General features: G+C 63.4%; 92 protein-coding genes and 1 tRNA gene (1 of these 93 running past the window's edge). 30 read left to right on the top strand and 63 right to left on the bottom strand.

All coding sequences use genetic code 11. From position 1 onward, the window contains the following. The 9 genes from cysM to cmk form a co-directional block, all read right to left on the bottom strand. Positions 1-478 carry the 5' portion of a cysteine synthase CysM gene (gene cysM, locus C5N93_RS03125; RefSeq protein WP_242558223.1) on the bottom strand. The gene continues 425 nt to the left of window position 1, outside the view, so the window shows 478 of its 903 coding nt (coding positions 1-478); the start codon lies at positions 476-478; its stop codon lies off the left edge, out of view. Between the two features lie 210 nt (positions 479-688). Continuing rightward, positions 689-1,693, bottom strand: coding sequence for an ADP-glyceromanno-heptose 6-epimerase (gene rfaD / locus C5N93_RS03120; protein ID WP_242558222.1), 1,005 nt, complete (start codon positions 1,691-1,693; stop codon positions 689-691). Further along, positions 1,690-2,679 (bottom strand): D-glycero-beta-D-manno-heptose-7-phosphate kinase, encoded by a 990-nt coding sequence (rfaE1, locus tag C5N93_RS03115; protein ID WP_069340726.1) that lies wholly within the window; start codon positions 2,677-2,679, stop codon positions 1,690-1,692. Before rfaE1 ends, rfaD begins: the two co-directional genes overlap by 4 nt. A gap of 17 nt (positions 2,680-2,696) precedes the next feature. Continuing rightward, positions 2,697-4,070 carry a UDP-glucose/GDP-mannose dehydrogenase family protein gene (locus C5N93_RS03110; protein WP_242558221.1) on the bottom strand — a complete coding sequence of 458 codons (1,374 nt, stop codon included), beginning with the start codon at positions 4,068-4,070 and terminating at the stop codon, positions 2,697-2,699. A gap of 21 nt (positions 4,071-4,091) precedes the next feature. Continuing rightward, on the bottom strand, positions 4,092-5,267 hold the full coding sequence (gene lapB, locus C5N93_RS03105; protein ID WP_242558220.1) for a lipopolysaccharide assembly protein LapB: 1,176 nt from the start codon (positions 5,265-5,267) through the stop codon (positions 4,092-4,094). Between the two features lie 60 nt (positions 5,268-5,327). Further along, positions 5,328-5,621 carry a LapA family protein gene (locus C5N93_RS03100; protein ID WP_042115054.1) on the bottom strand — a complete coding sequence of 98 codons (294 nt, stop codon included), beginning with the start codon at positions 5,619-5,621 and terminating at the stop codon, positions 5,328-5,330. Positions 5,622-5,869: 248 nt separating this feature from the next. Further along, positions 5,870-6,163, bottom strand: coding sequence for an integration host factor subunit beta (locus C5N93_RS03095; protein ID WP_017232087.1), 294 nt, complete (start codon positions 6,161-6,163; stop codon positions 5,870-5,872). Between the two features lie 12 nt (positions 6,164-6,175). Beyond that, positions 6,176-7,879, bottom strand: coding sequence for a 30S ribosomal protein S1 (gene rpsA / locus C5N93_RS03090; protein ID WP_039400075.1), 1,704 nt, complete (start codon positions 7,877-7,879; stop codon positions 6,176-6,178). 114 nt (positions 7,880-7,993) lie between these two features. Then, complete coding sequence (gene cmk / locus C5N93_RS03085; protein ID WP_069340723.1) at positions 7,994-8,680, bottom strand: (d)CMP kinase; 687 nt, start codon at positions 8,678-8,680, stop codon at positions 7,994-7,996. Between the two features lie 120 nt (positions 8,681-8,800). Here cmk and C5N93_RS03080 point away from each other — a divergent pair, with 120 nt between their 5' ends. Next, entirely contained in the window at positions 8,801-10,126 is a 1,326-nt protein-coding gene (locus C5N93_RS03080; protein ID WP_242558219.1) for an Nramp family divalent metal transporter, read from the top strand. Between the two features lie 284 nt (positions 10,127-10,410). On the opposite strand, the gene aroA is transcribed toward C5N93_RS03080, so the two are convergent. The 6 genes from aroA to gyrA form a co-directional block, all read right to left on the bottom strand. Beyond that, a complete protein-coding gene (aroA, locus tag C5N93_RS03075; RefSeq protein WP_242558218.1) occupies positions 10,411-11,733 on the bottom strand; it encodes a 3-phosphoshikimate 1-carboxyvinyltransferase in 1,323 nt (440 codons plus the stop codon). Continuing rightward, on the bottom strand, positions 11,733-12,605 hold the full coding sequence (locus C5N93_RS03070; protein ID WP_242558217.1) for a prephenate dehydrogenase/arogenate dehydrogenase family protein: 873 nt from the start codon (positions 12,603-12,605) through the stop codon (positions 11,733-11,735). The genes aroA and C5N93_RS03070 overlap by 1 nt, the downstream gene beginning before the upstream one ends. A gap of 17 nt (positions 12,606-12,622) precedes the next feature. Continuing rightward, positions 12,623-13,705, bottom strand: a complete 1,083-nt coding sequence (pheA, locus tag C5N93_RS03065) for a prephenate dehydratase (protein ID WP_069340720.1) — start codon at positions 13,703-13,705, stop codon at positions 12,623-12,625. An 87-nt stretch (positions 13,706-13,792) separates the two neighbouring features. Beyond that, on the bottom strand, positions 13,793-14,905 hold the full coding sequence (serC, locus tag C5N93_RS03060) for a 3-phosphoserine/phosphohydroxythreonine transaminase (protein WP_242558235.1): 1,113 nt from the start codon (positions 14,903-14,905) through the stop codon (positions 13,793-13,795). Positions 14,906-15,164: 259 nt separating this feature from the next. Further along, positions 15,165-15,752, bottom strand: a complete 588-nt coding sequence (locus C5N93_RS03055) for a DUF2059 domain-containing protein (protein WP_150722536.1) — start codon at positions 15,750-15,752, stop codon at positions 15,165-15,167. A 141-nt stretch (positions 15,753-15,893) separates the two neighbouring features. After that, positions 15,894-18,515 carry a DNA gyrase subunit A gene (gyrA, locus tag C5N93_RS03050; RefSeq protein ID WP_150722537.1) on the bottom strand — a complete coding sequence of 874 codons (2,622 nt, stop codon included), beginning with the start codon at positions 18,513-18,515 and terminating at the stop codon, positions 15,894-15,896. Positions 18,516-18,926: 411 nt separating this feature from the next. Between gyrA and ompA the strand changes: the two genes are divergently transcribed. Beyond that, a complete protein-coding gene (ompA, locus tag C5N93_RS03045) occupies positions 18,927-19,595 on the top strand; it encodes an outer membrane protein OmpA (protein ID WP_242558216.1) in 669 nt (222 codons plus the stop codon). Between the two features lie 105 nt (positions 19,596-19,700). Here the strand turns inward: ompA and C5N93_RS03040 are convergent, their stop codons facing one another. Then, a complete protein-coding gene (locus tag C5N93_RS03040) occupies positions 19,701-20,489 on the bottom strand; it encodes a hypothetical protein (RefSeq protein WP_242558215.1) in 789 nt (262 codons plus the stop codon). A gap of 229 nt (positions 20,490-20,718) precedes the next feature. Between C5N93_RS03040 and C5N93_RS03035 the strand changes: the two genes are divergently transcribed. Next, positions 20,719-21,189: an EVE domain-containing protein gene (locus tag C5N93_RS03035; protein ID WP_242558214.1), complete on the top strand. Its 471-nt coding sequence runs from the start codon at positions 20,719-20,721 to the stop codon at positions 21,187-21,189. Positions 21,190-21,351: 162 nt separating this feature from the next. Further along, positions 21,352-22,059, top strand: a complete 708-nt coding sequence (locus tag C5N93_RS03030; protein WP_069340713.1) for an SIMPL domain-containing protein — start codon at positions 21,352-21,354, stop codon at positions 22,057-22,059. A gap of 120 nt (positions 22,060-22,179) precedes the next feature. On the opposite strand, the gene C5N93_RS03025 is transcribed toward C5N93_RS03030, so the two are convergent. The 6 genes from C5N93_RS03025 to dctP form a co-directional block, all read right to left on the bottom strand. Next, complete coding sequence (locus C5N93_RS03025; protein WP_242558213.1) at positions 22,180-23,712, bottom strand: malonyl-CoA synthase; 1,533 nt, start codon at positions 23,710-23,712, stop codon at positions 22,180-22,182. A 76-nt stretch (positions 23,713-23,788) separates the two neighbouring features. Beyond that, positions 23,789-24,589 carry an enoyl-CoA hydratase-related protein gene (locus tag C5N93_RS03020; protein ID WP_242558234.1) on the bottom strand — a complete coding sequence of 267 codons (801 nt, stop codon included), beginning with the start codon at positions 24,587-24,589 and terminating at the stop codon, positions 23,789-23,791. A gap of 42 nt (positions 24,590-24,631) precedes the next feature. Beyond that, a complete protein-coding gene (locus tag C5N93_RS03015) occupies positions 24,632-26,215 on the bottom strand; it encodes a malonyl-CoA decarboxylase family protein (protein ID WP_242558212.1) in 1,584 nt (527 codons plus the stop codon). A gap of 49 nt (positions 26,216-26,264) precedes the next feature. After that, positions 26,265-27,608 carry a TRAP transporter large permease gene (locus C5N93_RS03010; protein WP_069340711.1) on the bottom strand — a complete coding sequence of 448 codons (1,344 nt, stop codon included), beginning with the start codon at positions 27,606-27,608 and terminating at the stop codon, positions 26,265-26,267. After that, entirely contained in the window at positions 27,605-28,243 is a 639-nt protein-coding gene (locus tag C5N93_RS03005) for a TRAP transporter small permease (protein WP_242558211.1), read from the bottom strand. The genes C5N93_RS03010 and C5N93_RS03005 overlap by 4 nt, the downstream gene beginning before the upstream one ends. Beyond that, the gene (gene dctP / locus C5N93_RS03000) at positions 28,240-29,250 is read right to left on the bottom strand and encodes a TRAP transporter substrate-binding protein DctP (RefSeq protein ID WP_242558233.1); all 1,011 of its coding nucleotides are present in this window, start codon (positions 29,248-29,250) and stop codon (positions 28,240-28,242) included. The genes C5N93_RS03005 and dctP overlap by 4 nt, the downstream gene beginning before the upstream one ends. A 386-nt stretch (positions 29,251-29,636) precedes the next feature. Between dctP and C5N93_RS02995 the strand changes: the two genes are divergently transcribed. Next, entirely contained in the window at positions 29,637-30,308 is a 672-nt protein-coding gene (locus C5N93_RS02995; RefSeq protein ID WP_242558210.1) for a GntR family transcriptional regulator, read from the top strand. Between the two features lie 42 nt (positions 30,309-30,350). On the opposite strand, the gene C5N93_RS02990 is transcribed toward C5N93_RS02995, so the two are convergent. The 4 genes from C5N93_RS02990 to C5N93_RS02975 all read right to left on the bottom strand — a co-directional run bounded on the left by C5N93_RS02990 (position 30,351) and on the right by C5N93_RS02975 (position 36,074). Continuing rightward, positions 30,351-31,580: a hypothetical protein gene (locus C5N93_RS02990; protein ID WP_242558209.1), complete on the bottom strand. Its 1,230-nt coding sequence runs from the start codon at positions 31,578-31,580 to the stop codon at positions 30,351-30,353. Between the two features lie 110 nt (positions 31,581-31,690). Continuing rightward, positions 31,691-33,715 (bottom strand): hypothetical protein, encoded by a 2,025-nt coding sequence (locus C5N93_RS02985; protein ID WP_242558208.1) that lies wholly within the window; start codon positions 33,713-33,715, stop codon positions 31,691-31,693. Between the two features lie 271 nt (positions 33,716-33,986). After that, positions 33,987-34,877 (bottom strand): prolipoprotein diacylglyceryl transferase, encoded by an 891-nt coding sequence (lgt, locus tag C5N93_RS02980; protein WP_242558207.1) that lies wholly within the window; start codon positions 34,875-34,877, stop codon positions 33,987-33,989. Between the two features lie 243 nt (positions 34,878-35,120). Then, the gene (locus tag C5N93_RS02975) at positions 35,121-36,074 is read right to left on the bottom strand and encodes a LysR family transcriptional regulator (protein WP_242558206.1); all 954 of its coding nucleotides are present in this window, start codon (positions 36,072-36,074) and stop codon (positions 35,121-35,123) included. Between the two features lie 200 nt (positions 36,075-36,274). Here C5N93_RS02975 and ilvD (C5N93_RS02970) point away from each other — a divergent pair, with 200 nt between their 5' ends. The 3 genes from ilvD (C5N93_RS02970) to C5N93_RS02960 all read left to right on the top strand — a co-directional run bounded on the left by ilvD (C5N93_RS02970) (position 36,275) and on the right by C5N93_RS02960 (position 40,702). Further along, positions 36,275-38,143, top strand: a complete 1,869-nt coding sequence (gene ilvD, locus C5N93_RS02970; RefSeq protein WP_150722547.1) for a dihydroxy-acid dehydratase — start codon at positions 36,275-36,277, stop codon at positions 38,141-38,143. A 205-nt stretch (positions 38,144-38,348) separates the two neighbouring features. Further along, a complete protein-coding gene (gene ilvD, locus C5N93_RS02965) occupies positions 38,349-40,022 on the top strand; it encodes a dihydroxy-acid dehydratase (RefSeq protein WP_150722548.1) in 1,674 nt (557 codons plus the stop codon). Between the two features lie 290 nt (positions 40,023-40,312). Next, the gene (locus C5N93_RS02960) at positions 40,313-40,702 is read left to right on the top strand and encodes a c-type cytochrome (protein ID WP_242558205.1); all 390 of its coding nucleotides are present in this window, start codon (positions 40,313-40,315) and stop codon (positions 40,700-40,702) included. A gap of 90 nt (positions 40,703-40,792) precedes the next feature. On the opposite strand, the gene C5N93_RS02955 is transcribed toward C5N93_RS02960, so the two are convergent. From C5N93_RS02955 to C5N93_RS02945, 3 genes are read right to left on the bottom strand one after another with little or no spacing between them, the layout of a single operon-like run. Further along, positions 40,793-41,167, bottom strand: coding sequence for a DUF2486 family protein (locus tag C5N93_RS02955; protein WP_242558204.1), 375 nt, complete (start codon positions 41,165-41,167; stop codon positions 40,793-40,795). 2 nt (positions 41,168-41,169) lie between these two features. Beyond that, positions 41,170-41,586: a DNA polymerase III subunit chi gene (locus C5N93_RS02950; RefSeq protein ID WP_069340701.1), complete on the bottom strand. Its 417-nt coding sequence runs from the start codon at positions 41,584-41,586 to the stop codon at positions 41,170-41,172. Then, on the bottom strand, positions 41,583-43,094 hold the full coding sequence (locus tag C5N93_RS02945; RefSeq protein WP_242558203.1) for a leucyl aminopeptidase: 1,512 nt from the start codon (positions 43,092-43,094) through the stop codon (positions 41,583-41,585). Before C5N93_RS02945 ends, C5N93_RS02950 begins: the two co-directional genes overlap by 4 nt. A 91-nt stretch (positions 43,095-43,185) precedes the next feature. Here C5N93_RS02945 and lptF point away from each other — a divergent pair, with 91 nt between their 5' ends. The 7 genes from lptF (at position 43,186) to C5N93_RS02910 (ending at position 60,746) form a co-directional block, all read left to right on the top strand. Then, entirely contained in the window at positions 43,186-44,313 is a 1,128-nt protein-coding gene (lptF, locus tag C5N93_RS02940; RefSeq protein ID WP_242558202.1) for an LPS export ABC transporter permease LptF, read from the top strand. Then, the gene (gene lptG, locus C5N93_RS02935) at positions 44,313-45,452 is read left to right on the top strand and encodes an LPS export ABC transporter permease LptG (RefSeq protein ID WP_242558232.1); all 1,140 of its coding nucleotides are present in this window, start codon (positions 44,313-44,315) and stop codon (positions 45,450-45,452) included. The genes lptF and lptG overlap by 1 nt, the downstream gene beginning before the upstream one ends. A 10-nt stretch (positions 45,453-45,462) precedes the next feature. Next, positions 45,463-45,843 (top strand): CbiX/SirB N-terminal domain-containing protein, encoded by a 381-nt coding sequence (locus C5N93_RS02930; RefSeq protein ID WP_242558201.1) that lies wholly within the window; start codon positions 45,463-45,465, stop codon positions 45,841-45,843. 325 nt (positions 45,844-46,168) lie between these two features. After that, positions 46,169-50,698 (top strand): DUF6543 domain-containing protein, encoded by a 4,530-nt coding sequence (locus C5N93_RS02925; RefSeq protein WP_242558200.1) that lies wholly within the window; start codon positions 46,169-46,171, stop codon positions 50,696-50,698. A gap of 75 nt (positions 50,699-50,773) precedes the next feature. Next, positions 50,774-55,279 (top strand): DUF6543 domain-containing protein, encoded by a 4,506-nt coding sequence (locus tag C5N93_RS02920; protein ID WP_242558199.1) that lies wholly within the window; start codon positions 50,774-50,776, stop codon positions 55,277-55,279. A gap of 249 nt (positions 55,280-55,528) precedes the next feature. Further along, entirely contained in the window at positions 55,529-59,941 is a 4,413-nt protein-coding gene (locus C5N93_RS02915; RefSeq protein ID WP_242558198.1) for a DUF6543 domain-containing protein, read from the top strand. A gap of 157 nt (positions 59,942-60,098) precedes the next feature. Continuing rightward, positions 60,099-60,746, top strand: a complete 648-nt coding sequence (locus C5N93_RS02910; protein WP_242558197.1) for a hypothetical protein — start codon at positions 60,099-60,101, stop codon at positions 60,744-60,746. Positions 60,747-60,786: 40 nt separating this feature from the next. On the opposite strand, the gene cobA is transcribed toward C5N93_RS02910, so the two are convergent. The 5 genes from cobA to C5N93_RS02885 form a co-directional block, all read right to left on the bottom strand. Continuing rightward, positions 60,787-61,596, bottom strand: coding sequence for a uroporphyrinogen-III C-methyltransferase (gene cobA / locus C5N93_RS02905; RefSeq protein ID WP_242558196.1), 810 nt, complete (start codon positions 61,594-61,596; stop codon positions 60,787-60,789). A gap of 109 nt (positions 61,597-61,705) precedes the next feature. Beyond that, the gene (locus C5N93_RS02900; protein WP_242558195.1) at positions 61,706-63,007 is read right to left on the bottom strand and encodes a sulfate adenylyltransferase subunit 1; all 1,302 of its coding nucleotides are present in this window, start codon (positions 63,005-63,007) and stop codon (positions 61,706-61,708) included. 101 nt (positions 63,008-63,108) lie between these two features. Beyond that, positions 63,109-64,056 (bottom strand): sulfate adenylyltransferase subunit CysD, encoded by a 948-nt coding sequence (gene cysD / locus C5N93_RS02895; RefSeq protein ID WP_069340692.1) that lies wholly within the window; start codon positions 64,054-64,056, stop codon positions 63,109-63,111. Between the two features lie 134 nt (positions 64,057-64,190). Further along, on the bottom strand, positions 64,191-64,907 hold the full coding sequence (locus C5N93_RS02890; RefSeq protein WP_069340748.1) for a phosphoadenylyl-sulfate reductase: 717 nt from the start codon (positions 64,905-64,907) through the stop codon (positions 64,191-64,193). Positions 64,908-65,011: 104 nt separating this feature from the next. Then, positions 65,012-65,788, bottom strand: coding sequence for a sulfite exporter TauE/SafE family protein (locus C5N93_RS02885; RefSeq protein WP_242558194.1), 777 nt, complete (start codon positions 65,786-65,788; stop codon positions 65,012-65,014). Between the two features lie 133 nt (positions 65,789-65,921). Here C5N93_RS02885 and C5N93_RS02880 point away from each other — a divergent pair, with 133 nt between their 5' ends. The 6 genes from C5N93_RS02880 (at position 65,922) to C5N93_RS02855 (ending at position 70,632) form a co-directional block, all read left to right on the top strand. Beyond that, positions 65,922-66,863 carry a CysB family HTH-type transcriptional regulator gene (locus C5N93_RS02880; protein ID WP_069340690.1) on the top strand — a complete coding sequence of 314 codons (942 nt, stop codon included), beginning with the start codon at positions 65,922-65,924 and terminating at the stop codon, positions 66,861-66,863. Positions 66,864-67,034: 171 nt separating this feature from the next. Next, entirely contained in the window at positions 67,035-68,204 is a 1,170-nt protein-coding gene (locus C5N93_RS02875) for an ABC transporter substrate-binding protein (protein WP_242558193.1), read from the top strand. 183 nt (positions 68,205-68,387) lie between these two features. Then, positions 68,388-68,472, top strand: a tRNA-Leu gene (locus C5N93_RS02870). A 278-nt stretch (positions 68,473-68,750) separates the two neighbouring features. Further along, positions 68,751-69,290, top strand: coding sequence for a DUF3455 domain-containing protein (locus tag C5N93_RS02865; protein ID WP_242558192.1), 540 nt, complete (start codon positions 68,751-68,753; stop codon positions 69,288-69,290). Positions 69,291-69,382: 92 nt separating this feature from the next. After that, on the top strand, positions 69,383-69,946 hold the full coding sequence (locus C5N93_RS02860; RefSeq protein ID WP_242558191.1) for a sigma-70 family RNA polymerase sigma factor: 564 nt from the start codon (positions 69,383-69,385) through the stop codon (positions 69,944-69,946). Next, positions 69,943-70,632, top strand: coding sequence for an anti-sigma factor (locus tag C5N93_RS02855; protein ID WP_242558190.1), 690 nt, complete (start codon positions 69,943-69,945; stop codon positions 70,630-70,632). Before C5N93_RS02860 ends, C5N93_RS02855 begins: the two co-directional genes overlap by 4 nt. On the opposite strand, the gene C5N93_RS02850 is transcribed toward C5N93_RS02855, so the two are convergent. Beyond that, on the bottom strand, positions 70,573-72,042 hold the full coding sequence (locus tag C5N93_RS02850; RefSeq protein WP_277990189.1) for a glutaminase: 1,470 nt from the start codon (positions 72,040-72,042) through the stop codon (positions 70,573-70,575). The two genes, C5N93_RS02855 and C5N93_RS02850, sit on opposite strands and share 60 nt — an antisense overlap. A 659-nt stretch (positions 72,043-72,701) precedes the next feature. On the opposite strand from C5N93_RS02850, the gene C5N93_RS02845 reads away from it, so the two are divergent. After that, entirely contained in the window at positions 72,702-73,022 is a 321-nt protein-coding gene (locus C5N93_RS02845) for a hypothetical protein (RefSeq protein WP_150722570.1), read from the top strand. Between the two features lie 109 nt (positions 73,023-73,131). Here the strand turns inward: C5N93_RS02845 and C5N93_RS02840 are convergent, their stop codons facing one another. The 3 genes from C5N93_RS02840 to C5N93_RS02830 form a co-directional block, all read right to left on the bottom strand. After that, complete coding sequence (locus C5N93_RS02840; RefSeq protein ID WP_242558189.1) at positions 73,132-73,389, bottom strand: hypothetical protein; 258 nt, start codon at positions 73,387-73,389, stop codon at positions 73,132-73,134. Positions 73,390-73,657: 268 nt separating this feature from the next. Next, positions 73,658-74,803, bottom strand: coding sequence for an ArsO family NAD(P)H-dependent flavin-containing monooxygenase (locus tag C5N93_RS02835; protein WP_242558188.1), 1,146 nt, complete (start codon positions 74,801-74,803; stop codon positions 73,658-73,660). After that, a complete protein-coding gene (locus C5N93_RS02830) occupies positions 74,800-75,747 on the bottom strand; it encodes a helix-turn-helix transcriptional regulator (RefSeq protein ID WP_347403290.1) in 948 nt (315 codons plus the stop codon). The genes C5N93_RS02835 and C5N93_RS02830 overlap by 4 nt, the downstream gene beginning before the upstream one ends. 117 nt (positions 75,748-75,864) lie before the next feature. Between C5N93_RS02830 and C5N93_RS02825 the strand changes: the two genes are divergently transcribed. Together C5N93_RS02825 and C5N93_RS02820 are read left to right on the top strand one after the other, a co-directional pair. Further along, positions 75,865-77,202 (top strand): NAD(P)/FAD-dependent oxidoreductase, encoded by a 1,338-nt coding sequence (locus C5N93_RS02825; protein ID WP_242558187.1) that lies wholly within the window; start codon positions 75,865-75,867, stop codon positions 77,200-77,202. 57 nt (positions 77,203-77,259) lie between these two features. Continuing rightward, positions 77,260-78,123, top strand: coding sequence for an NAD(P)H-binding protein (locus tag C5N93_RS02820; RefSeq protein ID WP_242558186.1), 864 nt, complete (start codon positions 77,260-77,262; stop codon positions 78,121-78,123). 27 nt (positions 78,124-78,150) lie between these two features. Here the strand turns inward: C5N93_RS02820 and C5N93_RS02815 are convergent, their stop codons facing one another. The 5 genes from C5N93_RS02815 to C5N93_RS02795 all read right to left on the bottom strand — a co-directional run bounded on the left by C5N93_RS02815 (position 78,151) and on the right by C5N93_RS02795 (position 90,421). After that, entirely contained in the window at positions 78,151-78,978 is an 828-nt protein-coding gene (locus C5N93_RS02815) for an alpha/beta hydrolase (protein ID WP_242558229.1), read from the bottom strand. A 77-nt stretch (positions 78,979-79,055) separates the two neighbouring features. Further along, positions 79,056-81,143 (bottom strand): tetratricopeptide repeat protein, encoded by a 2,088-nt coding sequence (locus C5N93_RS02810; protein ID WP_242558185.1) that lies wholly within the window; start codon positions 81,141-81,143, stop codon positions 79,056-79,058. A 240-nt stretch (positions 81,144-81,383) separates the two neighbouring features. Then, positions 81,384-87,335 (bottom strand): autotransporter domain-containing protein, encoded by a 5,952-nt coding sequence (locus tag C5N93_RS02805; protein WP_242558184.1) that lies wholly within the window; start codon positions 87,333-87,335, stop codon positions 81,384-81,386. 611 nt (positions 87,336-87,946) lie between these two features. Then, positions 87,947-88,984 carry an ABC transporter substrate-binding protein gene (locus C5N93_RS02800; protein ID WP_242558183.1) on the bottom strand — a complete coding sequence of 346 codons (1,038 nt, stop codon included), beginning with the start codon at positions 88,982-88,984 and terminating at the stop codon, positions 87,947-87,949. Positions 88,985-89,089: 105 nt separating this feature from the next. Further along, positions 89,090-90,421, bottom strand: a complete 1,332-nt coding sequence (locus tag C5N93_RS02795; protein ID WP_242558182.1) for an aromatic ring-hydroxylating dioxygenase subunit alpha — start codon at positions 90,419-90,421, stop codon at positions 89,090-89,092. Between the two features lie 145 nt (positions 90,422-90,566). Here C5N93_RS02795 and C5N93_RS02790 point away from each other — a divergent pair, with 145 nt between their 5' ends. Next, the gene (locus tag C5N93_RS02790) at positions 90,567-91,559 is read left to right on the top strand and encodes an AraC family transcriptional regulator (protein WP_242558181.1); all 993 of its coding nucleotides are present in this window, start codon (positions 90,567-90,569) and stop codon (positions 91,557-91,559) included. A 95-nt stretch (positions 91,560-91,654) separates the two neighbouring features. Beyond that, entirely contained in the window at positions 91,655-92,200 is a 546-nt protein-coding gene (locus C5N93_RS02785) for a glutathione peroxidase (RefSeq protein WP_242558180.1), read from the top strand. Between the two features lie 173 nt (positions 92,201-92,373). On the opposite strand, the gene C5N93_RS02780 is transcribed toward C5N93_RS02785, so the two are convergent. The 18 genes from C5N93_RS02780 to C5N93_RS02695 all read right to left on the bottom strand — a co-directional run bounded on the left by C5N93_RS02780 (position 92,374) and on the right by C5N93_RS02695 (position 108,878). Next, the gene (locus C5N93_RS02780) at positions 92,374-93,345 is read right to left on the bottom strand and encodes a VOC family protein (RefSeq protein ID WP_242558179.1); all 972 of its coding nucleotides are present in this window, start codon (positions 93,343-93,345) and stop codon (positions 92,374-92,376) included. Between the two features lie 34 nt (positions 93,346-93,379). Continuing rightward, complete coding sequence (locus C5N93_RS02775) at positions 93,380-94,354, bottom strand: PDR/VanB family oxidoreductase (RefSeq protein WP_242558178.1); 975 nt, start codon at positions 94,352-94,354, stop codon at positions 93,380-93,382. A gap of 45 nt (positions 94,355-94,399) precedes the next feature. Beyond that, complete coding sequence (locus tag C5N93_RS02770; RefSeq protein ID WP_242558177.1) at positions 94,400-94,846, bottom strand: RidA family protein; 447 nt, start codon at positions 94,844-94,846, stop codon at positions 94,400-94,402. Between the two features lie 23 nt (positions 94,847-94,869). Continuing rightward, positions 94,870-95,901: an aromatic ring-hydroxylating dioxygenase subunit alpha gene (locus C5N93_RS02765; RefSeq protein ID WP_069340663.1), complete on the bottom strand. Its 1,032-nt coding sequence runs from the start codon at positions 95,899-95,901 to the stop codon at positions 94,870-94,872. A gap of 73 nt (positions 95,902-95,974) precedes the next feature. Beyond that, complete coding sequence (locus tag C5N93_RS02760) at positions 95,975-96,193, bottom strand: recombinase-like helix-turn-helix domain-containing protein (protein WP_139133048.1); 219 nt, start codon at positions 96,191-96,193, stop codon at positions 95,975-95,977. Next, positions 96,193-96,537, bottom strand: a complete 345-nt coding sequence (locus tag C5N93_RS02755) for a hypothetical protein (protein WP_242558176.1) — start codon at positions 96,535-96,537, stop codon at positions 96,193-96,195. The genes C5N93_RS02760 and C5N93_RS02755 overlap by 1 nt, the downstream gene beginning before the upstream one ends. Before the next feature lie 13 nt (positions 96,538-96,550). Continuing rightward, entirely contained in the window at positions 96,551-97,564 is a 1,014-nt protein-coding gene (locus C5N93_RS02750) for an ABC transporter substrate-binding protein (protein ID WP_242558175.1), read from the bottom strand. Between the two features lie 74 nt (positions 97,565-97,638). Further along, positions 97,639-99,135, bottom strand: a complete 1,497-nt coding sequence (locus C5N93_RS02745; protein ID WP_242558174.1) for an aldehyde dehydrogenase — start codon at positions 99,133-99,135, stop codon at positions 97,639-97,641. Positions 99,136-99,148: 13 nt separating this feature from the next. Further along, entirely contained in the window at positions 99,149-99,967 is an 819-nt protein-coding gene (locus C5N93_RS02740) for an aspartate dehydrogenase (protein WP_242558173.1), read from the bottom strand. Beyond that, positions 99,960-101,612, bottom strand: coding sequence for a thiamine pyrophosphate-binding protein (locus tag C5N93_RS02735; RefSeq protein ID WP_242558172.1), 1,653 nt, complete (start codon positions 101,610-101,612; stop codon positions 99,960-99,962). The genes C5N93_RS02740 and C5N93_RS02735 overlap by 8 nt, the downstream gene beginning before the upstream one ends. Further along, positions 101,605-102,411, bottom strand: a complete 807-nt coding sequence (locus tag C5N93_RS02730; protein ID WP_242558171.1) for an SDR family oxidoreductase — start codon at positions 102,409-102,411, stop codon at positions 101,605-101,607. Before C5N93_RS02730 ends, C5N93_RS02735 begins: the two co-directional genes overlap by 8 nt. Continuing rightward, complete coding sequence (locus C5N93_RS02725; protein ID WP_242558170.1) at positions 102,408-103,352, bottom strand: IclR family transcriptional regulator; 945 nt, start codon at positions 103,350-103,352, stop codon at positions 102,408-102,410. Before C5N93_RS02725 ends, C5N93_RS02730 begins: the two co-directional genes overlap by 4 nt. Before the next feature lies 1 nt (position 103,353). Next, positions 103,354-104,271 (bottom strand): alpha/beta fold hydrolase, encoded by a 918-nt coding sequence (locus C5N93_RS02720; protein WP_242558169.1) that lies wholly within the window; start codon positions 104,269-104,271, stop codon positions 103,354-103,356. A 97-nt stretch (positions 104,272-104,368) separates the two neighbouring features. Continuing rightward, complete coding sequence (locus C5N93_RS02715) at positions 104,369-104,926, bottom strand: cupin domain-containing protein (protein ID WP_150722589.1); 558 nt, start codon at positions 104,924-104,926, stop codon at positions 104,369-104,371. Between the two features lie 51 nt (positions 104,927-104,977). Beyond that, entirely contained in the window at positions 104,978-105,769 is a 792-nt protein-coding gene (locus tag C5N93_RS02710; protein WP_150722590.1) for an SDR family oxidoreductase, read from the bottom strand. Positions 105,770-105,795: 26 nt separating this feature from the next. Further along, a complete protein-coding gene (locus C5N93_RS02705; RefSeq protein WP_150722591.1) occupies positions 105,796-106,578 on the bottom strand; it encodes an ABC transporter permease in 783 nt (260 codons plus the stop codon). A 53-nt stretch (positions 106,579-106,631) separates the two neighbouring features. Further along, complete coding sequence (locus C5N93_RS02700; RefSeq protein ID WP_242558168.1) at positions 106,632-107,501, bottom strand: ABC transporter ATP-binding protein; 870 nt, start codon at positions 107,499-107,501, stop codon at positions 106,632-106,634. 300 nt (positions 107,502-107,801) lie between these two features. Then, a complete protein-coding gene (locus C5N93_RS02695; protein WP_242558228.1) occupies positions 107,802-108,878 on the bottom strand; it encodes a porin in 1,077 nt (358 codons plus the stop codon). A gap of 520 nt (positions 108,879-109,398) precedes the next feature. Here C5N93_RS02695 and C5N93_RS02690 point away from each other — a divergent pair. The 4 genes from C5N93_RS02690 to C5N93_RS02675 all read left to right on the top strand — a co-directional run bounded on the left by C5N93_RS02690 (position 109,399) and on the right by C5N93_RS02675 (position 113,303). Continuing rightward, positions 109,399-110,556, top strand: a complete 1,158-nt coding sequence (locus C5N93_RS02690; protein WP_242558167.1) for an FAD-dependent monooxygenase — start codon at positions 109,399-109,401, stop codon at positions 110,554-110,556. A 54-nt stretch (positions 110,557-110,610) separates the two neighbouring features. Further along, entirely contained in the window at positions 110,611-111,471 is an 861-nt protein-coding gene (locus tag C5N93_RS02685; RefSeq protein ID WP_242558166.1) for an IclR family transcriptional regulator, read from the top strand. Between the two features lie 271 nt (positions 111,472-111,742). Beyond that, positions 111,743-112,738: a hypothetical protein gene (locus tag C5N93_RS02680; RefSeq protein WP_242558165.1), complete on the top strand. Its 996-nt coding sequence runs from the start codon at positions 111,743-111,745 to the stop codon at positions 112,736-112,738. Between the two features lie 262 nt (positions 112,739-113,000). Continuing rightward, positions 113,001-113,303 (top strand): DUF4148 domain-containing protein, encoded by a 303-nt coding sequence (locus C5N93_RS02675; protein WP_242558164.1) that lies wholly within the window; start codon positions 113,001-113,003, stop codon positions 113,301-113,303. A gap of 86 nt (positions 113,304-113,389) precedes the next feature. Here C5N93_RS02675 and C5N93_RS02670 read toward each other — a convergent pair whose 3' ends face one another. Then, entirely contained in the window at positions 113,390-114,091 is a 702-nt protein-coding gene (locus tag C5N93_RS02670; RefSeq protein WP_242558163.1) for a winged helix-turn-helix domain-containing protein, read from the bottom strand. A gap of 123 nt (positions 114,092-114,214) precedes the next feature. Further along, the gene (locus C5N93_RS02665; RefSeq protein WP_242558162.1) at positions 114,215-114,967 is read right to left on the bottom strand and encodes an ankyrin repeat domain-containing protein; all 753 of its coding nucleotides are present in this window, start codon (positions 114,965-114,967) and stop codon (positions 114,215-114,217) included. Positions 114,968-115,343 lie beyond the last annotated feature (376 nt).

The raw sequence follows: 115,343 nt of genomic DNA, 5'->3' as shown, positions 1-115,343 counted from the left end.
TCGTCTCGTAGTGCGCGAGCGGGTTGTCGGGATTGGCGAACTGATCGAGGATGATGCCGCGTCCGTCGCGCTCCATCTGCTGGGCGAGGTCACGTGCGTACTCCATGCCGCCCTTGACCGGCGTGAGGATGATCTCGGCACCGTAGGCGCCCATGCTCTGGCGACGCTCGACGGAGAGGTCTTCCGGCATGATGAGGACCATCTTGTAGCCACGCACGGCCGCGGCCATCGCCAGCGCAATGCCCGTATTGCCCGAGGTCGCTTCGATCAGCGTGTCGCCCGGTTTGATGCGCCCGCGCTGCTCGGCGTGCTTGATCATCGACAACGCGGGACGATCCTTCACCGATCCCGCCGGGTTGTTGCCCTCGAGCTTGCCGAGAATCACGTTGTTGCGGCGGCGGATTTCGTCGTCGGGCAAACGCACCAGTTGCACCAGCGGCGTGTTGCCGATGGTGTCTTCGATAGTCTTATAGGCCATTGCACTAAGCTTTTTTCGGTCGGGAATCGAAACATTCTAATCCACCGGCCATGACCTCGCTCAGGGTAAGGTCTCGCGGCCAGCGATCGCTATCGTGAGCACCCGGCGATATCCGATATCCGAGACGGCGCGCCAAACACAACGGGGAGCCGTCTGGCTCCCCGTGTACCGGGCCGACCCGGTGACAGGCATGGCGCGCCTGGCGCGTGCTCACTGCGCCAGCAACCAGCGCACGTAACGCGAAACGCCTTCGCCAACCGTATAGAACGGCTGCTGATAGCCGCCGGCCTGACGCAGATGTTCTACGCTCGCCTGCGTGAAGCACTGATACTTGCCGCGCAGCGCGTCCGGGAACGGGATGTATTCCACGATCCCCTGTTTGACCATCTCGTCGAGCGACAGCGGCGCTTCACCGGCTTCCTCGCGCAACGTGTTGATCACGGCAATCGCGATGTCGTTGAACGGCTGCGCGCGCCCCGCACCGAGGTTGAAGATGCCGCTGCGCTCCGGATGATCGAAGAAGTGCAGGTTCACCTTCACCACGTCTTCGACCGACACGAAGTCACGGCTTTGCGTACCGGCAGCGTAGCCGTTGTACTCGCCGAAGAGCTTCACACGGCCATTGGCACGGAATTCGTTGAAGTTGTGGAACGCCACCGACGCCATGCGGCCCTTGTGCGCCTCGCGCGGGCCGTAGACGTTGAAGTAACGGAAGCCGGCCACCTGACTCGGCAGCTTGCCGCCCGCCTCACGCATGGCGCGGCGCACGATCTGGTCGAACAGGAACTTCGAGTAGCCGTAGACGTTCAGCGGCTTTTCATACTCGCGCGTCTCCACGAACGTTTCCGACGCGCCATAAGTCGCTGCCGACGAGGCATACAGGAAAGGCACGGTCTGCGTCTGACAGGCCTCGAACAACGCCCGCGTGTAGCGGAAGTTGTTCTCCATCATGTAGCGGCCATCCGTCTCCATGGTGTCGGAGCAGGCGCCTTCATGGAAAATGGCGCGCACGCGACCGAATTCCCGGCGCTGGAAGCGCGCGACAAAGTCGGTCTTGTCGAGGTAGTCGCTGATCTCGCAGTCGACCAGATTGCGGAATTTGTCCGCACGCGTGAGGTTGTCGACCGCCACGATGTCGGTCTCTCCGCGCTCGTTGAGGGCTTTGACGAGGTTGGCGCCGATGAAGCCCGCGGCGCCCGTCACGATGATGGTCATGTCAGCTCGGAAAAGAGTTCGGTGTAGTCGACGGTCGCGGTGCCCAGCTTGCCCACGACGATGCTGCCCGCACGATTGGCGAGCACGACGGCCTGCGGCAGGGGCAGACCGGCGGAAAGCGACGCCGCCAGCGTGGCGATCACCGTGTCGCCCGCGCCGGAGACGTCATACACTTCGCGCGCCTGCGCCGGCACGTGCAGCGCACCGCTTTCGGTGAAGAGCGTCATGCCCTCCTCCGAGCGCGTGAGCAGCAGCGCTTCCAGCCCCAGCGATTCGCGCAGATTCTGTGCCCGCGACGTCAGATCGTCCTCCGAACGCCACACGCCCACGACCTGCTGCAATTCGGAGCGATTCGGCGTGAGGATCGTGGCGCCGCGATAGCGCTCGTAATCGCTGCCCTTCGGGTCGACGAGCACCGCTTTGCCTGCGGCGCGCGCGGCTTCGATCATCGGCTGGACATGCGTCAAACCACCCTTGGCATAATCCGAGAGCAGCACGACGTCATAGCTCGTGAGCAACTGACGATACTGATCGAGCACCGCCAGCAATACCTCACGCGCCGGCTGATTCTCGAAGTCGATACGCAGCAGTTGCTGCTGACGCGACACGATGCGCAGCTTGATGGTGGTCGCGAGATCCGCGTCGCGCGTCACGAAAGCCATCACGCCACTGGCGTCGAGCATGTCGACCACGCGCTCGGCGGGCTCGTCCTCGCCCAGCACGCAGAGCAGGCCGGCCTGTGCCCCCAGCGACGTCGCGTTGAGCGCCACGTTCGCGGCACCGCCCAGACGCTCTTCGTTGCGCTTGACGTGCACCACCGGCACCGGCGCTTCCGGCGAAATGCGATTGACGTCGCCGAACCAATAGCGGTCGAGCATCACGTCACCGACGATCAGCACCCGGGCACGGCTGAACGCCTCGCGGGGTACGCTGGGCACGCCCGGCGCCTGAACCGTACGGGTAAGCGAAGTTGCCGTCGAATTCATCCGTCGTTCCTCGAAAATCAGGCGGATTCGCCCAGACCGCGGCCGATGCCGTGGTATTCGATACCCAGTTCCTGCATGGCTTCCGGGTCGTACAGGTTACGGCCGTCGAAGATCAGCGGCAGCGACAACGCCTGCTTCACCTTGGTGAAGTCCGGGCTGCGGAAGGCCTTCCATTCCGTGACGATGACCAGCGCGTCAGCGCCCGTGAGCGTGTCGTTCTGCGTGGCGCAGAACTCGATGCGACTGTGGGCCTGAGCGTCGTCGGCAAAGTCCAGCGCGACGACTCGGCGGGCTTCTTCCAGCGCCACCGGGTCGTACGCACGCACGCTCGCGCCACGACGCACCAGCTCCGCGATCACACGACGGCTGGGCGCTTCGCGCATGTCGTCGGTGTTCGGCTTGAACGCCAGCCCCCACAGCGCGAACGTCTTGCCCTTCAATTCCTCGCCCAGACGCGCCACGATCTTGTCGATCAGCACCGTCTTCTGCGTTTCATTGACGGCTTCCACCGCGTTCAGAATCCGCAGCGGCAGACCGTAGTCTTCGGCGGTACGCACAAGTGCCTGCACGTCCTTCGGGAAGCACGAGCCTCCGTAGCCGCAACCGGCGTAGAGGAAGTGATACCCGATGCGCGGGTCCGAGCCGATGCCCTGACGCACGTCTTCGATATCCACGCCCACGCGATCGGCCAGATTGGCCAGTTCGTTCATGAACGAAATACGCGTTGCCAGCATGGCGTTGGCGGCGTACTTCGTGAATTCCGCCGAGCGAACGTCCATGTACAGCGTGCGCTCGTGATTGCGGTTGAACGGCGAGTACAGGCGCTTCATCATCGCGCGCGCCTGCTGACCGTCGGCGTCGTCATCCACGCCGATCACGATGCGATCCGGACGCATGAAGTCGTCTACCGCCGCACCTTCCTTCAGGAATTCGGGGTTCGAGACGACCGAGAACTTCACGTCTTCGCTACGCTTGGCAAGCTCTTCTGCGACCGCGGCGCGCACCTTGTCTGCCGTGCCCACCGGCACCGTCGACTTGTCCACGATCACCTTGAAGCTCTTGGCGTAACGGCCAATGTTGCGTGCTGCTGCGACGACGTATTGCAGGTCGGCCGAGCCGTCTTCATCGGGCGGCGTGCCGACCGCGATGAACTGCACGTCGCCGTGCGCCACGGAAGCCTCGACATCGGTCGAGAATTGCAGACGGCCCGCTTCGCGGTTGCGTGCGATGACTTCCTGGAGGCCCGGCTCGTGAATCGGCACGCCGCCGTTGTTCAGGATCTCGATCTTGCGCGGGTCGACGTCGAGACAGAACACGTCATTACCGACGTCTGCGAGACAGGCACCCGTGACAAGGCCGACGTAGCCGGAACCGATGATGGTGATCTTCATGATTTTGCGATGTTATGAAACTTATGTTGCTGCCGGCACGTCGGCACGGCGCGGCGTGTACGTCTCCCAGCCGTTACAGCCGGGGCACTGCCAATAGAAAAGTCGGGCGCGGAAGCCGCACTGGTCACAGACATAGCGCGGCAACGACTTGGTACGCTGCGTAATCAGCTTGCCCATGAGTTGCAGGTCCGACTGCGTGTCGCCATGCGCAGTCGCCGCATGCGCTTCGAGCAAACGCGCCATACCGGGGGCGCTCGGCGCACGGTGCATCTGCTCGCGCATCAGCTTGAGCGCGGCTTCCGGGCCGTCGAGCGACAATGTCTTTTCATAGACGATTTCGAGCAGATCGTCCGACGGGTTCTTGCGCAAGGCGTCACGCAACATGGCCAGCCCTTCCGGCGCCCGGCCCAGGGCCTCGAAGGCCTTCATGACCCGCTTCGCAGCGAGCCCGAGGTACATCGGATTCTGTTCCTCGATCGTGCGCAGCACCCGCAGCGCGCCCTCGGCATCTCCGGCCGCGAGCAGCATGTCGCCGCGCAGCAGCGGCGCACGCACGTTGGCCGGATTCACGGCGAGCGCGGCGTCCAGTTCACGCCCAACCGCCTCGGTATCTTTGCGTTGCAGCGCTTCCTGCGCCAGTTCGCAATGGAACTGGGCGATCTCCTTGCGGTAGGACACGGCAGGATCGAGATCCGTCAACGTTTCGGCTTCCGCCAGCGCTTTACGCCACTCTTTCTCGATCTGATAGATCGTGAGCTTGGCATGTTGCGCTGCCTTCGCGTACGCGCCGGTCTGCAACCGGCTGAAAGCGTCTTCGGCGCGATCGAGCAGACCCGCCTTCAGGAAATCGTGGCCGAGTTCGTACAGCGCATGCTCGTGATCGGCTTGCGGCAGATCATCGCGCGAGAGCAGGTTCTGATGGACTCGAATGGCGCGTTCCGTCTCGCCGCGACGGCGGAACAGACTGCCGAGTGCGAAGTGCAGTTCGGTCGTTTCGGGATCGAGCTTGGCGACTTCGATGAAGGCGTCGATGGCCTTGTCCGGCTGTTCGTTCAGCAGGAAATTCAGACCGCGGAAATAGGATGCCGGCAGATTGCGGCTTTCCGAGAGCAGGCTGCGCAAATCGAGTCGCGCAGCCACCCAGCCGCAGCCGAAGATCACGGGGATGGCAAGTAGCCACCAGACCTCGAATTCCATGAATGCGTGTTGTCGTTGAAACAGTCGATGAGGATGACGAGTGTCGTGCGCCGCGCCGCGTTATACCGGCGGCAGCATCGGCGGCTGATCGCTCGCCTCGGGATCACGCTGGGCACGGGCCAGGTCGCGTCGCGTGCGACGCAGTTCAAGGCGTTGGCGCATCAGGCTCGGCAACGTCGCGAGCACGCCGATGACACCACCGACCACAAAAAATGCCAGTCCGATCATGATGAGCGGCGCTGTCCACGTATGCCCCAGGAACAGGTTCAACGTGACCTCGCCGGTGTTGGCCAGCGCGAGACACAGCAACACCACGAATACGATCAGACGAACGATCCAAACAATCAGCTTCATGCCGAAAGGCTCCTGCGGCAGGATTGCCGTATGTTTTGCAACTTGAGCCGGCCGCACGAGGCGTCGAAGCCCTGGACGCACCAGGCCAGCACGTGGGCGTATTGTACCGGATGTGCTCTGCGAGGCGTCGTTCCTGCAAAGTGCTTCACATTTCCGGCGATTGTCCGCACCGACACCACCCTGTCGATCGTCAGATACAAAAAAAGCGCCCGAAGGCGCTTTTCTTGCGTAGTAGATCCCAAAGGGCCTTATTGGTCCGACGCCTTGTGATCAACCCGCTCTCGCAACTCCTTGCCGGGCTTGAAGTGCGGCACGAATTTCTCCGGCACCATCACTTTCTCGCCCGACTTCGGGTTGCGGCCGACGCGCGGTGGCCGACGGTTGAGCCCGAAGCTACCGAAACCGCGGATTTCGATTCGATGACCGCGCGCAAGCGCATCGGCCATCGCGTCGAGAATCGTCTTCACCGCGAAATCGGCATCCTTGAGCACCAACTGGGGAAACCGCGCCGCCAACTGGTTGACCAATTCAGACTTGGTCATAGGCCTTGGACCTTACTGATTCTGGCTGTCCAGCTTGGCCTTGAGCAGGGCACCGAGGTTCGTGGTGCCGCTCGCTGCCGAGCTATCCGACGACATCTTGCTAATCGCTTCCTGTTGCTCGGCCGAATCCTTGGCCTTGATCGACAGGTTGATGTTGCGCGACTTGCGATCGATGTTGACGATCATTGCGTTGACGGCTTCGCCTTCCTTCAGCACGTTACGGGCATCTTCCACACGGTCGTGCGAGATTTCCGAAGCGCGCAGGTAGCCTTCCACGTCATCGCCCAGCGACACGACAGCACCCTTCGGGTCAACGGCCTTGATGGTGCCGTCAACGATCGAGCCCTTGTCGTGGATCGCCACGAAGGTGTTGAACGGATCGCCTTCGAGCTGCTTGATACCCAGCGAAATGCGTTCCTTCTCGACGTCGATGCCCAGAACCACGGCTTCGACTTCGTCGCCCTTCTTGTACTTGCGAACCGCTTCTTCGCCAGCTTCGCTCCACGACAGGTCCGACAGGTGGACCAGGCCGTCGATGCCGCCCGGCAGACCAATGAACACGCCGAAGTCGGTGATCGACTTGATTGCGCCCTTGATCTTGTCGCCCTTCTTGAAGTTGCGCGAGAAGTCATCCCACGGATTCGGCTTGCACTGCTTCATGCCGAGGCTGATACGACGACGGTCTTCGTCGATCTCGAGCACCATGACTTCGACTTCGTCGCCCAGTTGGACAACCTTGGTCGGTGCAACGTTCTTGTTGGTCCAGTCCATTTCCGACACGTGAACCAGGCCTTCGATGCCCGATTCCACTTCGACGAATGCGCCGTAGTCGGTGATGTTGGTGACCTTGCCGAACAGGCGGGTGCCTTGCGGGTAACGGCGAGCAATGCCTTCCCACGGATCTTCGCCGAGTTGCTTGACGCCCAGCGAGACGCGGCCCTTCTCTTGATCGAACTTGAGGATCTTGGCGGTGACTTCCTGGCCAACCGACAGAACTTCGCTCGGGTGACGCACACGACGCCATGCGATGTCGGTGATGTGCAGCAGGCCATCGATGCCGCCGAGGTCGACGAACGCGCCGTAATCGGTGATGTTCTTGACCACGCCCTTGACGATCGCGCCTTCCTTGAGCGTTTCGAGCAGCTTGGCGCGCTCTTCACCCTGGGTGGCTTCGATCACGGCACGGCGCGACAGCACAACGTTGTTGCGCTTGCGGTCGAGCTTGATAACCTTGAATTCGAGGGTCTTGCCTTCGTACGGGGTCGTGTCCTTGACCGGACGCGTGTCAACCAGCGAACCCGGCAGGAATGCACGGATGCCGTTGACCATCACGGTCAGACCGCCCTTGACCTTGCCGGTGATCGTACCGGTCACGAGGTCGCCCGATTCGAGGGCCTTTTCCAGTTGCAGCCACGAGGCCAGACGCTTGGCCTTGTCGCGCGACAGCACGGTGTCGCCGTAGCCGTTTTCCAGGGCGTCGATCGCCACGGAAACGAAATCGCCGGCCTGAACTTCGACCTCGCCCTGATCATTCAGGAATTCTTCGATGGGGATGTACGCTTCGGACTTGAGGCCGGCGTTGACGACCACGAAGTTGTGGTCAACCCGAACGACTTCAGCGCTGATGACTTCACCAGCACGCATGTCTTGACGGGAGAGCGACTCTTCGAAAAGCGCCGCGAAAGATTCGTTGGTCGAGGTTTGCAGGTCGGACATAAAAGTGGATTACGCCGCTGACGTCCATCTCCCGAAGGGGGGCTGACGAGAACGTGCAACGGTTGGGTTAAAGGTTAGACAAAGCCAAGCCAGGTGACTGCATGAAACACCCGGTCAGGCGCCTTGCGGGTACTGCACTTGCGCGAACCATTCGAGCACCTGAGCCACCGCCTGATCGACGTTAAGCCCCGACGTGTCGAGTACCCGCGCACCCTCTGCCGGCCTCAGTGGCGCCTCGGCACGGGTACGATCCCGCGCATCACGCGCCTCAAGATCCAGCATGAGACTGTCTATGTTAGCAGAAAATCCTTTTTCTATCAATTGCTTATACCGCCTCTCGGCACGCGCCTGTGGCGTGGCGGTCAAAAACACCTTCAAATCGGCTTCCGGGAAGATCACCGTTCCCATGTCACGACCGTCCGCCACCAGCCCGGGCGCGGTCTTGAAGCCTCGCTGGAGCGCCGTCAGCGCCTGCCGGACAGCCTTGTGCACCGCAATACTGGATGCCCGATTGCCGATCGCTTCGGCACGAATGGCGTCGGTCACATCCTCACCTGCCAACCAGATACGCTGATCGCGGAAACGCACGTCGAGCGTCTCCGCGAGGACGGCGAGGGCGCTTACGTCGTCGGGGTCGATCCCGTGGCGAGCACTCGCCAGCGCGGTCAGCCGGTAAAGTGCCCCACTGTCGAGGTAATGAAACCCCAGTTCGTCGGCCACCCGGTGCGCCACCGTCCCTTTACCGGATGCCGTCGGGCCATCCACCGTAATGACCGGAATCGAGTCGTCCACCACCGTCAAATCAGGCATTCCTTCGTCTCTGTCTATCCAACACATTAAAAAATAAAACTTCCCATCCAAATAATAATGATTATCATTTAGATATGGACGCTATTTGCGCCGCCGGAAGATGTGACTGCCATGCAAAGCCGCGATTATCCCTTAGCCGGCCCCGAATGGGTGCCGCCGCCCGATCCGCAAAACCCGACACCGCGCCGTGCGCAGCGCTGGATGGGGTTTGCCGGGGCGGGCACGCTCATCGCCGTCGGCTATATGGATCCGGGCAACTGGGCCACGGCGATCGCGGGCGGTGCCCGCTATGGCTACACGCTGCTGAGCGTAGTGCTGCTCTCGAGCGTCATGGCGTTGTTGTTGCAATGGTTGGCCGCGCGCGTCGGTCTGGTGACCGGACGCGATCTCGCGCAACTCTCACGTGACCAGTATAGCCGTCGCACCTCGTTGGCGTTATGGGGGCTTTGCGAGATTGCCATCATCGCCTGCGATCTGGCCGAGATCATCGGTAGCGCGGTCGCGCTGCAACTCCTGTTCGGTCTGTCGTTACCGGTCGGCGTCGTGCTCGCCGGCTTCCTCGCCTTTGCCATGCTGGGTTTGCAGGGGTTCGGACAGCGCCGCCTCGAAGGCGCCGTCGCTGCCTTGATCCTGCTGACTGCCGGTTGCTTCGCCGCGCAGCTCGCACTGGCCAATCCCGATTGGGGGGCCGCGGTCTCCGGCCTGCGCCCGCGTAGCGAGATCGTCGCTCAGGCGGGCATGCTCTGGCTGGCGGTGGGGATTCTCGGGGCCACCGTCATGCCGCACAACCTGTACCTCCACTCGGCGCTGCTTCGCATGCGTGGCGAAGCGATGCCCGAACGCACGCCCGCCACGATGAACCGGGCGCTGAAGACAACCCAGTGGGACACCACGCTCTCGCTCGGCTTCGCCTTTCTCATCAACGCCGCACTGCTGATACTTGCCGCTGCCGTGTTCCACGCCAGTGGCAATACCGCAGTGGAATCGCTTGGCGACGCCCACAAGTTGCTGGCGCCGTTGCTCGGCAGTCAATGGGCGGGCGTCATGTTCGCCGTCGCGCTGCTCGCCTGCGGCCTGAACTCCACCGTGACAGCCACGCTCGCCGGTCAGGTCACGATGGAGGGTTTTCTGAATCTGCGCATGAAGCCATGGCAGCGCGCGCTCATCACGCGCGGACTGGCGTTGATTCCGGCGTTGTTGATCGTCGGTCATGGTGGCGAGGCTCAGACCACGAACCTGCTGATTTTCAGTCAGGTGGTACTCAGCCTTCAGTTGCCGTTTGCCGTGATTCCGCTCGTCCGGTTTGCCGGTGATGCCAAGTTGATGGGGCAGTGGCGTGTTCGCGGCGCGCTGCTTGCCAGCGCATGGCTGATCGCCGCCGCCATCGTCCTGCTTAATGGCGTTCTGCTCTGGCAAACGATGACGGGACAGGCGTGACGGCCATCGGCGCGCAACGTCCGGACTTGCTCGTTGGGCCTCCCCCGCCATGACAAAGGCCCGGCGTTTCATCGATTAGGTGCGCCGCCCCGCCTCGGAAGTCGGCGAACGCAGCGTTGCGAGACGCCAGAATGGTCATACGCTCGCCCTAACGGAAAACGGCTGAGCATCCGTAGAAAAGAGGCTCCAGCGCGAACGACAGGGCGCCAGGAATGCGCAAAACCCGATTCGGCCCCGCGCGAGATCGCAACGGTACCGAATCGGCCCTGCCAGCACCAAGCAAATTACGAAGCGACGCGCGAAAACTCGGTGAAGTACGTCGGGAATGTCTTGGCGACGCACTTCGGATCGTTGATCGTCACAGGCACACCGCCCAGACTCACGAGCGAGAAGCACATGGCCATGCGGTGATCGTCGTAGGTGTCGATCGTCGCGTTGGGCGTCAGCGCAGCGGGCGGCGTCACGCGCAGATAATCCGCGCCCTCCTCCACTGTCGCCCCGACCTTGCGAAGTTCGATGGCCATTGCCGTCAGCCGATCCGTTTCCTTCACGCGCCAGCTGGCGATATTGCGCAGCGTGGTCGTGCCGTCAGCAAAGAGCGCAGCCACGGCAATCGTCATCGCGGCATCGGGGATGTGATTGAAATCCATATCCAGCGCACGCAGCTTGCCCGAAGGGGTATCGATGCCATGCACTTCGATAGCATCGTCATGCAGCGTCACGCGCGCGCCCATCGCTGCCAGCGCGTCGACGAAGCGCACGTCGCCCTGAATACTGTCACGGCCCACACCCTCTACACGCAGCGGGCCACCACCGATCGCGCCGACCGCCAGAAAGTACGACGCCGACGAGGCATCCCCTTCCACGCGAATCTCACCCGGGCTCCGGTACTTCGCGCCATCCGCACCCGCCGCCGGAAGCGTGAAGCGCGACCAGCCGTCCTGACGCACGTCGATACCGAACCGGCGCAGCAGTCGCAGCGTGATGTCGATGTACGGCTTGGAAATCAGTTCGCCTTCGACTTCGACGACGATCTCGCCCGTCTCCGACGGCAGCAGCGGCAGCGTCAGCAACAACGCCGTCAGGAATTGGCTCGACACATCGCCGCGCACGCGAATCGGCGTCACGGGCGCCTTCACATCGGCCGGTTTGATGTGCAACGGCGGATAGCCGGCATTGCCGAGATAGTCGATCTGGGCGCCAAGCTGCCGCAGTCCGTCGACGAGATCCCCGATCGGACGCTCGTGCATGCGCGCCACGCCAGACACCTCATAGTCGCCATGACTCAGCGACAGCGCCGCCGTCAGCGGACGAATCGCGGTTCCCGCATTCCCCATGAACAGCTTGGCCAGCTTCACCGGAAATACACCGCCGCATCCCTCCACGATGAAGTCACGCGAATCGCCGACCTGAGTGCATTTGACGCCCAGCGCAGCGAGGGCGTCGAGCATGACCTGCGTGTCGTCCGACGCCAGCAGTTCACGCACACGCGTCGTGCCGCGCGAGAGCGCGGCGAGCAGCAGCACACGGTTCGAGATACTTTTCGAGCCGGGCAGTCGAAGCGTGCCTTCGGCGTGGCCGTACGGGCCAAGATCGAGCGTTTCCATTACTTTTCCTGTTGCTTGGCCCATTCCGTTCGCGCCTGGCTGGTGCGGGCGAACACGGCCTCGAGACCGGCGCCATCACCGGCATCGATCAATTGACGTAGCGCGCCGAGGGTCGCGAGATAACCATCGAGTTCGGCAAGCAAGGCGTCGCGATTCGCCACGCAGATGTCGCGCCACATTTCGGGATTCGACGCCGCAATGCGCGTGAAATCGCGAAAACCGCCGCCCGCGAACCCGAACTTCAGTGCGGCGTCCGGCGCGTCGAGAATCTGCGCAATCAGCGCATACGACAACACGTGAGGCAAGTGACTTACCGAGGCAAACACGCGGTCATGCTGTGTTTCGGTCATCTCGGAGACGCGCGCGCCCGTCGCTTCCCACATCGCACGCACCCGCGCGACGTCGTCGCTGCGGTTGCCCGACTGAGGGCACAGCACGATGCGGCGATCGCGATACAGGTCCGCCTTCGCCGCATCGACGCCCGACAGTTCCGCACCGGCAATCGGGTGTCCCGGCACGAAGCGCCACGCGTCATCGCCAAGCGCAGAGTGTGCTGCGGCCACAGCGTCCGTCTTAGTGCTACCCGCGTCGGTCACGATCGTATGACCGGCCAGATACGGACGAATCGCGGCGAGCAGCGCGGGAGTTTGTGCCACTGGCGCAGCCAGCAACACGATGTCGGCGCCTGCGACGGCATCCGCCATCGACGATGCAGCCCGGTCGATCACGCCAAGTTCACATGCGCGAGCGAGCGACGCCTCGGTGCGTCCTACTCCCACGACTTCCTTCACGACGCCAGCCGCTTTCAGCGCGCGCGCGAGCGAACCGCCGATCAGACCAACGCCGCAGATAACGAGCTTATTCAGACTCATGGTGTCTTTCCCCGGCGTCACGCGGAACGCGGGTACGAGCCGAGCACCTTGCAATAGGCCGCGTTCTGACGCAGCGCGTCGAGTGCCTTGGCGACGTTCTCATCGTCGCGATGCCCTTCGAAGTCGACGTAGAAGTAATACTCCCAGGCACCGCTCTTGGCCGGACGCGACTCGAAGCGAGTCATCGACACACCATTGTTGGCCAGCGGTTCGAGGAGCGCGACGACAGCACCCGCGCGATTCGGCACCGAGAGAATCAGCGACGTCTGATCGCGGCCGCTCGGCGCCGCGTCCTGCGTGCCGATCACGACGAAGCGCGTGCGATTGTGCGGATCGTCCTGCACGTGCGAGAACGCGATCTGCAAGCCATACTGCGTCGCCGCCGATTCACCGGCGATGGCGGCAATGGCCGGATCGGCCGCTGCCATACGCGCGGCCTCGGCGTTGCTCGACACCGCCTGACGCTCAAGCTGCGGGAAATGCGCCGTCAGCCAATGCTGGCATTGGGCCAGCGACTGCGCGTGCGAGCAGATGCGCGTCACACCGTCGAGCGTGCCCGACAGCGACATCAGGTTATGGTGAATCGGCAATGCCACTTCGCCGCCAATGGTCAGGGGGCTTTGCAGCAACAGATCCAGCGTGCGCGAGACGACACCTTCGGTCGAGTTTTCGACCGGCACGACGCCGAAGTCGGCGCTGCCAGCTTCGACGGCACGAAACACTTCGTCCAGCGACGGGCACGGCAGCCCCTTCACGCTCTGACCGAAATAGGTCAGGGCAGCTTGCTCGCTATAAGTTCCGGCGGGGCCGAGATAGGCGACGGTCATCACCTTTTCCAGCGCGCGGCTGGCCGACATGATCTCGCGCCAGATGGACGCCAGATTGTCGCCATACAACGGACCGTCGTTAGCTTGCTGCAAGCGGGAAATCACCTGCAATTCCCGCTCGGGCCGGAATACCGGCGCACCAAAGCGCTTCTTGACCTCACCCACTTCGAGGGCGACAGCCGCGCGTTGATTGAGCAACTTGAGTAGTTGCGCATCGATAGCATCGATTTTCTCGCGCAAAGGGCGCAGCGATGCGTTCAGATCGTCTTCCATGGAGCGTATTGTCTTCTTGCTAAGTGACATGATCAGGCGGCTCGCGGCGCACAGTCTTTCAACCGTTGCGCCGGCCGTTCGCCCTCGTCAGCCGTGGCTGCGCTCGAATTCGCGCAGATAGTCGACCAGTGCCTCGACGCCGGCAAGCGGCATTGCGTTGTAGATCGAGGCGCGCATGCCTCCCACGGACTTGTGGCCCTTGAGTTGCAGCAGGCCGCGCTCGCGAGCGCCGGCCAGGAATGTTTCGTTCAGTGCGTCGTCGTGCAGGAAGAAAGGCACGTTCATCCGCGAGCGGCAATCCGGAGCGACCGACGTCCGATAGAAATCGCTGTCGTCGAGGAAACCGTACAACAGCTCCGCCTTCGCCTTGTTCACCGACTCCATCGCCGCGAGGCCGCCCTGGCGCTTGAGCCACTGGAACACCAGCCCCGCAATGTAAATCGCGTAAGTCGGCGGCGTGTTGTACATCGAATCGTTCTCGGCGACCGTCTTCCAGTCGAACGCGCTCGGCGTGAACGGCAACGAACGGCCGAGCAGGTCGTCGCGCACGATCACCATGGTCAGTCCCGACGGTCCGATGTTCTTCTGCGCGCCACCATACATCACACCGAACTTCGACACGTCCATCGGACGCGAAAGAATGTGCGACGAAACGTCGGCGACCAGCGGCACGTCCGGCAGACCGACGGCCGCCAGGTCCGGCGTCCAGAAATACTCGACGCCATGGATCGTTTCATTCGTACAGATATGGACGTAAGCCGGGTCCTTGGACAGCTTCCATTCATCGACCTGCGGCAAACGCGTAAAATTTTCCGCTTCGGTGCTGACCGCGACGTTGACATCGCAATACTTGCGCGCTTCCTTCTGCGACTTGACCGACCACGAGCCGGTCACGACGTAGTCCGCCGTGCGACGCTCGTTCGCACGGGCACCGCCCAGCAGGTTCATCGGGATGATCGCGTTCTCGGCGAGCGCCCCACCCTGCATGAAGAGGATCCGGTAGTTGTCCGGTACCGCGAGCAGCTCGCGCAGATCGGCCTGCGCCTGCGCCAGAATGCTCATGAACTCCCGGCCGCGATGGCTCATCTCCATCACGCCCATGCCGGCACCCTGCCAGTCGAGCATTTCCTCGGCTGCCTGACGAAGAACCTCTTCCGGCAGCGCCGCCGGTCCGGCGGAGCAGGTGAACGCGCGCGGCAGCTGGGGGTTGGCTTTTCCCGTTGCCCCCCCCCCGCCCTCGGCCGGGTATCCCCCGCCCCCGCGGCGGCGGCGGCAAAGACCCACTATACCGCCAGTTGGCCCTTACGTGCGGAGGCGGGCCGTAATTCCGGCGCAGGATGGTCGTTTCCCGGAATATTCCGAGCAGAACCTGCCGGCAAACCCCATCAATGCAAAATGGCCGTTTGCGATCTCTCGCAAACGGCCATTATCGGTCAATCCCCGAAGGATCGGCCGAAATTTACTTCTTGGCCGGCGCCTTCGGTGCCGACTTGGCAGCCGCGGCGATTTCGGCGTCAGCTTGCTTGCTGGTCGCTTCGATCGATTGCGGCATGTACTTCTGCATCAGACCGCCAACCACTTCCTGGCCGACCTGATCCTGGACCTTGATGTACTTCTGGCCCACCGGGCTCTTGTAGAACGCCGTCAGACCCTTGATTTCGTCGGTCGTGTAGAACTTGCCGTAGGCGTTGTACTGAGCCTGCACAGCGTCGTTCTTGAAGGCGTCGGTCGTGAACACCTTCCCTGCGCCGTCAACCAGCTTCTGCACCGAGTTCTGTTGCAGCGTCGGGACGATCGCCTGCTTCTGAGCATCGGTCAACGTCTTGTTTTCGACCAGTTGACGCTCGAGCACTTGCGGCGCCAGTTGCTTGGCTTGCCCCTGAGCACCTTCACCGATGGCGGTGACGAGCTTGTTTGCGTCGATGGCTTCCAGCAGATCCTTGATGGCTGCCTTCTTGTCCGCGTCAAGCGGAGCGCTCTGCTGAGCCATTGCCATTGCCGGTGCTGCGAGCAGCAGCCACATCCACTTCTTGACGTTGCGTTGCATAGTAATAGTCACTCCAAAATTCGTCAGTTTCCACCGACGATAAATAGATGCATCCTCGCCTGGGCACTTCACTGCATCGGGCCAGATTCTACTGACTTTTCGGGGCAATGCACCCCTAGATTACATCGAGTTACGCCGGTATTACTCCGTGACATCCGTGTCCGGTGTCTCGTCGTCGCCCTGCGCGTCGCCGTTCTCGGCAACTTCGGCATCGGACTCAACGATACGTTGCAGACCCGAGAGTGTCGTACCTTCGTCCAGGCTGATCAGCGTCACCCCCTGCGTGGCGCGACCCATTTCACGAATCTCGGAGACACGCGTACGAATCAGCACCCCGCCGGTCGTGATCAGCATGATCTCGTCATCCGGCTCGACCAGCGTTGCGGCAACCACACGGCCGTTGCGCTCGCTCGTCTGGATCGCAATCATACCCTTAGTGCCACGGCCGTGGCGGGTATATTCCGTGATCGACGTGCGTTTGCCGTAACCGTTTTCGGTTGCCGTCAGCACCGACTGCTGCTCGTTTTCGGCGACCAGCAGCGCGATGACCGTCTGACCGTCTTCGAGCTGCATACCGCGAACACCACGCGCTTCGCGGCCCATCGGACGCACGTCGTTCTCGTCGAAGCGCACGGCCTTGCCGGCGTCGGAGAACAGCATGACGTCATGCGCCCCATCGGTGATGGCCGCGCCGATCAGCACGTCGCCGTCATCGAGATTCACGGCGATGATGCCCTTCTTGAGCGGACGGCTGAAGGCCGCGAGCGGCGTCTTCTTGACCGTGCCCAAGCTCGTTGCCATGAACACGAAGCGATCTTCCGTGTACTCCTTGACCGGCAGCACCACGTTGATCTTCTCGCCTTCCTGCAACGGGAACATATTGACGATCGGACGGCCACGCGAGTTCCGCGAACCTTGCGGCACTTCGTACACCTTGATCCAATAGACACGACCACGGTTCGAGAAGCACAGGATCGTGTCGTGCGTGTTCGCGATGAACAGCGTATCGATCCAGTCGTCGTCCTTCGTCGCCGCCGCCTGCTTGCCGCGACCGCCGCGCTTTTGCGCACGATACTCGGACAGCGGCATCGACTTGATGTAACCCGAATGCGACAGCGTCACCACCATGTCCTGTGGTGTGATGAGGTCTTCGGTATCGAGTTCGGTCGCGTTGTGTTCGATGGTCGAGCGGCGGGCATCGCCGAACTCGGCACGCACGGCCGTCAATTCTTCGCTGATGATCGCCGTCACGCGCGGCGGGCTGGCCAGAATGTCGAGCAGGTCGGCGATCTGCGCCATCACTTCCTTGTACTCGGAGACGATCTTGTCCTGCTCAAGACCCGTCAGGCGTTGCAGACGCATCTGCAGAATTTCCTGCGCCTGCGTTTCCGACAGGCGATACAGGCCGTCGGGCTGAACGCCGACCGCCGCATCGAGCCCTTCCGGACGATAGGCGGCCAGACCGCCCTGCGTCTCGCTGTCGGCACGCGCGAGCATCTCGCGCACGACGGACGAATCCCACGACTTCTCCATCAACGCCGCCTTCGCGATCGGCGGCGTCGGGGCTGCCTTGATGATCGCGATGAAGTCGTCGATGTTAGCGAGCGCTACCGCCAGACCCTCGAGCACATGGCCACGCTCACGGGCGCGGCGCAGCTCATAAACCGTGCGGCGAGTAATCACTTCGCGGCGGTGCGCCAGGAAGTGAACCAGCATTTCACGCAGGTTCAGCAGCTTGGGTTGGCCGTCGACCAGCGCCACCATGTTCATGCCGAACGTATCTTGCAACTGCGTGTGCTTATAGAGATTGTTGAGCACAACCTCCGGCACTTCGCCGCGCTTGAGTTCGATCACGACACGCATACCGCTCTTGTCGGATTCGTCGCGGATGTCCGAAATACCTTCCAGACGCTTCTCGTTGACGAGTTCCGCGATCCGTTCGAGCAGTGAGCGCTTGTTAACCTGGTACGGCAGTTCGTCGACGATGATCGCCACACGCTGGCCGCGATCGATGTCCTCGAAGTGCGTCTTGGCACGCATCACCACGCGGCCGCGTCCGGTGCGATAGCCTTCGCGCACGCCCGAAATGCCATAGATGATGCCGGCCGTCGGGAAGTCCGGCGCCGGAATGATCTCGATCAGCTCATCGACGGTCGCTTCCGGATTCTTCAGGACGTACAGACAGCCCTCGACGACTTCGTTGAGGTTGTGCGGCGGAATGTTGGTCGCCATACCGACGGCGATCCCCGACGAACCGTTGAGCAGCAGGTTCGGGATACGCGCCGGCAAAATGAGCGGCTCTTTTTCGCTGCCGTCGTAGTTGGGTCCGAAGTCGACGGTTTCCTTGTCGATGTCGGCGAGCAGTTCGTGACCGATCTTGGCCATACGAACTTCGGTGTATCGCATGGCGGCGGCATTGTCGCCGTCGACCGAGCCGAAGTTGCCCTGACCGTCGACGAGCATATAGCGCAGCGAGAACGGCTGCGCCATGCGAACGATGGTGTCGTATACAGAAGCGTCGCCGTGCGGGTGGTACTTACCGATGACGTCACCGACGATACGTGCCGACTTCTTGTAAGCACGGTTCCAGTCGTTGTTCAGCTCGTGCATGGCGAAGAGCGCACGGCGGTGAACCGGCTTCAGGCCGTCACGCACATCCGGCAAGGCGCGGCCGACGATCACGCTCATGGCGTAATCGAGATACGACCGCCGCATTTCTTCTTCGAGCGAAATCGGGAGAGTTTCTTTGGCGAACTGATCCATTATCCGTGTCTATCAAGCCCTAATCGCGATAGGCGGCTGCCGGCGATATGATCGTGCGATTCTAACATGCCCGTCATAGGCATCCGAAACGAGCGTGATGCGATGCACAAGAGATGTCTGGCACGCCAAAACGCCAAACAAGGGAAAGAAATGAAACGGTTGGCGAGGGGCCTCAAAAGGTGTTGCGCTCAAACCACAACTGCGCCACGACCGGCGGCAAAGCAGGGGTTTTTCTCGCGACCGTCTGAATCGCTATGGCAAAATGCCGTGGCATAAGTTAGACATTATTCGAAGTGCATGGGCCATGCTTTCGCGCACTTGCCAATGTTATACTTCGAGCGATGTAAGACTTTGGTTCTGTCGTCTAGGCTCGCAGTAAACCTGCGGTAATCTCATTTCGAGAGGAGAAATATGAATAAATTCGCTAAGCTCGCGATCGTTGCAGCTACCGCAGTGATGGCTGCTTCGGCTATGGCCCAAAACTACGTCCAGACCGCTCCGGGCCCGATCGCGGCCTCGAAGCAAGCCGTCAACGACAACTGGGTGAACGGCAGCGGCGAGTGGGTTTGGAAAAACGGCTCGGACGAACTGTGCTGGCGCGATGCCTTCTGGACCCCGGCCACGGCCAATGCCAAGTGCGATGGCTCGATCATTGCACAAGTCGCAGCCCCGGCACCGGCTCCGGTCGCTCCGGTCGCTCCGGTCTCGCAAAAGGTCACGTATCAGGCTGACGCACTGTTCGACTTCGACAAGGCTATCCTGAAGCCGGCCGGCAAGCAGAAGCTGGACGACCTGGCTGGCAAGATTCAGGCACTGAATCTCGAAGTCGTCGTCGCTACGGGCTACACCGACCGCATCGGTTCGGACAAGTACAACGACCGTCTGTCGCTGCGCCGCGCACAAGCTGTGAAGGCTTACCTGGTCAGCAAGGGCGTCGAAGCCAACCGCGTGTACACGGAAGGCAAGGGCAAGCGCAACCCGGTTACGACTGGTTGCAACCAGAAGAACCGCACGCAACTGATCAGCTGCCTGGCTCCGGATCGTCGCGTGGAAGTCGAAGTCGTCGGCACGAACAAGTAATACGGTTCACCGACAACGAAAAACCCCGCCTCGGCGGGGTTTTTTTTCGTCCGTCTTCCTTCGCCGGCCTGCGGACATGACGGACGAATGCGGTCTCCGGTGACGTCAGGCTTCGCTTCCCAACTGAGGGTACTGCCGCCTCACCATGAAGGACATCAACGCTTTGACCGGACGGTCACGCCACCACGAGCCCGTCTCCAGCGGCTTGAACATCATGCGCGTTGCCGCCTCCACTGGCATGTACTGCTTCATGACATCGCCCGACATCGACAGGAAGGCATCCCAGGTCATTGTCTCGAACGGCGGGGGCGATCGCCAGAAGTGGTTCAGCGGTTCGAAGGCGAACGCGATGTCCTCGTCACGCACCAGTTCACTTCGCGCCACCATCGTGCGCAGCCGGCTGATCACGCCGTGCTGCTCGACGGCGTTATACCGGTCGAAGGTCTTGCGGAAGTACCGGTAGTGACCGACCTCCTCGCTGCTCAGCTTGTGCATCATCTGCTTGAGCTCCTCGACCGGCATATACGATTCGAGGCAGCGGTAGATCATGGCTGTCTGCGTCTCGGTGACGCAGCGCGACAAGGCCTCCAGCGCCAGCGACGGCCGCATGTACTGCACATCGCATCGGGGTTTGTAGCGCGCGAGAAACGCGTCGTAAGCCGGGGCCCAGTCGAACTCTGGCCAGACGCGTGCGATATAGTCTTTGGCAAGCCGCCCATGCTCGACTTCTTCAGGCAGCCAGGTGTCCTGAAGCCAGGTGCGCATCTCGTCGTCGTCGCCATACATCTGGTTGAGCGTGGAGACGAACTCGGGGACACTGGTTTCGATAAACGACACCGTGGCGAGGGAATAGAAGATGAACGCGTTGCTACGAACAGACGGCTCTGCTGCCATGACTCACTCTCCTATCGGCATAGGCGGTTGAACATGTCCATGGAACGTCACGCAAAGGTCACAAAGACATAGTATAGGAATTGGCCCAATATCGCAGTGCGGCAACCCATCCATAGCCCATGCCACGCCCCGGGATCCTCTCGGGTCGTTCAGGCTGCGCTTACCTCGCTGCTATCGACCGGCATTCCGTCCGACGCCAACCGCAAGCCATCCCGAACACTGAAACGACATGACGCAACGATACTGGCTGATGAAGTCCGAACCCGAAGAGGCAAGCATCGACGACCTCGCCAACGCCAAACAGCAGACCCTTGCGTGGACCGGCGTGCGCAACTACCAGGCGCGCAACTTCATGCGTGACGACATGCGCGTGGGCGACGGGGTGCTCTTCTACCATTCGAGCTGCGCCGTGCCGGGTATCGCCGGTCTGGCCACCGTCGCCTCCACCGCGTATCCGGATCCAACACAGTTCGACCCAAAGAGCCCGTACTTCGATCCCAAATCCAAGCCCGAGTCGCCGCGCTGGTTACTCGTAGACGTCAAGCTCGATCGCAAGACCCGAGTCGTGCCCCTGACCGAAATGCGTCAGACACCGGAGCTCGACGGCATGCTCGTGCTGGCGCGCGGCAACCGGCTTTCGATTACACCGGTCGCGCCGGAACACTGGAAGTTCATCAGCAAGCACTTACTTAGAGCGTGAATTGCAGGAAGGATCCCGAAAGGGAACCAAAATTGTTGCGATAGCGTCTGTATAACGTTGCCGCCCAACGCATAGCACGTACTTACTTGCAGGCTATCGGTCGGCAACCGGTCAAACGTTCGCCATCAAGATGCGAACTCACATTCGAAAAAGGACATCACTATGCGCAAATCTCTCGCCGCTGCTCTTCTCATTGCCACGGCCGCGAATGCGGCGTATGCCCAATCGGGTGACGAGTCGGCACGTCAGGTCTCCGGCGTGCTGGGTCTCGAAGCGAGTGCCACGAAGGAAGTCGAGCAGGACACCGTGCACATCACCATGTCGGCACAGGAACAAGGTCCCGATGCCGCCACCGTGTCGCGCAACCTCACGCAAAAAGCCAACAAGGCGATGTCCGTCGCCAAGAGCCAGAGTGTCGTCGAAGTGCAGACCGGCAACGTGTCGCTCTATCCGTCGACCAACCGCGACGGCAAGATCACGGCGTGGCGCGGCCGCACCGAACTGCAGATGACGTCGAAGGACTTCGGCGCTGCGTCGCGTCTGGCCAGCCAGATCTCGGATCAGATGCAGATGGACGGCGTGTCGTTCTCGCTCTCGCGCGAAGCACAGGAGAAGACGCAGGCCGAGCTCACCAACCAGGCCATCCAGGCGTTCCGCAATCAGGCGCAGAACAACGCGAAGGCGTTCGGCTATAGCGGCTACACGATTCGTCAGGTGCAGGTGGGTGCGAACGCGCCGATGATGCCGCGCCCCTATGCCATGAAGGCGATGGCCATGAGCGCGAGCGCCGACGCCGCCCCGCCGATGCAACTCGAAGGCGGCAAGACGCAAGTGACCGTGACGGTCTCGGGCACCGTGCAAATGAAGTAATGAAGTAATAAGGTAAGACCTGCCGACGGCGCGAATGCCGCGTCGATCGCAGCAATGAAAATGCCGCCTCATCGAGGCGGCATTTTTTTCATCGTTGACGTGAAGACGTCAGCGCTTCGCTCACTTGAATCGATCGCGCAACACGTTTTTCTGCACCTTGCCCATCGTATTGCGCGGCAACTCGCTCACGACGTGCACGCGCTTGGGCACCTTGAAGTTGGCGATACGCTGCTTGAGTGCATCGATGACGGCGCGCTCGTCCGGGGCTTGCCCACCCGCTCGCGGCACGATGACAGCGACGACGGCTTCGCCGAAATCCGGATGCGGCACGCCGATCACGGCAGACTCGGCCACCCCCTCCATCTCGTCGATGAAGCCCTCGATCTCTTTCGGGTAGACGTTGTAGCCGCCGGAGATGATGAGGTCCTTCGAGCGTCCGACGATATGCACATAGCCGTCCTCGTCGAACTTGCCCACGTCGCCCGTCTTGAAGAACCCGTCGCCGGTAAATTCCTCAGCAGTCTTCTCCGGCATACGCCAGTATCCCGCGAACACGTTCGGCCCCTTGACCTGAATGTGGCCGATGTCGCCCTGCGCGCTCGGTTGCCCGTCGTCGCCGACCACGCGCACCGTGACCTCCGGCAGCGGCACACCGACCGTGCCGGCACGACGTACCTTTTCCGCCTCGCCGTGATACGGATTGGAGACGAGCATCACCGTCTCCGACATGCCGTAGCGCTCCAGAATCGTATGCCCCGTACGCTCGCGGAATGCGTCGAACGTCTCGCGCAACAGCGGTGCCGAGCCGGAGATGAACAGACGCACGTTGCGACACACGTCGCGATTGAGTCCAGCCTCCGCGAGCAGGCGAACGTAATACGTGGGCACCCCCATGAAGACCGTGGCGCGCGGCAACTGATGCAGGACTTCTCTGGCATCGAACTTCGACAGCCAGATCATCTTGCTGCCCGAATACAGCGCGGCGTGGCTTGCGACGAACAACCCATGCACGTGGAAGATCGGCAGCGCGTGCAGCAGCACATCGCCGCCTTCACGCTCGCCCCACCCCCAGAAGGCATGCAACACACGCGTATTGCTCGCCAGGTTGCCGTGCGAGAGCATCGCGCCCTTGCTGCGGCCCGTGGTACCCGAGGTGTAAAGAATGGCCGCGAGGTCGTCGGGCGAGCGCGGCACGGTCTCGAACGTGTCGCCGAACCACGCGGCCCGCTCCAGCAGCGAACCGGTGCGGTCATCGCCGAGCGTAAAGACGTGCTTCGCGCCATTCGTGAAGGCGATCTTCGATACCCAGCCGAAGTTCGACGGGCTGCACACCACGACATCCGGCGCTGCGTTTTCGACGAAGTAGGCGATTTCGCCTTCGCGATACGCCGTGTTGAGCGGCAGATAGACCAGCCCCGCGCGCAGCGTGGCGAGATACAGCAGCAGCGCCTCCGGCGACTTCTCGACCTGCGCCGCCACGCGGGTGCCCGGGCTCAGGTCCAGGCTCGCGAGCAGGTTGGCGATACGGGCGCTGGCCCGTTCGAGGTCGTCCCAACTGTAATAAAGTCCTTCGGGCGTCTCGATGGCGCACGCCGTTTTGTCAGTGGGAAAACGTTCGGCAAAGAGTCGGTAGAGGTTGGCGTCTTGCGTCATAAACAGAACCGGATTCAGAACAATGGATGCTTCAGGGTGAAATCGAATACAGACCGCGAATACAGACCGGAGCGCCTCAGCGTCCCCGGAAATCGGGCGCACGCTTTTCCAGAAACGCGGCCACACCTTCACGGTGATCGTGCGAGTCCCAGTACGAGAAGGCCATCTGCCACTCGGCCTCCGATAACGGCGGCGCGCTTGGCGCGAGCCGGGCGATCAGCCACTTGTTCAATTGCGCGGCGAGCGGCGCTCCGGCGGCAACGCGTCGGGCGCAAGTGTAGCCTGCTTCTTCCACCGCTTCGTCTTCGACGACGCGCGTCAGCAGCCCCTTCTCCTTCGCCTCCGCCGCACCGAACACACGACCTTCCAGCAGAATTTCGAGCGTCGTGGCGCGTCCCGCGAGCGCGAGCACCCCGCGCAACTCGCCCGGCGCCATCGGAAAGCCAAGCTTGTTGATGGGCACGCCGAAGCGCGCGCCCTGCGCGGCGACGCGCAAGTCGCAATGGGCCGCAATCTCCAGCCCGCCGCCCACGCACACGCCCTCGATCAACGCCACGCTCGGATGCCGACAGCGCGCCAGGGCATCGAGCGTCGGGCCGATGACCTCGCCGTGATAGCGACCCAGCGTATCGTAGCTGCCGCGCTCCACCGGGAACTCCTCGATGTCGGCGCCCGCAGCGAAGTGACCCTGCGCACCCCGGATGACGATCGCGCGCACGCGGGTGTCGCCGTCGAGCGTCTGCACATGCGTGCGCAGCGCGTGCCACATCGCCACCGAGATGGCGTTGAGTTTGCCGGGATTGGAGAGCGTCAGCGTCACCAATCCCTCGTCAAGCAAACTGTCGTCGCGCAGAACTTCGCTCACCCGCGCCTCCATGATGGTTTCCATGCGCTCATTCAGTACACTCACTCAGTACGTTCACAGCAAACGCGTCACCGCGCGTCCGACGGCGGGTTTGCCATCGATCAGCCGTTGCAGATTCGCGTCGAGCTCGTCCGGCTCGTAGAGATAGTTCACCATCATGCCGCACGATTGTTTCGCGCCCTTCTTCGAAAGGTCGGCGTGCCAGTTGATCCGTTCGACGCGCGCGCCATTGCCGAGGTGAAAACGCGCGACCGGATCGCGGGGCTGACCCCGCACGGTCTCGCGAGCCAGATAGTGCGCCGCCAGCGATTCGCCCAGCGTGCGTTGCAGCGCCTGCACGCCCTTGCGCTCGGGCGATGTCTGCAACCACGCCATCACCTGCGCGCCCGACGCCTCCCCCGCCAGCGACGGCTCCTGTGCCAGCAGCTTCAGACGCTTCGGTCCGAGTACTTCCGCGAGCGCTGCGGCGCTCAGTTGCCGCAGCCAGTCGTTGAAGCCGGGAATCGGGGAAAGCGTCGCGAAGTTGCGCAACTTCGGGAAGTCGACATGCAACTCGTCGATCACGCGTTTGAGCAGGAAGTTGCCGAAGCTCACCCCTCGCAGCCCCGGCTGCGTGTTCGAGATCGAATAGAAGATGGCCCAGCGCACGCGGCGCAGGTCTTCGAGCGGCGCCTGCTCGTCGAGCAGCGAATGCACGTCAGCCGCCATGTCCGGTACGAACGCCACTTCGACGAAAATCAGCGGCTCGCGGGGCATACGCGGATGGAAGAAGGCGTAGCAGCGACGGTCGGAATCGAGCCGGTTGCGCAAATCCGCCCACGACGAGATTTCGTGCACGGCTTCATAGCGCATGAGCTTTTCGAGCAGCGACGCCGGCGAATCCCACGTGATCGGATGCAACTCCAGCAGGCCGACGTCGAACCACGTCGAGAAGAGGCTGCCAAGATCCTCCTCCAGCGCCGCGAGCCCCGGCAGTGCCGCCCGGTGAGTCAGCATGTCCGCGCGCCAGCGCACGAGGAACGGCAACCCGTCGGGCAACGCATTGAAGCGCTTGAGGAACCGGACCCGTTCGCTGCCGAGCGCTCCCGCCAGTCCGGTGGCGGCACGTTTCGCTTCCTTCGCTTCCTTGCTGTCCTTGCCGTCCTTGCTATCCGTTGCCGACGCTGCGTCGCTCGCACAGATATCGGCGACGACTGTGAGCAACGCCAGTTGCTCTGCTGCGGACGCCGCGCTGTAGCGCGTCATGAAGTCGCGTGCCGCCTCGTTGGCCGACGAGTCCGTCAGCCGCGCCGACAGGCACTGCGTCAACTGACGGCGCAACGCGTTCTCCGCGCGGGCCGACAGCGTCGCGGCGACGACCTTGCCGTCCGCTTTGCCGTCTTTGCCGTCTTTGCCATCCTTGCCGTCTTTCGGTGAGCCGCCGCCGGATTTTCCGCCGCGTCCGAACCACTGTCCGAGGCGCTCGCCGAGCGACGGCTTCGCTGAGGGCACCGGCGCGCTCACGTCCGCCACGCTCTCCGGCGCACTCCTTCCGGGCAAAGAGGACGCAGAGGATGACGAGGGCGACGATGACGCCGAAGCGGACGACGACGTCCCCGACGACGAACTCAGCGATACCGGCACAGACATTGCGGACATGATCGGCTCATCCTTCATGGCTTCCTCTCAAGAGTTTCCGGCCCCGCCCTCACCCCATCAACTGGTCCGGGAGCCACAGCGACAACCCGGGCATCAGACAGATGAGCACGACGGCGACGACCATCAACACGACAAACGGCATCACGCCCCAGACGATGTCGCGCAAGGCGATATCGGGCGCGGTGTTCTTGATGACGAATATGTTGAGACCGACGGGCGGGTGAATCAACCCCAGTTCCATGACAATCGTCATGACGACCCCGAACCACACCAGATCGAACCCAGCGGCGCGCAGCGGCGGCAGAATGATCGGCGCGGTCATCAGAATGATGCTCACCGGCGGCAGGAAGAAGCCCAGCACGACCACCATCAGCAGAATGGCCGCGAGCAGCACCCAGCGCGACAGTTGCAGCCCCACGATCCACTGCGCGGCCGACTGACTGATGTGCAGATAGCTCATCACATACGAATAGAGCAGCGACATGCCGATGATGAACATCAGCATCGTCGACTCGCGCAAGGTCCCTGTCAGAATCGGCGCCAACTGGCGCGGCTTCCACATCCGGTAGATCACGGCGATCAGCGCGAGCGCCAGCAGGCCGCCCAGTCCGGCGGTCTCCGACGGCGTTGCGTAGCCACCGTAAAGCGCCGCCATCACCCCGATGAGCAGCGTGACGAACGGCAGCACGCGCGGCAACAGCGCCAGCTTCTCGCGCATGGTGGCCGGCGGCTCGGTCGGGAACGGCGACGGCGTGCCGTCGCGGGCGAGCGCGACCTGCGCGTTGGTGTACTCCTTGCGGTAGCGCCACGCCGCGTAGCACGAGAACAGCGCCACGAGCAGCAGTGCGGGCACGATCCCCGCGAGGAACAGACGCCCCAGCGATTGCTCGGCGGCCACCGCGTACAGAATCATCGTGATGGACGGCGGCAGCAGAATGCCCAGCGTGCCGCCCGCGGCGATGATGCCTGCGGCAAAGCCCGGCGAATAGCCGCGCTGACGCATCTCGGGAATCCCGGCGCTGCCGATGGCCGAGCACGTCGCCGGACTCGACCCGGCCATGGCCGCGAACAGCCCGCAGGCGAAGACGTTGGCAATGCCGAGCCCGCCCGGAATCCGTCGCATCCAGGCGTGCAGCGCAAGGTACAGATCCTGCCCTGCGCGCGATTTGCCGATGGCCGCGCCCTTCAGGATGAACAGCGGAATCGACAGCAACGTGATGCTGGCCATCTCCTCGTAGACGTTCTGCGTCACCGTATCAAGCGACGACGCCGGCATGAAACCGAACATGAACGCCACCGCCACCGCCCCCAGGGCGAAGGCGATGGGCATGCCGGAGAACATGGCGACGAGCGTTGCGCCGCCATACAACAATCCGATAGTGAGCTCGCTCATGCGTGCCCTCCCGTGCGATCCGGGCCGCGATGCGCCGCGTCGTCTCCCGTTCCCCTCGTTCCCCTCGTTCCCCTCGTTCCCCTCATGCCCCCCGTGCCCGCCGTCATCTCGCAGGCGCCAATCGCCACTTGCAGCAGCAACTGCACCGTGAGCAACGTCATGCCGAACGCCATCAGCCCGTACGGAATCGATAGCGGCGGCCCCCACGTGGAGCTGCTCGTCTGGCCGTCGACATAGGCTTCCCAGAAGAGCGTCCACGACTTCCAGGCGAAGAAGCCGCAGAACGCCAGCGTCAGTATGTCGACGATCCAGCGCCGCACCCGATTCACGCGCGGCGAAAGCAACGTGGTAATCGCCTCGATGCCGATGTGCCCGCGCAAGTGCTGCACGTGCGCGGCAGACACGAAGGTCGCACCGACCAGCAGGAACACCGCCGCTTCGTCCTGCCAGTCGGTCGCGAGCTTGAGCACATGCCGCGCGAATACGCTGTAGCTGAGCACCAGCGCCGCGCCCACGAGCGCCAGCATGCACACGACCATGAGCAGACGGCTTACGCCCTGCAAGAGGGCGTCGAGCCGCCGCAGCAGGCGCGAGCGTGCCACCGCCGGCTCCGCGCTCGCGACGGCCCCGCTCATGCAGGCACCTTCTCGGCCAGCGCGAGCAGCTTCGCGCAGGTGTCCGACTTGCTCGCGTAGTCCTTCCACGCGGTACGCCGGGCAATGTCGCGCCACTTCATCACCGTCGCTTCATCGAGGTCGTAGACCTTCGCGCCGGCCTTGGTATAAACGCTGGCGATCTGCGCATCGTCGGCCTTGGCCGCTTCCGTGCCGAACGCTTCCAGCTCCGCGCCGACTTGCAGAATGACCTGCTGCTGGTCCTTCGGCAGCTTGTCGAAAATCTGCTTCGACATGAGCAGCGGTTCCAGCATGAACCAGTAGGACTTGTTGCGCCCCGTGGTCAGATGCTTGGAAACCTCTTCGAGACGGAAGGACATGAGGCTCGTGGACGACGTCATCGCCGCATCCATCGCCCCGGTCTGCATGGCCGCGTACAGCTCGTTGGATGGCAACGAAATCACGGCCGCGCCGGCTTCCTTGAGCATCATGTCCATCTCGCGGCTACCGCCCCGCACCTTGAGCCCCTTGGCGTCTTCCGGTGCGACCAGCGGCTTGGCACGGCTTGCGACCCCGCCCGCCTGCCAGACCCAACTGACGATCACGATGTTCTTCTCGGCGAGCACGTCGGTGAGCACCTTGCCGATTTCGCCGTTACGCCAGGCGGTGCCTTGCGCGTAGGACGTCACCAGCCCCGGCATCAAACCGATGTTGAGCTCGCGGACTTCACCGCCCGCGTAGGGCAGCGGATAGAGGGAGAGATCGAGCGCGCCGCGTCGCAATGCAGAGAACTGCGCGTTGGTCTTCATGAGCGAACTGCCCGGGTAGACCTGAAACTTCAGCGCGCCGTTGGTGCGCTTCTCGACCTCTTGCGCGAACTTGCGACACAAACGGTCGCGGAAGTCGCCTTCGGTCAGCGTGCCGCCGGGGAACTGATGGGAAATCTTGAGCGGGCCGGTCTGCGCGAATGCGCCGCCCCACGGGCTGGCGAGTCCACCGGTTACCAGCGCCGATGCGGCGCCGAGCATGAGTTGCCGCCGCAGCGGGGAAGGGGTTGTCTCCATGGCGTCTCCTGTCACTTTTGTCAGCGATAGACCCGCGAAACCCGGTGCCTGACATCGCTCGCAACAGGGCTTCCCAAATGGCGAACCCCCGCGGCAAGTGCACCACCGGCTCGCCGGCACTGCATGTACGGATGACTGCTTTGTTTTGATATGACGAGTGCGCGAGTTGCCGCTCTCGGGTTCAAATCCTATAGTCAATCTGTCACGGTGTATACAAAATGACCCGTTAAAAAATACACTTATGGCGTTTACCCCGATCTTCAGCGGGGACATCACGCGCTACTTTGACAACCATGTCCCCCCAAACGGCCCCGTCTGACGGGATCGAAACCCGACCGAGCAAGACCGTCATGACCGTAAAACCCAAACGATCGGAAGCGCTGCGACAGGCCATCGAAGAGAAAATCGCCGTGGGCGAGTACCCGCCCGGCATGCGGCTCGACGAGGTCGAGCTGGCGACCGCGTTCGGCGTGTCGCGCACGCCCTTGCGCGAGGCGCTGATCCAGCTGGCATCGTCGGGGGTCATCGAGATACGGCCGCGTCGCGGCGCCGTCGTCTCGCAGATCGACCCGCAGCGGCTATGCGAAATGTTCGAGGTCATGGCCGAACTCGAATCGATGTGCGGACGTCTGGCGGCGCGCCGCATCACGGAAGAAGAACTGGACGAGTTACGGCGCACGCACGAAGCCAGCCGCGCGGCGGCCGAGGCGCGTGACATCGACACGTATTACGAGGTGAATGCGCATTTCCATGCGCTGATCTATCAGGCGAGCCACAACGCGTATCTTCAGGAGACGGCGTTGCAACTGCATCGTCGGTTGCGCGTGTATCGGCGGCTGCAATTGCGCGTGCGCGACCGGCCGCATCAGTCGTTTTCGGAACACGACGCCGTGTTTCGCGCGATTGAAGCCGGCAATGCAGATGCGGCCTCCGAACATTTGCGCGCTCACGTGACCGTGCAGGGCGAGCGGTTCGCCGACCTCATGGCGTCGTTGCACGCGCTGGCGCGCAAGACGGCTTGAGCAGATCGAGCCCCCGTAAACCCTCCCCCCTGCCCTTACGCCTCAAACACCACCAGTGCGCTCACCGATGTCGCCGAACAACGGCCCGCGCGTGGCGCGCATGACGCGGCGGCTCGCGACAATGCCATCGCACGGCATGCTTGCCGGCAGCGCAAGGCTGCGAATCCACGCATCGACATCGCCGGCGACATTGAGGGTTTCGCCATCGTTCAGTGCTTGCGCTGCACGACTGTTATCGCCGTACCATTGCCGCATCATGTTACGAATACGGACAACGTAACTGGCGCCGCCCTGCGAGGGCGAACGGTACAGCACGCCCGCGACGTCGCAACCGTACTCCATCAGTTGTGTCATGGCCCCCTGCCAGTAATGCAGCGCAGCCGCATTGACCGACCACCCCGCTTCGAGCAGGCGTGTGGCCAGCACTTCGCACAAGTGCTCGCCGTTGGCCCGACGGCTCGCGTTGTCTCCGTCCGTCGCAATCCATGCGTACAGGGCAGACAGCGTGTTTTCGATCAGCCCGTAGCGCGGCGCGAAGGTCCGATGCGTGGAGGCTCCGGCCAGCGCGATCGGATCGTATCCGTCACGCGTAATCGCATCGAGCCGACCACCGTGCGCGATGAAAAACACCTTCATTGCGTCGCCCCGCCCGGCGAGCGCCGCGTGGTGCATCGCCGTACCACCCGCCACGTGGTCCAGACCGCACGCCGGTCCACTCACGTGCTCGCAAGACAGCGGCTCGTTCGGATCGGCACCATGCCTGAGCAGCACGTCGAGCACGGAGGCGGGCGCGCCGCGCGATAGCGCATAGATAAGCGGTGGCACACCGTCGAACGTATCGGCAGTAAGCGGCGCGCCACAGTCGAGCACGATCGACATGGCGCTCGCCACGTTGGCGATACCTGTCACGTCAGGGGCTGTACGACCGGCGAAGCAGTCGAGCAAGCCGCGCACGAAGGCGTGCCCGCCTCGCGCTTCCGGCAACCGCATGTCGGCCAGTGTCGTGCCGCCGATTGCCCGGCCAATCAGAATCACCGCCCCCGTGCCATCCCCGTCCGTGCATTCGAGGGCGCACGGATCACGCCTGTCCAGCCCTTTGTCCAGCAAGTCGAGTGCCTGCCCGACATCCATCGAGTCGTTCATGACCGTCATCAGCACTTCGGCGCAGAGGAAACCGGCGGTCGGCATCGCTTGCAGATGTGCGGCCAGCACTTCCGCAGTCCGGGTATCCACGCCGACCGACACGAATTGATCCGCGGTCCACGTGTTCACAGGCGAACGCAATAGCCGATCGATCCTTTGCGCAAGCGCACTCACCGCGTCGCTGGGAGGGGTGCGGCTCGCACCGCACACCGTGGCGGACGCCGGCAGCTCACCGGCCCTCACGAATGCTCCTGCCTGGAGAGGTTACGCCCCCGCTGGGCGAGTTCGTCGAGAAAGTCGAGAAAGTCCGCGTCGAACCGCGCCCGATCGTGGGGCTCGCTCAACATTGCCACGAGGTACTCGTACGAGTAACGGGCCGAGCTACCGTCCAGCAGGCCGGGAAACACATCGGGCGCAAGTCCTGCATCGAGCGCAGGCAACAGCATGCGCATCAATTGATTGAACGATGCCAGGTTCACGACCGAGCCGGGCGTGGACTCGCGAAGTGTCGCCATCAATGGCGCGAGGTCCATCGTGCCGCCACGCCACTCTTCTCGCAGATACACATGCCTGAACTCATGTGCCGGCCTGCGCGCCCACGGCTGCGGGATCGCGGCATCCTCCCACTGGGCTGCCGCATGACCGCATTCGTGAAACAGGACGTCCGCAAAGTGATGCCCCGCAACGTTCGCCGCATGCGTGCCTTGCGCCATGAAGATGCCCTGCACGAGATCCCGCGCGACGAGAATGACCGGCACGTCGTAGCGCGACCTTATCGTGGCCTGCGCCAGCGAACCCGTTGCCATGCCCAGCAGCGTGCCATCAAACGGGGCGCCGTTCGGCAACTGAAAATCGACAATCGCGGCCATCTCGGTGAGGCGTCGAAATGTCGCCTCCAACGACGCCCGGTCCTGCATGAGCTTGTCGTGGTGCAAGGCCACGAGGTGACGCGCGTTTACGTCGGCATGCGTGTCGTCGGGCACGAAATTGCGATAAAGACGGATCAGCCGGGCATCCGGATCATGCAGCACATCAAGCATCGTGCCGAGTTGCTGCGTCAACTCTTCGCCGGCCTCGGAGAACAGCCGCATGAGTCCCGCATCATGCTGAACCCACTTCAAATTCAGCGTGCTGCCGTCTGCCGACATCGGCCCATGCGCCCAGCCCGGACCGATGGTGCAGCTCACGAAGGTGTCGATTTCCATTTTCGTGATCATGATCTGGTCGGCCAGCCGGAAAAGAACGTCCGCATCGCTGCCCGGCATGACGCGATGCGCGACCACCGGGCCCGTAGGGACATCGGTCGACGGCATGGCAAATGTGTAGCTTGCATCGCCGACGAACGTCATCGCATGGACGCTGCCATCGATCGACAGATACCGCCCATAGGGCGAACTGAACAGCAAGGTCACCGGCGGCTCGCCCGGGTTCGGCGTGATGTCGACCGGCATGACGACGACGCCTTCGGCATCGCCTCTGAAATTGACCGGCACACACGCCGGGTACGGAAACGCACCGAGGTCGTCGCAGCGTTGTCTGAGCGTGCGTCCGGAATGGCATGCGTCGCGCCATTCGGTCGTCGCCATCAGGTGGCCTGCATCGCAGTGGAACGCCCGGTGGCAAACGATCGGAAATTCACCCGGCAGCCCCATGCGCGAAGCTGTCGCACTTGCCACCGCAGTGGTGAGGACAGCGGGCATCGCTTGCGGGACGTAGTCGACCCTCTCGCGAAAGGTGAAGGTCGGATCGAATTGCCAACACCCCACGTCGCGTGAGGCGTCCGGTACCATCGCGCCGCACCAGTGCCCGGGAAGCGCCGGGACTTTCGACACCGATTCGCATGCGACGACACGCTCGCCACGCCCGGCACGCGCCTGAGCGGCGCCGGACGGATGGAGGAACTCAGGGGTGAGTATTTCGCGTCTCAGCGTTTCAACGATCATCGGGCTGCGGGTCGGCGAGCGTCGACGGGCGCCAGCGAAATCGTCGGAGAATCCCGATACGCCGTCGGCGTCGAGCGCATCCCGGCGTGCGACGATCCTGGCTCGCGGTCCGTCGAGCGCGCCGAACGCGGCAAGCGTGGCGAAAGAATTGTCGCTGGTCGGCGAGCGTTGCGACGCCCCCTGAAAATCGGGCATCCGCTGCGCGACGTGTTGCGCTTTCGCAGCCTCGTCACCTTCGTTGGCGACACCCCGGTAAATCGCTACGCGTTCGTACAGGTCCGTGGTAGACCCGAAACCCTGCTGTACCCCCAGCCACTGCATTCCGCCCCGTCCCTTTGTCTGTCTGAAACGCACGACGTCCTGACAGGCCGATGCCTTGGCTCACATCGGTCCCGTCGACACGAAAAGCTTACCGGCAGGCAAACGGGACCACATGTAGAAATCGATCAACGACGCGAGGGGATGGGCTTCGGGAATGCGCAGACCTTGCGCAGAAAAGACAACGGGCCACCGGAGTGATCTCCGGCGGCCCGTGAAGCATTGCAGGACCGCTGATTTGTGTGAACCGCGGTAGTTATGCCAGTGATGCCGGTTATGCCGCCGACGCTGCCTGCTGGCGACGATACGACCACACCAGCATGATCACGCCCGCGATGATCATCGGCAGCGAGAGCCACTGGCCCATCGACAGACCGAACGACAGCAGGCCAAGGAAGGCATCCGGTTCGCGCGTGAATTCGGCGAGGAAGCGGAACAGGCCGTACCCCACGAGGAACATGCCCGAGACCGCGCCGACCGGACGCGCACGACGCGCAAAGCACCACAGCAACACGAACAGGGCCACGCCTTCGAGCGCAAATTCGAACAACTGCGACGGGTAGCGCGGCAAGCTATGGAACTGCGCGAACACCATCGCCATCGCGTTGTCGGCCATCGCCTGCGGATGCGCCAGCGCCCACTGGGCGTCTTCACCGGCCGCCTGCGGGAACAGCATCGCAAAGCGCGAATCGGGCGACGTCACCCGTCCCCACAACTCGCCGTTGATGAAGTTGCCCAGACGCCCTGCCGCCAGCCCCAGCGGGATCATCGGTGCAATCAGGTCGGTGCCTTCGAGCAGCGAATGCCCGCGACGGCGCGTGAACAGCCACATCGCGACGAGCACACCGAGGAAGCCGCCGTGGAACGACATGCCGCCTTCCCACACCTTGAAGATGTCCAGCGGATTCGCCAGATAGAACGACAGCTTGTAGAAGATCACATAGCCCAGGCGTCCGCCGAGAATCACACCGAGCACGCCGTAGAACAGCATGTCGTCGAGATCCTGAGCCTTCCAGCCTTGCGCCGCAATGGACGGCTGGCGCACGCGCAGGCGCCCCACCAGCAGGAAAAGAATGAAGCCGACCAGATACATCAGGCCGTACCAGCGGATAGCGAGCGGGCCGAGATGAATCGCGACCGGGTCGAATTGAGGATGAATCAGCATGGATCAGAAGAATCGATTCGTGAACAAAAGTTCCGCCAGGGAGGAAGGGAATGCCCTTCTTCAAGCCGTCGCCGCCGTCGGTCGTGGCCGCAGGCCGCGGCGATCCGGCACGCGCCCGCAGGACTGCCGCAGGCGACGGCGCAGGCAACGGGATGGGCAGCACAATACCACGAGCGCACGACGTCGCGACATGCCTGCCGGCCGTCTCCACGATTGCAAGATGGATCATGGATCGTCGACGTCTCAGGTCTCGAGCGTCGCGCCCGGGGGCGTGTGTGCGACCCCGCGCGCGGTCTCCAGAAAGCCTTCGAGTACCGGCGTCACTTCGGCGGTGCGCCACAGCAGACCGGTTTCGATGAGCGCGCTCGTCTCGCGCAGCGCGCGGTAGGTCACGCCGGTGCGTCGCAGATGACACAGCGACTGCGGCACCAGCGCCACCCCCATGCCCGCCGACACGAGACTCACGATGGTCTGCATTTGAATCGCCTCCTGCCCCACGCGTGGCGTGAGGCCGAGCGCCGCATAGCACCCCATGATGATGTCGTAGAACGCGGGCGCCACGCGGCGCGGGAAGATAACGAGCGGTTCGTCGGCGAAATCGGCCAGACTCACCGGCGCTCCGGGGCCGCTGTGTGAGGTGTCGGTATCGGCACCGCCCTGCGTGCTGCCGCGCCCGGCGGGCAGCGCCAGCATCAACGGTTCCCGAATGATCGGCAGGTACGACAGCTCGTTGGCGTAGCGTGCGGGCACCGGCGGGATGAAAAGGCCTGCGTCGATGCGTCCGTCCATGAGCGCCTCGACCTGCACGTCGCTCGTCGCTTCGAGAAGTTGCAGGCGCACGCGCGGATACCGCTCGCCGAACTCCCGCAACAGCGGCGGCAGAATGCCGTAGTCCGCCGTCGAGACGAACCCCAGCGACAGTGTCCCGACCTCGCCGTGCGCCAGGCCTTGCGCAAGCGCGGGCAGCGCATCGGCGTCGGCCAGAATCCGCCGGACTTCGGGCAGCAGTTGCCGCCCCACGGCGGTCAGCTCAACCGAACGGTTAGTCCGCACGAACAATGGCGCGCCGAGCGAGGCCTCCAGCGCCCGGATCTGCTGCGAGAGCGGCGGCTGGGTCATCGAGAGGCGTTGCGCGGCGCGCCCGAAATGGCGTTCTTCAGCCACAGCGACGAAGTATCGAAACTGACGCAGGTCCATGATATTTTTTTCGACTCAATCCGAGTCAAATAATATATTTGACAAGCACCCAAGGAAAGACGAATCTTGACGTCCGGCCGGATTGACCCGCCGTCCCGCCGTCCTGAAAGGGCGACGGTTCGACGAATCGCGCTGTAAAGCGCCGCACGGCCCCAGGTTTTCCGTTGACCCCACAAGCACAAAGCGTTTCAGAGACGACCATGCCTCAATACCGTTCCCGCACCTCCACCCACGGCCGCAACATGGCCGGCGCCCGCGCCCTGTGGCGCGCCACCGGCATGACCGACGACGACTTCGGCAAGCCGATCATCGCCGTGGTGAACTCGTTCACGCAGTTCGTTCCGGGTCACGTGCACCTGCGCGATCTGGGCGCCATCGTGGCCAAGGAGATCGAAGCGGCGGGCGGCGTCGCCAAGGAATTCAACACCATCGCCGTGGACGACGGTATCGCCATGGGTCACGGCGGCATGCTGTACTCGCTGCCGTCGCGCGAACTGATCGCTGACTCCGTCGAATACATGGTCAACGCGCACTGCGCCGACGCCATGGTCTGCATCTCCAACTGCGACAAGATCACCCCGGGCATGCTCATGGCCGCCATGCGCCTGAACATTCCGGTCGTGTTCGTCTCGGGCGGCCCGATGGAAGCCGGCAAGGTCAAGAACGGCGACGGACAGGTCATCGCCAAGATCGACCTGATCGACGCCATGATCAAGGCCGCCGATCCGAAGATCAGCGACGCCGAAGTGGCCGAAGTCGAGCGCAGCGCCTGCCCGACGTGCGGTTCGTGCTCGGGCATGTTCACCGCCAACTCGATGAACTGCCTGACCGAAGCCATCGGCCTCGCGCTGCCGGGCAACGGCACGATCGTCGCCACGCACGGCTGGCGTCGCGGCCTGTTCGAGCAGGCTGGCCGTCTCGTGGTCGACCTGTGCCGTCGCTACTATCAGGAAGACGACGCCTCGGTCCTGCCGCGCAACATCGCCACCAAGGCTGCCTTCGAAAACGCCATGGCGCTCGACGTCGCCATGGGCGGCTCGACCAACACCGTGCTGCACTTGCTCGCCGCTGCGCAGGAAGCCGGCGTCGACTTCAAGATGGCCGACATCGACCGCATCTCGCGCAACGTGCCGTGCCTGTGCAAGGCCGCACCGGCGACCGACAAGTACCACATCGAAGACGTGCACCGCGCCGGCGGCATCATCGGCATTCTGGGCGAACTCGCTCGCGGCGGCCTGCTCGACACGTCGTGCGGCAACGTCCACAGCGGCACCCTCGGCAACGCCATCGCCCAGTGGGACGTCACGAACGCTGCCAATGACAAGGCGCAAACCTTCTATAGCGCTGCCCCCGGCGGTGTGCCCACGACCATCGCCTTCAGCCAGTCGTCGACGTATCCGTCGCTCGACCTGAATCGCGAAACCGGTTGCATCCGCGACAAGGAACACGCTTACACCAAGGACGGCGGTCTGGCCGTGCTGTACGGCAACCTCGCCGAGAAGGGCTGTATCGTGAAGACGGCCGGCGTGGACGAAGCGCAATGGGTCTTCACCGGCCGCGCGCGCGTGTTCGAAAGCCAGGACGACGCCGTCGAAGGCATTCTGGGCGATAAGGTCCAGCCCGGCGACGTGGTCGTGATCCGCTACGAAGGACCGAAGGGCGGTCCGGGCATGCAGGAAATGCTGTACCCGACGTCGTATCTGAAGTCGAAGGGTCTGGGCAAGACCTGCGCCCTGTTCACGGACGGCCGCTTCTCGGGTGGTTCGTCGGGCCTCGTGATCGGTCACGCGTCGCCGGAAGCGGCCGAAGGCGGCACCATCGGTCTGGTGGAAGACGGCGACGTGATCGAGATCGACATCACGCAGCGCAAGATGCATCTGGCCGTCCCGGACGAGGAACTCGCCCGCCGCCGCGCCGCCATGCAAGCCCGTGGCGACGACGCATGGCAGCCGATCGGCCGCGAACGCGTGGTCTCGCAGGCCCTGCAAGCCTACGCCGCGCTGGCCACCTCGGCCGACCGTGGCGCCGTGCGCGATCTGTCCCAACTGAAGCTGGGCAAGCGCGGATAATTCCACCGATACCGTCAGTTCGGTCATCGGTCGGATCGGGAGGGGCACGCACCTGTGCTCCTCCCGTGCAACAAGACAGCAATGGCATGAAGCGGTACGCCGGAAGATCGGCCGTACCGTCGGCAGGACAGCGTGATACAACAACGCCTATGTGCGACGCTGCGACAGCCCGTGGCGTGGCGCATCCCCACAGGAGAGAGACGTCATGGCATTCAACCGTCGTTCGCGCAACGTCACGCAAGGCGTGGCCCGCTCGCCCAACCGCTCGATGTACTACGCGCTGGGCTACAAGGAAGAAGACTTCGACAATCCGATGATCGGCGTGGCCAACGGCCATTCGACGATCACCCCGTGCAACGCGGGGTTGCAGCGTCTGACCGACGCCGCAGTGGACGCCATCAAGACCCACCAGGCCAACCCGCAGACCTTCGGCACCCCGACCATCTCCGACGGCATGTCGATGGGCACGGAAGGCATGAAGTACTCGCTCGTCTCGCGTGAAGTCATCGCCGACTGTATCGAGACGGCCGTGCAGGGCCAATGGATGGACGGCGTGGTCGTCATCGGCGGCTGCGACAAGAACATGCCGGGCGGCATGATTGCGCTGGCTCGCATCAACGTGCCGGGCATCTATGTCTACGGCGGGACGATCAAGCCGGGCAACTGGAAGGGCAAGGACCTCACCATCGTCTCCTCGTTCGAGGCCGTGGGCGAATTCACCGCCGGGCGCATGACCGAAGCCGACTTCAAGGGCATCGAGAAGAACGCCTGTCCGTCGACCGGCTCCTGCGGCGGCATGTACACGGCCAACACGATGAGTTCGTCGTTCGAGGCGCTGGGCATGTCCCTGCTCTACTCGTCGACGATGGCCAACCCCGATCAGGAGAAAGTCGACTCGGCCGCCGAATCGGCCCGCGTGCTGATCGAAGCCGTCAAGCAGGACCTCAAGCCGCGCGACATCATCACGCGCAAGTCCATCGAGAATGCGGTAGCCCTGATCATGGCCACGGGCGGCTCGACCAACGCCGTGCTGCACTATCTCGCCATCGCGCATGCGGCCGACGTCGAGTGGAGCATCGAAGACTTCGAGCGCATTCGCGCGCGCGTGCCGGTCATCTGCGACCTGAAGCCGTCGGGCAAGTACGTCGCGACCGACCTGCACAAGGCCGGCGGCATTCCGCAAGTGCTCAAGATTCTGCTCGACGCGGGCCTGCTGCATGGCGACTGCATGACCATCACCGGGCGCACCATCGCCGAAGAACTGAAGGAGGTGCCGTCGGTGCCGCGCGCCGATCAGCATGTGATTTTCCCCATCGACCGTGCGCTCTACAAGGAAGGTCACCTCGCGATTCTCAAGGGCAATCTGGCGGAAGACGGCGCCGTCGCCAAGATCACCGGGCTCAAGAATCCTGTGATCACCGGTCCGGCGCGCGTGTTCGACGATGAACAGAGCGCGATGGAAGCGATTCTCAGCGACAAGATTCAGGCAGGCGACATTCTGGTGCTGCGCTACCTCGGACCGAAGGGTGGCCCGGGCATGCCGGAGATGCTCGCACCGACGTCCGCGATCATCGGCAAGGGGCTCGGCGAGTCCGTCGGCTTCATCACGGACGGCCGCTTCTCGGGCGGCACCTGGGGCATGGTCGTCGGGCACGTGGCGCCGGAGGCGTTCGTGGGAGGCACCATCGCGCTGGTGAAGGAAGGCGACTCGATCACCATCGATGCCCACAAGCTGCTGTTGCAACTGAATGTGGCCGACGATGAACTCGCGCGCCGTCGTGCCGCGTGGAAGGCGCCCGCACCGCGCTACACCCGCGGTGTTCTGGCCAAGTACGCCGCACTCGCACAACCGGCCAACAAGGGCGGTGCCACGGGCTGACGACTGGCTCACGTGACGAATCCACGTCACGTGATCTCCCGGCCGCCCGGCGGCGGACTACGGCGCGCTTCGCTCACCCGGCGAACGCGCCGTTTTTTCATGCGCCGCCATGCGTCTTCATGACACGCCGAAGCACGGGTTCGCCGCCGTATAATGGCGCGTCGATGCGCCTGCCCCAAACCAATAGGCCGTTACTCTGTCGCCCCATTCTTCGCGGACGACTGCGGACGCGCCCCTCCGGCAGCCTCGCATCGTGAATCCATCAAAGGTCATCGGTCGGGGAGTACCAAATGAAGGGATTGACCGGCGTTTGTGCCGGCGCGATGTTGAGTGTCTGGCTGACGCTCGCCACCGGCGCGGCCTTCGCGCAAGGCGACACGACGTCCGCCCCCGCGTCCGACGTGCCCGATGCACGTGCGATGGAGACGCTTGCCCGCGCCCGCAACTGCATGACGTGCCACGCGGCCGACAGAACGCTGCTCGCACCGTCATACCGCGACATCGCGAAACGCTACGCCGGACAGCCGGGCGCAGCCGATGCGCTCGCACGCTCGATTTCCGACGGTAGTCAGGGGAAGTGGGGAAAGATTCCGATGCCGGCGAGCCTGCAACTCGCCCCGGGTGAGGCAACCCGGCTCGCGCAGTGGATTCTTGGAATGGCGCGCCCGTCACGCTCCTAGACCGGACGGCAGGAACCCCAACGGGCGGCAGCGCCAGACGTTGGCCTCATGCGCCAGGGCGAAGCGAGCCCCCGCCTGCGAAACTGCACATCACCCTTGCGAGCGCACCTGCTTCGCGACCTCTTCGATCACCGCCTGACGGATGCGATCCGGCAGTTGCGCCTGCAAGGCGTCGGCGACCTGCTTGCCGATCAGTTGCACGAGCCACGACGTCTGATCGATCAACGCGTCGTGGCAGCGACGCTCCACCATCGTCGTGATCTCGTCGGCCAGTTGCAGCGTGAGCCGGGCGCTCACGCGCTCGGCAAAGACCGCCACATCGGCCGGCACGCCTTTTTCCGTCGCTTGTACCGCCGCTTCGGCAGGCGCATCGGCCGTGTCCGGCAGCGGCGTCCCTTCGCCCGGCGCGAGCACTTCGGTCAGCGTGGGAATGCCGGGATCGTTGCGCTCGGGCTCGTTCGTCACGGTCAACCTCGTTGGTCGTAGTTGTTCAGGGTGTAGCCCCGGTCACGGTAGAAACGATAACGCTCGCGAGCCCCGGACAAGTCTTCCGGGGTGTCGCCGATGATCTCCACAACGCGCTCGAACCGGGCGAAGTGCGTGGGCACGCTGCCCGCCAGATTCAGCAGGACCTGATGATGCTGGGCCTCCTCGTCGGGCGCGGCGAGCACGACCGGCGTCTTTGCGGCGAGCGGATCGCGGGTAAAGCAGTGCGGCACGAATTCCAGCGGCGAAAACGTCCACAGGGCCTGATCGAACGCGCGCAGCACGTCGGGTTCGCCAACGACCACGAGCGTCTGCCCGGCCCCGTAGACCTTGCGCGCGAACCGGCACGCGTATTCGAGCCGGTTCGCCACATGCGTGTGAAAGTCGACGCGGGTCACCGGGCCTCGCGATCGATCAGGAACTGCGTGAGCAACGGCACCGGGCGGCCCGTCGCGCCCTTGGCCGCGCCACTCTTCCAGGCAGTACCGGCGATATCCAGGTGCGCCCACTCGTACTTCTCGGTGAAGCGCGCCAGGAAGCAAGCCGCCGTCACGCTACCGGCCGGACGCCCGCCGATGTTCGCCACGTCGGCGAAGTTCGACTTGAGCTGCTCCTGATACTCGTCTTCGACCGGCAGACGCCAGGCGGTGTCGCCCGTCGTACGGCCGGCGGCCAGCAGTTCGTCGGCGAGGGCGTCGCTCTTCGAGAACAGCCCCGAGTTCACGTGGCCCAGCGCGATGATGCACGCGCCCGTGAGCGTGGCGACGTCGATCACCGCTGCCGGCTTGAAGCGCTCGGCGTAGGTCAGGGCATCGCACAGGATCAGACGGCCTTCGGCGTCGGTATTGAGCACCTCGATGGTCTGACCGGACATGCTGGTCACGACATCGCCCGGCTTGGTCGCCTGACCGCTCGGCATGTTCTCCGTGGCCGGCACGATGGCGACGACGTTGAGCTTGAGGCCCATCTCGGCGACCGCGCGGATCGTGCCGAGCACCGAACCGGCGCCGCACATGTCGTACTTCATCTCGTCCATGCCCTCGCCCGGCTTGAGCGAGATGCCACCCGTATCGAACGTCACGCCCTTGCCCACGAGCACGATCGGGGCCTGCTTGGCGCTGCCCCCTTCATACTTGAGGACGATGAACTGCGGCGGCTCGACCGAGCCACGGGCGACCGACAGGAACGACCCCATCTTGAGCGCCTCGATCTGCTTCGGGCCGAGGATTTCCGACTTGAGCTTGAATTCGCGGGCGAGCTTGCGGGCCGTGTCGGCCAGATACGTCGGCGTGCACACGTTGCCCGGCAGGTTGCCGAGATCCTTGGTGAGCGTCATGCCGTTGGCAATCGCTTCGCCATGCCTGGCGGCCAGCTTGGCGGCCTTCAGATCGTCCGGGGCGACCGAGAAGACGACCTTGCGCAGCGCGGTGTTGGCGGGCTCCGCCTTGCTCTTCATCTGGGTGAAGCGGTAGGTGGCGTCGCGCAACGCGATCACCGAGGCGCGCACAGCCCAGGCGGTGTCCTGCGTGAGCACCTTGGCCTGCGGCAGGGTCCAGAGTGCATCCGTGGCGCGCGAGGCGAGCACGGCGCGAACGGCGGCGCGGGTGGCTTCGTTGAAGTGCTTCTGCGAGAGCTGCTCTTCACGGCCCAGACCGACGAACAGCACACGTGCCGGGCTCCAGCCGGCGACTTCGTGCAGCATCAGGGTGCTGCCGAGCTTGCCGTCGAGTTCGCCACGCTTGACCATGCGGGCGAGCAGGCCCTTGCTCGCGGCGTCGAGCGCCTTGGCGAGTCCTGCGAGCGGCTGCTGCTCGAACACGCCAACCACCAGACATTCGGTCTTTGCGTTGGCGAGACCGGCTTGGCCCGCCTTGGTCGAATCGAAGGCTTTTGTGCTAAAGTCCATCGCGCTTTCCTCGGGTAAAATTCGTACGAGCCGCAATTATCCGCTTTTTTCCGCGCTCGCCCAACCGCGAGAGCACCCCAACCGTCATCACATGATTTTTCAGCGTTCCCTGCAGCGCGAGCTGAACTACACCGCCGGGGCCGTCTTCATGGTGCTGATCACCGTCATGCTCACCACCATGATGATCCGCATCCTGGGCTTCGCCGCGTCGGGGAAAGCCGATCCGCGCGATGTGCTCGTGCTCATCGGCCTGGCCGTGATCGGCTACCTCGCCGTCATTCTGATCGTGACGTTGTTCGTCTCGATCCTGTTCGTCCTCACCCGTTGGTACCGCGACTCGGAAATGGTCGTGTGGTTCGCCTCGGGCCTGTCGATCACCGACTTCATCAAACCGGTCCTGCGCTTTGCCGCACCCTATCTGGCTGTCGTGACGTTCTGCGCACTGGTGGCGTGGCCATGGGCGAACCAGCAGATCTCGCTGCTCGAAGCCCGTTTCGCCCAGCGGGACGACGTTTCGATGATCTCGCCGGGCCAGTTCCGCGAGAGCGCCGCGAGCCATCGCGTGTTCTTCGTCGAGACGGTCTCCCCCGACGCCACGAAGGTCCACAACGTCTTCGTCTCCGGCACGGAAAACGGCAAGGTCAACGTCGTCGTCTCGAAAGACGGTCACATCGAGACGGCCAAGGACGGCAACCGCTACATCGTGCTGGAAAAAGGCCGCCGCTACGACGGCGTGCCCGGACAGCCCGACTACCGTGTGATGGAGTTCGAGCGCTACGGCGTGAAGATCGACAATCCGACGGCGGCCGATCCGGACAATACGCCGACCAAGGGCGTGCCGACGGCCCGCCTGTTCCGTGAAATCCAGAACCCTATCTTCCGTGGCGAAATCGTCTGGCGCATCGGCCTGCCGTTGCTGGCACTCTCGCTGGTCCTGCTGGCGGTACCGCTCGCCTATCAGAACCCGCGTCACGGTCGAACCGTCAACCTGGTCATGGCCGTGCTGATTTATCTGGCCTACACCAACCTGCTGAGCCTGTCGCAGGCATGGGTGGCGCAAGAGCGCCTGCCGCTGGCCGTCGGCGTGTGGCTGCTGCACGCGCTGGCACTGGCCATCATCGTGCTGCTTTACCTGCGCCGTGTGCGCTTCCGTGGCCTGTTCGGTCGTCGCCGCAATAATGGCGCCGGCGCGGCGCGTGCCTCGGGAGGTGCCCGATGATGCGCGTCTACGAGAAGTACTTTGCCCGTCAGATCTATCTGGCGTTCCTGTTCGTGCTGCTGGCGTTCGTCGGCCTGTTCGTCTTCTTCGATCTGGTCAGCGAACTCGGTGATGTCGGCCGGGGCGGCTACCGCTTCCAGCATGCGCTGGCTTACGTGCTGCTGTTCGCCCCGCAGCGCATGTACGAAATCATTCCGGTCGCCTCGCTGATCGCCGCCATCTACGTCTGCGCGCAGCTGGCCGGTAATTCGGAATTCACCATCTTCCGCGTTTCGGGACTGTCGACGGGGCAGGCGCTGCGCTCGCTGCTCAAGATCGGGTTCCCGGTGGTGCTCATGACCTTCGTCATCGGCGAGTACATCGCGCCGAGCGCCGAGCAACTGGCACAGAAGATCCGCCTCGAAGCCCTCGGGAGTTCGGTCTCGGCGGGCTTCCGTTCAGGTGTCTGGGTCAAGGACACCATCGATCAGGACGGTCAGCGCGTGACCCGCTTCATCAACGTCGGCACGCTCAATCCGGATAACACCATCGCCAACGTGCGCATTTACGAGTTCGACGACAAGTTGCGGCTCGACAGCGTGCGACTGGCCAAGCTCGGCCAGTTCGATGCCCCGAATTACTGGAAACTGACGGACGTGTCGGAGACGGTCTTCACCGCGACGACCGACGCCACGACCAGCAACGACCCCCTGCGCGCCCTCGTGCAGAGCAAGCAGGTGCACATCGACACGGTGCAGATGCGCTCGGAACTCACGCCGCAGATCCTGTCGGTGCTGATGGTCTCGCCCGACAACATGGCGATCGGCAGTCTGTACCGCTACATCGGCCACCTGAAGGAAAACCAGCAGAACACCGACCGCTACAACCTCGCGCTGTGGCAGAAGCTGCTGTACCCGTTCGCCGTCTTCGTGATGATGGCGCTGGCGCTGCCGTTCGCCTATCTGCATGCGCGCGCCGGGGCCATCGGCCTGAAGGTGTTCGGCGGCATCATGCTCGGCATGAGCTTCCAGTTGCTCAACAACCTGTTCTCGCATCTGGGGCTGCTCAACACCTGGCCGGCGTGGTTCACAGCGGCCTTGCCATCGCTGCTCTACCTGGTGCTCGCCATCGGGGCGTTGCGCTGGGTCGACAAGCATTGAGGTGACGACGATGCGCGGCAAATCCGGTGTCGTTCTCTTCGCCCACGGTTCGCGCGATCCGCGCTGGGCCGAGCCGTTCGAGCGCCTGCGCGACCAGTTGATCGCGCAGCGCCCCGACGCCAACGTCAGCCTGGCGTTTCTCGAACTGATGACGCCCAGTCTGGCCGATGCCGTCGACGCACTCGTCGCACAAGGCAGCGCCGACATTACCGTCGTGCCCGTCTTTCTCGGTCAGGGCGGCCACGTCCGGCGCGATCTGCCGGTGCTCGTCGACGCCTGCCGCGCCGCACACCCCGGCGTCACGCTACGCGTGAGCGCTGCCATCGGCGAGGACGCCGCCGTGATTCAGGCGCTCGCGACGTACTGCGCAGGCGAACTGGATCGCCGCTGACCACAGACGGATTCGCCCGGCGTTTCCCGTCACAGCTCCACCTCAGCTCCACCTCCGCCCCTCCTTCCCCTTCCGCTCCCCCTCCTTTCCGTCGTCGTTCTGACATTCGGTATGCCAGTGCCTTGTGTCGTCGCACCGCGTGCTCACATGCACGTACCGGGCCGCCTCCCAATCGTTCGCGTTGCACGGCGTTGACCACAATCTGCAAGTTGCGGGGGGGCTCCCCCGACAGACTTTCGCCGTACGCCCCGTGCACACGCCCACTGGCGCAGTCCGGTCACATGCGCTGTACCGCGGGCCTCTTTTCGTCAACGAAAGTTCCGATATGCCCGCCACCCTACCCAACGCACTGACGACACCCTCCTTCGCGCCGAATCGTCTCCTGGACGGCCTCGCTAACGCGACGAGCCACGACACGCGTTACGACATTGCCCGATTCAATTCTCTCTCCACACGAGCCTGCGCGATGCTCGACGAGCCGCCCGAAGCGCAGCCTGCGTTGGGGCTGATGCTTCGACTGACCGAGCAGGGTATTTCCATCGAGGACCTCGCAGCACTTGACGACGACGTCATCGAAGGGTTCATGAACGTCTTCGACGAGAATCCCCGGCTTGGCGCCTGCCTGGTCGACATGCTGCCCGCGCGACTCGCCCGGCGCTCCCCGTCGGAGAGTGTGGTTGACGTTTGCCGAAAGCTCCTGGGCGCGGCAACCCGACGTGATCTCGAACGGTCGCTGTCTCGCTCGGCGCTCCCAGTGCCGGAAGTCTGCCGGTTCGGCAGCGCCTGGAAGCGCTACTTTTGCGACTGGCGCGCATCGATCGTCGAGGCGTGGAAGGACTTTCTTCTGCTCGGCAGCGGTATTCGCGCGTCGCACGTCGAGCCGACGCTCGTCTATCCGATGGCAAAGTTTCTTGCACCGCCTGCACACGACCTGACCTTGCCGCCCCCCACGCTGAACCGCGCTCGCGGCGGGAAGACCGGCCTGATTCTCGGCTACCTGTATGCATCGGCGCTAGGCTACGGGCTTCGAACAGCATCGCCGAATTGGCTCGGCGCACCGCCCGTGCGCACCGCGCATCAGGCATTTGATGCATTTTTCACGCATCCGGAAACGCCCGCCGGCACATCGGAGATGTCGATTCTCGACCGGCTCTCACAAGCCATCGACGACACCATGCGCTTTGTGGCAAACGTTGCCATGCCAATCCCCGATTCGATGTCCGCGGCGCTGACACGACTCACGTCGCTGCCACCGTTCGTGCTTCCCACAGCGCAGGCAACAGAGCGTATCGCCCCACCGATAGCCGTTTCCCGCGGCAGGGCTGTCGCAACCGCAACGAGCCCTCCCAGTCTCAAGGTTTCGCCGCAGATGCAAAACCTCGTGGAGATCACGAGCTTCTGGCGTCATCGCGAGGTATTGCATCACGAGTTGTACTCGACGTTTTCGCCGGATCTCGAATTCTCACCGCCGCAAAGCGAAGCGGCACTGCTCAACGGTCTGCTCGCCAAAGCCGACGAATTTGCGGCACGCAAGTTGGCCGATCTGAAACTCCGGCGACACGCGCCGATGGACGGCAAGCCGCGAACGATGCGGGTCACCTACGTCACGCTGCCTGCTGCGGCACAACAGATTCGCACGGGCAAACTGAACCTGACGAATCCGGAAGAAGGCACGCTTTACGACATCTGCGAAGACACCCCCGACGGCGCGATATTCGAGGCGCCCACCCTCATGTCGTCGGCCACATTCGACGGTCTTGTCCAACGATGGATTCAGGCGTGCGAAGCGCGCGCGAACCAGACGTGGCATCCGCCCACCAAACTGCTGGAACAGGCACAGTCCCGGATGAACCGCCCGCTGTGCAACTCACTCGCGCTAAGCGAACTGATACTGACCTTCCGTGGCGGACTGCTTTCGCACGAGGCGTTCTATCTGGGCCATTCAGCGCTCACGAACGTGTCGCTCTCGAACGATACGGACACCACATTCCGGACGTATCGGCTCGAGTTCACGATACCGCTGGGAGGAACCGATCACGTACTCGCCCCGGCCGGCACCTGTGTCGTCGGCGCGCCGTCTGGTAACGGGACAACGTTGCTCTATCTGCAAGGCGACGCTGTCGCATGGCGTGCGTTCGAATCGCCACAGTCACTGCTCGACGACGTTGCCGGTAACGCACTGAATCTGAGCACCGCATTACGACAGCGATTGCCGATACGTGCTCGCGACGAGAGCCGGAAGCACGCGCCGCTGGTAAAACTGACATCTCAGCCGCAGCGCCCTCCCATCGCGCTCGCCATGCAGGCAACGCTCGACACCATAGCCGCCGATGGCGCCCTGGCGAGTGCAAACCGCGACACCCCATCGCGAATTTCACAGTACCGCGACTGGTTATCGGGGACAAGTGCCACCGGCGTCGAGCAGGGAATTCAGGCATTCCGGCAGCAATGTGCCTCAGCGCACCGAACGTTGCCGGGACATTCAAGCGCCGTTTCCCTGACAGACGTCAAGAATGTCGTCCATCTGGAATCGCTCAGACTTGCCTTGTCGAAAGCCATCCCGCAAGTCAAACCGACCGTACGGACCTTTCTCATCCATCAGTTGGAACGCACCGGCATTCGCGGCGCGAATCCAGATCAGGTCTATGTCCAGACAGACACGCGTGAGTTGTTGTCGATTGTCGATGTCGTGCTTAACGCCACTGCGCATCCGGGCACCCCGAGCCATCTGTCCATGCCGATACTGGCGAAAGGCGCCGACGGCGCATTTCGAACGTTCAGGAAGTCTAAATCGACAACGGGCAAGGTGCTGAGTGTCGATGACGTGATCGACAATACGTCTCTGGCGACACTGCAACGCAAGCTCGATAGCGAAGTCACTCAGTTCTGGAAGACCTCCCGACTCAAGGTCCGCAATGTGATCAAGTCCGAGTTCATCGCACAAGTCTGGATCGGACGGGCGAATCGGACCATGACCGTGGATCAGGTGCACATCGCATCCCGGATCGCGGGCCCGATCACGCTCGGCAGACTCGACATCACGTCACTGGGTCACCGCATCGATGCGCCCGCCGTGGATCGTGCATGGCTCAACGTCAATGGCATGGAAACATCGCTGATGGTCGTCTCGATCGCCGGTCGGGCGCCGTGTCTGCTTCTCGCGCCCTATGTCGATGGAATGAACGTCTACGGTTTCGACGATCAGGCCATGATGGCGTCCTGGCTTGGCACACAGCTCGATCGCGACACCACGCGGGCGCGCATCGCCGGCACCTTCATTGGCGCAAGCCCTGCCAACCTCACCGGGAACACGCCGCTCAAACTCGACACTTCGAGAAAACTCGAGACCCGCGCGCTCGACACGTTTGCCGCACTGACATCGACTTACGAATCGCGCCAACAACGCACACCGCACCCCACGACAGAGGGGCAAGAGGCATTGCTCTCCCTGATGGGGACATTGTCGAACATCGACCTCGCCCTCGGATTCGGCACCTGGGTCATGCCGGCGGCTCGCCCCGTCAGTCTGGCCTACTCCGTCTTCGACGCGACCATCGGCTTGCTCGGCGTGGCCGCCGGCGAGTTGATGCATAACGACGCGCTGGTCGCACAAGGGGGGCAATCCCTGTTGTCGGCAGTCGGCGCACAGGGAATCTCCAGCCTGCGATATCGCGCGTTGCTCATGATCACCGGCGATGCGCGCTACAAATACTTCCTGACGCAGGCGCCGCGCGCCGAAGATGCCCTGATTCGCGGCCTGCACATTGTCGACGGGCAATTCTATGCTGCGATCGATGCCGAAACCCGCGCCTACCTCACGTTTGACGAGTCGACCGGCTTCTTTCGCGTCGTACCGAAGGTCGGCACAGCCGATCAGGCTGCCGAGGGTCCCCTCATGCGGCTGTCTCCCTCCGGCCATTGGCACATCGCTGCGCAATCCGAGTTCGCGACACCTACGCTGGAAGAGCCGCATGTCGCATGGCGCATCGATCAGACGTTTCGCGCCCGCTTCGACATGTTGCGCGACTCGCGTGACGAGATCTTCGAGGCCGCGCGCCGCAGCATTACCGCGGTCGATACGTCCGCCAGTGCGATGTCGCCGTTATGGCAATTGCGCATGCTCCGGCTTGAATTCATCGATTTCACGGTGACCGACAGCGAAACGCTAGGCAAGCTTGCGGGACGCATCGACTATCTGCAAAACGTCGTAGACGCCGGAGAGACCGTCGCGAGCAGTTCGCTGGTCGCAGATGCCAACCGTGTGGGTGCCATCTGCAAAGTCATCACGCAGCGGCCGCGCGTGTATCTCGGTCATGTCCGCACGGGACTGCTGCGCGCGTGTGCGTTGTTTCCTTCGCGCTACCCGCTCGCCAGGATGATTGAATTGTTCAACCATCAAGCACGATTGCTGCCTCAGGAGTCGTTCTGGCTCATGTCCGATCTTCAGGAAATCGGTTGCATGACTGCGCAATACCTGAACCCACCGTCGCTGGAGTTCGGCATCCAGACGCTAAGCACGCTATTCGATGGCCCGCGCACCGGAGCGCGCGCGTTCGAAGTGAGGGCAGGTTCCCGCACCTTGATGCTCGGACGCCGCCTCCTGGCGGGAGGCGAGGCGCAATACTACTTCGTGGACCCTGCGGCGGCCATGGTCGTGCACAACGACTATCCGACGCTTCTCGAACTCGCGCGCGAACACATATACGCCATGGCGAGCGACTACGGCGTGATCGTTGAAGGCGGCACCTACGGTGTCCACGCCAGCGAACTCGATCTGACCTGGCTCAATAACGTGTATCTGATACGCGAGTACGCCGAGGCCGTGCCGATACGGGTAGCGCTGCGTTTTGTTTGATCCTCCCTCTTCGCGCCGACGCTCGGCACCCGATCAGGCCCACCCTCTGAGTCCAGAACCGACGGAGGTCTCGACATGCAGGCAAACGCAGCAGGGGCACTGGCGCCATCGACGCCGCGTGCCGGATTTGGCGAGACGTCCATCGAGACGCCCCCCCATCGCACGGATGCAGCCGGCGCACGTTTCGAGACGCTATCGACGGCGGCATGCGCGATGCTCGGCGAGTCACCGGAAGCCGGCACGGCGGTGGGTCTCATGCTACGGCTTGCCGCGCACAACGTCCCGGTCGAAGACCTCGCCGCGCTGAATGACAACCTCATCGAACGGATTGCTGACACGTTCGGCGACGATCCGTCGCGGGCGACCTACCTTCTCGACAAGCTCCCCGGCGAACTTGCCGGACGTAGGCCAGAGACGCCCGTAGCGGAAGTCTGTGAAGCACTACTCGACGAGATCGTCCAGCCCGATCCCAAACCGTTCGAAGCATGCGAGACAACGTCTCCCCCACCAACGCCCGGCTTCGGCAGTGCATGGTGGCGCTACTTTCGCGACTGGCGAACGTCGATCGTCAAGGCGTGGCAAACGTTTCTATTGCTGGGTAGCGGGGCGTGTGCCGACGATCGCGGCATCACGCTGACGAACACGTCGACGAGTCCCTCGCGCGGTTCGCACGACGTGCCCGCATTGGATTTCACCCGCAGCGGAAAGACAGGGTACTTGCTGGGATTGCTGTTCCTGTCGTCGGGATGTCATCAACAGCGCCCGGGTCAGCCGGACCGACTGCCGGGCGCATTCCCCGCATCGCGCGAGCCGATCGCCGGCGACGCCGATTTCGATGTCCCCGAGGACATCACCCCGATGCCCGCAGCGGACCAGACGATGCTCGCCCGTATCGGCCGGATACTCGCGGATTCGTCTCACCTCGCGATGTCACTCTCCATGCCTGCCGCCGGCGCGCTGCACGCGACACTTGAACGGCTCCGGTCTCTCCCGTCATGCGGCTTACCTGCCGTGAACGCCTACCTGCCTGCCAGACCGGCCCTCCTCGTCACGAACGGCACGGCAAACGCGTCGCCCTTCCCCGGCATGTCCGCCTCGCCGGAAATGCAGCATCTGATGAATGTCGCCCAGTTGTGGCGACACCGTGTCGCGGCCCACCAGGAGCTGCACGCGCGGTTCAGCCCGATGCTCACGTTCACGCCCTTGCCGACTGAGGAAACGCTGCTTTACGGCCTGCTCGGTGACGCCGACGAACTCCGCTCGTCCAATGTGACCCAACTCAGGCTCAGGCGCCACATGCCGTCTGAAAACGGCGGCCGGACCAAGCGGGTGACGTACTGGTCGCTGCCGGACGCGGCCAACCACATCCGTGCCGGCAAGCTCAACCTGACCGAAGCGGACGCCGACGTCGACTTCGATGTTTGCGTCGAGACGCCGGAAGGCGCCATCTACGAAACGCCCTCGCTCCTGTCGGCGGCGCGATTGGGTGAGATCGTCTCGCGATGGATCGTGGCGTGCCGGGAGCGAGCCGCCAGGATGTGGAACCCGTCCGGCGATCTGACGCAGCGGGCGAACGCCAGCCTGACCACTGCGGTGAGCACCGCGCTGGCGGCAGGCGATCTGTCGCTGGCCCGGAACAACGGGGTTCTCCCCAATCGGGCCCTGCATCTGGGACAAGCCGCACTGGCCAACATTTCACTCTCGGACGATCCGTCGAACCACGTCTTCACCTCCCATCGGCTGGAGTTTTCCGTACACATCGGCAATGGCACGTCGCAGGTGGCCACGCCAGCGGGCACGTGCGTGGTCAGTGCGCCATCGGCAAACGACACCACGCTGCTCTACGTTCAAGGCGACGCGCAATCGTGGCGAGCTTATGCGTCCAAACAGGCATTGCTCGACGACATCGGCAACAACGAAGCGGCGCTGCTCAACCTGCTGTGCGACCGTCTGCCGCTATCGCTGCGCCGGTGCGCCCAAACGCAGGTGCCCACGGTCACGCTGCGGCATCAACAAGTCAAGCAGCCACTGGAACTCGCAACGCAGGCCACGCTCGCCACGATCGCGGCGGACGGCCCGCTACCGCTCGCCGGCACGCACACACGCCCTCGCCTCGCGCAATATCTCGCGTGGCTTTCCGGCGCGAACTCGCCCGCTGTGGCGCTCAGTCTGCAACAGCGCCGGGCGCAGATGCGTTCCGACAAGCTTCGCACCGTCGGCAAGTTGCCCGAAGTGTCGCTGCGTGACGTCTCGGCAATCGGTCACCTCGCGGACCTGCGACACCGGGTATCGTCATCGATCCCGCGCGTGCGCCTCGTGACACAGCAACATCTCAGAGCACAGTTGAAGCGGTGCGGTGCGCATCGCATCGACCCCGACACGGTCTATGTCAAAGTCAGTTGGCTGGAAGCGAAATCGCTGACCGACGTTGTCCTCAGTCCGTCGCTCGACATGGACAAGTTCGCCGATCTGCCGCTGCTCGTGCAGGGTGCTCACGGCCTGCAAAACATGGCCGGTTCGGGCCGCGCGCCGGTCTTCAAAGATGTCTTCGACAGCACGTCTGCCGAAACCCTACGGACGAAACTCGACTGCGCCAGCCAGACGTTCTGGGACACGTCGCGCGATCACGTCCGCAACGTCATCAAATCCGAATTCATCGCGCAAGTCTGGTTACACCGCACGCATCGGCAGATGTCGGACAGTCTGGTCACCATCGCGTCGCACATCGCCGGCCCCATCGAACTGCGTCGGCTAAACGGCGAATACCTCGCACAGGTCATCGAAACGCCGGGGGTGGAGCGGGAATGGTTGCGCATTGCCGGGCGCGCTACCTCGCTGATGCTCGCATCGATCGCCGGGCAGACGCCATGCCTGTTGATCGCCCCCTACTCCGAAGGCCTGCGCGTGTATGGTTTCGACGATCGCTCGCAATTGACGACGTGGTTCGATCAGCAAATGCGCAACGATACGACGCGGGCGCGCATCGCATCGACACTCTCCGAATTCACCTTGCCCGACGCCGCGTGGCTTGCGAAGGCCAGTCTCGACGACAAGGGAGCGCGAGAGACACTCGCGCGCGATACTTTCACAGCGGTAGCATCGGCGTATGAGATGCGTCAGCAAACGCATTGGCAGCATGACGCGGGCACGGAATCCGGCACGCGTCCCGTGCTGACGATCATGGATCTGATGGCGAAATTCGATCTGGCGCTGGGCGTGGGCACCTGGCTGCTGCCGGCAGCCCGTCCGATCAGCATCGCTTACTCTGCGGCCGACATGGGGGTCGGCGTAATCAGCATGGTCGGCGGCCTCATGACCGACGATTCGGATTTGTCCAGGCAGGGGTGGCACTCCGTGCTATCCGCCATCGGTGCGCAAGGCATGAGAGCGGCGCACTTTCGGGCGCTCATGATACTGAAGGGCGACCTGCGCTACAGGTACTTCGTCGCCGACGCCCCGCGCGAAGAGGAGGCCCTGATCGAGGGCTTGCACCGCGTTGCCGGCAGGTTCTATGCGGCCATCGACTCGGACACGCGCGCCTATTTGTCATTCGATGAGATGACCGGATTTTTCCGCATGATCGACGCCGATCCGGGCGCATCGGTCAGCGACAGCGCACCGCTCCTGACGCGCTCGCCCAGCGGTCACTGGCACGTCCCGGTGCAATCCGAGTTTCACGTGTTGGCGCTGGATGAGCCACAAACGGCGTGGCGTATCGATCAGGGCTTCCGGGCTCGCCACGATCGGTTGCGTGATGCACGTCATGCCGCCTTCGAACGCGCCCGTCGCGCGGTCACGAGTTCGGGCACCTCCGGCACGCACACGCAGCTTCGCTGGCAATTGCGGTTGCGCAAGCTCGAATTTCTCGATCTGTCGGAGCAAGACCTGGAAAGACTCGGCACGCTTGCCGGGCGCATCGACGTTCTGCAAAACGTGGTGGATGCCGCCGAACCCTTCGTCATCAGTCCGCTGTCCAGCGATGCGCAGCGTCTGGGCGCGGTATATCGGGAAGTGATCCAGCGCCCGCGCGTCTACATCAGCCACGTGCATGCGGGACTGATGCGTGCGTGTGCCCTGATGTCGCCGTCACTGCGAATCGAATCGATGGTAGAGATGTTCAATCGCATCGGCCGATGGCCGCCCTCGGTCACCAGCGACTATGTCAACGATCTCAACGAGTTCGGTCAGGCCACGCTCAGCTACATCGAGTCGCCATCGATATCGCTCGGATTCCCCAGTCTGGACACACTGTTCGATGGCGCACGACAAGGCGCCCGGGCGTATGAAGTGACAGCAGGCACGCGCACGCTGTTGCTAGGTCGGCGTATGCGTGACACCGGGGCTACGGAGTATTACTTCATGGACCCGGCCGTAGCGATCATCGTGCATCCGGATTACGCGAAGCTACTGAGCATGATGCGCGCCCACCTCAATGCCATGGCGAGCGTATACGACCTGATCAGTCGGGGCTCGGTGCTCGCCATCGAGACGAAAGAAATCGACTTGTCCAGGCTCGCCGATGTGATGCTGTACCGCGACTATACGGAGCCGGTGCTGGCGCGCGTTGCCCTGCACATTTGACGGCGATCTCGCCTGGCGGCCCGCATTCCGTCGCCCCCGACGATTTGAACACTATCTGCAAGCTGCTGCATGAGTGCGCCGACAGACTGGTGTCGAACGACCGGCGCGCCATGCTTCACGTCACACGTCGGCCCCCATGTCATTGCACGGCAGTTCCTCTCCGATGGGAGCTCAGGCATGTTTCCAAACGCAACCCGTGTGTCTCCTGCGGCAGGCCCCTTGGCCCCCCGGCCGGTCGACTCCGAACGCATGGTGCACACCAGCCCACTCGCCGGGATCACCCGCTTCGACCGGCTGGCCTCGGGGGCGAATGCCATCGTCAACGGGCCCCCGGAAGCCCAACCCGCTCTCGGCCTGATGCTCCGCCTCGCGGAAGTCAACGTGCCGCAGCACGATCTGGCGGCATTGAACGATACGCTCATCGGCGAGTTTGCCGACGTGTTCGACGAGGCGCCGCAACTCGCCATCCATCTCGTGAACATGCTGCCCGAAGCGCTCGCTCGACGGACACAGCGGGAAACGGTCGAAGACGTCTGTCGTCGCCTCCTCAGCCGACGTTCACTGCGCGATCTGGCGCGCTCACTGACTCGCGAGCACGTGCCGAGCGCAGAGTCCGCCCGTTTCGGCAGCGCCTGGCATCGCTACTTTTGCGAGTGGCGCGAATGGATCACGGGGGCATGGCAAGACTTCCTGCTGCTGGGGAGCAAGACGCCTGTGCACGATCCCCGATTCACGCTCGCGCTCCCACATGAAGTCGAACCAACGCAGGTCGCTCTCCTGCCGCGCCTCAAGCGTTCAGGGAAAACCGGCTGTGCGCTCGGGCTGCTCTACGCCACATCGCTGCCGCAGTACCGGCCCGATAGCGGGCAGACGCCGTATTACGCGCCGCCCTCCGCCTTCGATGGCATACCCGACCTGTCATCGCCGAACATCTCGCCAAACATTTCCGAGACCGCCCTTCTCGACCGGCTCGCACAGACGTTTGCCGATGCTTCCCGTTATGTGGCCGACGCTGCGGCCCCGATGTCCGCACAGGTGGACGCCGCATTGGCAGCCATCTCATCGTTCGCGCCGCTCGCGCTGCCGGGGGTCGATGGGGCGACCACGCTCCCACCCGTGATCATCAAACGCACGGGCATCGGCGCGTCGCCCGCGACGACCGAGATGCGCGCCTCGCCGGCACTGCAAAGCCTTTTCGACATTGCGCACCTGTGGCGGCACCGTGGCGCCACGCACACGGAACTTCATGTGGCGTTTTCGCCATTACTGAAGTTCACTGCGCCGCCCTCGGAGCGCACGCTGCTCGACGGACTGCTATCGAACGCGACTGAATTTTCCGGTGTCAACCGAACCAAGCTGCGACTCAGGCAGCATGCGCCGGCCAGGAATGGAGGGCGTCTGCAGCGAGTCACCTACTGGTCGTTGCATGACGCGGCCGAACTCATTCGCTCGGGCCAGTTGAACATCACCGCCCCGGATGACGGCGTGAGCTTCGATGTCAGTCGCATGACGCTTGCCGGCGCCGTATATGAAGCGCCTACCGTCATGACCTCGGCGCGATTCGATGACATTGTCGGCCGATGGCGCACGGCGTGCGACGACAGATCAGCGAAAACGTGGGAGTCGCCGCCCGACCTGGCGACGAAGGCAAATTCAAGCCTCACGCAGGCCATCGGTACCGCGTTCGCGCTCGACGAACTCTCGCTCGGGTACACGCATGCGCTGATCGGCAATCGGCCGTTCTATCTGGGACAGAGCGCACTGACCAATCTGTCGCTGTCAAACGATGCGTCAGGCATCTTGTTTGCCACCCATCGCCTCGAATTTACGATCCGTCAGGAGGAGAAAGACCACGTCGTCGCCCCGGCCGGGAGCTGTGTCGTCACAGAGCCGGCGGGCAATGGCACGACGTTGCTCTATCTGCAGGGAGATGCTGCGGCGTGGCGCGCGTTCGCGTCGCCGCAGGCGCTGTTCCGCGACATCGAAAGCAACGCGCTGGGGTTGCGCAACACACTGTGCGAACGGCTCCCCCGCGCCCTTCAGACAGAGGCGCTGAACGGTGTCCCCGTCACGAAACTGCACAGACAGACAGCGCAGGGGCTTATCGCGATGGCGATGCAGGCCACCCTGGATACCGTCAAGGCTGATGGTTCACTACATGCGAGTCACCACGATACCGGGCCGCGCATCGCGCAGTACCTGACATGGTTCGCGGGCGTGAACTCGGAGACCGTGGAACAGGGCCTGCAAACGCTCCGGGAGCGGAGTCAGTCGGCGGGACTGTCGTTGCCCGGCCAGCCGGCCGGCATCACCTTGCGCGACGTCAGAAGCGTGGCCCATGTGGAAACGCTGCGATACGACATTTCGACGGCTGTTCCCCAGATCAGACAACTCGTGCGGCGCCACCTCGGCAACCGGTTGACGACCCTTGGCGTAACTCCAGCCAACGGCGACCTGATCTATGTCCGTATCGCAGGGCGCAATGTGCAATCGCTGACCGAGGCCGTGATGCTCGGCACGATTCCGTCGCAGGACACGAAGCAGCTCACGCTGCTTCTCCCGGAAGTGGGCAACCAATACACGTCTGTGTACCGCATGAACAAACCGGTCCAACATCCGCTGACGGTTGAAGACGTCCTGGATGAGGCCACGATGAACGAGTTGAGGCAAAACATTGAACGCGCCGACACGCAGTTCTGGGAAACGTCGCGCGGCAAAGTCCGCAAAGTACTCAAATCCGAGTTCATTGCACAGGTATGGATGGCCCGGAGCCGGCAACGCATGCCAGTGGATCAAGTGCACATCGCGGCACGGATTGCCGGACCGATCGAAATCGGTCGACTTGGCGGCGACGACCTCGAAAACGAGATCAAGACCCCCGACGTCGAGCGGGAGTGGCTCTGGGTGAGCCAATGGAAATCCCGGCTGATGCGCGTCTCGATTACGGGTCGCTCCCCCTGTCTGGTGATCGCGCCCTATGCCGATGGCATGCGAATCTACGGTTTCGACGATCGCGACCGGATGTCCAGGTGGTTCACCGAACAAATTCGCAGCGACGCGACCCGCGAGCGCATCGTCAGCCTGTTCGACCGCGCGCCCAACAATGCCACCTGGTACAACGCGCCGAACATCGACATGCGAGGCGTACGCGACACCGCCTCCATCGACACCTTCACCGCCATCGCATCAGCCTATGAGTCGCGACACAATCACACCGCGCCACCGACCAGAAAATCCGAGTACCGCCCGGTGCTTGAGCTCATGGACAAGTTCTCGAAAGTCGATCTGGCTCTGGGACTCGGCAGTTGGGCACTTCCGTTCGCACGCCCCATCAGTCTGGCCTACTCGATCACCGATGCCACCATCGGCACCATCGGTATGGGCATCGGATTGGCGACCCACGACAGCGCAATGTTCAAACAGGGATGGGAGAATTCCTTATCCGCGATCGGGGCGCAAGGCATCGCAGCCTCACGTTTCAAGGTGATGTTGTTTCTGCGCGGAGACGCCCGCTACAAGTATTTCGTATCGAAGGCCCCATGCGCAGAAGACGCACTGATCCTGGGCCTGCACCGCGTGGACGGCAGGTTCTACGCCGCCATCGACTCAGACACGCGCGCCTACCTCTCGCTCGATAGCAAGACCGGCTTCTTCCGCATGGCGCCGGAATCCGCCTCGGAAGCGATCAAGGAAGACGCCCCGCTCCTGCGCCGTTCGCAATCGGGAAGCTGGCATGTCGTGACCCAGGCGGATTTTGCGGCGCCCGAGCTGGAAGATCCGGACACCGCCTGGCGCATCGATCAGGGCTTTCGCGCCCGCTTCGACGAATTGCGCGATATGCGCGATCCGGTCTTCGAGAGCGCGCGGCGCGCCGTGACAAATGCAGACACTGCGGGCAACGCCATCCCGCCGCAATGGCAACTGCGTCTGCTGAAACTCGACTTCATCGACCTTTCGGTAACGGACGCCGAAACCCTCGGCAAGCTCGCCGGGCGCATCGACTATCTGCAAGACGTACTGGATGCCGCCGAGACGTTCGTGCTCAGTCCGCTATCCGACGAGGCAACACGGCTGGGGGCGCTCTACAAACCGATCACACAGCGCGCACGGGTTTATCTCGGGCATGTCCGTAACGGACTGTTGCGGGCGTGCCCGCTCCTGAGCGAGAACTTCCCGGTAGAAACGGCGGTGACCGTCTTCAACCGCGCGGCAGCACTGCCGCCATCCGCCACGGAACGACTCATGCAGGATCTCAGCGAACTGGGCCGTATCAAGCTTAAATATTTGCCGCAGCGATCCCTGTCTCTGGGCATCGAGACACTCGACACACTCTTCAACGGCGCACAGGACACCGAGCGTGCGTTCGAAATTTCGGCCGGAACCCGCACGCTCCTGATGGGGCGGCACATTCGCACTGGCGCCGCTGCGCAGTACTACTTTCTCGATCCCGCGCTAGGCCTCGTTTCGCACCCGGACAGCCGAACGATCATCAACGTGGTGCGCACGCATCTGAATGCCATGGCGGGTCCATACGAACTGGTCAGGGAAGGCGGAGCTTATGCCATCGGGACGAAGGAAATCGATCTGACCTTTCTGGCAAACGTGCACCTGTTTCGTGACTTCAACGATGTGGCGCCGGTACGCGTCGCCCTCCGACTTTGACTTTCCCATTGACGCAGCGCAACACTTCACAGGAGTTCTCGTTATGCAAATCGTTCAGACCCTCTTGCCATGGAACGCTCCGAGCTTCCATGCCGCCCCTGCAACGACATTGACGCCCGTACCAGCAAACGCGGCGAGGCCAGATGTCAGCGACCTCGTGACGGATTTCACTGCCCTCAAGCAGATTCCCCAGGAGGCGTCTGCGTTATCGAAGCCTGAAGACAGCGACAACGGCTTTGCGTTTCCCGACTGGGTCACCGGCCTGACGGATATCTACGAGCGGAATTTCTTCATGTTTCACTGCGCCCTCACCGACCTGAAGCACGGCCCGGACCGCACGGCTTTGCACGAACAGGAAACGTTGTCGCGCATCATGAAGCACCTCGATGCGTTGTCTTCACAGGCCGGGGTCACAGCAGCGCTGCGAAGCCTGATCGATGCGGTGAATCAGCGCGGACGTGGCGTGTCCGTCGAGGACGTCGTCGACAGGCTGATGACGCGAAAGGGCGCGCGCGACGTGCAGCGATCAATGGATCGAGCCAGGGCACTCGTGGCGTCTGTGGATGCAAAGGGCGAGTTCTCGATTGCCGAGCTCATCGAAGAGGTCGGTCTCTCGATGGGACTTGCGAGACTGATCGTCATGCAGGGACATCCCGTGACGAAAGGGCTCGCGATCGTTGCACTGGCGATTCAAAGCTTCCGATGGGCCGGCGTGCACGATCCGCACCGACACCTGCGCGAAATGCACGGTATCGAACACCCGAACCGTGGCATTGCCGCCGTTCGTATGCCGAACGTCGGTTGAGTTGTGCTTTGGGTGTGCTTTGGGTGTGCTTTAGGCCCGCTTACGCGGCCGCCGACACCGGCGGTTGCGTGTCGGCGTGCGCCTGAAGTTCGGGTTGCGCCAGCACGTCGGCAAACGCCTCGCCGACCAATATCACGCTGGGTTGCGAACTGTCGAACCACGAGACGGCAACGCCGTCGCGCACGTCGGCGAGCGTCATGCCGATGCGACGCTCGCGTGATGTCGTCACCGACTCGACGATCGCCACGGGGGTGCCCGGCGACTTGCCCGCCTCGATCAGTTCCGAGGCGATGCGCGCGGCGGCATCGCGGCCCATGTAGTAGACGAGCGAATCCGCCGACGCGTCCTGCGCGATCTCCGGCGAGCCGGGCGCCCGGCTTTGCGTGACGAATGCCACGCTGCGCGACACACCGCGCAAGGTCAGCGAACGTCCAAGCGAAGCGGCACTGGCGAGCGCCGCCGTGATGCCCGGCACGACCTCGACCTCGATCCCTGCGGCTTCCAGCGCGCGCAGTTCTTCGTCTGCCCGGCCGAACAGCATGGGATCGCCGCCTTTCAGGCGCACTACCAGCCCATGTGTACGGGCGTGATCGATCAGTTGCTTATTGATGAATTGCTGCGCGCTGGAGAGTTTGCCGCAGCGTTTGCCCACGGCGACGAGCTTCGCCTGCGGGCACAGCGAGAGCATTTCCGGTTCGACGAGCGCGTCGTGAAGCACCACGTCCGCCTGTGCCAGCAGACGTGCGCCGCGCACCGTGATCAGGTCGGCGGCGCCCGGACCGGCGCCCACCAGATAGACCTTGCCCGGTCGTTGAACCGGTTGCGATTGGGGTGCGTGCGTCGTCGTCATGATGCTGCCGTCGTTTCGTGGGTCCGTCGATTTTCTTTGCCGACACCGGCGCGCTCATGCGCACCGTGTGCCGTGCCAATGCGAGACAAGGTTGGCTAAGCGACCGGCGTTAGGCCGCCAGCGCACGAATCATACCGGCGGCCACCGTGTGATGGGTCGCTTCGTCGATCAGCACGAAGGCGCCCGTGGCCGGGTTGGCATCGTATGTGTCGGCCGCCACCGGCTTTTGCAGGCTCAATTGCACGCGTCCGATATCGTTCATGGCGAGCGTCGCCTTGTCCGTGCCGTGCGAGAGCGTGCTGACGTCCAGCACCGTGTCCACGCTGCCGATCTTCACGTATACCGTGCTGGTCGCTTGCTTGAGCAGGTACTTGCGTTGCGGCGCGAGCGCGTCTTCGTCGAACCAGCAGACGTCGGCCGAGAGCTTGCGCGATGGCTCCAGCGCGGAGTCTTCACCCACGAAGGTATCGCCGCGCGACACGTCCACGTCTTCCGTCAGACGAATCGTCACGCATTGCCCGGCGAACGCTTCTTCGATCTGACCACGCGGGCCGACAATTTCCGCGACGGTGGCCGTGCGGCCCGCGGGCAGCACGCGCAACGATTGCCCCACGCGCACCGAACCCGATTCCACGCGGCCCATGTAGCCACGGAAGTCGTCGGCGTGCGAGCCGTCCTGACGCGCGACCAGTTGCACCGGGAAGCGCAGCTCACCGCCGGTCTGCGCGACCGGCAGCGATTCGAGCACGTCGAGCAGCGGCTCGTCCTGATACCACGGCATGCGCTCGCTCGCGTACACGATGTTGTCGCCCTTGAGTGCCGAGACCGGCACGAAGCGCACGTCCTGCAAACCGAGGCGCTGCGCCAGTTCGAGGTACGCCGCGCGAATGTTGTCGAACGCCGTCTCGCTGTAGTCGATCAGGTCCATCTTGTTGATGGCCACGATCACGTGCTGCAAACCCAGCAGCTTCACGATCGCGCTGTGACGCTTGGTCTGCGCGAGCAGCTCGGTGCGCCCGTCGACTTCGGTCACACGCGTGGCATCGACCAGAATGATGGCGGCGTGCGCCGTCGATGCGCCCGTGACCATGTTGCGCGTGTACTGCTCGTGGCCCGGCGTGTCGGCGATGATGAACTTGCGGCGCGCCGTCGTGAAATAGCGGTAGGCGACGTCGATGGTAATGCCCTGCTCGCGCTCGGCTTCGAGGCCGTCGGTCAGCAGCGAGAAGTCGATGTCTTCGCCGGCGGTGCGCTTGTGCTTGGCGCGTGCGAGCGCGGAGAGCTGGTCGGTCAGCACCGACTTGCTGTCGTACAGCAGACGGCCGATCAGCGTGCTCTTGCCGTCGTCGACGCTGCCTGCCGTGATGAAACGCAGCACGCCGAGGTCTTCCTGATGCGGGGTGAGGCTCATGATCTTTTCAACTCGATTGCTTGGCCCCGGAGCGATGCGGTGTGTCGCGCTGCGGGCCGGTGTGTCTGAACGTGGATCTGATCGCGGTGCGTGCCGGCGAATCAGAAATACCCTTGCTTCTTGCGCTGCTCCATCGCCGCTTCGGACGTCTGATCGTCCATGCGGGTGGCGCCGCGCTCGGTGATATCCGTCACGGCCGTCTCGGCGATGATCTCCACCGGGCTCGCGGCAACGCTGGCCACCGGGCACGTGCAGCTGATGTCGCCCACGGTACGGAAGCGCACCTGCGCCAGTTCGCTCGTCTCGCCATCCTGCTTCGGCGTGAGCGGCGTGACCGGCACGAGCAGCCCGTTGCGACGCACGATCTCACGCTCGTGCGAGTAATAGATCGACGGCAGATCGAGGTTCTCGCGCGCGATGTACTGCCACACGTCCAGCTCGGTCCAGTTCGAAATCGGGAACACGCGCAGGTGCTCGCCCTTATGCAGACGGGCGTTGAACAGGTGCCACAGTTCCGGGCGCTGCGCCTTCGGGTCCCACTGACCGAATTCGTCGCGGAACGAGAAGATGCGCTCCTTGGCACGTGCCTTTTCTTCGTCGCGACGGGCGCCGCCGATCATGGCGTCGTACCCGTATTCGTCAATGGTTTCCAGCAGCGTGACGGCCTGCGCGGCGTTGCGCGAATCGTTCTCGCGACGCAGACGCACCGTGCCGCGCGCGATCGAGTCTTCGACGTGGCCGACGACCAGCTCGGCGCCCAGCGCCTCGGCGTGACGATCACGGAACTCGATCACTTCCGGATAGTTGTGGCCCGTGTCGATGTGCACGAGCGGGAACGGCAGTTGGGTCTTGCGGCCCGGACCGAGACCGAACGCCTTGAGCGCCAGGTGCAGCACCACGACCGAATCCTTGCCGCCCGAGAAAAGCAACGCAGGCTTACGGCACTCCGCCACGACCTCGCGCAGGATGTACATCGATTCGGCTTCGAGCCAGTCCAGATGATCCATTCGCGAGCCATTGGCCTGCGCAACTTCGTGCATCGCACCCATAGTGTTCCCTTCCTTAACGATTCCGAGTGATTCCGAGTGATTCCGAATTTTTCGAGAGTCTTGTTGCCCGATGTGCGTCAGTGTCGTCTGTCCGTCACATCGTCTTCTATCTTGTTACCCGGCATTCCGGCCGATCAGTTCGACTGCACCGACACCGGGATCTTGCTCAGGTTGCTCGCGTGCAGCCCGCACTCCTTGCTGTCACGCGACTCCCACCACCAGCGCCCTGCCCGGCTGTCTTCGCCGGGGCGAATCGCGCGGGTGCACGGCTCGCAGCCGATGCTCGGATAGCCGCGTGCGTGCAGCGGGTTGACCGGCACGTCGCGCGCGGTCAGGTAAGCCCACACTTGCGCTTCGGTCCAGTCGAACAGCGGGTTGTACTTGGCAATGCCACGGGCGTCGTCCTGTTCCGCGAAGGCCAGTTCGCCTCGGGTGACCGATTGCTCGCGACGCTGGCCGGTGAGCCATGCGTCGGCGTCTGCGAGGGCACGACCCAGCGGCTCGACCTTGCGGATCTGGCAGCACGCCTTGCGCAGATCGACGCTCTCGTAGAACGCGTTCGCACCATGTTCGGTGACGTACTGCTCGACGGCGTCGGCATGCGGCGCGTATTGCACGACGTCATAGCCATAGCGCGCCTTGATCTTGTCGATCATGCCGACCGTCTCCTCGTGCAGACGGCCGGTGTTCAGCGTGAAGACGGTGATCGGCAGTTGCTGACGCAGGATGACGTGCGTGATGAGCATGTCTTCGGCCGCGAGGCTGCTCGCGAACTTCACATTGCGGTGCGAACCAGCGATGCGGGCGAGTCGCTCAGCCAGCACGGCTTCCATTTCGTCGAGCAACGCCATGTCCTGATGCTCGGCATCGGCCACGCCCGACGGTACGGCTGCCGGGGTGGGTTCCCAGCGGGATTCGTTTCGCATGTCGCGAACTCCTTGTTTTATGTGGGGTGTCAGCCGACCAGCTTGACTGCCGCGAGCGTGAGCGTCGCCGCCAGCGCCGCGCGTACGATGCGCTCGGGCAGATGACGGGTAAGCTTCGCGCCCAGCCAGATCCCCGGCAGGGAGCCGATCAGCAGACTGCCGAGCAGTGCCCAGTGCACCGTCTCGAGCCAGATATGACCCAACGCGGCAATGGCCGTGAGCGGCACCGCGTAGGCGATATCGGTACCGGCGACTTCGGCCGGTTCCAACTGCGGATACAACATCAGGATCAGCGTCGCGCCCACGGCGCCTGCGCCAATCGAGGAAATCGTGACCAGCACGCCGATGACCGCGCCGACGATCACTGTCGCCACGGCCTGCGAGCGCCCCGTCAATTGCCAGTTCGGATGCGCGCGCAGCGCCGCGAGCAGCTTGGCGCGGAAGAGCAGCGAGAGCACCGTGAGCAGCACCGACGCCGCAATCGTCAGCTTGATGACGTGCAGCGCCGCCTCGTCGATACCGCCCAGACGCTTCAGGAACAGGATGGTGACCAGCGCCGCCGGCAGTGCGCCAAGCGTGAGCCGACGCACGATGTGCCATTTCACGTGGCCGTGCGAGCGGTGCGCGACCGTCCCGAAACTCTTGGTGATCGCGGCAAACGCCAGGTCCGTTCCCACGGCGACAGGCGCGGCGTAGCCCAGCAGGAGCGTGAGCAGGGGCGTCATCAGTGAGCCGCCGCCTACACCGGTCAGGCCGACCAGCAGGCCGACGCCAAATCCGGAAAGGGGTTCGAGCCACAGCGACATGAATGACGTTCCTGGTAGGTCCTAAATGCCTGAAAGGAATAACGTTATCGAAACAGTGGCACCCACTGTAATGAAAAGGCTATATACTTCAAACGAATTAAAAATTGTTTGTATATTTTCTAAAGTTATACAAATGAACCTGCACCAGTTTCGTTTCGTGCGCGAGGCCGTCCGCCAGAACTTCAACCTGACGGAAGCCGCAAAAGCGCTCTTCACCTCCCAACCGGGCGTTTCCAAGGCCATCATCGAGCTTGAAGAAGAGCTCGGCGTGGACATCTTTGCCCGTCATGGGAAGCGCATCCGTAACCTGACGGAACCCGGGCGCATCATCTTCGAGTCCGTCGAGCGGATTCTGATGGAGGTGGAAAGCCTCAAGCGGATCGGCAAGGACTACGCGGCACAGGATCAGGGCAGCCTGACCATTGCCACCACGCACACGCAGGCGCGCTACTCGCTGCCGCACGCCGTGGCCGAGTTCAAGAAGCGCTATCCGAAGGTGCGTCTGTCGATTCTGCAAGGCAGCCCGACGCAGATCGCCGAGATGGTGCTGCATGATCAGGCCGATCTGGCGATCGCCACCGAAGCCATCGCCGGCTATAAGGATCTGGTGTCGCTGCCCTGCTATCAGTGGCAGCACGTGGCGGTGGTGCCGCCCGATCACCCGCTGCTGCAATTGCCGTCGGTGGGCATCGAGGATCTGGCCAAGTACCCGCTGATTACTTATGACCCGCAGTTCGCCGGACGCGCCAAGATCGATCAGGCGTTCTCGCTGCGTCATATGCAGCCGGACATCGTGCTCGAAGCCATCGACGCGGACGTCATCAAGACTTATGTCGAGCTGGGACTGGGCGTGGGGATTCTGGCGGGGGTGGCATTCGACCCGGAGCGCGACCGCAATCTCCGGGCCATTCAGGTCGGTCACCTCTTCGGCACCAACGTGACGCGCGTCGCGCTCAAGCAAGGCGCCTATCTGCGCGGCTATGTCTTCACGATGGTTGAACTGCTTTCACCCATCCTTACCCGCAAGCTGGTAGAACAGGCGTTGCGCGGCGAGCACGAGAGCTACGAGCTTTGATGTATTCCTGATGCCGCCAGCGGTGCTCAATTCTCGGGCACCGCTGGCGGCATCCGCTCGTCAATACGCCGAAACACAATCTCCCGGCGACATCTCCGAGACGTATTTTTTCCGGCTGGTCGAACGCTGACGGTGCGGTATGCTTATGCGATTCGACCAAAAGGAGACCTCATGCGCTCAACGCTTCGCGGCATTCGCCTGTCGGGCCTGCTGCTTGCTCTGACCCTGACCGGTGTGGCGACGGCCGCACGCGCCGACCTGACCGTCGGCATCGACCTGTCGTCGACGGGACCGGCGGCGGCCATCGGTATTGCCAGCAAGAACGCCATGCAACTCTGGCCCGATCAGATCGGCGGGCAGAAGGTGCATTACGTCTTTCTCGACGACGCCTCGGATCCGGGCACGGCGGTGAAGAACACGCGCAAGTTGATCAGCGAGAACAAGGTCGACGTCATCGTCGGGCCGAACATCACGCCGAGCGCACTGGCGATGCTCGATCCGATTTCCGAGGCGGAAACGCCGATGATTACGTTGATCGGCTCGGCAGTCGCGGTGGAGCCGCAGGACGCAAAGCGTCGCTGGGCGTTCAAGATGGCCGCGAACGATTCGGCGATGGCCGACGTGATGACGCGCTATATGGCGAACCACGGCATCAAGACGGTGGGCTTTATCGGGTTTGCCGATGCCTATGGCGATAGCTGGCTGAAGGAATTCACGAAATTTGCCGAATTGCGCAAGCTGAAGATCGTGGCGCAGGAACGGTTTAACCGCACGGATACGAGCGTCACCGGGCAAGCCCTGAAGCTGATGTCGGCCAAACCGGACGCCATTCTGGTGGCCGGTTCCGGCACCCCGGCGGCCCTGCCGCAGCGCACGCTTCAGGAGCGCGGCTATACCGGCAAGATTTATCAGACGCACGGTATCGCGACCTACGACTTCGTTCGTGTCGGCGGCAAGGATGTCGAGGGCACGTTGTTCCCGACGCAGCCGGGCGTGGTCGCCAAGACGTTGCCTGCGGGACATCCGGCGCGCACGGCAGCGTTGGCGTTCACGAAGAAGTACGAAGCCAAGTACGGCACCGATACCGTGACCCAGTTCGCGGCCGATGCCTATGGCGTGTGGGATCTGCTCAACGATGCCGTGCCGCGTGCAGCGAAGGTGGCGGCGCCGGGCACCCCGGCGTTCCGCGTAGCGTTGCGCGACGCGCTGGAGTCGACGCATAACCTGGCGATTCCCAACGGCATCATGAACCTGAGCCCGCAGGATCACGTGGGGCTGGATCAGCGGGCGGGCGTGATGGGACAGATCAAGAACGGCAAGTTTGTGTTCGTCTCTGACTGATCATCGGGCGTCTGCCATTACCGTCGCCGGGGGAGCCGAGAGGCACTTGGCGACGGAGAAGAAAAGCGCATGCGGCGGGCTTGTGGCCGGGGCAAATTTCGGTCATAATCTCGCCTTCGTCCGGTGAACCATCAGGTTTTTCGAACGACTCAAGCTGCGACACCGTTCGGTGCCCGCACACCTGCCCAGGTGGTGAAATTGGTAGACGCAGGGGACTCAAAATCCCCCGCCGCAAGGCGTGCCGGTTCGATTCCGGCCCTGGGCACCAGATACACTTGCAAGAAAATTCAGTAGCATTCGAGAACCCGCGACAGATAACGTCTTCGCGGGTTTTTTGTTTTCCTCGCCATCACGGCACGTGCGCTACAGGACGCGGTCACGGACGCAGGACGTCGTCCACGACGAAAATGACACCTCCGGAGAGACCCGGCGGCCAGCGCAAATATTTGCGACTGACTGCATCCAAAGCGGCATCTCGTGTGTAGAGAGAGTGATGCTCCCGAATCTGGAGCGTCGACCTTATCAAACGGACACAGGAGTTTTGCCATGAAGCGCATCGTCTTTGTCAGCTTGGCCGCCCCCCTCCTTCTTGGCGCTTGCGCCGCAAACATGTCAGTGCCCAGTGCATCGGCACCGGTCGCCGATGCCGTGAAAGTGCCTGACGGCCATCGCGTCGCCATGCAAACCGTAGGCAAAGGGGAAATCCTGTATGAGTGCCGGGAAAAGAAAGAGGCGATGGGCCAGTTCGAATGGGCCTTCGTCGGGCCCGACGCCGTTCTGGTCGACCGATCCGGAAACGCGGTCGGCAAGTATTACGGCCCGCCCGCCACGTGGGAATCCCGCGACGGCTCGAAGGTGACGGCGACACAGGTGGCCGTATCGCCCGCAGGCACTGGAAATATCCCGCTGCAATTGGTCAAGGCGAATCCCGCGACGGGGACCGGCGCGATGCAGGGCATCACCTACATTCAGCGGCTCGCGACCCAAGGTGGCACTGCGCCGACCTCGCAATGCAGTATGGCCACCAAAGGCGCGAAACAAACCGTCAAATATCAGGCTGACTACATTTTCTGGAAGGCCTCTTGACAGGATTGCGCGACAACGTCATTTTTCGGGAAACGTAGTCGACCTTCGGCGGCATGTGCCAACGTGTCGCCGATCGCTTCCGAGAGGTGCCTGTGCGCGAAAAGACGGACGAGTTTGACTACGAAGCCTCGATTGCCGCATGCGCTCGGCAAGACCCAAAAGCATTGCAGCAACTCTATGAGCGGGACGCCGCTTATCTGCTAGGCGTCGCTCAACGCATCGTGCGCGATCGGCAACTGGCTGAAGACGTGGTGCACGATGCGTTCGTGAAAGTATGGACGCAAGCGGCGACGTTCGATGTCAGGCGCGGTGCCGGCCGCGGGTGGATATTCAGCATTGTCCGTCATCAGGCGCTCAACACGGTACGGCGTCGGAATCAGGAGGTCGATGTGGACGAAGACATGCTCGACACCCATGTGAACGCCGCCTCAACGCACGCTCCGAACGCGTTCTCTATCGCTGCCGATCCGCTAATGCATGGCCGTCTGGCCCAGTGCCTTGAACGGCTGGACGCCCCCCGTCGGGCCAGCATCCTCTACGCGTATCTTGACGGCTGCTCGCATAGCGAAATCGCCGAGCGCCTCCGATCCCCACTGGGCAGCGTAAAGGCCTGGGTACGCCGTGGCCTGCAATCCCTTCGTGAGTGTATGGAATGACGCCGGAAGAACTCAGCGCGCTTGACGAACTTGCAGGCGAATATGTCCTCGGCACTCTGACCTGGGAGCGCAGACGCGCTGTGGAATCGCGGCTACTGCATGAGCCTGTCCTTGCCGCAAGGGTTGCCCTGTGGGAGTCTCGCCTGCAACCGTTGGCCGACACCGTCGCCCCGCTTACGCCATCCGTGCAGCTTTGGCAGCGCATTAGCCGAAGCGTTTCGGTCACGCGGCATTCGATATGGCGCCGCTGTTGGGACGATATCCGGCTCTGGCGGCTAGCCTCCGGTGCCGTGACCTGCACGGCGCTGGTCCTTGCCGTCATTTTAGGTGGGAAGGACCGCACACCAACGCCCCGATTCGTCGTTGTGCTGGCATCGCCGCAGGATAAAAGCCCGGGCTGGCTGGTGCAGGTCGGGGCGGATCGGAAACTGCGCCTGATCCCGCTGAAGTCCGAACCGACACAGGCGGATAAGACGTTACAGCTATGGACGAAGGCGGACGGATGGTCCGGTCCGGTTTCGCTGGGATTGCTACGCGCCGGGGAGCCGGTCGAGGTTTCCATCGAAAATCTGCCACCGCTCCAGCCGAATCAGTTGTTTGAAATTACGCTGGAGCCGCCACAAGGCTCACCCATCGGTCGACCCACCGGGCCCATTCTTTCGATCGGGCGTGCGGTAGCGACCTGATAAAGCTCGCTTCCAAGGCGCTTCTTGCTGATGCGCCTCATCGACCACGACCACCTTGCCAAGCGCGTGCCGATCTTTCGACATGTGGTAGTAGCGTTTCATGGTGCCGTGGATATCGGCGGCCGAGACTAGCAGTGTCCCGCCAAACGTCTGATCCTTCGATTTCCGGCCGTCAGGCGCCTTCGCGTAAAACTGCTGCGGCGCGCCATCGATCAGCGGCATCGCGTCCATTAGCGAGCGCCTTGTTTCATCCGTCATGTCCATCTGCAACCTTCGGTCGACGTCGCGCGGCGACAGACCTAATGCACCGATCGGCATGCGCGTGGCGATGGATCGCACTCGGGTCAAAGGCAATGATCCAGCCTTCGCCGTACCGGGCGACGATGGAAACGTCAGGCTCAGGCGATTGAGCGCATTGATCCACTTTTGCCCCTCGCCGGAATTCCCCGCCGCGTTCAGATCCGAGTGATGTGTCGCGATCACGAGATTCGCATGCCGATACAGGCTGCCGAAAATTCCACCGTCCACGCCCGTCTTTCCACCGAACGCATTCTTTGCGTACTGCGTCCCCGACTCCTCGTAACTGCCACCCATGTCGTTTGAATGTCGGACGTAGTCCGCAATCGCTGCGGGCAACACCTGCTTGCGTGCGCCGTCTACACCGTCGACCCAGACGCCCTCGTTGCGAAACACACCCGCGACGCGAACCATGTCTTCGGTATTCACCATCACGGCACAAGCGCGGCAGTAGCTGAGCAATGCATCTTCGGATAGCGCATGCCGGCACGCGACGACAAACGACGGCGCCAGCGTCCCGTCGCGCGTCGTGTGTGCTTTGATTGTGCCGCCGCCATGCTTGCGCAACGCATAGCGCAGCAAACTGTCGTCGTCGACGAATCCGACGTCGGTCAACTTTGCGAGCAATAACCGGTTGCGACTCCTCTCGGCCCCGGGCGGGCAGTACCTGAACTCGCCAAGCGCCATCTCCTCGTTGACCGTCAGACAGGTATTTCCCGTCAGCTCGCGCATCAGCTCCAGATACAGATCGAAAGGCTCCTTTCCCGACGGCGTATGGATGTGTATCAACATCCATGTGGCGAGGGCGCCAATGTTCACGCTCGAATTGAACGGGCGGCCATCCGGCATGAGCGCAGGATCGTTGTAGGGCAGCTCGGACGGTTCCGATGCAATGTGCTGCCGGTAGTGTTCCGGCTGATCGCCCATCAAGCGAATCGCCAACGCCATTGCCATCGGCTTCGACATGCTCTGCTGCGAAAACCGGTGATGAGGATCTCCAACGCTAACAATCTGCCCCGTCTGCGTGTTCATCAACGAGATCGCACGCTTATCGGCACGCGGCGCCGTACCGGGAATGCCCTGAACCGGCGCCCCCTCGCCAACGGGCGACATGCGAGCGCGAATCACTTCGTCCAGTAGCGTCGTGTCCACGACGTAAATGGGCCCCCTACCGACACCGCAACCGGCGACGTCCCGCAAACCGCCGCTCACATTGCGTGAGCCGAGGAAATCGCGGGCTATCTCGGTGCGTTGGGGTCGACGCGAACAATCGGAGGCAACAACGTCATGCGGGGGAATTGCGGGGCTTGGACGTAAGACTTTCAAGAATCATCCCTGAACCAATTTTTGTACGACCAGACTATTCGTCTGGTGCCGCCGTCCGATTCCATAGCTCGCTCATCGCCGAGAGATACAACGTGCGCAACCGCGATCAATCGCCACACCGGCGGCCGCTGTCTGCGTCAATACGCCGGCGCGCCGTCTGCCAAAGGATTACGTAATTTCTTAAACGGGAACTGAGTCGCGTCTCGCGTCAGCCAAGATTGTCGCTTTTCCGACGAACGCCCGACATTCCTCTGAGACGCGCCTACCACGTGGATTTGCGCATCCGGCACAGCAACGCCCGCATTTGTGAAAAACGCCGAAACCTGTCGGGTCCGGCGCTCCTGCACTTCCTATTCGGATGAAGCTGAAACTCAGGTCACTTCGCGCCTGACATCATGACCCCGCCCCCAATCCAATTAACTCCCCGGGAAGTGACGGAGACTTTCATGACCACCTCGAAAGACAGCAAGCACGTGAAACACAATGGGACAGGCAAGAAAAGGCCCGATGAGGCGCCCATGCCGAAATTGCCGAAATCGTTAGCAAGAGAGGGCTATGTCGTCTGGTTTCATGACCACGGAAAGTACCTTGGGCTGGCATGGAACGACACGGCAGCGGAGATCGAAAAGGCTCACGTCACGGATGACGATCACGCGATCTACTTCGAGACGTTTGCGCAGGCGGCGGTCGCATGCGACAAGTTCGTCAGTCCTTGCCGGGTGCTCCATTCGCCCGGTCACGGAAAACGGCCAAAGCTTATGGGTTAGCCGGGAACGATGGCTCGTCGGGGACGACGAGCCCGACAAGCCATTACGTCTTTTCGCACCTGCCGATGCACGGCTGCATGTCACGCAATACGCTGGCAGCCGCCAGCGATCACCCGGCCTTCGAAACGAAATGCGTCGCGGCCACCAGCGCCGTGCCGAGCGTGACCATCGTACCGATCAGCCGCCACGTCAGCGCATGCAACTCACGATGCACCGTGGCGAACTCCTTGTGCATCTCACTTCTCAGCCCGCCAACCTCCTGGTGCATTTCGGCACGCAGCGTGCCGATCTCCTTAGCCAGATCCTCTTTGGTCGCGAGGGTGGGCAGAATCGCTTCGACCGACGCAATGCGAGCCTGCAACCTCATTTCGTCGTGTCTGGATTTGGTATCTGTGTGGCTAACTTTCAAACGTGTAAATCGCGAATCAATTTTCCGGAGTGTTCCCATCTTCATCACCACCTTCTGTCGCATCGTCCCACCTGATATCCCAAGTGACGAGGCGTGAAAAAACGAAGTGCAGTGCGAGAGATTCGGTAGGAAATCAGCGGCTCTTTCCGTGGATTTACGATACCGAAAGGTTCGCTCTCGTCACTGCATGGAAACCACTCTATCCCGTCGTCCGGGACTTTCGGCGCTACGTAGTCTCCGACATCGGCTCGCCGAGATAGGCGACGATCTCCTGCGCCGTCGCGCGCGCACTACGCATCACGCCAATCAATGTCGCCGACGCGTATCCCGTCCACTCGCCATAGCCGACGAGCCAAAGTCTGGGCTCATCGACACTTCGTGTTCCGGCAACGCGAATACGTCCGTCTTCCTGCGTTAGCGGTAGCGACTGCAAATGCCCCAGCGCCGGTCGAAATCCTGTGCACCAGATGACGACATCGACCGCGGAAAACGCGCCATCCTTCCAGATCACGCCATTCTCCACGAAGCGAACGAACGGCCGAACCGCCTGCAACACGCCGCGCTCGCGAGCCGCAAGTACCGACGGCACCATGACGATATGCCCGAGCCCATTGTCGGGATAGGGGTCCGGCGATCCGCGCTGTGCCGCCTGCCACCGGGCGGTGGCACGCTCGAACAGCACGCGCCCGTCGACGTCATCCGGCAAGAACGATGGCGGACCCAGCGTGACCCAGGTCGCATCACTCACTCGCGACACCTCGGCATAGATCTGCGCGCCGGAATTGCCTCCACCGACGACCAGCACGCGCGCACCGCGCAGCGCTTCGGCACCGTCATAGTCGGCGGAATGCATCTGACGTCCCTGAAACGAGGCTTGCCCCGGATACGAAGGCACGTAGGGCGACCGCCACGATCCGGTCGCACTGATCACCGTGCGTGCCAGCCAGTCGCCGCGATCGGTGCTCACGCGTAATCCCGCTTCCTCGGCAACGACACGCCCCACACTCACCGGACGCATCACCGGCACCTCATAGCGCGCCTCGTATTCGCGCAAGTAGGCGACCACCTCATCGCGCGATGGGTAATGCTGCTCGCCGCCACGCATCGGCCACCCGGGCAACGAACTCCACTGCGCGGGAGAGAACAATTGCAATGACGGCCATGCACGCTGCCACGCGCCACCCGCTGCCGACTGATCGTCGAGCACCACATAGTTCACGTGCCAGCGGCGCAGAAAATACGCCGTCGCCAACGCCGACTGTCCACCACCGATGACGAGCGTATCGACGTGGCGTGTCGATTCCCTCGATCCCGCGGATTCATCGGGTTCTCTCACCTCTCGCCCCTCGGCGGAAACGTCTTGTCGGCTCATTCGGCACCCTCTTCATCCGGTGGCATACGCGGCCCGACCTGCCGGAAATACCGCCCCGGAGATTCGCCGAAGGCGCGGCGGAACATCGCGATGAAATTGCTCGGCGTGGAATACCCCAGCGAGTCGGCAATCGTGCCGACCGGCTCCCCGTTGGCCAGTCGCTCAAGCGCACTCACCAGACGCGCCTGCTGCCGCCACTGCGTGAACCCCATCCCTGTTTCGGCGACGAAAAGCCGCCGTGCCGTACGCGACGACACCCCGGCATGCTGCGCCAGCATGTCGAGCGACGCCTGCCCGCCCAGATCGTCGAGCACGGCACGCGCCACGCGCACCACCCGCGCATCGGTCGGCATCGGCAACCCCAGCGGCTCCGCCGGTGCACGCGCGATCTCGTCAATCAGCACCTGTGCGAGACGCGCCTCCTCGTCCGTCAACGCATCGCGAGATGCCCACGCCACCGCCCGCTTGACCAGCGCCGCCAGCAACTCGGACACGCCCACCACGCGTGGCGTCGATGGCAACACCGTCGCGGCGCTCGGCGCCACCAGCACGATCCACCCGCTCACCACACCGGCAAACGACACGCGGTGCGTCACGTTCGGCGGAATCCATCCCGCACGGTAAGGCGGCAGCACCCACGCCCCGTAAGGCGTATGCACGTGCACCAGCCCCGAGTGAATGCAGAACAACTGCCCGCGCACATGCGAATGCCAGTCGAGCTCACGCGTGCCGATCTTGAAAAGGCTTCGCTCATGGTCGCTCCCGCCGAACGCCCACACGGGCGGACCGTCCGGCCGGTCGTTCGGCTTGTACCGGGCGAATGGCGAGTTCTCCAGCGACATCATCGGCACGTCGGACTTCCTGCGCGACTGCGCGGTGAGCGGGAACGAATCGAGGGTGTCATCCGGATCGGGACGAAGGGGATCGGCAGGGGTGGCACACATACGTTTGTCCGATTTGCATTGTTTTATGACCAAACGATGTTATCAGGTCAGCGCCGAGCGCGCAGACAATGAGCGAAGTACCACACTCAGCCGCCTTCGGGGGGCACCTTCACGATCATGTCTGCCTTGCATGTCACCATCATCGGCGCGGGTCTGGGCGGCCTGTGTCTCGCTCAGGGCCTGCGTCGCGCAGGCATCCCGTTCGATGTCTATGAGCGCGATGCCGCCCCCGAAGCCCGCTTCCAGGGATACCGTCTGCGCATCGACGCCGACGGCCTCGACGCCCTCACCCAATGCCTGCCCGACGGCCACGTCGAGCGCGTGCGCGAGCGCGCAGCGGCGGCCCGCACCGGCGGCCGCTTCGTCACGCCGCAGCTCGACGACGCCGATGTCGTCCTGCCGCCCAGTTGGCACGACGCCCATACGGACGAGGGCGTCACCGCACATCGCCGCCGAACGGCCGCGGTCACGGCACGCCCCGCGCCGCACGTGCCCGAGATTCCGGGCGACGTCAGCGTGCATCGCCAGACGCTTCGGGAAATCCTGCTCGACGGCATTCTCGACCGCGTGCACTTCGGGAAGACCTTCTCCCGCACGACCACGGCCGAGGACGGTCGCCGCATCGCGCATTTCGAAGACGGCACCCATAGCGCACCGGGGCTGGTCGTGGCGGCGGACGGCACCCATTCCCTTGTTCGCGAATACGTGTTGCCCGGCATGACCCCGCGCGACACGGGCAACGTCTGCATTTACGGACTGACACCGGTATCTACCGCCTTGCTCGTTCTGATGGACGCGCACGGCGAAGCCACGACGATGGAAGGCAGTACGGTCGTGTTTGCCGACGGCTTCGCGGTCGTCATCGAGGCGATGCTGTTCCGTCGTCCGCCGGTCAACCCATTGCCGACGCCAGACGTCGCGTGTCCGGCCCGCATGCCGCTCTCGCCGGTTGCCGACTATCTGTACTGGGCCTTCATCGGCCCCTCCCAGACATTGCTGGGCACGCCTCGCACCGGCATCGGGCTGGCGGACAATGCGCCGCTCAATCGCATCGAAACGCTCACCGCCGGTTGGCATCCGCATCTGGAATCGCTGTTCTCGCACGCGGTACCGGAGACCATCCGGACGATGCCCGTGCGCAGCACGACCAGTCCGCTGCCGTGGCAGGTCGAGAACGTCACGGGGTTGGGCGATGCCGTGCACACCATGAGTCCCGCTGGCGGACTGGGCGCCAACACCGCCTTGCGCGACGCCGCCCGCCTCGCAGAACACCTGCACGCCGTGGCGCAGGGCCGCATGCCGCTATCGCAAGCACTTGCCGACTATGAACGCGACATGTGCGAGCGCGCGAGAGAGGCCGTCCGGCTGGCCGATGCCGGCGCCGCCTTGCTCAACGCCCGCCGCCGTTCGCCGCAGCAACCCCGGGCGGTCGCCGTGGATGCCATGCAGTTATGAGACGTTGCCGCTCCCGTGTTACTTTTACGGCAACGTGACTGCGCGCGAGGAGTGACCATGTACACCGTAATGGGTATCACGGGACGCGTCGGCGGCGTCATCGGCCACGATTTGCTGAAGGCAGGCGTGCCGCTGCGTGCTGTCGTTCAGGACCCCGTCAAATCGAGCCGATGGGCGACGCTCGGCGGTGAGATCGCCGTTGCCGAGAATGGCGACGTCGATGCCCTCACCAATGCCTTTCGCGGCAGCGAAGCCGTGTTCGTCATGCTGCCGCCGAACGCCGACCCCGAGCCGGACTTCTCGCACGCCCGCCATCTGATCGACGCCGTGCGTCAGGCGCTTGCGGCCACGCGTCCGAAGCGCGTCGTCTGCCTGTCGAGCATCGGCGCCGATGTCGAAGTCCCCACGTTGCTCACCGCACTGCATATGTTCGAGACGGCGATGGTCTCGCTGTCATTGCCGGTCACGTTCCTGCGTCCGGCATGGCTGATGGAAAACTTCGCGTGGGACATTTCGCCCGCCCGTGAGCGCGGCGAGTTTCCGAGCTATCTCGCGCCCGTGGACCGCGCGATCCCGATGGTATCGACCAACGACGTGGGCCATTTCGCCGCACGGGCCATGCAGGAAGATTTCAGTGACGAACGGATCTGGGAGATCGAAGGTCCCGAGCGTTATTCACCGGACGATATTGCCGCCGCACTCGCCCGCACGCTGGTTCGCGACGTGAGTGCCGAGGCCGTGCCGCGCGCGGGATGGGATCCGCTATTCCGTGCGCAAGGCATGCGTAACCCGCTGCCGCGCATCCAGATGCTGGACGCCTTCAATGACGGCACGTTCCGGTTCCGGGATGACGGCAAGCACGCCTTGCGGGGCGACGTCACGCTTCTCGATGCGATGGCCGCGCTGGTTCGGGAAACCTGACTCGCCACCAACGGCTGCCGCGGCGGCTCATCGGGCATCGCCCGGCGCGCTGCCACAAACGGGCGTCTGCGCGAGCAGGTCGCGCCACCGCGCGGCCCAGTCACCGTCGTGAGACAGGCCGGTCACCACGGACGTCCTGACGCACGCACCGCCCACAGCCGCAGCAAAGCGCTTCGCGACATCCGGCGGCACGATCGTGTCCTCGGCGCTGCTGAAATGGATCTGGGGAATGCGCGCAACCCGACGGGCAACGGCGATGGGATTGCGCGAATCGGGCATCGCCGAGACATGATGCAATTCGTTCACGTACTCGACGTCGAGATTGCCCGCCACCGTTCGTAGCGAAGCGACATCGTGTCGACGGGCCGCGAGCAACACCGCAATCGCGCCGCCCCCGGAGAACCCGACCAGTTCCAGCGGCTGCCCCGGCACAAGCTTCGCCAACTGGCTGATTTCGGCGTCCATCGCATCGAGCACTTCGGGCGCAAAGCGTTTGCCAGTCCAATATGAGATGCCACAACGCGGGTTGTCTGCCATCGGCGTGAACTGACAGGGGCGCGCGAGGTAGACGACGTTGGCAGACGGATCCACTGCGGCCAGCGCGAGCCCGGTTGCTGCGACCGGCGTTGGGTCCATCGACGGTTCCGTGCGCGACACCCACGCCAGCCCATCGCCCTCGATGTAGATCCGCAACGGCCTGTCGGGGCGGGTGACGCGAGAGAATGCCGTCATCCGGAAGTCCCCGGCAGCCAGCACCTCGCGCTTCAGACCCGCGGGCTGCGCGATCGCTTCGGCATGGGCGTTGCGATCGAGGCTCGCGCAGCCTGAGATGAGCGCCACTGCGCTCAAGGCCATCGCCCACCCGGCCCGCCTGGCCCGTTCCGCCCATCGCCGCGTGCCCATGCGCGCATCGCTCACCATCGTCATTTCCGTCATGTCTCGTTGCTTCCCGCCGGCGTCCATCGAGCGACGAACTGCGTCAAATCGTGCGCCATGCGCTCGATCACCGGTGCCCATTGGGAGACCCCCGGTTGACGGAATAGTCTCATGCCGGGATACCACGGCGAATCGTCCCGCCCGAGCAACCAGCGCCAGTCCGGCACGTAAGGCAGCATCACCCACACCGGCCGCCCCATGGCGCCGGCCAGATGGACGGGTGAGGAATCGACCGAAATCAGCAGATCCGCGAGATGGAGAATGGCAGCAGTGTCCTCAAAGTCGCGAATCTCGTCGCTCAACGACACCATCGTCATGCCTGCGGGCGGCGTATGCGCCTGCGAAGCCGCGGGGCCCTTCTGAATCGACACAAACGTGGCGCCGCTCGCACCCAGCGGCGCCAACTGATCGAGCGCTACGGAGCGGTTGCTGTCGTTCACGTGCTCCGGACGCCCGGCCCACACCACGGCCACCCATGGCTTCGGCACCTCAGCCAACCGTGCACGCCAATGCGCCACGCGCGCCGGGTCGGCGCGCAGATAGGCGGTATTGCCCGGCAAATCGGCGAGCTTCAGGCCCATGGCCATCGGCAAGCTCATCAACTCGCAATGCTGATCGAACGTCACGGGCAACGTGCCGCGAGCGACGATATCGGCGTCACCCCACATGCGTCGCGCGATCGACAGCGTCTCGGGATTGACCTCGAAAATCACCCGCGCCTGACTCCGCTCCCTCGCCCACAACGCCATGCGCATGAACTGGAACGTGTCGCCATAACCCTGCTCGTCGTGGATGAGCAACGTTTTCCCGGGAATCGGCTGACCGCTCCAACGCGGACGCTGCACCTTACGTTCAATGGACTGCGTGTGCTCAAGGCTGTACCGGTAGCGGTACTCCTGCCAGCCGCGTTCGAAATCCCCCAGCAAGAGCAGCGCCTCTGCAAGATCGAATCGGTTGGACAGATCGCCCGGCACCTGCCGCGCAAGCATCGCCAGCACGTCTCGGCCCTCCTCAGCCTTGCCCTGCGCACGCAAGGCGACCGCCAGCAAGCGCCACATCGACATCGGCGCCGCACCGGCGGATACGACCTCGCGCAGTAGCGCTTCCGTGCCCGCGAAGTCCTGCGATGCGATACGTTGGGCGGCCGTCTCGTGAATGGCAGCGAGATCCTGCATCGCAGGCGTTCGTGCTTCACCGTGAACCGCGTCCGATGATTGTGCAGATACCGACTGCGCGGCAATGTCCGCCTCCACAGCCGCCAGCGTCGCCCGCAGGTTGGCGTTGTCCGGTACAAGCTCGACCGCAGCGCGAGCGCTGGCCAGCGCTTCGTCGAGACGGCCCACCAGACGCAAAATGCTTGCGCGCGCGACGAGCGTCGAAGGATGTTGTGCGGCGAATGCCGACATCACCTCGACAACCTGTAGCGCCGACGCCACATTGCCCCGTGACAACTCGATGTCGGCAAGATTGCGATACGCGTCGACAAAGCTCGGCGCGATATCGATGGCACGACGGGCCAACGTCTCGGCGTCGTCGAATCGTTGCTGCACGCTGAGCAGTGACGCGAGATTGCTGAGGGTGTCGGCCCGCTGTGGATCGAGGGCAAGCGCGCGGCGGTAATGCGCTTCGGCCACATCGAAGCGACGCAGCAAACGCGCGGTATTGCCCAGATTGTTCTGGGCATCGGCTGAGCCGGGTTCCAGTTCGCCCACACGGGTCAGACAGGTCAGACTCGATTCGAGCTGCCCGGCCTCCTGCAAGGCGATGCCGAGATTGTTCCACCCGGCCGCGAACGCCGGATCGATCTCGACCGCGCGCCGCCCGGCGGTCACAGCCTCGTCCAGACGGCCTGCCTGCCGGTACATCTCGGCCAGATCCGACCAGCAGGCGGCGTACCCGTTTGCCGCACGGCAGGTCGTCTCAAGATGCCCGATCGCCATGTCGCGCTTGCCGAACGCATGCGCCATGAGCCCCAGAAGATAATGCGCATCGGGATGTTCGGGAGCGACTTCCAGCACGCGTCGGCACAGGCTTTCGGCCTGCTGCGCCTGTCCCGCCTGCCAATGCGAATTCGCCAGCGTCATCGCCTGCGCGAAAGTCAGCGTCTGAGGAACGGTCTGAGAGGCGGTCTGAGAAGCGTCTTGAGCCGGATCGGAGGACGCCGACGAGGGTGCGGGAGCGGAAGACATCGGATAACAACCGGGAGAAAGGCGGGAGTCGGCCAGAAACATCGCAAGGCCGGGGCACTGCGTGATACTTCCACGGCGGTCGCAGCCGTGTCAATGGGCTGCGACCGCCGGGTCTTGCCTGCATGCCTCAGACGATCAGAAGCGCTGCCGCACGCGCACGATACCGGTGTGCGACACGAAGCCCGAGCCTGCTTGCAGATCGTAGCGAATCGACGCGCTCAGGTTGTTCGCGCGCATGAGCGTTACGCCCGCCGACATCTCGGCCAGATCCGACACCGGGGTTGCCCCAACGGTAGTAAAGCCCGTCTGACCGGTCGGATCCGCAGCAAAGCTCGCCCCGGTGGTCTGACGCGTGCGGTTGTACTCGTGCACCCAGCGCAGACCGAATTCCGGCGTCCACGTGCCCGACGACGTCTCGAACGGCAGCGCGATCTTGGCGCCCAACGCACTGCGTACCGAGCTGCTGCCCGCGCTACCCACCGACAACGCCGTGCCGTTACCGCCCGTTTCCGTGTAGCTGTTCTGGTTCAGATAGCTATACGTGATGCTGGCGAGCGGCGTGACGATGGCACGACCCAGTGCCAACGGCCAACCGAATTCGGCGCTCGTCGCGTATTGCTGGCCGTCGAAATTGCCGTTGGCCATGCCGTTGAAGCCTTGCATCGACACGAAGCGCTTCGAATCGTAACGCTGCAACACGACCGAACCCGTCAGGTTCACGTACCACGGCTCGCCGGTGTAAGCGGCATAGCCGATCAGACCATAGCCGTTCACGCTGGTGGAATTGCCCGCCGTGCTGCCATCGTTGTTGATGACCGTGCGTGAAAACTGGAAGGCCCCCCCGGCACGCACGTGGTCGCCGAACGCGCGGTCTGCACCGACGAGCAACCCGCCGTAATTCGCGCTGTAGCCATCCACACCATCACGTGCCGACTGGCTCGCATGACCGCCGAAGGCTTGCCCCCACACGCCCCAGTTGGCTGCGGCATCGCCGGTAGCGACACCGGTACCGCCCGCTTGCGCTACACGCAGGCCATTGACGTGCGAGTTCACGACACCCATCGAGTCGAACGTCGCCGCACCGGCTGCACGCGTATTCTGCGCAGGCGCGAGTTGCTTGCCGACCCGGTTTGCCGAATCGCTGGAGCGATCGCTCAGCGAGCCGAGCGTCGCGTTGAACAGGTTGAGCAGTTGTGGATCGCTCACGCCGGTATATCCCAGCAAGCCTCGCAAGGCCGACACGGCGTTCGGCGTCGACGCGATCGTCGAATTGGTGCGCGGATCGAATGCCGGCAGGCCAGTGTTGTTGTTGCCGTTGCCCGCCTCGGGGTTCGACCCCGTGCCGCTGCCCCCGCCAACGCCCGAACCCGCGCCATTGTTGATACCGCCATTGCCAGCGCCGTTATTCGCCCCGGTACCGTTGGCGAGCGTCACCACCAGGTTCTTGTGGCTGCCGTTGGCGACTTCGGCGCCGCTGGCATCGAGTGTCGTCGAACCATTGACGCGATATACCAGCGAGCCGGCGTTGTAGTTGGCCGTGCCTGCGGTGTCGATCACCACGTAGCGCTGACCTGCCGCGAAGTTGTAGCCCAGCGATTGCAGCGCCACGCTCGATCCGGCGGCAAGCGTCGTGTTTCCGCTCACCACCAGACGCCCGTAACCACTGTCGGTCGTGGCATCGCCGGTCGTGACGGCATTGCTTGCCACGCCGATTTGCAGCGTTGCGCCGGCAGACTGCGCGTAGTTGCCCGAGACCTGAATCGCCTTGTTGATCTGAAGCACCGAGGCGTCGTTGTAAGCGGTGCGCGTGCCCGCCAGATCGAAGTTATTGCCGACAACGAGATTACCGCCGTTAAAGCGCACATCTGCATTGGTGCTCACGATCGTGCCGCCATACGTCGGACCGAAGCTCGTGATCGTGCCGAACGTGCCGTCGGTCGCACCGGCGATGCGCAGATCGTTCGGCGAACGGTTGATGATCCAGCCTGCGATCGTGCCGGCGTTGTTGATCTGCCCGATCGAGGACGTCGCGCTTTGATTCGAGATAGCACCGCCCAATCCCGTAATCACACCACCGGCGAGGTTGTTGATGGTGCCGATCGCGTTGGCGTTGTAGATACCGTAATAGCCTGCCGTGAGCGTACCGGCGTTGTTGATCGTGCCAATCGTGCCGCCGTAGGACGTTCCATTGACCGTCGTCCAGTCGTTGACGATACCCGACGAGTAGGAAGTGTCAGTGGCAGTGATGCGTCCGCCCACCAGGTTGTTGATCGTACCGATCGTGCCGCCGTAGTTGCTCAGCCCGGAGAAACTGCCCACCACGGTGCCGCTGTTGGTCAGCGTATCGAGCGTGGAGCGCGACGTGACGTTGCCCGACGGCGTAAGCATGACGCCGGTGTAGCCCGTGATTCGGCCACTGTTATTGACCGAACCGATCTGGCCGGTGCTCCACAGACCCACGCCCGTCGAAATCGTCGAAGTGGACGTGATGGTGCCGGTATTGACCAGCGTCGTCAGCACGCCGGTGTTCGCAACACCAAGCCGGCCGCCAGTGATCTGCCCGCTGTTTTCGAGACGCGTCAGCGTCGCCACGCTGTTTACCCCGGCCATGTTCTCGGAGAGCAGCGTGTTGTTGTTGACGAGCGTGCCGATCACGCCACCGTTGTAGATCGCCGAATCGGTCGTCCCCGTCGCATGGATCAGACCGTTGTTCGTGACACGGTCGATGCTGCCGCCGCTGCCGCCCACCGACAGCGCCGACGTTCCGGTCAGCGTGCCATTGTTCGTCAGCGTGCCGAGCGAGCCGTTGATCGAGCCGAAGGTCGTGCCGGTGATCGTCAGGTTCGCACCGTCGTACGCCCAGTCAGGTGCAACGCCCGTGGCGACACCCGGTGTGAGCGCCGTCGTGCCGCCGATGGTGCCGATGTTGGGCAGCGCAAAGATCGTCACGACCAGATCGTTGTTGCTGCCATTACCGACCTTGGCGCCGCTCGCGGCAAGCGCGGGATAGCCGTTCACGCTGTAGCGCAGCGTTCCCTCGTTGTAGATCGCCGAACCTGCCGTATCGATCACGACATAGCGTTGGCCTGCCGCAAAGTTGTAGCCCAGCGATTGCAGCGCGATGGACGAGCCCGGCGCAATGTAAGTGTTGCCCGAGACGAGCAGACGCCCATAACCGACATCGGTCGCGAAATTGCCCGTCGCGAGCGCACCGTTGGCGACACCGATCTGCAAGGTGCCGTCGGCCCCCTGCGAATAGTTGCCGTTGACGTTCAACACCTTGTTGATCTGAAGCACCGACGAATCGTTGTACGCCGTGCGGGTGCCGGCGAGATCGAAGTGATCGTCAACGACCAGCTTGCCGCCATTGAAATGCACATCGGCGTTCGTGCTGACGATGGTGCTGGGGTACGTCGGACCGAAACCGGTCAGCGTACCGAACGAACCGTCGGTCGCACCACTGATGTACAGCGTGTTCGGCGAACGGTTGATGATCCAGCCGGCAATCGTGCCCGCGTTGTTGATCTGACCGATCGACGACGTCGGCGACTGATTCGAAATCGCGCCACCCAGCCCCTTGATCAGGCCACCGGCGAGGTTGTCGATCGTGCCGATGGCGGCGTCGTTGTAGATGCCGTAGTAGCCGCCCGATATGATGCCCGCGTTCTTGATCTGGCCGATCGATCCGCCAGCCGTATTGGTCACCGCAGCGATGTCCGCCGTAGTGCCCCCAGTGGCGAGAATCTGTCCGCCCGACTGGTTGTCGAGCAGACCGAGGTAGCTGGCACTGTTCACGACCCCCTTGTTGGTGCCGGTAATGGTGCCGCTATTCGTCAGCGTCCCCATCGACGGGTTCGCCAAACCGGTCTTGGTGGAGATGACACCGTAATAGCCCGAGATCAGTCCCGTACTGGTGTTCGTCAACGCGCCGAATTGCGCGGAGTTGAGCACACCGTAGCCATTAGCGGCCTGAATCGTGCCCGAATTGAGCGCCGACGTGAGTACATTGCTGTTGTTCAGACCTTGCGATGCCCCCGTGATCGTGCCGGAATTCTCGAAGCGCGTGAGCGTGCCGCCGTTGTTGACACCGCCGAACACCGCCGTCGACACCGATCCACGGTTGACCAGCGTCCCGATCGTGCCACCGTTATAGAGACCTGAGCTACCCGAGCCGGTCGCGGCAATCACGCCGTTGTTCTCAAGAAGTCCGATATTGGCCGCCGTCGACGTCGACAATGCGTAAGCGCCGGTCAGCGTGCCAGAGTTCGTCAGCGTGCCCATGCCGCCGGTGATCGTGGCGAACGAGGTACCGGTAACGGACAGGTTCGCGCCGTCGTAGCTCCAGTCCGGCAGCGATGCCGAAGGCGTACCCGCCACGAGCGCCGTCGTGGCCCCCATGGCGCCGACATACGGCGCCGTGACCGTGACGACGAGATCCTGATGTCCGCCGCTGAAGACGTTCGCTCCCGTGCCCGACAGATGAGGCGCGCCGTTGACAACGTAACGCAACGTCCCTTCGTTGTAGGTGGCGCTGCCCGTCGTATCGATCACGACGAAACGCTGGCCTGCGGCGAAGCTGTATCCCAGCGATTGCAAGGCGATGGTCGAACCCGAGGCAAGGCTGGTGTTGCCCGAGACCAGCAGACGGCCGTAACCGGTATCGAGTCCGATATTGCCCGTCGTCACCGCGCCGGTGCCGACGCCGATCTGCAACGTGCCGTTAGCGCCCTGCGAGTAGTTGCCGGTGACGAAGATCGGCTGGTTGACCTGCAACACGGACGTGTCGTTGAACGCCGTGCGGGCATTGAGGAGGTCGATGTTATCGTTGAGCAGCAGGTTGCCGCCGTTGAAATGCACATCGGCGAACGAGCTCGCCAGCGTCCCCATCGAACCGCCGTAGCCCGTCAGCGTACCGAACGACGCGCCCGACGCGCCGGCGATGGACAATGCCTGAGACCCGCCGTACAGGACGTTCCCGACAATGGTGCCGGCGTTATTGATCTGCCCCACCGAAGCGTCCGAAGACGGATTGGTGATCGCAGCGGACGACCCGGTAATCACCCCGCTCGCGAGGTTGTTGATCGTACCGATCGAATCGACGTTATAGATGCCATAGACGGCGCCGGAGATCGTACCGGCGTTGTTGATCGTGCCGATCGCACCGTGCACCTGCGCCGAACTGATGGTGGCACTTCGGTTAGCGATGCCCACACCAATCGTGCCGTTCGTGCCCGTAATCAGTCCACCGCTACGGTTTTCCACGGTCGTAATCGACGTGCCACTGTTGGAAATACCCGTTTCCGTTCCGACAATGGTGCCGCTGTTGATCAGCGAACCAAGTTGCGGATTCGGCAAACCGGTATTGACCGCCGCGATGCCGAAAATGCCCGAGATACGTCCACTGTTGTTGAGTTCGCCGAACTGCGACGTATTCAACACGCCATATCCGGCGGTCGCAGCAATTGATCCGGTATTGACCGCGGACGTCAACGTGCCGCTGTTGTTCAGGCCTTGCAGGAACCCGGTGATCGTGCCGCTATTCTCGAACTGGGAAATCAAGCCGCCATTGCCGATACCGCCAAACGTGCCCGTCGTCACCGATCCGCGATTGACGAAGGTGCCGATCGTGCCGCTGTTGTACGACCCGGAGCTGCTACCGGTCACGTTGATCGAGCCATCGTTCTCGACACGTGACACATTCGCTGCCGCAGAGAACGACAGGGCATACGTACCCGTCAGCGTACCCGCGTTCGAAATCGTGCCGAGGCTTCCCGTGATCGTGGCAAACGTCGAGCCGGAAATCGTCAGGTTCGTACCGTCGAACGCCCATGCGGGTGAGGTGAACTGATCCGGTTGCCCGCCGAACAGCGTCGTCAGGCCATCCATCGTGGCGACGGGGTTCACCGGTACGGCGAACGCCATACCCGAACTCATCGAAGCCACGGCCACTGCCGCCACAGCGGCTGCCTTGCGTGCCCGACGGCGATCGACCGAGCGCGACTTCCCACCATGGCCGCTGGCGACTTCCGAGGCCACCTGATACATGCCCAGACCGGCGCTCCACACCACGCGATAAATGTGATTCATTTGATTTCCCAGGGTCTTTGTTTTTATTGATGCACGAGTATCTGAATTCGGAACGACTTGTGCGGCTTTCCGGGAACGGCCAACGATCAGCACGATGCGCGCAGGCAAACGCAAACACTCCGCCGCATGAGCGAAGGGCATCGATGTCTGTCGGACTAACTTCGGTGAATTGCCGAAGACGGCGGAAAAGCGGAAAGCGCGGTAAGGAGCGCTATGGCCCTATTTCGCTAACAGCGGGGACAGGCTTCGCGAAAGATCGAAACGTTGGCACGGCCTGTGCGTGACACAGGCGTATCGATTTGGCGAGAAGCGATACGAAACATTCGGACTACCCCGTTATTATTGGCGAACGCGTTGCGTGTGTTATTTCTGGTAATTTTCTTTATCGCCCGAATCCTTTCACATGCTTACCCGACTGTCAATCACCAAACCGAATAACATTTTAAATATATGATTTTATTAGCATTCATAGAGATATAGAAAACAACATCACCGACTGAAAAATCATCCAAAGATCATTACAAGCCAATAATAAAAGGCAGCCCACTCTCATGGCGCCGCCTTTTATTTGTGCACAATGGTTTGTATGCCTAGAAAAGCTTACAAGTGCCTTACTTGCTCCCCGGAATAAACTGATTCGTGTAAAGCGACTCCACCGGTTGTGCTAAACGCACCACCTTCTTGTCGACGTACGAGTTCTGCACGTGAGCCACGATGACCGGGTCGAACTCCCCCGGAGGCAGGCGGCTCGGGAAAACATACTTCGCGTAGTAAGTCAGCACCTTCGTCACGAAATCCAGCTTGTCGGCATAGGTCGGCACTGCCGCCACATAGGCTTTCGACGCTGCCACCGGGTCGGCCTCGATCTCACTCATCGCCCTCATCGTCGCCTTCACGAACCTCGCAATGGTCTCGGGATCGGACGCGATCTTCTTGTCTGACGCGATGATCGCCTGCCCCATGCCCGGCGTCAGTTGATCCGTCGGCCGGTAATGCACCTTGACGCCGGTCTCCTCGACACGAGCCCCCCACTCCGGCGTGCCGACCAACCCGTCCGAGCGACCGTTGGCGACGTCCTGCCAGACGCCATTCGGCCCGCCCGCGTATATCGTCACGTCGCTCTTGCTCAATTTGCCTGCGGCCAGAATGCCCAGCGTGACGTAATACGACGTGTCTTCGTACGACATGACCGACAACGTCTTGCCCTTCAGGTCGCTGGCCTGCGCGATGTTGCGATCCGCCCGCGTGATGAACTGATGCAGCGGGTGACCACCGAGCAACGCCACACCTTTGACGGGAATCCCGTTGTTACGCAATACGATCGCCGTGTCACCAAGCGCGTCGCCGATATCGCCATTGCCCGCCGCCAACTGCTTGCCGACCGCAGCGCCGCCGTGCACGGTGATCCATCGGATCTTCAGCCCCTCCTGCGCGTAATAGCCCTTGCTCTGCGCGAGCATGAACGGCGCGAACGCCAGCTCGCCCGGCGGCGCCGCGAGCAGGAACGTCACCTCCTTGAGCGGCGGCGTGCCCTGTGCCTGAGCCGACCACGCCGTTGCTCCCAGAACGCCCGCAACCCACATACCACGTAGCACCCGCCAGCCCCTCGCCATCGAGCCGAACCCGCTCAGTTTTGTCTTTACGTTCACCTTGTCCTCGCGTTCTTGAAGTTATGTTTCGGATGAACCACACCCAACGATCACAAACGGTCACATCTGGATCGCACCCCGATCCCATCGATCGCTACGTGTCCGCTACGCCTTGCCTGCTTTATCTGCTTCGTCGCCTTGCGCTTCGCCTGCACCGTGCACCGTGAAGAACTTCGCGCCGCGCATCTTCTGCCCCACCGCCTGTTCGTACGCTTCGCGCACGTCGTCCGGCTGCCCGGCCTGCCCGAAAAAGTCATGCAGATAGGGGCCGAGCAACGGATGCGCCGACAGTGCCTCGCGCGTGAGCCCCGTCAACATCTCCTCCCGACAGGCTGACGGCAAGAACACGCGCGCGTTCTTCGCGGGATCGGTAATCAGGCCTTTGGGCGCAGCACCACCGGCCACGGCCTCAAGCTCCTCGAAGAACTTGCGGCGCATCATCACGATGCCGCGATCGCTTGCCCCCAACGTTTCCTTCGAGCGATCGGTAATGCGCCCCTGTCCGACCCACGCAGCGAAATCCTGATTCGCCACGTGCGACGTGATCCAGTCGCCGTTCTCGTCGTACAGCGGTCCGTACCACGTCGGAATGCGTGTCTGGACATAAGGCTCCTGTTCCTTCGGCACGCGATTGAAGACCCAGAACACCGACAGCGTGTTTTCGTCGTCGATGGGCACACGCCACTCGAAGTGATGCCCGAGATAGAACCCGTTCGGCCACAACGTCACGCGTCCCACCGTCCACATGACGTTCTCCTCGCTCTCCGCCGCGCGCAAACGTTTGTAGACGAAGCCATGCTCGAACTCTTCGTAAGCGGCTTTCAAGTGCGTGGGCACGTAGGCGGCGCCGGCGTCCTGCTGACGCGCCGTCCAGTTGTTATGCGTCCATTCGAAATGCACGGGATCGATGGAGTTTTCCTGGCACTGGAACCAGTTGCAGGGAATCTCGGCCATGACCACCTGCGCGAAGCCGTGCTCGTAACTGAACGGCTCCCAATCGGGCAATTCCGGCGCGGGCAGCGGCCCCATGTACGCCCACAGCAATCCGGCTTTGGCGCGAACCTCGTAAGCGGTGATGCGCGTCTTCTGACGCAGCCGCGCCGTGGGATCGACGATCTCCTCGAACGGCTGATGCGTGCACGCGCCGTCACGACCGAACTCCCAGCCGTGATACGCGCAGCGCAATCCGCATTGCTCGACGATGCCGAACGCGAGATCCGCATTGCGATGCGGACAGCGTCGCTGCACCAGCCCGTAGTTGCCGGACAGATCCTTGTAAAGCACGAGGTCTTCGCCGAACAACCGGATCGGACGAACGGATTTTTCGTCGAATTCCGACACACCGGCGATGGGATGCCAATAGCGCCGGAGGTAGTCGCCCATGGCGGTGCCCGGACCGACTTCGGTGAGGCGTTTGTTCTTTTCTTGGCTAAGCATGATGGCGTCTCGAATGACAGGGGGATGGCAGGGAGATGCGACGATTTTTGATCGCAAGACGCGCGCAAGGAACTACCGCAAAATTCAATTGAGTTGCCGTTCGTCTCAACCGCACGGCCGCCTCACAAAAATAATGCGAGACGTCATGGATCAACTGAGCGAAGTTCTGGCGGATGTGCACGCCGCCGCCGTCGTTACCGGTCACTTCACACTGCACGCGCCGTGGGCGTTCGATAAGGAGGCCGTGCAGGGCATCCCCTTCCGGATCTGCCGTGGGGCGTCGTGCTGGCTTCATGTCGAAGGGGAAGACCCCGTGTATATCCGGGAGGGCGACGTCGTGTTGTTGCCGCACGGCAGCGCGCATCGCATGTCGAGCACGCCGGACGTACCCGCCGTCCCGTTCAACGACCTGCTCGCCGAGCGCGGCATTACGCCACGCTCCGACACGCCGCTGGCGATGGTCGTCGGTGCCGACGGCCCGCTGTGTGAATTGCATACCGCCATCGTGGGATTCGCCTCCGCGCACCGGCATCCGATCTTCGCGATCCTCCCGCCCATCATTCACATCCGCCATGACGACCCCGCAGTCGCCCCATGGCTCAAAGCGACGTTACAGACCTTCATCGAGGAGTCGATGGCATGCAAGCCCGGCTGGATGATTGCGGCCGCGCGTCTGTCCGACGTGCTGTGTGTCCAGATGGTGCGCGCGCACGTGTTGCAGAACGAACGCGTGGGCGCCCACTGGCTCAAGGGATTGCTCGACAAGCAGGTAGGACGTGCAGTGCTCGCCATTCATCGCGAACCCGCTGCCCCTTGGGATGTGCGTCAACTGGCGGAGCTGGCGGGCATGTCGCGTTCGCGTTTCGTCGCACGCTTCACGACGCTGGTCGGTAGCGCGCCGATGGCGCATCTGACGGGCGTGCGCATGCATCTCGCAGCCGAGGCGCTGGCGACGCGCACGCTGCGCGTGGCGGAAGTCGCTGACAAGGTCGGCTATACCTCGGAGAAGGCGTTCTCGCGGGCGTTCAAGCGCTGGGCGGGCGACACGCCACGCGCCTTCGGGCGGCGCACACGCGATCTGCTCGATGCGGGCGCACCCGACGTGCCGGATATGACAGGCACCGCAAACATGCACTAGCGCCGAGCGACGCTCAGCACGTCCGGCGGGCTTACGCTACACTCGCCGGACCCGCTGTGGTCACTTGCTGCCCCTCTCCATCGACAGGAATTTTCATGAGCACGAACATCGAAACCATCGCCGTCAACCGTAACGACGGCTCGTCCGCCACGCTGGCCGATTACGCAGGCAAAGTGCGTCTGGTCGTGAACGTCGCATCGAAGTGCGGCCTGACGCCGCAATACGAAGGACTTGAGCGCCTTTACGAAGACAAGCGCGCTGCCGGTCTGGAAGTGCTGGCGTTCCCCGCCAACAACTTCAAGGGTCAGGAGCCGGGTACCGACGCCGAGATCCTGGAGTTCTGCACCACGCAATACAACGTCACCTTCCCGCTGTTCGCCAAGCTCTCGGCGCTGGGCGACGACCGTCACCCGCTTTATACGGCACTCGTCGACGCGCAACCTGAAGCCATCGGCGAAGGCCCGTTCCGCGAGCGTCTGAAGGGATTTGGCGTCGAGCGCGAGAACCGCGCCGACGTGCTGTGGAACTTCGAGAAGTTCCTGGTCGGCCGCAACGGTCAGGTCGTGGCCCGTTTCTCGCCGGACGTGAAGGCCGACGATCCGCGTCTGGTCTCCGCCATCGACGCAGAACTGGCCAAGTAAGTTGCCTCATGGGGGCTGCTGCCCCCAATGTCTGCGCGCCGACGACACGGTCGCCGGCGCGTGACGCACGGCCAGCACGACCGCCCCATCACACGCCGGTCCCCGCTTCTCGCGACAACTCGCGAAGGCAGACGCGCCGTCCCCCAGGTCCGACGCGTCTACGATTTACCGACTCAGCGCTTGGCCGTGTCGGTCATGAACTTGCCGGTCGGCGCTTCGCCACCCTTCTTCTGGCGACGCGTATTGCCATCCAGCCCGCCATCCACGGCCCACTCCGCGAACACCGTCGGTCCCGGCTCGAAGTCGCGCGGCTGCCATTCCGGCGTGAGAATATCCTCGTCCGCGTAGTACTCGATAAGTGCACCGCATGGGTTCTTGAAGTACCAGAAATACGCCGACGAAATCGGGTGACGGCCCGGTCCCAACTGGGTTTCCCAGCCGCAACGGTCGATGTGCATGCCGCCGCCGAACACTTCGTGGATATCGCGCACGGTGAACGCCACGTGATTCAGGCCGCGTTTGCCGTTGGGTAGCGCCAGCAGGAACAGATCGTGGTGGCCGCCATGCGGCGCGCACCGCATGAAGGCGCCGCGATCCGGATAGCGATCGGACAACTCGAAGCCGAGCTTGTCTTCGTAGAACGCCTGCGTCGCCGCCAGCGCATTCGTGAAGAACACCACGTGACCGACTTCGATCGGTTGCGCACGCTCATACACCGGACTCGGCGTATTTACGCGTTGTGCCGGCAGTCCCCACGGATTGGTCGGCGCGCCCTGCACGTCGAGCGCTCGCTTGGTCGTCACCGTCACTCGCACGGCCAGCCCGTTCGGGTCGATACAACCCGTCGCACCATCCTTGAAGAAGTAACCCGGCTGGTCGGCGAGACGGTCGGCAACGGCGGCGACTTCCTCAGCCGTCGTCACGCCCCACGTCACCTCGCGCAGCGTGGGGCCGTCTTCCATGGCGCGCGGCAACGACGGATCGTCGTGGCGCACCGCCAGCACGCGGCAGCCGTTGAGCGTTTCGAAGTGCGCACCATTGGCGTCGGCCGCCACTTCGGTCAGGCCCCAGTCGGCGAGAAACCGGCGGCAAGTGTCGAGGTCGGTGACCCCGTAGGTAATTTGTTCGATGCCAAGAATCGTCATGACAGTCTCGTAAAAAAGGTCTGGGTCAGGAGATTCACAGATCCAGCGTCAGACGGTCGCCCTTGCAACCGGACACGCAGATCATCATGACCTTGTTCGACGCGCGCTCCGATGCACTGAGCACCGAGTCGCGATGATCGGGACATCCGTCGAGCACGCGCGTCTCGCACGCGCCGCACACGCCTTCCATGCAGCTATGTTCGGCGTCGATACCGGCAGCAAGCAAGGTGTCGAGCAGCGTCGCACCGGCCGGCACCGCGATGTCCTTGCCGGACTTCGCGAGGGTGACGACATAGCCCTCGGACGTTGCCGGCGGCGGCGCGTCCGGCGCGGCGGCGAAGCGCTCGATGTGTACGTTGGCGATACCCGTCTCTGCACACGCTGCTTCGAAGGCATCGAGCATCACACCGGGTCCGCAGCAGTACGCATGCGTGCCTGCCGGTTGGTCCGCCAGAAATGCCGCGAGCGACGCGGGCTTGCCGTCGTGCTGCTCGTCGAAGTGGTACGTCACATCGCCGCCCAGCGCGTTCAATTCATCGACGAAGGCCGCTTGCGACGCCGTGCGCGCGCAGTACAGCAACTTGACGTTGCGCCCCAGCGCGCGCAGACGGCGATACATGCACAGGATCGGGGTGACGCCGATGCCGCCCGCCACCAGCACCGTGTGCTCAGCGCTCTCAACGAGTTCGAAGTGATTGCGCGGTTCGGAAATCTCCAGCGTCATGCCGACGCGGAAGTTATCGTGGATGAAACGCGAGCCGCCCCGGCTCTTCGGGTCGGCCAGAATGCCGAGCACGTAGCGGTTGGTCTCACCGGGCGCGTTCACGAGCGAGTAGCTGCGCACCAGCCCGCTCGGCAAATGCAGATCGATGTGCGCCCCCGGCGTGAAGGCTGGGAAGGCCGGGAGGGCCATGGCGCGGCCCGCCACAGGCACGAGTTCGATGCTCATGATGCCTGCCGCCTCGAAGCGAAGCGTGCGCACCATTGCCGACAGGTTTGACTTGCTCATAACACCGCTCTCTGATGTTGCTGCTCTTCTTGATGGCCGCGCGGGTCAGCCCGCCACGGACAAATCGATGTCGAGACGCGCGAACGCCTCGATCTCCACACGCAATTCCGGAAACACCAGCGCGCTGACGGCCACCAGCGTCGAGCACGGATACGCACCGCCGTTGTCCGCCACATCCGCAAAGAACTCGCGACGGGCGCGCCCGACCTCATCCTTGTCCGCGATGTCGGTCACGTACACCACGAGCTTGTAGATGTTCGCGTGACGACCGCCGCCCGCCTCAACCAGCGCGCGAATCTTGCCGAGCACGACGAGCGTCTGCTCGTAAGTCGAGAGCGGCGCTTTCGCATCGCGCGTGGCCGGATGCGCCGTCATGCCCGACAGGAGAATCTCGTTGCCGAAGCGAATGCCGTTGCTCCACGTCGCCGTGCCCAGGTCGGGCACGGCTTGCGCGCGGATGCGCTCGGCCTTGAGAGGTGGATCGATCTGCATGCTTATCGTGCGCTCCGTACCCGTTATGCCTTGCCTTGCTGGAGACGTTCGAGTTCCGCCTTCGCCAGATTCTTCAGGTGGCGACGCAGACGCACGATGCCCATGTCGTGCTGGTACAGATGTTCGTTCTGGTTGGCGTCCGGCTCCATGTCTTCGAGCATCACACGGTCCTGCTCCAGCACGGCCCAGTGACGCGCTTCCAGACGGTTGCGATACAGGAAGCGCCACGTGTCGCGCTGCCAGCCGTCGAGCTTGCGGCAACGCCAGTGGAACACGGCGGCGAGCGTCGGCGAAATCGGCGTGTAGCTGCCCACGATCACGAAGTTGCCACCGGGGCCGCCCGTCTTCGGATACGGAATTTCAAGACGCATCCAGTGCGTGCCGGTGTCCGCCCATTCGGTCCAGTCGAAGTTCACGTCGCGCTGGCCTTCCTTCTCGAACACGAAGCCACGATCGGTGTCGCGAATGCGGAACGCCGCCGAGTTGTCGCCCTCGGCCATCGAGTGCGACTGCTTGTGCAGATACGTGCCGTGCATCGGGTCCATCACGTTATCGAGCACGTAACGGTAGTCGCCCTTCCATTCCGTGTAGCAAAGGAACGAGGAAAATTCACCGTCGGCGTCGAGTTCTTCGGGCAGCACGAGCGGGGGCGGCGTGTCGATGTTCTCGGTGGCGTTGTAGAGCCAGACGGCATCGTTACGCTCGACGATGTGGTACGCCTGCGTCGGGCGCGAGCCTTCGAGCTTGCAGCCCGGGCTGCCCGGCACACGCATGACGGTGCCGTCGCAGCGCACCTGCACGCCGTGATAGCCGCACGCGATGCGGTCGCCCATCACGATGCCCTTCGACAGCGGGGCGCCACGGTGCGGGCAGTGATCGTCGAGCGCATGCACCTGATTGTCCTGATCGCGCCAGAACACGAGCTTCTTGCCGAGGCGGCGCAGCGAGACCGGCTCGCGGCCGATCATGCCCGACGGGCAGATCGGGTACCAGAGGTTTTTCAGGCCGCGCTCCAGAATGGCGTCGGCGGTAAGAATGGGCTGTTGCGTAGTCATGGGGGACGTCTCCATCGCGCGCATCGCCCGCCAACGCCTGCGCGGCGGGCGACGATCGCGCTGTCTGATGTATTTACTCTTCGGCCAGTCGGGCGATCTGCGCTTTGTAGACGTCTTCCGTCCACACGTCGCCGTCCTGCGGGCCGGGGCCGGTGCGATTCAGATAGGCGACGAGGCCTGCGAGATCGTGCGTGCCGGCGGCGTAGGCGCGCTCGATGGCGTCGCCCAGCAGGCTTTCATACTGCGTCGGCACGTGGCGACGCGCCTGGTGCGGTTCGAGATAACGGTCCATCATTTCCCTCCATTGCGAACCCGTTCGCGAATGCGCGCGTGCACGGGTACAAAGTCGTAAGTCGGATAGCATTCGGTGCGGAACACGCCCCACGCCGAGCGCTCCAGCTCGACGTTTACCGCGGGCAGCAAGTGCGGCGGCAATTCCAGCGTGACGATCTGGCCGAAACCCATCGCCACCGTCCAGGACACCACCTTCACGCCGGCGGGCGGAAAGCGTTCCCACCATTCGGCCGCCTTCAGGCGCTCCTGAAAATCGTCGAGATTGTTCGACTGATCGTGACGCAGGAACACCGTCAGCAACATCATTTCGGATTGGGCAGCAGCCGGTGCGGTATCACTCATCGCTGGCCTCGCCTTACTGCACGAACTGGTTGGTGAACAGATCGTCCACCTTCGACTTCTCGCGAATGACCTTCTCCTGCGCGTAGAAGTCTTGCAGCTTCGTCACACGTGCCGGGTCGAATGCCCCCAGACGCTGTTGCCCCGGGTACACATTGCGGGCGTAGTACGTGAGGATCTTCTCGATCTCGGCTTCCTTGCCCTTGTAGCCAGGCACCGTGGCGCAGTATTCCTTCGCGGCGCCCGCCGGATCACGCATGATTTCGGCGACCGACTTGACCGTCGCGCGCACGAACTTGCGGATCATCTCCGGCTTCTCGGCAATGGTCTTGTCCGAGGCCAGAATCGCCTGCGCCATGCCCGGGAAGTACTTGTCGGTCGACGTCATGGTGACCTTCACGCCAGCGTCTTCGATGTTCTGCGCCCACTCCGGCGTGCCGACCATGACTTCGGCCTTGCCGGTGGCGACCTGCTGCCACACGCCGGCGGGACCGGCGCCCTGAATGCGGGCGTCGTTACGCGTGAGACCGGCGGACGCGAGCAGACCCAGCGTGGCGTAGAAGCCCGTGTCCTGATAAGCCAGCACAGTGATGGTCTTGCCCTTCAGGTCGGCGGGCGACTTGATGTTCGCGTCGTCGCGCACGACCAGCTGGTGCAGCGTGCGACCGCCGAGCAGCGCCACGCCCTTGATCGGAATGCCGTTCGGACGCAGCACGATCGGCGTGTCACCCAGACCGCCGCCCAGATCGCCGTTACCCGAGGCGAGCTGCTTGCCGACGTCGGCACCGCCCTGCACCGTCAACCAGCGAACCGACAGACCTTCGGCGGCGTAGTAGCCCTTCTTCTCGGCCAGCATCAGCGGCGCGAACGCCGGCAGGTTCGCCGGTGCCGGGAGCAGATAGGTGATCTGCTGGGGCGCCGGCTGCTGGGCCATGACCGGTGCGGCCACGCCCGCGAGTCCGGCCACGGCGCACAGGCCTGCCGTCAGGAAGGCGCGACGCGCCAACGATGCACGGAAAATCGACAACATATCTTTGCCTCGCTCAAGTTTCGGATGACCGCGATGCCCCGTGCATCGCGGCTTGCCACCATTCGCTACCCACGTCAGACCTGACCCGCCCATGCGAGCGGGTGATCGTTCATGCCCCAGTAAAGGCTCTTCTGGTTCGTGTATTCGAGCAGCCCCAGACGTCCCTTCTCGCGGCCCATGCCGCTTTCCTTCCAGCCGCCGAACGGCGTCGAGATCGAGAACTGCTTGTACGTGTTGATCCAGACAGTGCCCGTCTCCAACGCGCGGCCCATGCGCCAGGCGCGCTTGTAGTCGCGCGTCCAGATACCTGCGGCCAGCCCGTAGACGCTGTCATTGGCTTCGCGCAGCAGATCGTCTTCGTTCTCGAACGGCAGCACGGCCAGCACCGGCCCGAAGATTTCTTCCTGCACCATGCGCGCCTGATTCGTCAGCCCCGCGATGATGGTCGGCGCATAGAAGTACCCCTGCTCGCGACGATCGCCCACCGGACGCTCTCCGCCACACAGCAGACGCCCGCCCTCTTCCAGACCGATCGCAACGTAACGTTCGATCGATTCGCGATGTGCCGACGTGACCAGCGGTCCCATCTGCGTGTCTTCGCGCAGCGGATCGCCCACGCGCAACTGCTTCGCCCCGGCGACGAGACGCTCGACGAACGTGTCGAAAATTGTCTTGTGGACGAACAGACGCGAGCCGGCGATGCACGATTCGCCCGACGAACTGAAGATGCCGTAGAGCACACCGGCCACGGCATGGTCGATGTCGGCGTCTTCGAACACGATGGTCGGCGACTTGCCGCCCAGTTCCAGCGACACCGGCATGAGCTTTTCCGCCGCCAGACGGGCAATGCCGCGACCGACTTCGGTACCGCCCGTGAACGCCACCTTCTTCACTTTCGGATGACGCACCAGAATGTCGCCGATGACCGAGCCCTTGCCCGGCAGCACCGACAGCACGCCACGCGGTACACCGGCGGCCTCGCAGATGCGGCCGAGTTCGAGCGACGCGAGCGGCGTGACTTCCGCCGGCTTGAGCACGACGGCGTTACCGGCGGCCAGTGCCGGGGCAAGCTTCTGCGCGTCGGAGGCAATCGGCGAGTTCCACGGTGTGATGGCGGCCACCACGCCCAGCGGCTCGTGCACGCTCATCGTCAGGAAGTCGCCGCGCGACGGCGTGAGCGTCTCTTCCAGCGTCTCGAGACACGAGGCGAAGTAGCGGAACGTGCCCGCCGCGCTCGCCACGAGGGCGCGCGTCTCGCTGATCGGCTTGCCGTTGTCGCGGCGTTGCAGATGCGCAAGCGCTTCGGCGCGTTGCGTGATGCCGTCTGCCACGCGGTGCAGCACGGCCGCGCGCTGATGCGGCTTGAGACCGGCCCAGTCGGCGCGACGCCATGCGGCGTCCGCGGCTTCGACGGCTTCGACGGCGTCGTCAGCACCAGCGGCGGCGATCTCGGCGTTGACGCTTTCGTCCGCCGGATACAGGCTCTGGTAGCGCTTGCCGGTACCGGCACGCCATTCGCCGCCGACCAGAATGTCGCTCGAAAACCCTTGCAGCAAATCTTGATGGCTCATGAGGCTTTTCCTGCTAGATCACACAGTTCGCCACGCGGTTGCGCAGCGCGCGAATGGCCGAATAGGCCGTCAGCGCAGAGGTCTTGGGGTTATCCGGCAACGGCTTGCCGCACATCTCCAGCGACATCTCGCCGAACGCGCCACGCGCCGCGATGTGATGCACGTTGCGCGTGGTCGCCGGATCGGCGATCAACCGCACGCGCGTCGCATCGAGACCCACACCGGCGATGGCGACGGTGGCCGCCACGTTGGCGTTCTTCGGGTACAGCCGCGCGGCGTCGCGCGCGCTGCCTTCGAAGATCACCGTGGCCGTGGTAATCGACGCGAGATCGCAGACCTGTTCGGCGGGCGTGCCCTGCCAGCCCATCGGCGGCTTGCGGCCGGTGTACAGCACTTCGTCCAGACCGCCTTCGCGGGCGGCGGCAATGGCGTCGATTCCGCCGATGGCCCCTGAGAGCAGCGTGACGGTGGAAGCGCCGTCCTTCGCTGCCTGCTCAAGCGCGGCAAGTAATTCCGAATCCGAGAGCGCGCCGATCGATGCCACCGCACAGTCCACCCCCGACTTGAGCAGCGGCACGACATGGCCCGACAGTGCGCTATGACCGGCGCACTCCAGCACGAAATCGGGACGGCTCGTCAGCGCCTGCGCCGACGACACCACTTCGGTGCCCTGGCGCACGCTGCTGCGCACGCGCTCGGCGGCGTCTTCCGGCACGATCACGTGGCCAACGCGCAGATACGGATCGCTCGCGCACGCCTCGTAGACCTTCGAGCCGATTGCGCCGAAGCCGATCAGCGCCACATCCACGGGACGATGGTTCAGTTCATGCATTCGCAGGCTCCCGTACCGGCGGGCCGGCAAAATGCGAAGCGAAGCTGCCGACCGACAGCATGTCGACTTCGAGCAGCACCGGACCGTCGTGCGCGACCGCGCGGGCGACCGCACCTTCCGCCTGATCGATGGCCGTGATGCGCTCGTGCTTGAGTTGCAGGCTGGCGCAGAACGCGGCGAAGTCCGGCTGATGCAGTTGCACGTAGTGACGGCGACCGCCGTACTGCGCGTCCTGAATGTTGCGGATCACGCCGTAGCACTGGTCGTTCATCAGCAGGATCACGACCGGCGCCTTTTCCTGCACCGCCGTGGCGAGTTCGCCGACGTTCACCATCAGGCCACCGTCGCCGCACAACGCAACGGTCTTCTTCGCGTTGCCCGCGAGTGCCGCGCCGATGCCCATCTGCATGCCCTGACCGATGCCGCCGCCCAAGGCGTGCACACCGGCGCGCGGCGAGAAGATCTTCAGCAGACGGTTGCCCCACGTGCTGTTCGAGATCGTGACGTCGCGCACCCAGTTGAAGTCGCGACCGAGCGCGCCTTGCAGGGCCGCCACGAGCTGGCGATACGGGCCGAGCCCTTCGGCGACCTGCTTGACGGCAGCGTCGCGAGCAGCAGCGAGATCGGCATGAAACGCCGGATCGACCGACAGACGACCTTGCAGACGATCCGCCAGTGCGTTCAGCACGGCGGCGGCGTCACCCTGAACGAACAGGTCGTTGCGATAGCCGCGATTGTCGGCAAGACCGTCGGCGTCGACGCGATACAGCGGACGCGGCAGCGCCAGCTTGTACTTGAGCGTTTCGTTGCCGCGCAGACGCGAGCCGACCACCACGATGGCGTCGCACGTCTTGTAGAACTTCTCGACCGTCGGGTGGATGTTGAACGCGCCGAGCGTCGCGGCGTGGTCCTCCGGCACGATGCCGCGACCCTGCACGCTCGTCACGACACCGAAGCCCATCTCGACCAGACGCTTGACCGCGCCCTCGGCACCGCGTGCACCGCCGCCCAGCCACAGCAGCGGGCGATGGGCCGACGCCAGCTTGTCGGCCAGTGCAGCCACGCGGGCGTCGTCATGCGTCGGCACCGGGATGTGCGGCGCGGCAAGATCGGCCGGCCAGTCGATTTCGGCGGCCTGAATGTCGATGGGAATCTCGACGCTGACCGGACCGGTCGGTGCGGTGAGTGCGGCGCGCACGGCTTCACGCACGGTCGAGAGCGCCGTGTCGACGCAACGAACCCGGTAAGCGGCCTTCGAAATCGAGTTGAGCATGCTCAGTTGATCCGGCGCTTCGTGGATGTACGCGAGATCGCGGTCGAGGAACTCAGTCTCGATCTGCCCCGTGATGTGCAGCACCGGCGTGCCGGCGGTAAGCGCTTCGACCATCGCCCCGGCCGCGTTGCCGGCGGCAGTGCCCGTGCTCGTGAACGCCACGCCCAGACCACCGGACACCCGCGACAGGCCGTCGGCCATGTTCAGGGCGCCGGCTTCGCCGCGTGCGCCGACGTAACGGATCTTTTCGCGACGCGCGATGGCGTCGAGGATCGGCATGTTGTGAATCGAGATCACGCCGAATGCGGTCTTCACACCGCACTGTTCGAGAAACGCCGCGATGACTTCGCCGACGGTGGTTTTGTTAGACATGTCTTGCCAAGCCTCCGGAAACATCGATGTGGCTGCCCGTCGTATAGGACGATTGCGGGCTTGCCAGGAAAAAGATCGCTGCGGCCGCCTCTTCAGGCCTGCCCAGACGTTGCAACTGGATTTGCTTCTTGCGCGCAAGCTCGCCGGTCCACGCTTCCCACGTCTTGCCTTCGCCTTGCGCGGCAAAGCGTCGGCGCCACTGGCCCGACTCCACCAGACCGATCAGGATCGCGTTGACACGCACGCCGTCGGGGGCGAATTCGCTCGCCATCGAGCGCACGAGGTTCTGCACGCCGGCGCGCGCCGACGAGGTCGCCACCATGTGCGGCTCCGGTTGCAGCGCGAGCAGCGAGTTGACGCAGACGATGGCGGCGTCGCCGGTCTCGCGCGCGGCGTCGCGCAGCATCGGCAGACACGCCCGCGTGGTCCGGATCACGCTGAAGTACTTCAGTTCGAGCTCTTCGCGCCAGGCGTCGTCGGTCGTGTCGGCGAACGTCGAGACACGCCCCTGACCGGCGTTGTTGACCAGCATGTCGAGACGGCCGAACTCGCGACGAATGCGCTCGGCCAGCGCGGCCACGTCGCGCTCGTCGAGCACATTGCATTGCGCAGCGATGAGGCGCGCGTCAGGGTGACGCTCGCGCAAATGCGCTTCGGCTTGTGCCAGGCGCTCGGTGTTACGGCCGCAAATCGCGACGGCCGCGCCCGCGTCGAGCAGACGCTCGGCGGTGGCGAGCCCGATGCCGGATGTGCCACCCGTCACCAGTGCCGCGCGTGCGGAAAGGTCGATCTTGATCATTTCAATCCCAGTGACTTCATGTAAGGGGCGGTCTGGCCGTCGCTGCCCGGTCGATAATTCAGACGGTGCGAGAGCGCATCGGCGGCTTCGCGCACCTGTCCGATCAGGCCCGCGTCGAGCATCGACGCATCGATGTTGGCGCGCGGAATCGTGACCGTGATGGCCGCGCAGATGCGACCGGCGTCGTTGCGCACCGGCGCGCTCACCACGCTGATGCCACGCTCGAACGACGAAGCGGAGACCGCGTAGCCACGTTCGGCGTCTTCGCGTACGCGCTCGAACAACTCGGAAAGCGTTTCGGGTGTTTGCGGCGTGAACTTCTCCAGCGTCTTTTCCGGATACAGCGCGCGCAGCTCGGACAACGTCAGGTCGCCCATCAGCACGTGACCGTGCACCGTGGCGTGCGCCGGCAAACGGGTGCCGACGTTCACCTTGATCGAGTTGAAAACGCCCGCCACGCTTTGCGCCTTCGCCACGAACACGATGTCGCGTCCGTCGCGAATCACGATGTGCGAGGTCAGTTGCGTGGCGTCGCGCAACCGTTCGATGATGGGAATGCCGAGATCCGTCAGTTCCAGCGAACTGAGGTACTCGAAGCCCAGACGCAGCACGGCCACGCCCAGACGGAAATTCTTTTCGCCGCCTGCGCGCTCGAGGAAACCCATGGCTTCGAGCGTCTGCAACAGGCGGAAGACGGTCGTGCGCGGAATCCCCAGTCGCTGTGACAACTCCGGTGCGCTGAATACCGGCTCGCGCGGCGAGAACTCCGTCAGGATGCGCAGCCCGCGCTCCAGTCCCGGCACGAGATAGCGCGACTCGGTCGGTGCGCCTTCAATGCCCTCGGCGGCTTCTTCGCCATCGACCTGCGCATCGACCTGCGTCGACGCGAGCGAGGTTTCGTCTTCAATGAGCGCTTCGCGCTTCGGTGTCACCGGTGCCATCTCAACGCGCTCCTGCCGTAACACGTCCGAGCCACGCGGCAAGCGCAGCGTTCAGAACGTCCGGCGTTTCGATATACGACGCGTGTCCCGCGCCGTCGATGATTTGCAGCGGTACGCCCGCCACTTTGGCGATGGCCTCACAGGCCGCAGGCGGCGTGATGCCGTCGTGCGCACCCACGGCGACGGCCACCGGACCGGCGTGGGCAGCGACGTACTGCGCGAGGTCGCCAGCGACGTCGCCGTTCGAGAGCAGATGCGTCGCCTGCCGGTAGCCGACGGGCAGCACACGGGCCATGTTCCACTTCACCCAGGCGCGCGGCAGATCGGCGGCGTCCGGTGCAACGAGGTTGTCGCTGCGCTCGCGCGCCATGCCTGCCGGTCCGAGCTTGTCGAGCATCGCCAGACGGCCATCGCGCTTCGATGCGCGCACTTCTGCGTCCGCACGGCCATAGCCGTTGGCCGGCGAGCAGAGAAAGAGTCCGCGCACGCGCTGCGGCGACCGGCTCGCGAACTTCGTCGCCATGATCGCGCCCAGCGAATGACCGACCAGCGCGACGCGATCCAGCCCCAGCGCGTCGAGCCAGGCTTCGAGCGCATCGGCATAAGCATCGGCGTGCGGTTCGGCATCGGCGACGTTCGACGTCTGGCCGTAACCCGGGGCATCCCATGCGTACAGGGCGGCGTCCAGTCCCGTGGCGTCCAGTTGTGCGATCCACGATGCGGCGCCGGAGCCGATGCCGTGCAGCATCACGACCGGCAGGCCTGCGGCGTTCGCGCCGCCCGCGCAGCGATAGCCGACGGTACCCGTGCGCGTGGCGACGGTGCGGTACGCAAAGGCGTCGAGTCGCGCGCGCAGTGCGGCGACGGCGGCATCCTCCGGCATCTCTGGTACTTCGGACTGAATGGCTTCGACTTGCATGGCTTCTGGCTGAACGTCTGGCTTGGTGAATTCCTGCCGGTGCGGCGTGCGCGACGCGATCCCGCTTCGCGCACGTTGCACCGGACTTCTGCCGGGCTTACTTCGCTTCGCGCTTGATCTTCGCGAGCGGCGAGTCCGGCGGGTACGTCGGCGTGACCGGCTTTTGCGAGCCGAGCATCACGCACATCAGTGCGTCTTCGTCACCGATGTTGATTTCCGTGCGATACACGCCCGGCGGGACCGAAATCAGGTCGCGCTCGCCGAGAATGGCTTCCCACGTCTGCCCGTCGCGCTCGCAGATCACCTTCATCTTTCCGCGCATCACGAAGAAGATTTCCTCGACGTCCATGTGAATGTGGCTCGGGCCGATGTTGCCGGCCGGAATCACCATCGTGGAGAACGTGAAGTGACCGGCGGGCACGGTGTTGATGTCCTTGGCCACACCGGTGCCGCCCGTGCCGACGTAGCGCATTTGCGCACGGCGGTACTTCGGGTCGTAGTCCGCCTGGAACTTGAGGGCGTCCCAGTCGTACTTGCGCGTCGAGAAACGCGCCACGCGGGTGTCCAGCCAATCGCCGAACGTCTGGCCCTCGGCCTGTGTCCAGCTTTCGACGGCCTGCGGCGTCGCGGTGTTTTTTGCTTCGGCTTGCGCCATGGTGTGACTCCTTGAAGGCATGACCAATGAGATCGGAATGTGAGTGGCTCGTCAGGGCATGACGAAGCCGCCGTTGACCGGCAGAACCTGACCGGTCACGAAACGGGAGGCGTCAGAGAGCAGGAACAGCACCGGGCCGATCACGTCGTCGGGCACTTGTGCACGCGGCAACGCACGACCCTCCAGATAGTGGCGATGACGCTCGGCCGGCACGTACGCCGTGGCTTCGACTTCGACGAGCCCCGGCGCGATGGCGTTGACGGTGATGCCGTCCGGTCCGAGTTCGCGGGCGAGCGAGCGCGTCATCGACATCACGGCGCCCTTGCTCGCGGTGTAGGCGAGCAGGCGCGGCGCGCCCCACAGCGCGGTATCCGAGGCGATGTTCACGACACGCCCCTGCGTCGACGCGCGCAGAAACGGCAGCGCCGCCATCGTCATGAGCCACGTGCCGCGCACGTTGACGTTCATCACGGCGTCCCACGTCTCGATGCTCAACTCGGTGGCCATCTTGCCGCCCGAGTTGGTGATCGCACCGTTGTTGACGAGGCCGTCGATGCCGTCCATGCGTTGGGCGGCAGCCTGCGCGGCCGCTTCCACCGACGCCGGTTCCGACAGATCGACACGCACGAACGACACGGCATGACCGGCATCACGCAATTCGGCGGCGAGCGCTTCGCCCGCCTCCACTGCGATATCGGCGATCGTCACTTGTGCGCCGCGCGCGACGGCCGCACGCACGAAACCTTCGCCGAGCCCGCGAGCGCCGCCGGTGATCAGCAGCTTCTTGCCGTCGAGCGGCGCAAGCGTTGCAGGATCAAGCGCGAGGATGGGCAGTTCGTTCACGATGCATTCCTTATGACGTCGTGCGCTTACGCGATGTTCATGGCGGCGCGCGGCACGTAATGCAGTGCGCGACGTTCCAGCCAGACCACGGCCGCGTAGGCGGCAATACCAATGACGGTCAGCCCGGCGATGGCGACGAACACCATCGCGGTATTGCCCTGCCCTTCGCCGTACACGAGCAGGTAGCCCAGCCCACGGTCGCCGCCGACGAGTTCACCGACGGTCACACCGATCACGGCCAGCGTCGAGGCGATGCGCAGACCAGCAAAGAGCGCCTGCATGGCCGACGGAAACTCGACGAAGCGGAAGATCTGCCAGCGACGGCCGCACAGTGCGCGCACCAGATTGACCATGTCCGGATCGACCGAGCGCACCGCGCCCAGCACGTTGATCATCACGGGGAAGAAGACGATCAGCACGGCGACGAGGATCTTCGGGTAGATGGTGTAGCCCATCCACATCACGAACAGCGGCGCGAAGGCCACCTTCGGCGCGATCTGCAACGCGAGGATGTACGGCGAGAGCATGGCTTCGGTCGAGGGCGAGAGGCCGAGAATCACGCCGATCAGCACGCCGAGTGCCGAACCGATCACAAAGCCTGCGATCACTTCGAGCGCCGTCACGCCGATGTGCAGCCATAGGTTTTCGACCTCGAACATGCGCACGCCTTCGATAAGGGTCGACGAGAGCTTCGGCAGCACGAATTCGGGTACGCCGAACGCCGTCGGGCCCCATTGCCACACAGCCGCGAAGATCAGCAGCAGCAAGACGCTGCCAGCAGTCAGTTGCGTTTTGGAGAGGGATTTCATAGCGGAGATTCCAGTGTCTTGTGCGTGGTTCGCAGGTGCGGGCGACGGTGCGATCAACCGAGGTGATCGTCGCGACCGACCTTGAGCAGTTCCATCAGGTGCGCGACGTACTCGTTCATCCCGGCCTGCTTGCGGCGTTCGATGGGGTTGTCGCGATGCGGCAGATCGACGGTGATCTCTTCGATGATCGAGCCCGGACGTTCGCTCATCACGAACACACGATCCGACAGCGCAATCGCCTCGGCGAGGTCGTGGGTAATCATCAGCGCGGTCTTGCCCTCGGAGGCGAGCATCTGCGCAAGATCCTGCTGAAGCACCATCTTGGTCTGCGCGTCGAGCGCGGAGAACGGCTCGTCCATGAGCAGCACGTCCGGCTCGACAGCCAGCGTGCGTGCGAGCGCCGCACGTTGGCGCATGCCGCCCGACAACTGGTGCGGATAGTGATTCTCGAAACCCTTGAGATGGCAGCGCGCGAGCAGCGCTTTGGCGACCTCTGCGCGCTCGGCCTTGCTGCGGCCGCGGATCTGCATGCCCAGCTCGACGTTCTTCTGAATCGAGCGCCACGGCATGAGCAGATCCTTTTGCAGCATGAACGCGACTTGTTGCGACGGGCCGCGCACCGGCTTGCCGGCGAGCGTCACCTGACCTTCGCTCGGGGCGTAGAGGCCGGCGCCCATGTTCAGCAGCGTGCTCTTGCCGCAGCCGCTCGGGCCGATCAGCGAGACGAACTCACCGGCCTTGATGCCGATGGACACGTTCGAGACGGCCGTCATCTCGCCCTTGCCCTGGCGATTTTTGAACCGACGCGTGACGCCGCGGTACTCGATAGCGAACGGCAACGGCGTTGCCGCCGGCTGCGCCTGACGTGCGTCGGCATAAGCCTCGGCTACGTTTGCGTCCTTCAACTGAATCGACCTGAGCATGGGAAACCACCGTGTTTCTGGATGTTCAACTTGCTTCGGGCAGTCTGCGGCGTCTGTTCACGTGCACGACTTGCCAGCCTGTCTTTCTCTTTCGCATCACGTTTCATTGGTGAAACGTTGATTTACTTATGGATCAATTATAGGGAGTGGCAAGCGTAGTCAAAATTGTTTTTTGCCTAGGGGAAACCCGAATTCATCGGAGTGAAGCGGGAACACTCGAGCGCTCGGCGATAAAAAAACGCCGGCGAGCGATAGCCCGGCCGGCGCGTCAAGAGAGACCACTGGGTGAATCAGTTCGTGTCAGAACGAGTGATGCACACCCGACATGATCACAAGCTGGTTGGACGTCGACGACGGGCTGATCGTGTTGATCGCCGTGACCGCGCCATTGCCGCTGGCGTGCTGATAGGCCCCGCTCACGTACACCTGCGTGCGCTTCGAGAACGCGTAGACATCGCCAAGGCTGACCTGCGTCCAGCGCTTGCCGGACATGTTCGTCGTGGCCGCACCGAAGGTGATCGTGTTGGCGACGCTCGTCGCATAGTTCACGCCGCCGTCGAAGGCCTGATACGTGTCGCTGCCGCCCGGCGACTGGAGTTTCACGCGCGTGTACAACGCGTGCAGCAGCCACGGCCCGAAGCCATACGAAACCCCGGCGCCCATGTTTTCGACGTTCTGCGCCGCGTAAGTCGCGACAGGCTGCCCCTGGAACGTGGCGCCACCGAGCACGGCGACGTTCGGCGTGCGGTCGTTTTCGTTCGAGTACACCGCAGACGCCTTGAAGCCGCCGTTCGTGTAGTTCGCCGCCACACTCCACTTGCGCCCGGTGGCGAAGTTCGTGGTGTTGCCGAACGAGATCATCGCGCCGGCCTTGAACCCCTTGAAGTCCGGCGTGACGTAGCGCACCGAGTTGTCGGTCTGCACGACGGACGTGTTGGCGAGTTCATCGAGGTTACCCGGGTGGAACATGTACCAGTTCATGCCCAGATAGGCCGTGCTGAACGGGCCCAGCCAGTCGAAGTTGAACGAGGTCATGTGACCGATGGTGACGGTCCCCATCCTGTCCGACTGCAAGCCGACCCACGACTGGCGGTTGAACATCGCGCCGGCCTTGAGGGTGTTCCCTGTGAGCGTCGAGAAGCCGTTTTCCAGCAGGAAGATGGCGCGATTGCCGCCGCCGAGATCCTCCACGCCGCGCAAGCCCCAGCGATCCGGTTGTGAACCGCCCTGTTGCGCGATCCAGTTCGAACTGCCGCCCTGGTTGTTCACGAATGCCACCCCGGCATCCATGCTGCCGTACAGCGTGACGTTGCTCTGCGCGTGCGCTGCGACCGGCACGCCTGCGGCCAGCAGCATGAGCGCCGCCAGCTTCGTCATGCCCGGGATCCGCCCCATCGGAAACCGCTTCATCTGTGTACTCCCGTCGTTCATTGATGTTCCATGATTCGAAGACGATGGATACGTCCGGCATGGCGCATCGACCGGCCAGGCCCAGCCGGTCACACCCCCATACACGCCCGCCCAATTACGTTCCACCTGTGAAACGTTGGATTACTTATGAAACCAACTATGCGGAGCTTAGGCCAGGAGACGCGCGACATTCGCAGCGGAGATACACGAATTGATGATCGGAAATTGGCGTGATAACGCGCGGGCTTCGAACCACGGGTGAACCATCGTCATAGTGTTTTCAGGGCATCGGCCGTCCCATCCGCGTTGCCGGAAGTCCCGAACGACGGGCGTTGCGCACTGGATGCCGGCGCTCAGGATTTACCCGAGGAGGGGTTGCAGTCCATCGAATCAAAAACAATAATATTTGAACAGTATGTTCATATTTGAACGTTATATTTTTTCGATTCATCGTCTCTTTCGTTAAATTTCGTTAAAGGATGTCCCCATGCAAGCTCCTCTCATCGGCATCAACGGTGCCGGCATCGGCGGTCTGGCCGCTGCCATCGGTCTGCTGCGCGCAGGGTTTCGTGTGCGCGTGTACGAGCAGGCGGCACAGTTCGCCCGGGTCGGTGCGGACATCAACCTGACGCCGAACGCCGTGCGCGCGCTCGACGGTCTCGGCGTCGGCGACGAACTGCGCAAGACGGCCGCACAGCCGAGCCATCGCATCAGCCGCACGTGGGACTCGGGTGAGGAGACGTCTCGTCTGGAGATGGCGCAGACGGCGCAAACGAAGTACGGCGCACCGCAACTCACGATGCATCGCGCGGATCTGCTGCAAGCGCTGGAGCAGGCGGTGCCGGCCGAATCGATCGCGCTGGGCAAGAAGCTCGTGTCGTTCGAAGCGCCAGGCGAAGGTCAGACCGGCAGCATCCGCCTGACGTTTGCCGACGGCACGCACGACGACGTCGACGTGCTCATCGGCGCGGATGGCATTCACTCCGTGGTGCGCACGGGCCTGTTCGGCAAGGAGTCGCCCGAGTTCACCGGCGTGGTGGCCTATCGCGCGGTCGTGCCGGCAGACAAACTGAGCGGTGTGCCGAATCTCGGCGCGTTCACGAAGTGGTGGGGCCCTACGCCGTCTAGCCAGATCGTGACGTTCCCGCTCAATCTCGGCCGCGACATCTTCGTGTTCGCCACTACCCCGCAAGATAGCTGGACGCTCGAATCGTGGACCGCGCCGGGCGATGTGCACGAGCTGCGCGCCATGTACGCCGACTACCATGCGGAAGCCCGCGCACTGCTCGACGCCTGCGACAGCGTGCTCAAGTCGGCGTTGTATGTGCGCGATCCGCTGCCGCAATGGTCGCGTGACCGGGTCTCGCTGCTGGGCGACGCGTGTCATCCGATGATGCCGTTCATGGCGCAGGGCGCGGGCATGGCGATCGAAGATGCTGTGGTACTGTCTCGCCACCTGACACAAGCCGGTCCGACGGCAGACGCCGCAACGCTCGCCGACGCGCTGGCGAAGTACGAAGCCGCACGCCGCGAGCGCACGGCCCGCGTGCAGATCGGCTCGCGCGGCAATCAGTGGCTCAAGGAAGGCGGCAACGCCGACTGGGTCTACGAATATGACGCATGGCAAGTGCCGCTCGCGGCTTGAGGTCTCGCGGGCCGTCTCTCTCCGGCCCGACGCCAAACGAATGGAATCGAACGCATGACGAAAGCATCGCCCGCTGACGCACTCACCACCGGCACGTCCGGCATCGACGCACAGGACACTGCGCCGACCGGTCTCGTGACACCGGTCATGCGCGCGCTGAAGTTGCTGCGTTACGTGGCCGACGGCGGCTCGACGGCGAACATGAGCGACGTCGGCCGGCGTATCGGGGTAAACCGGGTGACGGTCATGCGTCTGATCGAGACGTTACAGGTCGAGGGGGTGCTCGAACCCCTACCGCACGGCGGTCACCGTCTCGGCCTCGGCTTTCTGACGCTCGCCGCCAGCGCGCTGGCCGGTGAAGATCATCTGGCAACGGCACGCCGCGTGCTCACCCGGGTGACGGGAGAAACCGGCCTGTCGAGCTATCTGACGGTGCTCGACGGCGCACAGGTGCGCTACCTGTTGTGCGAAACGCCAGCCCTGCCGCTGGTCAGCAACATTCGTGCGGGCAGCCGGGTGACCGCCCATCTGACGGCGCCGGGTCGCGCGTTGCTGGCGCATCTGAGCACCGAGCGCCGCCGCGCCCTGCTCGGTGCCGAACCGCTCGCAGCCGCCACGGCACAAAGCGCACGCACCTACGCCGTGCTCGACGCTCAATTGGCCCGTGACCGTGAAGCCGGATGCGCCTGGAGTCAGGACGGCTTCGAGGCAGGCATCGACGCCTGCGCGGCCGCCGTGCTCGATCCTCACGGCAGGCCGTTGGCAGCCCTGAGCGTTGCCGGACCGCGCACGCTGGTCGGCACCGATGCCGCGACGCGAGAGCGTACGGCCCGCGTCGTCAAGTCGGGCGCGGCCGATCTCGCCGTATTACTGACAGACGCGCCAGCTTTCGTCGCCGCAGCAGAGCGCGCCTGACGCACACCAACGGGCGCGATGCCTTGGCTTGCGGGACATTCGGGCTGCGTGAGCGCCTTCGTCATCACGGCGAAGCGACGCCGATGTGTCCATTACACGCACCGAAACGGCCCGCTGCGTAACATGCCGTAACGCCGATTTCGCCTTACGTTCCCCTTTCGACGCCCCCGGGCGTCGCGATCGCTTGTTAGGATTTTCCCACCGGACAGAGGCACCGTACCGACGACAGGTGTTTCGTCGACGCGCGAATGTCCGCTTAGTGGCGAGTCCAATGAAGAACAATTTTCCATGGTGGCAGCACGTGGCGATGGCCGGCGTGCTTTGTGGTGCCTCGGCGTTTGCGCAGGCACAGGAAGCAACCGTTTTCGCGGGCGGCATGAACGCGCGCAACGACGACAATGCCCACACCTACGCGTGGGGATTCGACTACCGTCAGGCGCTGAGCGAGCATTTCGCCACGAGCTTCACGTGGATGAACGAAGGCCACGTGCCGGACCATCACCGTGACGGTTTCGCGGTGCAGATGTGGGCACACCAACCGTTGTTCGACCGGCGTTTCGACGTCGCGGTCGGCGTGGGTCCGTATCACTACTACGACACAGTCGCCGGCAGTCGCGGACGTCGCTACGAAGACGATCACGGCTGGGGCGCGATGTTCTCGGTAGCGGCGACGTGGTACTTCGAAAGCCGCTGGTATGTGCAGGCACGGGCCAACTACGTGCAATCGCCGTCGAGCATCAACACCGTCACTTATCTGCTTGGCGTCGGTTATCAGTTGGAAAAACCCTCGTCGCGCGGGCCGCTCTCAGGCAACTCGAAGCCCGGCGTGCCGACGGGAGACGTGCTCTCCGTGATGGCGGGGTTGTCCGTCGTCAACAGCCTCGACTCGCAGAATGCAGCGGCGGAAGCCATCGAATATCGTCACGGCTTCGGGCCCTGGTTCGACGGCACGGTGTCGTTGATCAACGAGGGGCATAGCGATATCGGCAGCCGTCAGGGTGCAGCGGCGCAGGTCTGGGTCAAGGACGATTTCTTCAACGACCGGTTCAGCCTCGGCCTCGGCTTCGGGCCGTATGTAACGTGGAACAAGTACAAGGAAAATCGCGCGGCGGGCGGTGCGCAGAATGTCGTTGCCGGGCTGCTGACGATGAGCATGGCGTACCGCTTCGCCGATCACTGGGTCGGACGTGTGTCATGGAACCGGGTCGTCACCGGCTATGACCGCGATAGCGATATCTTCCTGGCGGGCGTTGGGTACAAGTTCTGAACGGGAGGCTGCGTCATCCTGTCGCACTCCTGTTTATTAACATCTTCATTAGAGTTATCGCTCAACTCCACCGTCTCACTCGAACAGCCTTGAAACCCTTTTTTTAAGCGGTTTTCGAGGCTTTTCATTCTTTGCAATGCATTGTTGCGCCGCAAGTGGTTACTCCTGCGACGTGGTCGTCCTACCTTAGAGGCGTAGGCGGTGCCGGACTCAAAGATGAGCCGGCCGACCACCAAGAAGAAGCAATGACAGGAGAAAAATCATGACCCGCACCCTTTCCCATCTGATGATCGCCGCAACCCTTGGGCTGGCCGCTGTTCCGGCCGCTTTCGCAGGCACTGGCGGCAACGGTTATCCGAGCGAAAACTTCTTCTGGCAATCGGGCGTGTATAGCCAAAAGCTGGTCGTGCCGCGCGCTCAGGTGCGTCAGGAACTGATGGATGCGCAAGGCTCGCTCACCCAGACCGATAGCCAGTATCCGGTACTCAAGACCTACGGCACCCCGGTCAGCGGCCACGTGCACGGCTCGACCGAATTGATGAACTCGACTTATCGGGGCAATTGATCTGAGCGTCCGGTAAGGCATTCGCACCCCGCCCATCTCGGCGGGGTGTTTCTTTTTGGCGACGGGATTTGTTGCGCGTCGATGGATCAGACGGCGATGGCGGACAGCTTCCGCTCGCCCAGCGGCGTGACGCGTAACGCGCGTGCCTCGCGTGTGGGTTCGAGCCATTTGGCGTCGAGACAGGTACTGAGAAGCGCTGCACCCAAAGCGCCGCCGAGATGCGGCTTGCGTTCGCTCCAGTCGGGGCAGGTGCAGGCGAAACGACGGCGTCGTGCGCGAGCCGTATCGAGGTCGACGCCCAGAGCCGTCAGCCCGCCCGCGCCCTCGTCGGTCAGTGCGACGTCGCTACCGTCGATCCGGATCCAGCGGCTGTCGTGCATCCGGGAGAAAAGATCGACGGCGATTTCCCCGGCGAGGTGGTCGTAGCAGGTGCGGGCATGACGCAACGGCACCGGCGTCGCGCGACTTACCGGCACCGGACGCGGCCGAAGCTCTCGCGTGGCAAGCACCGCGCTGGCCAGCGCCTCGATGGCGGCCGCCGTCTCAGGCGTGGCGATGCGGAAATAACGATGGCGTCCGCGCGACTCCTGCGCGAGCACGCCACCGTCGACGAGGCGAGCTAGATGCCCGCTGGCGCTGGACGGTGAAAGCCCCGCGACAAGCGCTAACTCCCCCGCCGGACGCGCCGAGCCGTCCATCAACGCCCAGAGCATGGTCATGCGGCCAGGATCGGCGAGAAGGGCCGCTAAGGAGCTAATGCCGGGGGAGTAGTGTTGGGAAACATCCATATCGCTCATATCCGTTACGACACGAGCCGAGTATAGGCCTCCCCAGACGACAACGGTTCAGGCTGTCATGAAACGTCTCATAACGGAACCTAGACGAATGCATATCCACCGTAACCGTCCGGCTTACTTAGCCGGCGTCATGCCTACCCGCTTGGGCGGACCTCCCGGCTGGGGTTCATAGCCCAGCGATTTAAGAATACCCAACGTTTTTTTCCGTTTTTCTATCAGGCTTTCCCGAACAGGTCCGTCATTCAGCTCCCAAGCCAGGAGCGGTAAATCGCGCCGATATCCATGCTCCAGTAAGTAATCGACAACGTCAAATTGACCAAGGCCGGCCGCAATCTGTGCGACGCCAAATCCAACGGCGTCTGCCGCATTGACGTCGGCGCCTGCGTCCACCAACAGTTTCATGTTGTCCGGATGCATGACCGCTTGACGCATCGCATTGAAAAGCAACCCCTTGTGCCGTGCATTTGGATCACCTTCATGCTCTAGCAACACCTTTAGCAAGTCAGGAGAATCAAATCCCGCCGCCAACCAAACCAAGTGGATCTCATGCTCCGGGCCCACCTCCTGATTTGGATTAGCGCCAGAATTCAATAGAGCTTTAACTCCTCGGACGTTCTTGGCAGCCAACGCCCATCCCAACGGAGACATATTTTTGTCTCCAACCGCGTTTACGTTGGCACCTTGGTGAACCAGCCGCTCGATCTCACCCGCATTCCCCTGCGCACCGGCACGGGCTAAAGCCGCCTCCTTGGCATCACCGAAATAATCATTCACCGTCCCATCCACAACGCGCATCTCCCCCCCCGCTATCATCGGGGTTAGCAGCGCTAGCACCGACATTGCAATAAGAATCCATCGGCGTTCCATTAGATCTCCTCAGGAAAGTCGTTGATCTCGCATTCACCGCCCTTTCGTCACCCATAAGTATGCGCTATTAATAACGCTACTCATGCCGTGAGCATCTATCGATTCGGAAATTGAATTGACCGAATATCGCTGCCCTGCAACGACACTCCCAGATAGCACTGTTGACCAGTCCTGAGAATTTCGTACCAAAGAAATCTAGAGATAATGGCTCCTCAGCTCAGATGAGGAGAAAAGTCGGTACAACGACGAACAGATTGTGCGGATACTGCGCGAAGCGGATCGAGACACAGTGCCTGAAGTAGCCAAGCGCCACGGCGTGAGCGAAGCGTCGATTTATGCCTGGCGAAAGCGCTTTGGCGAGATGGTCAGCGACGAC

The organism is Pandoraea sp. LA3 (assembly GCF_022696215.1).
In the GTDB taxonomy this organism is placed as follows: Bacteria; Pseudomonadota; Gammaproteobacteria; order Burkholderiales; family Burkholderiaceae; genus Pandoraea; species Pandoraea capi.
Note: the sequence above shows the minus strand (reverse complement) of the source record. Positions and strands in the feature narration are given on the sequence as shown.

Excerpts from the sequence above, each read along its gene's own strand:
- C5N93_RS03080 (WP_242558219.1), top strand. The coding sequence starts at position 8,801 with ATGCAAAGCCGCGATTATCCCTTAGCCGGCCCCGAATGGGTGCCGCCG.
- C5N93_RS02880 (WP_069340690.1), top strand. The coding sequence starts at position 65,922 with ATGAACCTGCACCAGTTTCGTTTCGTGCGCGAGGCCGTCCGCCAGAAC.
- C5N93_RS03070 (WP_242558217.1), bottom strand. The coding sequence starts at position 12,605 with ATGAGTCTGAATAAGCTCGTTATCTGCGGCGTTGGTCTGATCGGCGGT.
- rpsA (WP_039400075.1), bottom strand. The coding sequence starts at position 7,879 with ATGTCCGACCTGCAAACCTCGACCAACGAATCTTTCGCGGCGCTTTTC.
- C5N93_RS02835 (WP_242558188.1), bottom strand. The coding sequence starts at position 74,803 with ATGAGCCGACAAGACGTTTCCGCCGAGGGGCGAGAGGTGAGAGAACCC.
- aroA (WP_242558218.1), bottom strand. The coding sequence starts at position 11,733 with ATGGAAACGCTCGATCTTGGCCCGTACGGCCACGCCGAAGGCACGCTT.
- C5N93_RS02830 (WP_347403290.1), bottom strand. The coding sequence starts at position 75,747 with ATGTGTGCCACCCCTGCCGATCCCCTTCGTCCCGATCCGGATGACACC.
- C5N93_RS02755 (WP_242558176.1), bottom strand. The coding sequence starts at position 96,537 with ATGAGTGATACCGCACCGGCTGCTGCCCAATCCGAAATGATGTTGCTG.
- lptF (WP_242558202.1), top strand. The coding sequence starts at position 43,186 with ATGATTTTTCAGCGTTCCCTGCAGCGCGAGCTGAACTACACCGCCGGG.
- C5N93_RS02690 (WP_242558167.1), top strand. The coding sequence starts at position 109,399 with ATGCAAGCTCCTCTCATCGGCATCAACGGTGCCGGCATCGGCGGTCTG.
- C5N93_RS02875 (WP_242558193.1), top strand. The coding sequence starts at position 67,035 with ATGCGCTCAACGCTTCGCGGCATTCGCCTGTCGGGCCTGCTGCTTGCT.
- C5N93_RS02725 (WP_242558170.1), bottom strand. The coding sequence starts at position 103,352 with ATGGCACCGGTGACACCGAAGCGCGAAGCGCTCATTGAAGACGAAACC.
- dctP (WP_242558233.1), bottom strand. The coding sequence starts at position 29,250 with ATGCTCGGCGCCGCATCGGCGCTGGTAACCGGTGGACTCGCCAGCCCG.
- C5N93_RS03095 (WP_017232087.1), bottom strand. The coding sequence starts at position 6,163 with ATGACCAAGTCTGAATTGGTCAACCAGTTGGCGGCGCGGTTTCCCCAG.
- C5N93_RS02855 (WP_242558190.1), top strand. The coding sequence starts at position 69,943 with ATGACGCCGGAAGAACTCAGCGCGCTTGACGAACTTGCAGGCGAATAT.
- C5N93_RS02770 (WP_242558177.1), bottom strand. The coding sequence starts at position 94,846 with ATGCAGATCGATCCACCTCTCAAGGCCGAGCGCATCCGCGCGCAAGCC.
- C5N93_RS02760 (WP_139133048.1), bottom strand. The coding sequence starts at position 96,193 with ATGGACCGTTATCTCGAACCGCACCAGGCGCGTCGCCACGTGCCGACG.
- rfaE1 (WP_069340726.1), bottom strand. The coding sequence starts at position 2,679 with ATGAATTCGACGGCAACTTCGCTTACCCGTACGGTTCAGGCGCCGGGC.
- rfaD (WP_242558222.1), bottom strand. The coding sequence starts at position 1,693 with ATGACCATCATCGTGACGGGCGCCGCGGGCTTCATCGGCGCCAACCTC.
- C5N93_RS03025 (WP_242558213.1), bottom strand. The coding sequence starts at position 23,712 with ATGACGCAAGACGCCAACCTCTACCGACTCTTTGCCGAACGTTTTCCC.
- C5N93_RS02750 (WP_242558175.1), bottom strand. The coding sequence starts at position 97,564 with ATGTTGTCGATTTTCCGTGCATCGTTGGCGCGTCGCGCCTTCCTGACG.
- C5N93_RS02850 (WP_277990189.1), bottom strand. The coding sequence starts at position 72,042 with ATGTCGCCCGTTGGCGAGGGGGCGCCGGTTCAGGGCATTCCCGGTACG.
- C5N93_RS02845 (WP_150722570.1), top strand. The coding sequence starts at position 72,702 with ATGACCACCTCGAAAGACAGCAAGCACGTGAAACACAATGGGACAGGC.
- ompA (WP_242558216.1), top strand. The coding sequence starts at position 18,927 with ATGAATAAATTCGCTAAGCTCGCGATCGTTGCAGCTACCGCAGTGATG.
- C5N93_RS02820 (WP_242558186.1), top strand. The coding sequence starts at position 77,260 with ATGTACACCGTAATGGGTATCACGGGACGCGTCGGCGGCGTCATCGGC.
- C5N93_RS02745 (WP_242558174.1), bottom strand. The coding sequence starts at position 99,135 with ATGAGCCATCAAGATTTGCTGCAAGGGTTTTCGAGCGACATTCTGGTC.
- C5N93_RS02675 (WP_242558164.1), top strand. The coding sequence starts at position 113,001 with ATGACCCGCACCCTTTCCCATCTGATGATCGCCGCAACCCTTGGGCTG.
- C5N93_RS02795 (WP_242558182.1), bottom strand. The coding sequence starts at position 90,421 with ATGCTTAGCCAAGAAAAGAACAAACGCCTCACCGAAGTCGGTCCGGGC.
- gyrA (WP_150722537.1), bottom strand. The coding sequence starts at position 18,515 with ATGGATCAGTTCGCCAAAGAAACTCTCCCGATTTCGCTCGAAGAAGAA.
- ilvD (WP_150722547.1), top strand. The coding sequence starts at position 36,275 with ATGCCTCAATACCGTTCCCGCACCTCCACCCACGGCCGCAACATGGCC.
- C5N93_RS02915 (WP_242558198.1), top strand. The coding sequence starts at position 55,529 with ATGGTGCACACCAGCCCACTCGCCGGGATCACCCGCTTCGACCGGCTG.
- lapB (WP_242558220.1), bottom strand. The coding sequence starts at position 5,267 with ATGGAATTCGAGGTCTGGTGGCTACTTGCCATCCCCGTGATCTTCGGC.
- C5N93_RS02720 (WP_242558169.1), bottom strand. The coding sequence starts at position 104,271 with ATGCAAGTCGAAGCCATTCAGTCCGAAGTACCAGAGATGCCGGAGGAT.
- C5N93_RS03015 (WP_242558212.1), bottom strand. The coding sequence starts at position 26,215 with ATGTCCGCAATGTCTGTGCCGGTATCGCTGAGTTCGTCGTCGGGGACG.
- C5N93_RS02945 (WP_242558203.1), bottom strand. The coding sequence starts at position 43,094 with ATGGACTTTAGCACAAAAGCCTTCGATTCGACCAAGGCGGGCCAAGCC.
- cobA (WP_242558196.1), bottom strand. The coding sequence starts at position 61,596 with ATGACGACGACGCACGCACCCCAATCGCAACCGGTTCAACGACCGGGC.
- C5N93_RS02765 (WP_069340663.1), bottom strand. The coding sequence starts at position 95,901 with ATGACTACGCAACAGCCCATTCTTACCGCCGACGCCATTCTGGAGCGC.
- C5N93_RS03110 (WP_242558221.1), bottom strand. The coding sequence starts at position 4,070 with ATGAAGATCACCATCATCGGTTCCGGCTACGTCGGCCTTGTCACGGGT.
- pheA (WP_069340720.1), bottom strand. The coding sequence starts at position 13,705 with ATGGAAGACGATCTGAACGCATCGCTGCGCCCTTTGCGCGAGAAAATC.
- C5N93_RS03005 (WP_242558211.1), bottom strand. The coding sequence starts at position 28,243 with ATGAGCGGGGCCGTCGCGAGCGCGGAGCCGGCGGTGGCACGCTCGCGC.
- C5N93_RS02925 (WP_242558200.1), top strand. The coding sequence starts at position 46,169 with ATGCCCGCCACCCTACCCAACGCACTGACGACACCCTCCTTCGCGCCG.
- C5N93_RS02885 (WP_242558194.1), bottom strand. The coding sequence starts at position 65,788 with ATGTCGCTGTGGCTCGAACCCCTTTCCGGATTTGGCGTCGGCCTGCTG.
- C5N93_RS02985 (WP_242558208.1), bottom strand. The coding sequence starts at position 33,715 with ATGCAGTGGCTGGGGGTACAGCAGGGTTTCGGGTCTACCACGGACCTG.
- C5N93_RS02700 (WP_242558168.1), bottom strand. The coding sequence starts at position 107,501 with ATGCTCAGGTCGATTCAGTTGAAGGACGCAAACGTAGCCGAGGCTTAT.
- C5N93_RS02900 (WP_242558195.1), bottom strand. The coding sequence starts at position 63,007 with ATGAGCCTCACCCCGCATCAGGAAGACCTCGGCGTGCTGCGTTTCATC.
- C5N93_RS03055 (WP_150722536.1), bottom strand. The coding sequence starts at position 15,752 with ATGCAACGCAACGTCAAGAAGTGGATGTGGCTGCTGCTCGCAGCACCG.
- C5N93_RS02840 (WP_242558189.1), bottom strand. The coding sequence starts at position 73,389 with ATGAGGTTGCAGGCTCGCATTGCGTCGGTCGAAGCGATTCTGCCCACC.
- C5N93_RS02825 (WP_242558187.1), top strand. The coding sequence starts at position 75,865 with ATGTCTGCCTTGCATGTCACCATCATCGGCGCGGGTCTGGGCGGCCTG.
- C5N93_RS02805 (WP_242558184.1), bottom strand. The coding sequence starts at position 87,335 with ATGAATCACATTTATCGCGTGGTGTGGAGCGCCGGTCTGGGCATGTAT.
- C5N93_RS02920 (WP_242558199.1), top strand. The coding sequence starts at position 50,774 with ATGCAGGCAAACGCAGCAGGGGCACTGGCGCCATCGACGCCGCGTGCC.
- C5N93_RS03035 (WP_242558214.1), top strand. The coding sequence starts at position 20,719 with ATGACGCAACGATACTGGCTGATGAAGTCCGAACCCGAAGAGGCAAGC.
- C5N93_RS03100 (WP_042115054.1), bottom strand. The coding sequence starts at position 5,621 with ATGAAGCTGATTGTTTGGATCGTTCGTCTGATCGTATTCGTGGTGTTG.
- C5N93_RS03030 (WP_069340713.1), top strand. The coding sequence starts at position 21,352 with ATGCGCAAATCTCTCGCCGCTGCTCTTCTCATTGCCACGGCCGCGAAT.
- C5N93_RS02695 (WP_242558228.1), bottom strand. The coding sequence starts at position 108,878 with ATGACGAAGCTGGCGGCGCTCATGCTGCTGGCCGCAGGCGTGCCGGTC.
- C5N93_RS02930 (WP_242558201.1), top strand. The coding sequence starts at position 45,463 with ATGCGCGGCAAATCCGGTGTCGTTCTCTTCGCCCACGGTTCGCGCGAT.
- C5N93_RS02670 (WP_242558163.1), bottom strand. The coding sequence starts at position 114,091 with ATGGATGTTTCCCAACACTACTCCCCCGGCATTAGCTCCTTAGCGGCC.
- cysD (WP_069340692.1), bottom strand. The coding sequence starts at position 64,056 with ATGGGTGCGATGCACGAAGTTGCGCAGGCCAATGGCTCGCGAATGGAT.
- C5N93_RS02665 (WP_242558162.1), bottom strand. The coding sequence starts at position 114,967 with ATGGAACGCCGATGGATTCTTATTGCAATGTCGGTGCTAGCGCTGCTA.
- lgt (WP_242558207.1), bottom strand. The coding sequence starts at position 34,877 with ATGCTGATTCATCCTCAATTCGACCCGGTCGCGATTCATCTCGGCCCG.
- C5N93_RS02775 (WP_242558178.1), bottom strand. The coding sequence starts at position 94,354 with ATGAGCAAGTCAAACCTGTCGGCAATGGTGCGCACGCTTCGCTTCGAG.
- C5N93_RS02715 (WP_150722589.1), bottom strand. The coding sequence starts at position 104,926 with ATGGCGCAAGCCGAAGCAAAAAACACCGCGACGCCGCAGGCCGTCGAA.
- C5N93_RS02890 (WP_069340748.1), bottom strand. The coding sequence starts at position 64,907 with ATGGCGTTGCTCGACGAAATGGAAGCCGTGCTGGCTGAGCGACTCGCC.
- C5N93_RS02810 (WP_242558185.1), bottom strand. The coding sequence starts at position 81,143 with ATGACGCTGGCGAATTCGCATTGGCAGGCGGGACAGGCGCAGCAGGCC.
- C5N93_RS02735 (WP_242558172.1), bottom strand. The coding sequence starts at position 101,612 with ATGTCTAACAAAACCACCGTCGGCGAAGTCATCGCGGCGTTTCTCGAA.
- C5N93_RS02740 (WP_242558173.1), bottom strand. The coding sequence starts at position 99,967 with ATGCATGAACTGAACCATCGTCCCGTGGATGTGGCGCTGATCGGCTTC.
- ilvD (WP_150722548.1), top strand. The coding sequence starts at position 38,349 with ATGGCATTCAACCGTCGTTCGCGCAACGTCACGCAAGGCGTGGCCCGC.
- C5N93_RS02705 (WP_150722591.1), bottom strand. The coding sequence starts at position 106,578 with ATGAAATCCCTCTCCAAAACGCAACTGACTGCTGGCAGCGTCTTGCTG.
- C5N93_RS03020 (WP_242558234.1), bottom strand. The coding sequence starts at position 24,589 with ATGGAGGCGCGGGTGAGCGAAGTTCTGCGCGACGACAGTTTGCTTGAC.
- C5N93_RS03040 (WP_242558215.1), bottom strand. The coding sequence starts at position 20,489 with ATGGCAGCAGAGCCGTCTGTTCGTAGCAACGCGTTCATCTTCTATTCC.
- lptG (WP_242558232.1), top strand. The coding sequence starts at position 44,313 with ATGCGCGTCTACGAGAAGTACTTTGCCCGTCAGATCTATCTGGCGTTC.
- C5N93_RS02785 (WP_242558180.1), top strand. The coding sequence starts at position 91,655 with ATGAGCACGAACATCGAAACCATCGCCGTCAACCGTAACGACGGCTCG.
- C5N93_RS02685 (WP_242558166.1), top strand. The coding sequence starts at position 110,611 with ATGACGAAAGCATCGCCCGCTGACGCACTCACCACCGGCACGTCCGGC.
- C5N93_RS02790 (WP_242558181.1), top strand. The coding sequence starts at position 90,567 with ATGGATCAACTGAGCGAAGTTCTGGCGGATGTGCACGCCGCCGCCGTC.
- C5N93_RS02865 (WP_242558192.1), top strand. The coding sequence starts at position 68,751 with ATGAAGCGCATCGTCTTTGTCAGCTTGGCCGCCCCCCTCCTTCTTGGC.
- C5N93_RS02975 (WP_242558206.1), bottom strand. The coding sequence starts at position 36,074 with ATGGACCTGCGTCAGTTTCGATACTTCGTCGCTGTGGCTGAAGAACGC.
- C5N93_RS02680 (WP_242558165.1), top strand. The coding sequence starts at position 111,743 with ATGAAGAACAATTTTCCATGGTGGCAGCACGTGGCGATGGCCGGCGTG.
- C5N93_RS02730 (WP_242558171.1), bottom strand. The coding sequence starts at position 102,411 with ATGATCAAGATCGACCTTTCCGCACGCGCGGCACTGGTGACGGGTGGC.
- C5N93_RS02815 (WP_242558229.1), bottom strand. The coding sequence starts at position 78,978 with ATGGCCTTGAGCGCAGTGGCGCTCATCTCAGGCTGCGCGAGCCTCGAT.
- C5N93_RS02780 (WP_242558179.1), bottom strand. The coding sequence starts at position 93,345 with ATGACGATTCTTGGCATCGAACAAATTACCTACGGGGTCACCGACCTC.
- C5N93_RS02995 (WP_242558210.1), top strand. The coding sequence starts at position 29,637 with ATGACCGTAAAACCCAAACGATCGGAAGCGCTGCGACAGGCCATCGAA.
- C5N93_RS03010 (WP_069340711.1), bottom strand. The coding sequence starts at position 27,608 with ATGAGCGAGCTCACTATCGGATTGTTGTATGGCGGCGCAACGCTCGTC.
- C5N93_RS02960 (WP_242558205.1), top strand. The coding sequence starts at position 40,313 with ATGAAGGGATTGACCGGCGTTTGTGCCGGCGCGATGTTGAGTGTCTGG.